We start from the raw sequence: 111,618 nt of genomic DNA, 5'->3' as shown, positions 1-111,618 counted from the left end.
GGCGTGCTCATCAACACGGCCGGGTTCCTCCAGACCAAGTCCGAACAGACCGGTCAGGAGTCCAGCGCACAGGTCTCGAACCGCGTGCAGGTCGTCAGCGCCTTCGGTAACGTCGGTAACGAGAACGTGAAGGACATCAGTCTGACGGTCATGCGTGGCTCCGGGTCCGACGACATCAATCTCTCGGCCGCTACTATCGAATGGATCGGTCCGAACAAGGCCCAGACGCTCGTCTACGGTGACTCCGCGAACGATACGCAGTTCACCGTCAACACTATCAAAGACCCCGACAACTCCAAACCCGTCCTCAACACGCAGGACGACCGTCTCGAAATCAACATGAGTGCGACCGACATCAACGGTGAAGGTCTCGGTGAGGGCGAGGAAGTCAAACTCAAACTCACCACCCAGTACGGCGCAGTGACGCTCTACCGCGCCAACGTCCCGCAGTCGCTCTCTCAGGAGAGCGCTGTCACGGTCTAACGCAGCAGACCTTCCTCTCACGTCTCCTGTCCGCGTTTCATTTTTCGCCGTACGACCGCGACGAGCGACCAACAGTATGTTATAGCCCGATTCCATAGCCGGTCGTATGAACCCTCTCGTCGCCGTTGCTGGCGCACTCGTCGCCGCCACGGCCCTGCCGTACCTCGCGTATCTCGCCCTCTACGCGGTGGTTCGACCGAGCGGTTCGCCCGCCGACAAGCGCGAGGCCGAACCGACGGTCAGCATCGTCCTTCCGACGTACAACGAGTCGGGCATCATCGAGAAGAAACTCGACGACGTAGTGTCGCTGGACTACCCGATGGAGAAGGTGGAGTTGGTCGTCGTGGACTCTAGCGACGACGAGACGCCCGACCGCATCGAGGAGTACTTCGCCGACCGGAGCCATCCCGACCTGAACCTCATCCGCGAACAGGAGCGCCGAGGTCTCGCGCCCGCACTCAACGACGCCTACGCCGCCACCGAAAACGAGATGGTGGTCAAGACCGACTGCGACTCCTACGTCGCCGACGACGCGCTCCGAGAGGCGGCCGCGAATCTCGCCGACCCCGACGTGGCGGCCGTCACGGGCCAGAACGCCGAAGTCCTCGGCGGGAGCGAGGTCGAGGCCGGGTACCGCGGCGTGCAGGCCCACATCCAGACGCTGGAGTCCCACCTCGACTCGACGCTCATCTTTCACGGTCCGTTCTCGGCGTTCGAGAACGACGCCATCGTTCCCATCGACCCCAACTCGCTGGCCGACGACACCGAACTCGCCCTGAAGATTCGCCGCGGCGGAGACCGGGTCCTCTTCGACCCCGCGGTCAGGTACAAGGAGGCCTCCCACTCGGACTTCGGAAAGCGCAGGCTTCAGAAGGACCGCAGAGGGATGGGTCTGATTCGCCTGCTCGCCCAGCACCGCGACGCGCTCGGGAAGTACGGCAACTACGGCAAGGTCGTCCTCCCGTTCAACTGGTGGTTCATGGTCGTCTCCCCGTGGCTGGTGGCGCTGGACGTGCTGGCGGTCACGGCGGCCGGAATCTCGGTCGCGGGGGTCGCCGGACTCGCGGTCCCGGCCGCGCTCGTCGGGTTCGTGTGGCTCGGCCAGAAAGACCTGCTCGGCCCACTCCAGGCCGTCTACGCCGTCTTCGACTCACAGGTGTCGTTATTGCACGCCGCGGTCGAACTGCTCCGCGGGAAGGGCGACGGGACGTGGGAAGTCGACGATGAGTTGCGGGAGGCCTTCGAATGAGTACAGTTAAACCTTCGTCAGGAAAAGGCCGAACCGACAGAACAGCATGAACGACCAGTCTATCGCCATCGCCCACGGAAACTACCTCGAACGCGGCGGTGCCGAAACGCTGTCGGACGAACTCGCCCGCACGTTCGACGCGCCGCTGTACTACGGGTTCGGGAGCGACGAACACGTCTCCGACGACGTGGACGCCCGGAGCCTCTACGAGGACTCCCCGTTCTCGGCGGTCAAGCAGTCGGTGTTTCTTCGGGACCTCTACTACGCGTGGAACGCCCAGCGAATTCCCGAACTGACCGACTACGACGTGGTCGTCCTCTCGAAGAACGAACTGAGTTGGTACGTCCCCGAGGACGAACAGGTCGTCGTCCACTACACTCACAGCACGCCACGGGTTCCCTACGACCTGTTCCAACAACGTGCGAACTCGGTGTTTTCCCGCCTGTACGCGTTCGTCGCGCGGACGATGTTCCTCCCGAACACGAAGTTCCCGGACAAGTTCGTGGCGAACAGCGAACTCGTCGCCCGCCGCCTCCGGCGCTACTGGGGCGTCCCCGACGAGAAGATAGAAGTCGTCTACCCGCCCGTGAACGTAGATCAGTACGAGAGCCGCGAGACGCGGGACTACTACCTGACGTACTCCCGGCTGATTTCCGAGAAGCGCATCGACGCCATCGTCCGGGCCTTCGAGGGACTCGACGCCAAACTGGTCGTCGGCGGGGCCGGCGACGAGCGCGAGAGCCTCGAACGACTCGCGCCCGAGAACGTCGAGTTCGTCGGCTACATGTCCGAAGCGGAGAAGATTCGGCGGCTCGGCGAGGCGAAAGCAGTCGTCTTCAACGCGATGAACGAGGACTTCGGCATCATCCCCATCGAGGCGTTCGCCAGCGGGACGCCCGTCCTCGGCGTGAACGAGGGCTACACCAAGTACCAGATTCTCGACGGCGAGAACGGACTGGTCCACGATCCCGACCCCGCGAGCATCCGCGACTCCATCGAGGCGTTCGAGCGCGAGGGCGTCGAGTGGGGTGCCGACGAGATAGCAACCTTCGCCGAGCGATTCGGCACGGACCGATTCAGAGAGGAGATGCGGGAGGTGGTCGAAAATGCGGTAGAAGCGGCAGAGATCGACCCGCACGCGAAGCAGACAACAGTAGAACAACTATGACGTTCAGTGACTGGCTCCAGGAAAGTAGAGACCGAATCAGACACGACGGCGTAACGAAGGGAGCGTACGCGTCAGCACAAGAGTTCTGGGCGGGTGCGCTCGGCCATTTCGGTCGTCACGTCTGGAATTACGGCGAATCGATTCACGACAAAGACTGGGACGTGTTGCTCGTCCTCGACGCCTGCAGGATAGACCTGCTGGACGATGTGGCCGGGCAGACGGACTACGACGTCCTCGAAGGGTTCGACCCGGAGCGAGACGCCACCAACTCGGTCGCGTCTCGCTCTCCGGAGTGGATAGCGAAGACGTTCGACCCGGAAACGTACGGAGACGAACTCTCGAACACGGCGTACGTTACGGCGAATCCCCACTCGCGGGACGTTCCCGACCCGGACTCGCTGTATCTCTTCGACGAAGTGTGGAAGTACGGCTGGGACACCGACTACGGAGTCGTCCCACCGCGGGCCATGACCGATCGCGCTATCGACGTGTGGCGCGACCACGATCCGGACCGGATGATCGTCCACTACATGCAACCGCACCTGCCGTTCCGGTCGCTGGTGGACGAGTACCCCGAGTGGTTCCGGTTCGAGGTGGGGCTCGACAACCCCGCACCGAGCCAGCACAAGACGCTCTGGCGGCGACTCCGTGACCGCGAAGTGCCTCACGACCTCGTGTGGGAAGCCTACTGCGACAACCTCGAGTGGGTTCTCGACGACGTGGAGTTGCTGTCGGAAAATCTCGAAGCCGACACCGTAGCTATCTCCAGCGACCACGGGAACGCGATGGGCGAGTGGTGGGTGTACGGCCACCAGAGCCCGATTCCGATATCGGCGCTCAAGCGCGTCCCGTGGGTGACGTTCTCCGCGACCGACACCGGGGCGTACGAACCCGAACTCGAAGCCGAGGACGTAGAAGTCAGCGAGGCGGAGTACGAAGACCGACTCAAGAACCTCGGCTACTTATGACGTTCGCCGACTGGCTCGAAGAGACTCGAACGCGGTTCCAGACGATGGGTCTAAAACGAGGGGCCGTCGCCTCCGCGAACGAGTTCTGGGTAGGGATGCTTCGGCGGTTCGGCCGCGACGTCTGGAACTACGGCGAACCCATCTACGAGCGAGACTGGGACGTGTTGCTCGTCCTCGACGCGTGTCGAGTGGACCTGATGCGGGAAGTCGCCGCCGAGGAGAGGGACCGCTTCCCGTTCCTCGACCCCGAGTTCGAGGTGTTCGATTCGGCCGGGTCGATGTCCAAGGAGTGGATGGAGAAGAACTTCGGTGACGAGTACGCCGACGAGAAGGCGAACACGGCGTACGTCTCGGGCAATCCGTTCACCCGCGACCTCGACCCCGACGAGTTCGGACTACTGGACGAGGTGTGGCGCTACGCGTGGGACGACGAGCGCGACCTGATGCCGCCACGGCCGCTGACCGACCGAGCGATTCAGGTCAAACGCGACCGTGACCCGGACCGACTCGTCGTCCACTATCTCCAGCCACACGTCCCGTTCCGGTCGATGCCGGATGCGGGATTCCGGTGGGGCGACCCCGAGGAGAACTTCGGAGTCAAGGACGGCGGAACGGGCGAGGAGCGCGGCCCGTGGCACCGACTCCTCGACGGGAACCTCTCACGCGACGAACTGTGGGAGGGGTACCGGGACAACCTCGAATGGGTCCTCGAAGACGTCGAACTCTTCCTCGACAACGCGGACGCCGACACCGTGGTCATCTCCAGCGACCACGCGAACGCGATGGGCGAGTGGTGGTGTTACGCTCACCCAGACTACGTCCCGATTCCGGCCCTGAAGCGCGTTCCGTGGATCGAGACCAGCGCGACCGATACCGGGTCGTACGAACCCAAACTCGAAGTCGCAGGTTCCAGAGCGGACGACGATAGCATGGACGACGACGAGGTGAACGACCGACTCGAAGCACTCGGATACAAATGAACCGGAGCAACGACGCATGACGTTCGCAGATTGGGTCTCCGAGACGAAGTTCAAACTGTCCGAGTACGGCGTCCGCGACGGCACTCGGTCGGCCGCCTACGACTTCTGGGGCGGGTTCGCCCGGCGGGCCAGTCACGAGTTAGGTCTCGACACAGCGGGTACTCCGATTTACGAGCGCGACTGGGACGTGTTGGTCCTACTCGATACCTGCCGAGTGGACGCGTTAGAAGAGGTCGCGGACGAGTACGACTTCGTTCCGCCAGCGGTGCCGACGTTCACGTCGCTCGGGTCCACTTCGTGGGAGTGGCTTCACGACAACTTCACTCCGGCCTACGCCGACGAGATTTCGCGCACTGCCTACGTCACGGCGAACGCCCACACCAAGCGATTCGGCGACGAGTTCCAAGTCGACGCCGAGGCGTTCGACCTGTTGGACGAGGTGTGGCGCTACGGATGGGACGACGAGTTCGGCGGTATCCCGCCGCGAGGCGTCACCGACCGAGCGATACAGGTCAAACGCGACCGTGACCCCGACCGACTCGTCGTTCACTACATGCAGCCCCACACGCCGTACCGGTCGCTCGAAGAGTCCGCACCCGAGGCGGCCCGACTACTCGCCGCCGACGACAACCGGGCCGTCTGGGACCTGCTACAGTCCGGCGACCTCTCGCGGTCGGCCGCGTGGAGCGCGTATCTGGAGAACCTCCGGTGGGTCCTCGAAGAGGTCGAACTCCTCCTGTCGAATACAGACGCCGACACCCTCGTCGTGTCGAGCGACCACGGCGAGGCGTTCGGCGAGTGGGGACTGTACGGCCACTACCGACACGTTCCCCTCTCGGTTCTCAAGACGGTTCCGTGGGTCGAACTGTCGGCGTCCGACTCGGGTGAGTACGAACCCGAGGTCGAGGCGGAGAACGTGGACGTGACCGACGACGACGTTGAACAGCGCTTAAGCGCACTTGGCTACAAGTGATTTCAATGACTGACACGACACTCTTGGTTACGGTCGACTCGCTCCGGTACGACCACTACCAGTACATGACCGCGACGAGGGAGTTCCTCGGCGAGTCTCATCCGGCGACGTTCGCGACCAACACCGCCACGCCCTCCTGCTTCCAGTCCATCGTCGGCGGCATCTATCCCGGCGAGGTCGGCGTCGACGCCGACTCGAACGTCGCGGTCGCGCTCGACTCCCCGTACAAGTACGGCGTCTCTACCAACCGCTTCCTCTCGAACCGATACGGCTACGACCTCGGATTCGACGAGTTCACGGCACCGGGTCGAGAGGAAAAAGGTCTCAAAGACCGGGTCGCCGAACACATGACTCCCCAAAGTACGCTGTTCGGTATCGCCTCCCGCGTCTGGAACGTGGTGCAAGAGGTCCAACAGCGCGTGTCCACGGTGGACCGAGATTACCGTCCCGCGGCCGACGTAATCGCCGAGTTCCTCGACGCGACCGAGGGCCGCGACGAGTGGTTCGGCTGGCTTCACTTCATGGAGCCACACCACCCGTACAATCCCGACGACGGCCCCGTCTCGCGCGGCGAAGCCCAGCAGATAACCCGTCGAGTCCTGAACGGTCGCGCGAGCGAGCGCGACGCCGGACTCGCCCGCGAACTGTACAAGGGCGAGGTCGAGGAACTCGACGACCGACTCGCGCGCCTCTGGGACGCGATTCCCGACGACACGCGCGTTCTCTTCGTCGCGGACCACGGCGAACTCCTCGGCGAGTACGGCGAGTGGGGCCACCACGCCACCATGTGTCCGGAACTGCTCCGCCTGCCGCTGGCGACCCGAAACATTCCCGTCGAGAGCGACGTTCTCAGCCTCGTGGACGTGCCGACGCTCCTGCTCGGCGAGGAGTACAACCACGGTTCGTTCGAGCGCGAGACGGCCTACGCGGCCTCGAACGGAAGCCACGCCGCGATGAACCGCGACCACGTGGCGACCGACGAGGGCGTGGTGACCCTCGACGGCGACCCAGCCGAGGACGACGACCTGATGGCGGCGAAAGAGGAGTTCGAGAGCAGAGCCGCCAGACCCGTGACGAAAGACGAACTCCCCCACGACGACCTGGAAGCACTTGGCTACCTCTGACCGATGAGCACGGCTGACCTCGACATCGGCAGGGAGGCGCTGATCTCGGTCGCTGCGAAGTTCACGATGTCGGCGTTCGGCTTCGCTGGCGTCATGATTTTCGCGCGAGTGCTTGGGTCCAACGGCGTCGGACGGTACTACACGGCACTCGCCATCGCGCTGATGCTCGTCAGAATCTCGGCGGGCCTCGGTCAGGCAATCAAGAAACGAGTAAGCGAGGTCGACACCGACCCAGCGGAGTATCTCGGTCTCGGACTCGCCGCCCACGTCCTCTACGTCGGGGTCGTCACGGCCGTCTTGGTCGCCCTATCACCCGCCCTGCCGGTCAGGGGCATCACGGCCGACGACGTGCTCGGCATCGTCCTCGTTTTCAGCAGCGTCGGCTCGTTCCAGATTCTGAACCGTTTCTACGCCGGAATCGGCTTCCCCGGCCGGTCGTTCTGGCTGGACACGGTGCGGAGCGTCGTGACCCTCGTGTTCCAGCTCGCGCTCCTTTTCCTCGGAATGGAGGCGTTCGGCATCCTGCTCGGACTGGCGATAGCGAGTTTCGTCACGGCGGGCGTCGTCGCCGTCGTCAGCGGCGTTCGACCCGCGCTCCCCTCGCGGGAGACGTTCGCGTACACCGGGAAGTTCGCTCGGTGGAGCATCCCCACCTCGCTCGTCAACGACCTGTACAAGCGCGCGGACCCGATCATCATCTGGCTGTTCGTCGGCACCGGCGCGGTCGGCCTCTACGAGACAGCGCTCCGATTGGTGCTTCCCGCTTCCCAGTTGACCGCCAGCATCTCCAACCCCCTACAGGTGAAGGTCAGCGGCCGGTCGTCGCTCGGCGAGGACGTGCGCGAGGACGTGGCGAACGCCATGACCTACGCCGGACTGCTCGGCATTCCGATGTTCTTCGGGGCGCTCGCGCTCCCCGACGTGTTGATGCGGACGTTCTTCGGGTCGGGATTCGGGCAGGGCGGCGAGGCGCTCGTCGGCATCGCACTGTTCTACGTGTTCTACATCTACCAGATTCCGCTCGAATCGGCCATCAGCGGGACCGACAGGCCGGAACTGACCTTCCGGGTGAATCTCGCCGGTCTGGCCGTCCACATCCCGCTCGCAATCGTTCTCGCTCGGGAGTACGGACTGCTCGGCGTCATCGGTGCGACGCTGTTCGCCGAAGTCCTGATGTTCGGAGGGTTCCAGTTTCTCTGCCGGAGACTGTTCGGCGGCACGATTTTCCCGGCCCCTATCGCGGCACAGACGGCGAGCGGACTGGCGATGTTCTTCGTCGTCACCGAGGTCAGAGAGATGGTCACGCTCAACTACTGGCTCCCGGTAATCGCGCTCGTGGGCTTCGGCGCAGTCGTCTACTTCGCGGTTCTCGTGGTCGCGAGTTCCCACTTCCGGCTTACGGTAGCCAACGTGTTGGGACCGGTTTACGAGCAGGTTCTCGGGTGGGGCCAGCGCTCGGAAGGCTGACCGCCAACCGACGCTCTTCCCGGAACCGTCCAGACCGCCTAGGCCGTCCGGAGAGCCGTGAGCCCGCTGCTTTCGGACGCTCGGCGTCCATCATCGGAACGCCGACTACGACCGGGGGTAGATGACAAGGCTTATGCGCGTTTTGGCACTTCATCAACTCAATGAGCCAGCAGACTGAGCAGGTCGAGGACTCGACCGATTCGGTCGGTTCAGTCCTCGACTCGTTCGAGGACTGGTATCACGTCCCCGTACTCGCCGCGGCTATGGCGTTCATGCTGTGGGTACGGCTCCAGTCGTACGGAAAGTTCATCAGAAACGGCGAGGTGTTCTTCGCCGGTAACGACGCGTGGTATCACCTCCGGCAAGTACAGTACACGGTGAACAACTGGCCCGCGACGATGCCGTACGACCCGTGGACCTACTTCCCGTTCGGGACCAGCGTCGGTCAGTTCGGGACGCTGTACGACCAACTCGTCGCCACCGTCGCCCTCGTCGTCGGACTGGGCGACCCCTCCAGTACGCTGGTGGCCAAGACTCTTCTGGTCGCTCCGGCAGTCCTCGGCGCGTTGATCGCCATCCCGACCTATCTCGTCGGCAAGCGCCTCGGCGGCCGTCCCGGTGGGCTGTTCGGGGTCGTCGTCCTCGCGCTGTTCCCCGGCACGTTCCTCCGGCGGAGTCTCGTCGGCTTCGCCGACCACAACATCGCCGAGCCGCTCTTCCAGACGTTCGCAGTGCTGGCGATGATGGTCGCGCTGACCGTCGCCGAGCGCGAGAAACCCGTCTACGAACTGCTCGCCGACCGCGACTTCGAGGCGCTTCGCACGCCACTCGTCTACAGCGCGCTCGCCGGAATCGCCACCGCGTTCTACCTCTGGACGTGGCCGCCGGGCGTCCTCCTCGTCGGTATCTTCGGCGTCTTCTTCGGCATCAAACTCACCGCGGATTACGTCCGCGGAGTCAGCCCCGACCACCTCGCGTTCGTCGGCGCGGTCAGCATGACCGTGGCGGGACTGCTCCTGTTGGTCCCGCTGGGCACGCTCGACATGAGTCCGACCCAGTTCTCGCCGCTCCAACCCCTGCTCGCGTTCGCGGTGGCCGGCGGTTGCGTCTTCATGGCGTGGCTCGCCCGAGAGTGGGACGACCGCGACCTCGGGACCGCGCTCTACCCCGCGACGGTCGGCGGCATCATCCTCGCCGTCGTCGGCTTCACCTACGTCGCGCTCCCGTCGCTGTTCAACCTCGTTCGGCGGAACCTCGTCCGATTCGTCGGCTTCAGCGCAGGGGCGCAGACCCGGACCATCGGCGAGGCCCAACCGTTCCTCTCGCGGGCCCAACCCCGGTTCGGCATCGAGTGGTACGACGTCATCCTCCGAGAGTACGGCCTGATGCTGTTCACGGCCGTCGTCGCCGCGGTCTGGATGGTCTGGCGGACCTATCGGACCGACGACCACCGCGCCGAACAACTGCTCGTCCTCGTGTGGGCCGCCTTCATCACGGCGGCGGCGTTCACGCAGGTGCGGTTCAACTACTATCTCGCGGTGCCGGTCGCCGTGCTGAACGCCTACCTCGTCAAGCAGGTCCTCTCGATGGCGAACGTCACCGACCGCGAGTCGCTGACCAACGTCGAGGGGTACCAGGTACTCGCTATCGTGTTCGTGATTCTGCTCGTGGTGCCCGTGCTGGTCGCACCCGCCAGCATCGGGTCGTCGGGCTACCCCTCCATCGACAGGACCCAGACCGCGGCGGCGGCCGGAGAGACCGGCCCGCAGGCCGTGACCAAGTGGGATGGGTCGCTCGACTGGATGGCGAACAACACGCCCGCCGAGGGCGACTACGGAGACGCCAACAACGAGGGTGAACTCGACTACTACGGCACCTACGACCAGAGCAACAACGACTACGACTACCCCGAAGGCGCGTACGGCGTCATGTCGTGGTGGGACTACGGTCACTGGATTACGGTCCAGGGCGAACGCATTCCGAACGCCAACCCGTTCCAGGAGGGTGCTACGACCGCCGCGAACTACCTGCTCGCGCCCAGCGAGCAGCGCGCCAACGACGTCCTCGAAACGCTCGGCAACGACAGCGCCGAGGAGACCCGGTACGTGATGGTCGACTGGAAGATGGCCGAGCCGAGTTCGAAGTTCTCCGCACCGACGGTGTTCAACGACAACGTCTCGTCCGGTGACTTCTACAGTCCGGTCTACCAGCAGGGTCAGAACGGCCCGCGGTTCGCCTTCCGGATGAAGAGCCAGCGCTACTACGACAGTCAGGTCGCGCGACTCTACCTCTACCACGGAAGCCGAGCGGAACCCAGACCCATCGTCGTGGACTGGCGCGCCCAGACCTACCAGACTCCGGACGGCGAGACGGCCTCGTACAAGGTCAGCGAGTCGGGACCGAACGCCACGCTCGTCCGGCGGTTCCAGACGATGCAACAGGCCCGGCAGTTCGTCGCCAACGACACGACCTCTCAAATCGGCGGTATCGGGCCGTTCCCGAGCGAACCGGTTCCGGCGCTCGAACACTACCGCATCGTCGAGCAGAGCCAGTCGTCGGGCGCGAACTCCTCGCAGTACGCCCAGACGCTCCGGAGCGAGATGCGACTCCTCCAGCAGGCGAAGGCGATTCGTAGCCCCAACGAGATGTTCCAGACCCCGCCCTCGTGGGTCAAGACGTTCGAGCGCGTGCCCGGCGCGACGGTGACGGGCACCGGCCCGGCCAACACCACGGTCACGGCGCAGGTCCGGATGTCGCCGAGCGACCAGAGCAGTTCGTTCACCTACCGCCAGCAGGCCCAAACCGGGCCGAACGGCGAGTTCACGATGACCCTGCCGTACTCCACGACCGGCTACGAGAACTGGGGCCCGGAGAACGGTTACACGAACGTCAGCGTGCGCGCGGAGGGTCCGTACCAGTTCTACACGCCGCGGAACTTCGAGGACGGCAACCTGACGTTCCACAACGCCTCCACGGACGTCACCGAGGCGCAGGTCATCGGCGAGAGCGACCAGAACGCGACGGTCGAACTGACCGAGGAGTCGGTCTCGGTCCAGCAGAACCCGTCGGGCAACGAGACGGCGCCCGGTAACGAGACCGCATCCGGTAACGAAACGTCGACCGACAACGAGACGAGCGGTAACGACGAGACGAACACCTCGGCGCTCGCAGGCCAGAGTACCCAATCCGACGCGGACGCGCGCCCGACGCCCGCCGACGCACTCCCCGAGCGCGAGGAGACTGCTCCCGCGCGAGTCGGCCTGGTCGGTGCCTACGCCGGTGCGCTCGTCGTCGCCGGTCGGGAGTAATCGGCAATCGACTGCGGTCCGATTCGTCTCTTTCTACTTCGCCGACGTTCGATTTACCACGGTGGGAGGAGCGCTGTCGCTACTCTCGTGGTGACGGAAACTAGCTGTACTGAGTCGTTCCGACCAGTAGGACGGGGAGACAGTCTCTAAGAGAGTGGGCCGTCACGACCGCCACGGACTCGGCATTCCGGCGTTGCTCCTCTGTATCTGGGCATCGCGCTTATCTAACTATACCCCCTCCACTCTGTATGGCGACGATAGCCGAATTCACCGTCCCAGCGGACGATTTTCCTTTGGGACATATCTTCGAGACGCTGCCGGACGTGACTATCGAGATAGAGCGCGTCGTTCCCACGAACCGCGGCGTTCTGCCGTACTTCTGGGTTCGGAACGTCCCCACCGAACGCGTCCGGGAGACGCTCGAAGCGCAGGGGGCGCTCGAATCGTTCGCTATCGTCGACGAACTCGACTCCCAAGGGTTGGTTCGGGCCGACTGGGACCCAAACGTCGAAGGCGTCTTCACCGGTATCGTCGATGCGGAACTCACGTTGCTCTCGGCCACGGGCACGCAGGAAGAGTGGCGCTTCGAGTTCCGCGCCGAAGACACCGACCAGATCGTCGCGTTCCAGCAGTACTGCACCGATCTCGACATCGACGTCGAACTGGTTCGTCTGTACGACGTCGGCGAGACGGGTTCGACGGGTCAGTACAGCCTCACGCCCGAACAGCGGGAAGCCCTGCTCCTCGCGTACAACAACGGTTACTACGACTTTCCCCGACAGGTCGACCTCGAAACGTTGGCCGAGGAACTCGCCATCGCTCGCCAATCGTTCGCCGACCGACTGCGCCGCGGCCACAGGAACCTGATCGGCGAGACGGTGGCCCGACAGTGACCACTTGCCTGCTCTCTATTCGCGGTGCGTCACACGTTGGCTGCTCATGGTCTTTTAAACAACCTGCATAATCGGTCCGGCTACTCAATCGGGTCACGCCCCTACGGAAGAGTGGGTTCATCTCGAATGACTCGCTTCAACTCGACAGACGTCGCGGAGGCGAAGGGCACCTGTTTCCGAAACGTGGAGACGACGGAATCCGACGGGCGCGACTCGGCCAGCGGCCGGAGTCAGCGAGCGGACGGTGACTCGACGTATCGCGTTCACGACGGTGAATCCGTCACGGAAGCTGTCGTACGTGCGGTCGGGTCCGAGACTCGAACCGACCCGATGGGATTACGACCGCTTCATTCGGTAATCGATACCGAGGCGCTGAACGACCTGTTCCGCTCTCCGAACGGGGGGTTAGCCCGGTCGGACGGCTACGTCGCGTTCGACTACTACGGGCGTCAGGTCCAAGTGCAGGCCGACGGAACCATACAAATCCAGCGTCCGGGGTAACTGATGGAGGCGTATCAACTCGACTGCGATTTCTGCGAGTCGACGGTACGAGCGGCCGCTGTGGATAGGCTCAAAACGCGGGCGAAGACGCACTTAGAGACCAACCACTACGAGGACGTACTGGCGGTCCTCGACGATACCCACGACGAAGTCAGTTGCCACAACGACTGTGGGCACGTCCTGTCGGTCGAGACCGACGGCGAGGCGTCCCTCGACTGTCCGCGGTGCGGTTTCGATAACCTCTCGCCGCTCGTGGGTCAGTACGTCTACTGGCAGATCGAGCGGAAGTAAGCATCCGTTCTCTCGCCCGTGACCGAACTGCGCGTCTCGCACCGAACGAGTCGCTCCTGTCGTTCTTCCGAACAGTCTCTCGCTCTGGAACGCGCGCGGTCGACCCCGAGCGTCGAGTTACTGCTACGACGGAAAAACGGATAGAATGATGTCTAAGAAACATTTCTACATTAGAGGAAATTATATACCATGCTAAAACGACGAGCGAACGTCCCCGTCGTCGTCTCCCGAGAAAGCAAACCGTTTTCCGGTCGGTAGTCGTATCTCTCCCTCAATGCGAGGCTGGCTCTCCGTCTACCTCAAGGGCGTGTCCATGGGTGCCGCCGACGCCGTGCCCGGCGTCTCCGGCGGGACCATCGCGCTGATAACCGGCATCTACGAGCGACTCGTCGGCGCTATCGCCGCCTTCGACCCGCGCGTGCTGGCCGACCTGCCGCGGGCGTACGACCCCGACGCCCGCGAGCGAATCGCGGAGATGCTCCGCGAGATGGACGTCGCGTTCCTGCTCGTCCTCGGCGCGGGAATCATGACGGCCATCGTCGGCGTGACCGGAGCGGTCGCCGGCATCGAGAAGTCGTCGCCGGCGGTCCTGTTCGCGTTCTTCTTCGGTCTCATCGCGGCGTCCGCGGTCGTCCTCTGGGGCGAGGTCCGAGTCGACACCCGCGGCGAGAAGGCGGCCGCACTCGTCGGTCTGGTCGTCGCCTTCCTGCTCGCGGGTGAGTCTGCGTCGGCGGCGGTCCCCCACTCGCCATTCGTGCTGTTCGTGGCCGGTGCGGTGGCCATCTGTGCGATGATTCTGCCCGGCGTCTCGGGGTCGTTCCTGCTAATCCTGTTCGGCCAGTACATCTTCATGTCGAACGCGCTCCACGAGTTCATCGACGAGGCCGTCGGCGTCGTCCGCGGCGGGCCGCTCGAACCCGCGGTCGGTCCCGCCGTGGCGGTCGCGTCGTTCGTCGCGGGCGCGGCGGTCGGCATCCTCACCTTCGCCCGCGTGGTGGAGTGGGCGTTAGCGAACCACCGGCAGGTGACTCTCACGTTCCTCGTCGCGCTGATGGTCGGCGCGCTTCGACTTCCGGTCGCCAGAGTCGTCGGCGCGGACGGCGCGTGGCCGGTCGCGCGCGTGGCTGCGACCCTGCTCGCGGGTCTCGCGGGCGCTGTCGCGGTCCTGCTGGTGGACTACTACACCGACGACCTCGACTACGTCGAGGACGAGCCGACCGCGACGTCCGCGGCGCGAAACGACTGACCGACGCGACCGCTCGTCCGTTCTTCGACCGATTACTCGCCGAACAGCGTCCGCAGAACCTTCGACTCGGCCTTTCGGAGGTGTTCGGACGCGGTACTCGGCGCACAGTCCAGTTTCGCGGCCACGTCCTCGTGGGTCGCGCTCCGCGGCACATCGTAGTAACCTACCGTGACGGCCACCTCGACGGCCTCGCGCTGGCGCTCGGAGAGGAGCGTCTCGTAATCCGCGGACGGCCCGCCGATGCGCTCGATATCTACCTCGATACCGTCGGGGGCCGCGCCGTGAAGGTCCTGTAACGCTTCGGCGGTGCCGACCACCTCGAAGGTCACCCCGCCGTCGTCGGTGTGTTCGAGCGTCGAGGTGACCACGACGCCGCCCTCGTTGTAGGCGTCGAACATCGCCCGCTGGACCGGCGTCGTCTCGGCCCGGACGTGGACGTAGAAGCGACCCTCGGCCACCGGCGTGAGGTCGTACGCTTGCACCTCGGGCGTCTCGACGAGTTCCGCGACGAACGCCTCGCGGTCACCTTCGATGTAGAAGGCGTGAGTCATGCTCTCGCCGGCGTCGTTCCAGTGGACCATCTCTGCGGCGTCCACGTAGTCGCGCTCGGCCATCAACGTGTGGAGCGGATGGACCTCGGCGTCGGGCGCGTAGAACGTCAGTTGGACGCGACGCATGGGCCGATTCGCGGCCGCCGCGCTTATAAACCCACCGTGCAGGTCCGGCAGAATCGCTACCGTCTTCCCGGTCGACCGTTCTCACATGCGAGTATTCATCGCGGGCGCGACCGGCGTCCTCGGTCACCGACTCGTGGCCGAACTCGCCGACCGCGGCCACGAAGTGGTCGGACTCGCGCGAGACGAACCGGGCGACGAACTGGTCCGAGCGCGCGGCGGCGACCCCCGGCGCGGCGACGTGTTGGACCGCGATTCGCTCCGAGAGGCCGCGACCGGAGCCGACGCCGTGGTCCACGCCGCGACCGCCATCCCGACCGACCAGAAACCGGCCCCCGAGGATTGGGAGCGAAACGACCGCGTGCGCCGCGAGGGCGCAGAGAACCTGACCGCCGTCGCGGACGAGGTCGGTGCGGACCGATTCGTCCAGCAGAGCATCGTCTGGGTCGCACGCCGACCCGACGGCTCCCGGTTCGACGAGACCGCCGAACCGAACCCGAACCGGGCCACCCAGTCGGCGCTCGACGCCGAGCGAATCGCCCGGGACGCGGCCGCGGACTCGGGGTTCGAGACGACCGTTCTCCGGTGTGGGTTCTTCTACGCCCACGACTCGGCGCACCTCTGGTCCTTCGGCGAGGAGTTGCTCGCCGGAAACGCGCCGATAATCGGCCGCGGACTACTCGGCAGGAAGGACGCCGAACTGTCGTTCCTGCACGTCGACGACGCCGCGACGGCGTTCGCCGAAGCGACGACCGGGGAGGAAACCGGCCTCTACCACGTCGTGGACGAGGAACCCGTCACGGTCGCCGCCTTCTTCCGGGGTCTGGCCGACCGCCTCGACGCGCCGGACCCCCGGCGCGTCCCGGCGTGGGTGGCGAAGTACCTCGCGGGCGAGGCGACGGTGCGACTCCTGACGAATCCGATGCCGACCACCGCCGAGAAGTTCCGGCGGGACTTCGCCTGGAAGCCGCGGTATCCGACCTATCGGGAGGGACTCGACGCGGTGGTCCGACGGTGGCGCGAGGAGGGGTGGCTCCGAGAGACGGGAGACGGCTACGAGTGGAGCGGGGAGGCGTCGGAGACGACCGCGACGTCGACGCCGGAGGCGTAGATGGCGCGCGAACTGCAGGTCGCGGCGCTCGCGGTCGGTCTCCACCTCGTCGCCAATCTCGCGCACGGCGTTCCGCACCTCGCGGCTCCGGTCCCGCTGGCGACGTGGCAGTGGGCGTTCGTCTTCGCCGTGGTCGTACTCGCACCGCTGGTCGCGTTCGGGTTGCTCTGGCACGGACGACCGAGAGGAGGGGCGTGGCTGATCGCCGTCTCGATGGCGGCGTCGCTGGCGTTCGGCCTCTACTTCCACTTCGGCGTGCCCAACCCCGACCACGTGGACGCGGTTCGCGCGGGACCGTGGCACCGCCCGTTCCGAACGACCGCAACACTGGTCGCGGCCGTCGACGCAGTCGCCGCTCTCGTCGGTCTCTGGTTGGTGTCCGAGGCTCCCGACTCCCCGGTCGGCGTCGGTCGATGACCGAGCGTCTCCCCTACGCCCGACGCTCACCGTCGACGCGGCGGAACGGGAGCGTCGGGAACCGCGGTTCGACGCGACTGGGACGTCGGCCGCTCCCGTCGGTCGAGTCCGTCTGAACTCGTTCGAGGACGCCTCGCTCCGCGAGTTCGTACAGGAAACGTTTGACGGTCGCCGCCGACAGGTCCGAGCGCTCCGCGATGGCGCTGGCCGCCTCGTCGATGGGCGGGGTCGCGTCGAGCGACAGGAGTTCCGAGAGGACCTTCCGCCGGTTCTCCGGCAAGGCGAAGACCCGCCCGACGTGGATGCCGTCGTCCGGCACGTCGTCGATTCCGGCGTCGACGTCGGTCGCGCGGATTCGGTCGGCACCGTCCTCGTCGGCGAGTTCGGCCGCACCGAACGTGGCGGCGAGGGCGTCGTGGGCGTCGCCGCTTGCCCACTCCGCGACGTGCCGGGCCTGTCCGTGTCTGAGGGCGCTGCTCGCCAACGCCCGAGAGGCCCGTTCGGTCAGGATGTCGACGAGCGCGTGCTGTCGGTACTCGGGGACGTGGACCGTCTCCGAGTTCCAGCCGTCGGGAACCGCCCGGCCGACGACCACGAGCGCCACGTCGTCCTCGACCGGAGTCAACCACTCGCGGAGGTCGGCCCCGGAGGGCGAGTTCTCGCCAGCGACGTGGTCGACGGCGACGACGGCCGTCCGGGTCGGCGACGCGAACTGCTCGACGACACGTTCGCGGAGTCGTTCGGTCCCGACCCCGCGCCGGGGGACCGACTCGTCGACGATGGCGTCGAGTAGCGTGTGATGGAACTGGAACTCGCTGGTCGTGCGGTAGGCGTCGACGTGAACGAACTCGATGGTGTCGGTGGCGGTTCCGGCGCGCGTAGTCGTGCCGATTCGCTGGTGGCGTCGGCCGAACTGGTCGTTCAGGTGGGTGAACAGCGCGCTCACGACCGCCGACTTCCCCGCTCCCTTCGGCCCGTAGACTGCGGCGTCCGGCGGGAGTCGCTGGTCGAACACCGGGTCGAGCACGTCGAGGAAGCGTTCGAGGACGGGACCGCGACCGACCGGGTCCGTCAGGTGGACGGCGGGGTTCAGCGGACTCCGGTCCACGATCAGGCCGTCGTCCCGCGTGGTCTGTCGCCGGGCGATTCGGTCTTCGAGGTCCATCGTCGCTCAGTGGCTCCCCTCGTCGACGAGAGCCTCCTCCAGCACTTCGAGCGGGTGGCGAATCTCGTAGCCGGTTCCGTGTTCCATCTGCATCGCGCACGTCGGACACTCGGTCATGCCGGTCTCGGCCTCGGTCTCCTCCATGTGGTCGAACATCTCGGCACCGATCTTCATCGAGGTGTCGTACTTCTCCTCCTTCCAACCGTAGGTGCCCGAGATGCCGGAACACGAGTCGCCCACGTCCTCGGCGTTCGCACCCGAGAGGCCGTCGAGGACTTCGACCGCTTGCCCGGCGAGCCCTTGATTCCGGGCGTGACACGGCGCGTGGTAGGCGAACTCGCCTGCATCGACCTCGGCGTCCTCCAACTCGGCTTCGAGGTCCTCGTGGAGACGCAGGTATTCGAGGGCTTCGTAGGTGTGGGCCGCGACGCTCGCCGTCCCGTCGTAGCTGAACAGTTCGGGGTACTCCTGGCGGAGCGACATCGAACAGGAGGTACAGGAGGCGATGACGTCGTAGCCCTCCTCGATGAGCCCAGAAAAGTTCTCGACGTTGATTCCGGCGGCCCGCTTGGCGTCGTCCAGCATCCCGTTGGCGAACATCGGCGTCCCCGAACACCGCTGCTTGGGGACGACGACCTCGTAGCCGAACGACTCGAACAGTCGAACCATCGCCTTGCCGACCGCCGGGGTGTTGTAGTTCGAGTAACAGCCGTGGAAGTAGGCGACCCGCTTCTCCTCGGAGCGGACCTGCGGGCCGCCTCGCTCGTCCCACCACTCGCGGAACGTCTGCTCGGCGAACTCGGGGAACTCGCGTTCCGAGGTGATTCCCAGCACCTTCTCGTTGAACGCCTGCACGAGCGAGTTGCCCATCACGAAGTTGGTCAGGCGCGGCACTTTGCTCCCTAGCTCGGCCATCGTCCGGTAGTTCGCCAGAATCCGGTTCCGAACGTACTCTCGCGAGAGCTTGTCCATCTGCTTTTCGACGTACTCGCCGCGGGCCGTGTTGTGCATCTGGCTGAGGGGCACGTCGGAGGGACACGACGAGTCACACCGCATGCAGTTCGAACACGACATCACCGAGTCGTCGATGTCGTGGTCGTCCTTGCGCTTGAGTCGCCACTGCTCGGGCCCCTGGAACTTCGGCCCGGGGAAGTCGTCGTCCACCTCCGCGACCGGACAGTTGGTGTCGCAAGTCGAGCACTTGTAACAGTCGTCGCTCCCCGGTCGGAGGTCCATGTCCTCGCTCTCGGGGAACACCTGCACCGGTTCGAACTCGTCGTCGGCGACGGTCTCTTCCTCTCGCACGTCGTTCGCGTCTGTCGGTTGTTCTGCGTCACTCATGCTTACCTCGTCACCTCCAGCGCCGCGCCCCGCCCGGCCGCCCGCCCGGTAGCGAGCGAGACGCCGCTTCCGGACTTCTCCGCGGCGAAGTCGTACCCGCCGAGGACCGCCCCGGCGGCGCGCAGGTTCGAAAACTCCGGTTCGCCCTTCTGGTCGAGCGGTCGGAGGTCGTCGTCGGTCGCCACGCCGAACCGGGCGAACGGGTGGTCGCCGAAAGCGTCGTCGGCGAACCAGTCGTACCGGTCGCTCGAGTGGGGGACGTGGCAGTCGAAAATCGGTTCGGCGACGCCCTCGCGGTCCGAGTCGATGCCCTTGCCCACGAGGCCGCCGGTCGCCAGCACGAACTGGTCGGCGTGGAACGGAATCGACGCGCCGTTGCGCTCGACGCGGACGGCCCCGATTTCCCCGCCGCCCGCCGTGCCGTCGCTCTCGTAGTCCACGACGGGGTTCCCGGTCGTGAAGCGCACGCCCGCCTCCCGGCAGGCCGCCACGAGCGCGCCTTCGAGGCGCATCCCGGGAAGGCTCGGCGGACCCATCGGCACCTCGAACACCGCCGCGCCGAGTTCGGCTTCGAGCGACTCGCGCACTGCCTCGGTGTCGTGTTGGCCGAGAAGCGCGGGGAAGCCCACGCGCTCCTCGCCGCGGAGGTGCGGTTTCACGGCCTCCGCGAGCGCCTCGCGGGCCGGGAGTTCCGTCGCGTAGCCGTCGCCCTGCACCGTGACGCGCTCGTCGGCGTCGAGCGCGTCGGCGAACCGGGTTATCTTCGCGTCCACCCGGAAGTCGCCGGGGAACGAAATCGTCGCGCCGCGCGCGGCGAACGGGACCCCCGCCGATACGAGGTGGTCGGCCGCCAGCGGCGCGTCGAAGTCGGTGACGGTCTCGAACCCCACGAGCAGGGCGTTCCGGTCGTCGCTCGCCAGTCCGGCCGCCGCGGTCGCGGGGTAGCGCGCGGTCGGCTTTATCGACCCGCCGTGAGTCGGCACGAGCGCGTTCCGGTCGGTGTGTCCGCCGCGGTAGCGGTCGCCGACGACCTCGTCAAAGAGACCGAGCGCGTCGCGGACGCCCTCGACGCCGACGGTTCGGTAGGGGTGGGAGTCGGGTAACTCCGGAATGGCCTCGAAGGGGTCGGCGAGCGGGCCGGAGCTTTCGCCGGTCTCGTCCGGCGGGTAGCCCAGCACGTCCACGAGTCCGCTCGCGCTCCGCAGGGTGGAGTCCTTGTGCGAGAGCAGGCGCACGTCCGCGCCCTCCCGGGCAACCGCGAGCGCGGCGGTCATCCCGGCGATACCGCCGCCGACGACCACCACGTCGTCTTCAATCGCCACGCTGTCCTCCGTCGGCGGCGGGATTCGAGACCGGCGACTCGCCCGGGTCGAACGCGCCGAAGTCGAGCGGTTCGGCGTCCTCGCCCTCGGCCGAGTTGCGGCCCCGGGCCGAGGCCGGGTCGCGGTCCCGGTTCATCGTCGTCGCGTGGAGCGCGTAGTTGAGCGCGGCCTGCGAGAGCTGTTCGCCCCAGAGGGCGTGACGCTCGCCCTTCCACCGCTCCTCGAACAGTTCGTCCAGCGCGGCGTAGGCCTGCGGTTCGTCGAACTCGGGGTGGAGTTCGCTCGCCATCCGGTGGCAACAGAACCCGCCCTGGCAGTTGCCCATCGACGCGCGGGTCCGGATTCGGACCGCGTTGAGGTCGGTGCCCGACTGGTCGATGGCGTCCCGAACCTCCGCGCGAGTGACGGCTTCGCAGTCGCAGAGGACGGGGTTCGGCTCGGTCGCCGAGAGCACCTCCTCCGCGCGACTTCCGAGGCGCTGGGAACTGCGGCGCGCGACCGGCGAGCGCAGGCCGAAACGGTCCATTCCGGCGTCGAGCACGGATTCGTCCTCGCTGCCCGGAAGGGGGACCTCCGCAGTGCGGCACGTCGCGCTGACCCCGAGTTGGTCGCAGACGTGGTCGCTTATCTCCTCGGCCATCATCCGGTAGGTGGTGAACTTCCCGCCGACGATGGAGGTGAGTCCGTGGAGGTCGTCGCGTTCCTCGTGGTCGAGCAGGAAGTAGTCGCGGGTGATATCGGTCGGGTCCGAACTCCCGACCTCCGGCGGTTCGTACAGCGGGCGGACGCCCCAGAACGACCGGACCGTCCGGGCCTCTTCGAGGATGGGGACGAGTCGCTTCAGTTCGTCTATCATCAGGTCGACCTCCCACCGTTCCTCGGGGTAGTCCTCGGGGTCGGAGACCTCCTCGTCGGTCGTACCGAGGATGGCCGTCGTCTCGTGGGGTACGACGATGTCGGCGTCGCCCTTCGGTCGACATCGGTTGACGACCGTGTCGACCTGCCGGCAGTTCATCACGACCATCACTCCCTTCGACGGTCGGACCTCGATGTCGACGCCGGCCATCTCGCCGATTTGTCCCGCCCACGCGCCCGTCGCGTTGACGACGTACTCCGCGCGAATCTCCTCGGTCTCGCCGGACCGCCCGTGCGACCGCTTTCCGGGGCCGCTCTCGTGGCGGATTTTCACGCCGGTGACGCGGTCCGAATCGCCCAACAGGTCCACGACCTCGGCGTGAGTCTCGACGCGCGCACCGTGGTTCTCCGCGCTGATGGCGTTGGCGACGCAGAGTCGAAACGGGTCGATAGCGCCGTCGGGGACCCGAATCGTGCGCTTCACGTCCTTCGTGAGGTACGGTTCCACCTCGCGGGCTTGCTCGGCGGTGAGCACCTCGGCGGGAATGTCGCACTCTCGACAGCCTTCCAACTTCTCCTCGAAGTACTCGTCGGGGTCGCCCTCCAACTGGACGAACTGCCCGCCGGTCTCCTCGACGCAGTGGGAGGCGATGTCCCGGAGGACCCGATTCTCCTCGATGCACTCCTTCGCGCTCGCCTGGTCGGAGACGGCGTAACGCCCGCCGCTGTGGAGCAGGCCGTGCATCCGCCCGGTGGTCCCGTGAGTCAGGTTCCCCTTCTCGACGAGAGTGACGTCGACCCCTCGCATCGCCAAATCTCTGGCGATGCCGGTGCCGGTGGAACCCCCTCCGATAACGAGAACGTCCGTGGTAGCGGTCATCCGTTTTCTCAAAAGTAGGACCACCGCTACTTCACTTTACCGCCACTGGTCTTCTTGGAGTAACTACCTTTCTGAGTGGCATACCGGGACTTATTTCCGGCAAAACACCCCATATCGGGGCAGTCTGACGAAAGTTTTATAACGAAAGTCAATATTGTTTACTGGTAGAACGGGACCATGCGTAAAGTACGCAAGGTGTCGTGAACCCGGTAGTGGCGGGCGACAACCACTGGTGACTAACGCATGACCAAGGAAACGTACGTCGGAGCAATAGACCAGGGGACGACTGGGACCCGCTTCATGGTTTTCGACCACGGCGGCCAAGTCGTCGCCAACTCTTACGAAACTCACGAACAGATATACCCGGAACCCGGTTGGGTCGAACACGACCCACTCGAAATCTGGGAGAACACCGAGTCGGTCGTCCGGGCCGCACTCGAAGACGCAGGGCTCTCCGCCGATCAGCTCGCCGCGATCGGCGTGACCAACCAGCGCGAGACGACGCTGCTCTGGGACCGCGACACCGGTAAGCCGGTTCACAACGCCATCGTCTGGCAGGACCGCCGTACGACCGACCGGGTCGAACAACTCGAAGCCGAAGGCAAGGTCGAGGAGATTCGAGCCAAGACGGGCCTCGAAGCCGACGCCTACTTCTCCGCCACCAAGGCCGAGTGGCTCCTCGACAACGCCGACCCCATCAAGACCCAGCGCGCCCGACCTGCCGACCTCGAAGAGCGGGCGGCCGACGGCGAAATCCTCTTCGGGACCATCGACTCCTGGCTCATCTACAACCTCACCGGGAACCACGTCACCGACGTGACCAACGCCTCGCGGACTATGCTGTTCGACATCCACGAGATGGACTGGGACGACGGACTCCTCAGGGAGTTCGACGTACCTGCGGCCTGCCTCCCCGAAGTACGCCCCTCCAGCGACGAGGACTACTACGGGACGACCGACCCCGACGGCTTCCTCGGCGCGGAGGTTCCGGTCGCCGGCGCCCTCGGCGACCAACAGGCCGCGCTCTTCGGCCAGACCTGTTTCGACGCCGGCGACGCGAAGAACACCTACGGCACCGGAAGCTTCTTCCTGATGAACACGGGCAACGAGGCGGTGGACAGCGACCGCGGCCTGCTCACCACGGTCGGGTTCCAGCGGTCGGGCGAACCCGTCCAGTACGCCCTCGAAGGAGCCATCTTCGTCACCGGCGCGGCCATCGAGTGGCTCGAAGACATGACGCTCATCGAGGACGCCGCCGAAACCGAGACCCTCGCGCGAAGCGTCGATTCGACCGACGGCGTCTACGTCGTCCCGGCGTTCACCGGTCTCGGGGCACCCCACTGGGACCAGCGCGCCCGCGGCACCATCGTCGGGATGACTCGCGGCACCCGCCGGGAACACGTCGTTCGCGCCACGCTCGAATCCATCGCCTACCAGACCCGCGACGTGGCCGAAGCGATGGTCGCCGACAGCGGCATCGAGATGAGTCGCCTCAAGGTCGACGGCGGCGCGGTCAAGAACAACTTCCTTTGCCAGTTACAGGCCGACGTCATCGGCACTGAAATCGTCCGCCCGGAGGTCGACGAGACCACCGCGCTCGGGTCGGCGTACGCCGCCGGACTCGCGGTCGGCTACTGGGACGACCCCGACGAACTCCGGAACAACTGGCGGGTCGACCGCGAGTTCGACGTCGAGATGGCCGAAGCGGAGGCCGACGAGATGTACGACCGATGGGCCGACGCGGTCGAACGCTCGCGCGACTGGGCACGCGACGGAGGTAACGAGTAAATGGCTTGGAGCGACCTGTGGGCGCTGGAGATGCTTCTTGCGGCGTTCGCGGGCGGCGCGTTCGGTGCGGCGCTCGGGGCACTCCCGGCGTTCATCTTCACCGGCTTCATGGTCATCGCGGGCGAGGCGGCCAACGTCATCGGGAAGACGGTCGCCGGCGCGTCGGACGCGGGCGCGGCGAACGAACTCGCCGCCGTCGGCATCACCGGTTCCATCGCGTTCGGTCCGGTGTTCTCCCCAGCCATCAGTTTCGCTGGCGGGGCGGCCGCGGCCGCCTACGCCGCGAAGAAGGGATACATGGAGTCGGGATTCGACTACCACAACGCGAAGGACATCGCGTTCGCGCAGGGCACCAAGCCCGACGTACTGGCGGTCGGCGGCGCGTTCGGCGTCGTCGGTTACTGGCTGACGGTCGCCTCGTCGACGGCCGGAATGCCGTACGACCCCATCGCCATGGGAGTCGTTCTCTCGGCTATCGTTCACCGACTCGTCTTCGGCTACGACATCATCGGCGACACCAGTGGCGGCATCCTCAACATGAAACCGTTCGAGGACGGCGACCGCCGCATCATCGGCGAGGCCGCGGCCGCCGACGGCGACGGGAGCGGCGAACCCGCCGCAGACGGTGGAACTGCAGAGGGCCGATTCGTCGTAGAGCCGTGGCTCCCCCACCAGTACAAGTGGGCGAACGTCGCCGTGCTCGGTCTCGTGGTCGGTATCCTCGCGGCGTTCACCGCGTACAAGACCGGAAGTCCCTTCCTCGCATTCGGCATCAGCGCGGCCAGCCTCGTGTTCCTCAACTGCGGCGTCGAGAAGATTCCGGTGACTCACCACATCAGTCTACCGGCAAGCACGGCGGCGCTGGCGCTGGCACCGGCCGGAATGGCCGTCTCGGCGGCCCCGCCGGGAGAGGTCGCGGCCGCGATTCCGCTCCTGCCCGCGCTGGTCGTGGGCGCGGTCTTCGGTCTCGTGTCTGCGCTCGCTGGCGAGGTCGTCCAGCGAATCTTCTACGCGCACGCCGACACGCACTTCGACCCGCCCGCCGCGGCCATCGTCGTCGGCACGTTCCTCATCGCGGTGCTGACCATCGTCGGCGTCTTCCCCCAGAGCGTCTGGGTGCCCACGCTCGGCCTCTGAACCGGCGCTGACCGGCCTCCGAACGACCGCTTTTTGTGGCTGACGCTCCGACTGTGAGCCATGGTTCCGCCGCTCGTCCTCGACATCGACGGCACGATGACCCGCCCCGACGACTCGGTAGACCCGCGATTCTTCGACGTGCTTCCCGACTGGGACGCGCCGGTCGTCGTCGCCACCGGGAAGGCGTTCCCGTATCCGGTCTCGCTCTGTCACTTCATGTACATCGAGCAGAACGTCATCGCCGAGAACGGCGGTATCGTCCTCTCGGGCGAGGAAGTGACCCGGAACGGCGACGGAGAGGCCGCCCGGCGGGTCGCCGAGGAGTACGTCGCGGCGGGCTACGACCTCGGTTGGGGGCCGACCGACCTCACGAACCGGTGGCGAGAGACCGAGGTCGCCGTCGCTCGGGACCAGCCACTCGGCCCGCTGGAAGAACTCGCGGCCGAACACGGACTCGAGGTCGTGGACACCGGTTTCGCCTACCACGTCAAGCCGCCCGGCATCGAGAAGGGCATCGGACTCAAGTCGGTCGCGCCGCTCCTGGACCGCACTCCCGAGGAGTTCGTCGCCATCGGCGACTCGGAGAACGACGTGTCCACGTTCGGGGTCGCCGGGGAGTCCTACGCGGTCGCCAACGCCGACGCGAAGGCCAAGGATGCGGCCGACGTGGTGCTGGACGAATCGTACTCCGAGGCGACGCTCGGAGTGCTGGACGAGTTGCGGCGTCGAGGTTGACCGGTCGGAGTCGGGACTGACCGGTCGCTACGCTCCCCCTCGAAGTCGTCGGAGCGCGCCCCGTGCAACCGCCGCGACGGCGACGAGGAACACGCCGACGACCAGCGTCCACGGTCCCCAGTCGTGGCGCATCAGGCCACCCCACCATCGACTTCCTCGTCGCGCCACTCCGCGAACGATTCCAGCATCTCGCTTTCCTCGAATCGTTCGATGCAGGGAACGTCGTAGGGATGTAGCTCCTCGACCCGCGCTTCGAGGCGGTCGTAGGCTTCCTCGGTGGTCTTCGCCAGCAAGATCACCTCGTCGTCCCGGTGAACCTCGCCGTCCCACCGGTAGACGGACGTGCAGGGGAAGCGGTTGACGCAGGCCGCGAGTCGTTCCTCGACGAGCGTTTCGGCGATTTCCGGTGCTTCTTCCGGCGGTGCGGTGACGTAGGCAGTCGGCATACCCGTAGCTCCGACGGCGGGAATCTTAAGGCTCAGCCGTTTCCGGTTAGTCGGACTGGCGGTTCCGCAGCGCGCGAGCACTGCCCGCACGCCGCCCGCGCCCGGAACCGCGCGAGGCGTCCGGACGGGGTTCGTCCCGTTCTCGGATTTAAACCCTCGCGTCGGGAGGCCACCGTGGCGGAATCCGAACCTCCGCCGAACGGCTCGCCGCCGGAGGACGGAAGAATATTTATAATTGTTAAAGAAATAAAAATATATTCTTGACCCGCATTTTACTGCCTTCTAAGGCTACCACGTACTCCCCGGAAGTCCACCGCGGATTCGGAGACGCGCCGACCGTCGGTGTCGCCGGAGTAGGGTACAGACTGTCCGTCCACCGGCCACGTTCCGCACGATTCGAATCGCAGTCCGAGAGATTCAAGGAGCGTCCGGTACCCATACAGTACCAATGCGGAACGACCAGCTAATAACTGCAAAACAACTCTCCCGAGGGGACATCGAGGACGTCCTCGACCGCGCGGCCGAGTTCGACGCCGACCCGTCCGCGTTCAGGGACCGTCACGCCGACGCGATACTCGGACTCCTCTTTTTCGAGCCGAGTACCCGCACCAAGATGAGCTTCGAAACCGCAATCAAGCGCATCGGCGGCGACACGGTGGACATGGGCACCGTCGAGTCGTCGTCGGTCAAGAAGGGCGAGAGCCTCGCCGACACCGCCCGCGTCATCGAGGGCTACGCCGACGCGCTCGTCCTGCGCCACCCGAGTCAGGGCGCGGCCAAGATGGTCGGCGAGTTCGTAGACGTGCCCCTCCTGAACGCCGGGGACGGCGCGGGCCACCACCCGACTCAGACCCTGCTCGACCTCTACACGATTCGGGAGAACGCCGGACTTGACGACCTCACCATCGGCATCATGGGCGACCTGAAGTACGGCCGGACGGTTCACTCGCTGGCCCACGCGCTGACCAACTTCGACGCCGACCAGCACTTCGTCAGCCCCGAGAGCCTGCAACTCCCCCGGAGCGTGCGCTACGACTTACACGAGTCGGGCGCGATGGTCCGCGAACACACCGAACTGGACGACATTCTCCCCTCGCTCGACGTGCTGTACGTCACTCGCATCCAGCGCGAGCGGTTCCCCGACGAGAACGAGTATCAGGAGATCGCGGGCGAGTACGGTATCGACCTCGAAACGCTCGAACCCGCCAAGGACGACCTGACCGTGATGCATCCCCTGCCGCGCGTGGACGAAATCGCGCCCGAAGTCGACGACACCGACTACGCGACCTACTTCGAGCAGGCCCACAACGGCGTGCCGGTCCGAATGGCGCTGCTCGACCAGATGCTGGAGGACGGCCAATGAGCGACCACCAACTCCGCGTCAGCAAGATTCCCAGAGGAACCGTAATCGACCACATTCGCGCCGGACAGGCGCTGAACGTCCTCGCCATCCTCGGTATCGACGGAACCGCGGGCGAGACGGTCAGCGTCGGGATGAACATCCCGAGCGACCAGATGGGCCGCAAAGACATCGTGAAGGTCGAGGACCGCGAGTTGAGTCAGGACGAGGTGGACGTGCTGTCGCTCATCGCGCCCGAGGCGACCATCAACATCATCCGCGAGTACGAAGTCGCCGAGAAGCAGTACCTCGAACGACCCGAGCGCGTGGTCGGCGTCCTCTCGTGTCCGAACCACAACTGCATCACGAACGCCAACGAACCCGTCGAGACCGAGTTCGACGTGTTGGACGACGGCGTTCGGTGCGAGTACTGCGGCACCATCCTCCGCGAGGACCTCGCGGCCCACATCGCCGTCGAGTAGTGGCCCCGCTCACCGAGCCTCCACTACGCTCCCGATAAGTGACGGCTACTCGGTACGAAACGGTCCGTTACGCTGGAAAACGGTCAGAACAGTCGTTTTCGTTTATCTTACGCGTCGAAGTACGTCCGAGACATGCATTCACGACCACTCTCTGTAGTGACACTCGCGGCGCTGGTCCTGCTGTCCGGGGTCGGTGCGGTCGGTGGCGTCGGCACGGTCGGTGACGCCGGTACGGTCGGTGACGATGCCGGTCCGGATACCGCCGTCGAGCACGCCGACGGGCCGATCGACCGAAGCCAGGACGCCGCGGCCCAGTACAAGGTGTCGCTCAACAACGTGACCATCGAGACGTGGCTTCTCCGCAACGCCACGGTGGTGAACGCGACCATCGACGAGGTCGTGGTCCGCAACGCCACCACGACGAACGGGACCCGGACGAACGTCACCCTGCCGAACGTGACGGTCGGTCGGTTCGACCTCGAACGCGCCCGCCTCCAGAACGTGACTGCCCGGAAACTCGTGATTCGTAACAGGTCGGTCCTCGACGTTCCCGGCGGCGACTTCATCGACCCGAACGTCGAAAACCGGACCATCGAGCGTCAGTGGACCAGGAACCAGACCGTCTCCGGCGTCGCCATCGACCGGATAACCGTCGACGCCGCGATACTCTGTGAGAACGCTACGCTAGGCCAGCGAGCCGCTGGCGACGTCTCGTTCGATCCGACTGCTGGCGAGGACCCACCCGACATCACCGTCGAGAACGGCACCGTCGAGGAGGCACTCGTCATGAGAGGAGAGGCTACGAACTGGTCTGTCGAGTCGGTCCAGCAACCTGACTCGACCAACGCGAGTCTGCCGGAGGGGTGTAACCGCGCGTAGTCGGACGAATCGCCGTCCCGAGAGCGAACCACTTACCCCGTCCGCCCGCCAACGTCGGGTATGTTCGGCGTCGTCACGCGCAACGAGGAGGAACTCGACTGGCCGGAGTTCGACGCGGGATTCTACGAAGTCAAGGACGTGACCGGTCGGTCGGCCGAACCGGTCGCCGAGGGGGTGAACATGGTGTCGTGCTTCGGGGACAACGCCGCGGTCGAAGCCAACCCCGACCTCGCGCCGGTCAGCGACGCGGGCGAACGCGCGACCCGCGAGCGACCCTACTTCGACTGGGCCTACGTCTGTCCGACCCGCGAGGACTACCGCGAGGGGGTCCTCGAAATCGTCTCGGACTGTGCCGAAGTGAACCCCGACGTGCGACTCGACGACGTGGGGTTCCCGCGCGCGGAGTACTGTTACTGCGACCGATGTACGGAGCGGTTCGAGACGAGCGACTTCGAAGACCGCTCGGAGTGGCGTGCCGAAGTCGTCACCGAGTTCGTGGCCGAGGCCGCCGACCGGATTCCCGGCAAGACCTACTTCACGCTCTACCCCGACCCGTATCCGGGCCACCTCTACGAGCGTGCGGGCCTGGACCTGGACGCGCTCTCGGAGTACGTCGACGAGTTCGTCGTCCCGCTCTACGACATGGCCTACACCACGACCTACTGGCTCGAAACCATCGCCAGCGGCTTCGAGGAGTTGCTCGACGTTCCCTTCAGCGTCGAACTCTACGCGGTGGACGTGGACGTAGACAATCTGATTCACGCCGCGGAGGTCGCCGAGGCCTACGCCGAGAACGTACTGTTCGGCTACGACGCCGGCAACGCGCGGGCCGCGCTCCGCCGGATGAAAGCCGAGTCGCGCGACGGCGTCTCCCACGAATAGAACGGCGACTGTCGCGACCGCCGGCGGTGAGAGCGACCGCCACCAGAAACGTTCGACACTACCGCCGACCAGTCACGCCGGCGGGTAGATTTCGACGTCACCGTCGGCGTCGACCACGACTCGGTGGTCGGCCAGCGAAATCTCGATGCGTCCCGAGTTCCGGACGCGCCCGCCGGGCGTCTGGGCGAAGAGGTCGTCCATCGCGTCGGGGTCGAGCGCGCTTCGTAGCGGTTCGAGGTCGAGCGGATCACGCTCGACGACTGCGGCGACTGCGCTCACGACGACCATACTCGCCGGTTGGTCGGTCCGGTCGTACCGGACGCGATAACAGCCCATCGTCTCGTCGCGTTCGAGTTCTACCCCACTCGGAAGTTCTGTCGTGTCGTCCATCATCGTTGATTCTTCTCCACTCCCCGACCGCCGACCGCTCCGTCTGCAGTACCGAATCCTCTACGCAGTAGCGAGGGAAGTCGAACGCCGGGCATAGAACGTAGGGAATGCACGCTATACAGATAAGCGTCGACCCTCGAAATGAATGGTCGGGTCGCTTCGGCGGGGCCGTGGTCACTCCAGCGCGAACTCGCGCCACGCCAGCAGGTCCTCTCGGTCACGGGTGTTCTCCGGAAGGTCGTCGAACCACCCGGCGTCGGTGATCTCGCCGTCCGGGTCGTCGGGCCGCGGCGTCGTCGACTCCTCGGCGCGGGCCTCGAACAGCGGGAGGACGCCCCACGTCGAGTAGTCGTCGCACCGAATCTCAACGCGAACGTTCATCGCCAGTCCGTCGTAGGTCGCTTCGACACCGGCCTCCTCGGAGAGTTCTCGCTCGGCGGCCTCCCGAAACGATTCGCCGGGGTCGGGTTCGCCGCCCGGGACGACCCACATGTCGACGCCCGCGTGCCAGACGAGCAGGAGTTCGCCCGAGGGCCGGTAGACGACCGAGTGTGCGCCGTACGGTGCGCCGAACTCGACGATGCGCTCGGCGAGAGTCCGAAATCGTGGGCGAGAGACCCGCCGGGCGTGACTCCGTTCGAGGAACTCGTCGTGGGTGTCGGTCAGTCGGTGGTGGGTCTGCTCGGCCTGCTGTTCGGCCCGCGTGGCGAGATACCAGAGGTCGTCCACCGCGGTCATCGCGGCGGCGACGTGACGGCGACGGCTTGCGGCCAGCGCGGCGACGGACTGCGGCGTGGAGAGTGCGAAATCATACCACGACGATTGTCCGGCCGACCGAATAAGCCTTCGGTCGGCCGAACGCTCGACCTCGCAACCGACTCGGCCGCGGATTTTGCCAGCAGAGATGTGCGAAAAGGAGTCGCGCTTCGGAAGAGCGAGACGGTCGTTACTCGCTCACGGACCGACTACTCGGTTCGGTCGGCCGTTCCACGTCGTCGGGCGAGAGACCGGTGTCGTCCGCGAAGAACTTTGATACCGCGGGAGAGTCGCCACGACAGGGCGACCATCACGACGCCGATTCCCGCGACCAGCAACCAGAGTAGCTTGAGACTGCCGACGCCGAGGACCGACGAGAGCGCCCACGCGAGGACGCCAGCAGTCGTGAGACCGACGCCGAACGACTTCCGAATCTGGTGTTCGTTTTCGGGCGACCAGTTCGTGGACGCGACGACGTCCTGTCGCTGGAGTCCCGCCGTCGCCCCCGACGACCCGGGGACGTTCAACCCGTATCGGTCGTAGACGTACACGCCGAGGCCGAGACCGACGAACGTCCCCATCCGCCGGGAACCGTGGAGACGAACGGCAGCGGCCCGGCGACGAACAGGCTAGGCGCGAGCGTTTCCGTCAGGAACAGTACGGCACCGATTCCGACCAGAGTGCTTCCATTTTCGTAGATCTAATTATATTTACTCGCGTGTCGTTATGTTGTCTTTCGATGTTTGAAACGTCCGAACTCAGATTCATATTATTCTTATCTAAAATGTAGTCTTTACCGTCACGGTAACGAAAGTCACCCGAACGCTCCTCCGCGTCCGACGTCGAACCGGGTCGTTTTTACCGACCGCGAAGCTATCACGACGCATGAGCTTCGAGAAAGAAGACCGCGTCATTCTCCACGACGAACACAGTGACTACGACGGCGAGGAGGGCGAAGTGACCCAAGTGATGGACACGATGTTCGGTGACAGCACCTACACCGTCAGCTTCGAGGACGGCCAGGAGACCGGCATCCCCGAAGACTCGCTGGAAGCCGTCGAAGACGAAGAGTAAGTCGTCGCTACTCTCGTTGTCCGACGTTAGTGTACTGACTACGAACTGTAGTCGGACGTGTTGCTCCAAACTCGTTAGTAACTACGTCGGGGGAAAGGCGGGGCAGGTAGAGTCGGAACGCGCTCCGAAACCGGTCGCCAGAGCCAGTCGAGATGTCCTGTATCGAACGAAACGCCTTTTTCCGTCCGGGGGTCCTACCACCTCACGATGGCCGAAGTTCCGTTCCACTACATCGACCTGCGGGCGTTCTGCTACGCGACCGAGGACGACAAGCGCGTCGAGCAGGCCCTCCGTACCTACCTCCCCGACGAGTTCGAAATCGAGCGCGCGACCAGCGAGGGCCACCACGGCGACCGCATCCTCGTCCTGTCGGCGCGCGTTGAGAACGCCGACGAGATGCGTCAGGTCCTCTCGAAGGTGGCCGAACTCCCCGATTCAGCCGACCTGCTCGACGAACTCGACCAGCGCGTGGACGAGAACTGCTCGCTGTTCCTCCGCCTCGACAAGCAGGCGGCCTACCGCGGCGAGGCCGAACTCGGCGAGGGCATCACTTTCCGCGCGAAGGTCGAGGCCTACCCCGCGAAGAAGGAGGCCGCCGTCGAGAACGCCCAGGAAGCACTGTCGGCGCTGTAGGTCGACTGCGGTCGCGTCACGCGAGCGTCGTCGATTCGCAGGTCCGCGTCGGTGCCGACGCGTCAAGTCCGAAAAGGAGCGATTACCGAGTTAGTGCGCCGAGAACCCGTCTATCATCTCGTCGCAGTCCGGACAGGTCACTAGCTCTGAACCGGTCGATTTGCCGCCGAGAGGTTCGCCGTTTCGCCGCGTCTGACTCCTCGTTCGCCGATTCAGATCTGAACCGCAGTGTGGACATTCTATCATACGTCTCACCAAAATTCCTGTGTGAGCAGGTACCAATACCCGCACGAGGCTAATATACTTTGTGTCGAAATCGAGGCCCGCTGACGGGTCGCCCCACGGGCGTCGAATCCTCGGTCGTCAGGACCCCGGCAGAATGTCGCCGAGCGCGCCGCCGAGCGCCATCGGCGCGAACGTGACCGCTGTCTGACAGACTGCGAGCCACGGGTCGGTCCACTCGACGCGGCCCCATCCGGTCATCAGGACGACCGCGGTAGCGAACGATATCCCGAGGACGCCCGCGAGTCGGCGGGGAACCAAGCCGAAAAACGGCTGATGAATCTCGACCTGCTGAATCTCCGCCACGTACAGTACGCCGACGACGACCGCGACCGTCCCGACCAGCGTCCCGACGAGCGCGAGCGGGTGAGTAGCGAGGAACGCCCCAACTTCGAGCGTCCCACCCTCGACCAGCATCGGTACGCCGAAGACGATACTCCCGACCGCCGCCTCGGCGGCGTCGTGGCGGTCGAACCCCCGGATGACTCGGCCGAACGCACGCGGGGTCGAGACCCGCCGGGCGACCCGCATCGTCTCGCGCACCTGTTCGCGCTCTTCGGGGTCGTCTACGGTGTCCTCCAGCGTTTCGAGTTCGTCGAGCAGGTCCTCCAACTCGGGGTCCTCCGGGGAGTCGGACGCCGAGGAATCGGCCTTGGAGTTGGCTCTCCGGTCGCTCATGCCTGGCGAATCACGCCCAGTGGTGATAAACGCCGAGGTCCGAGGGGACGGTCTCCGCGCCCGGACCGACCGATCCGAAACCCACGGTACTCGCCAGACACAAACGCCAAGGTCCCGGCGGGTCGTCGTTGGGGTATGCCAGCAGCACTCGTCACCGGGTCCTCCCGGGGTATCGGCCGAGCAATCGCCGAACGGTTCGCACGCGACGGCTACGACGTCGCCATCAACTACGCGTCCAGCGCCCAGAAGGCGCGGTCGGTCGCCGAGTCCATCCAGCGCGAGACCGACAGCGAGGCGGTCGCGGTCCGGGCCGACGTGAGCGACCCCGAGGCCGCCGCCGACCTCGTGGACGCGACGGTCGAGGCCTTCGGCGACCTCTCGCACGTCGTCAACAACGCGGGCATCGACCAACACGTCTACACCGAGGACCTCTCACCGGCGGACTTCGACCGGGTGATGGACACCAACGTCAACGGCGCGTTCAACGTGACCAAGGCCGCCCTGCCGCACCTCCGCGACTCCGAGGACTCCCCGAGCGCGTCGGTGACCAACGTCTCCTCGATTCTGGCCTACACCGGCGCGCCGGTCGAGTGCCACTACGCCGCGTCGAAGGCCGGACTCCTCGGCTTGACCAAGAGCCACGCCGAGGACTTCGCGCCCGACGTTCGGGTCAACGCCATCGCGCCGGGCCACGTCGAGACAGACATGACCGCAGACCGGACCGAAGAAGAGAAGCGCGAGGAGATGGCCGGGATCCCGCTCGAACGATTCGGCCAACCCGAGGACATCGCCGAGGCCGCCGCGTTCCTGCGCGAGGCGGGATTCGTCACCGGCGAGACGCTGAACGTCAACGGCGGCGAACTGATGCGGTAGTCGGGACCCTACAGGTCGAGATACGGTTCGACCCACTCGGGCGTGGTTTCGGCCTCGACGACGTTCTCCTCGGCATCGTACGTCACGAATCCGTACTCCGCCAACTTGGGCAGATGCTCGTGATGTAATCGGATCGCAATTCGGTCCGGGGGCGTCTCGTCGGCCAGTTTCTCCGCGAGTTCCGAGAGCGTAACTCGGCCCTCCTCGGGGTCGAGCGTGCTGAGGAGTCGTCGCCGAATCGGGTCGCTGAGAAGGCCCCATAGCTCCTGTGCGCTAACGGTCGTCTCGTCCCGCGCGTGAGATGCTTTCGGTGGTCCCGTGTCGTCTCGGTTTCCTATCATCGGTGTAACCTCGGTGGCGGTACGCTAAGGGAGAAGATGACCGAGACCTTTTACTGTAATCGACCGGACCCGTTTCGGCGTCGAGACTTCGTTCGGAAACGCGAGTGACGTTTCGAGTCGCGAAACACGTTTCGAATGACGAAACAAAAGTAAAGTTTACGGACGAGGAACAAGTACCGAAACAAATACGTCGCTCGCGTTGAAATGTAAGTAGTTGATACGACTGCGGAACACCGTATGACGAAGGACACCGAGCTACACGACGTGATAAGGACGGTCGTCAAGCGCGCGGCGTTTCTCGACCGGTTGACCGACGGTCCGACGAGCAAGCGCGACTTACGCGACGAGTTGGACCTCTCACGTTCGACGGTGTACAAGGCGGTGCGGGAACTCGAAGCCCACGGACTCGTGGCCGAGACCGACGAGGGGACGCGACTCACGCTCGTCGGACGCCTGCTCGCGGACCGGTACCGGGAGTTCGAGACCCACGTGACCGGAGTCTCCGACAACGAGTCGCTCCTGTCGGTGCTTCCGGACGACGCGCCGGTCACGACCGACCTCGTACTCGGTGCCGAAACCGTCCTCGCGGAGCGACACGCACCCACTCGCCCGGTGGCGCACATCGAGGAACTCGTGCGGAGCGCCGACAGCGTGTTCGGCGTCGTACCGGTCGTCCTCCCTCAGTACGTTGACCTCTTCCACGAGGAACTGGTCTCGGAGGGCCTGACGGCCGACCTCGTGATGGAGGCCCCAGTCGTGGAGTACCTGCGCGAGGAACACGCCGACCGCTTCGAGGAGGCGCTCGCTACCGGACGGCTATCGATTCGGCGAACCGACGAGACCCTGCCGTTCGGACTCATCGCCACGGAGAACGAGGGTCTCGTACTCATCGGCTACGAGGAGGGCGGCGAACTCCGGGGCATCCTTCTCAACGACACGCAGGCCGCGCTCGACTGGGGCGAGCGAGTGTTCCGAAGTTACTGGGACCGGGCCGACGAGTTGGAGTCGGAGTAACTACTTCCCTTCCCACTCCGGTTCCCGGTCCTCGAAGAAGGCGTCGATGCCCTCGTTCTTGTCCTCGGAGGCGAACAGGTGAGCGAACAGTTCCGCCTCGTACTCGATGCCCTGATCTAACTCCATCCGACTCGACGCTTTCACGGCCTTCTTGGCGAACTCCAGCGCGAGGGGGCTCTTCTCGGCCATCGACTCGGCGAGGTCGTAGACGCGCTCCTCGAACGACTCCTCGTCGTGAACCTCGTCCACGAGACCGATTTCGTGGGCCTCCTCGGCGTCCACGAGTTCCCCGGACAGAATCAGCTTCATCGCCTGACCCTCGCCGACGAGTCGCGGGAGGCGCTGCGTCCCCCCGCCGCCGGGCATGATGCCCAGGTTGATTTCGGGCTGGCCCAACTTGGCTCCCTCGCGGGCGACGCGCGTGTCGCAGGCCTGCGCGAGTTCGCACCCGCCACCGAGCGCGTGGCCGTTGATTGCCCCGATGACCGGCTGTTCGAGGTCGTCCACGTACTCGTAGACCCGGGGACGCTTGCTGGCCTCGCGCTGTTCGAGCGGGCCGCGCTCGCGGAGTTCGGTCACGTCCGCGCCCGCGACGAACGCGCCGGACTCGTCGGACCCGGTGAGGACGACCACGCGCACGTCGCTGGCCTCGATGGCGTCCAGCACGTCCTTCAACTCGGCACGGAGTTGGGCGTTCAGCGCGTTGCGGGCGTCGGGCCGCGAGAGCGTGACCGTGGCGACGTTCTCCACCTGCTCGCCGACCGACACCTCGACGGTCTCGCACTCCGCGGCGACTGCTTCGGGACTGCCGACGGGTTCCGCGTCTCCTTCCCCGCTCTCGCCAGTCATTCGTCGTCACCCCAGTCGCCCGAGGTCCCGACGATTTCGCCGTCCTCCCAGACGTAGAACCCCTCGCCGGTCTTCTTGCCGAGCTTTCCGGCCCGGACCTTCCGGCGCAGAATCTGGGGCGGGCGGAACCGCTCGCCCAACTCCTCCCGGAGGTGTTCGAGGATGTCGAGGCGCACGTCCAGTCCCACCACGTCGCCCAACTCGACGGGACCCATCGGGTGGTTGTAGCCCAGTTCCATCGACTGGTCGATGTCTCGGGGGCTGGCGACGCCCTCCTCGACCATCCGCATGGCTTCGACGCCGAGCGCCACGCCGAGGCGCGACGAGGCGAACCCGGCGGTGTCCCGGACCTCGATGGCGGTCTTGCCGACGTCTTCGACGAACTCCGTGGCGAACGCGACGGTCTCGTCGGCGGTCTGCTCGCCCACGACGACCTCGACCAACTGCATGATGTGGACCGGGTTGAAGAAGTGCAGGCCGATACCTCGGCCGGGGTCGTCCAGCGCAGAGACGATTTCGGTCACGGGGAGCGATGAGGTGTTCGAGGCGATGACGGCGTCCGCGGGGGACGACTCCTCCACGTCCTCGAAGGTCTGCTTCTTGAGGTCCACGTCCTCGGGGACGGCTTCGACCACGAGGTCGGCGTCCGAGACGGCCCCCGCGAGGTCGGTCGTGCCCGAGATGCGGTCGAGCGCGGCGGCCTTCTCGTCTTCGGTCACTTTGTCGCGCTCGACGCCGCCTTGGAGGTTCTCCTCGATGGACGCGATACCGTCGTCCACGAGGTCCCGCTCAATGTCCCGAATCGTCACGTCGTGGCCGGCCATCGCCGAGACCTGTGCGATGCCGTGGCCCATCGTTCCCGCTCCGAGTACGGCGACTTGTAGGTCCTTCATGTCGGATGAAACGGCGTTCGGAGCGGGGTTAAGCGTTTATCTCTCGGTCATACGCTACCGCTCGGAGTCGACCTACGTGCCGTACTTCTACCGGCGGTGAAGCATGGCGAGACCGACGGCGAAGGCGATTCCCCGCCAGACCGTCGCGCTGCGTTCGCTCCGCTCGGGGTCGTGTCGAGACGACTCGACGACGTAGTAACTTCCGTCCGACCGAACAACCTGTCCCGCCGCGTCGAGCGGTCGGTCGTGGGTCCGCACGGTGTCACCGTCGATGGTTCTGCGCGCCTCCTGTGACACGTCACTCTCGGCGACCGAGGTGTTCCTGAGGATGGTCTCCGGTGTGACTCGTTCCAGCGAGTAGGTGACTCGCGTCTCGGTCTGGTTCACCACGCGCCGGTAGAACGGTGCGTCCGTCATGTCGTCCTCCACGACGACGTACTCGGTCCCGGTCTCGTATCGATACCCGAACGCGGTCGAGTTGACGGTTATCGGCCCATTCTGGGCGACGTACGCCGCGAGGAGACACCCACGGTCGAGTTCGCCCAGGTCGTAGCAGTCGAGTCGAGCGAGTTCGCCCTGTGCCCGGAGGTACGTCCGAGGCTCGTTTTCGTAGGTGACTTCGGTGGCGGTGTGGACGTGCGTCGACTCGCCCGCGTGGGGGAACAGCCAGAACGGACACGTCAGGAGCGCGAGTGCGACAACGAGTCGCACGGCGGAGGGAAGGCGACTCGCAAGCGAGGACCAATCGCGGGACATACCGGAATCAGTTGCAGGTGGGCGGCAAGTGCTTTTTCAATTCGACGGTCAGGCGAGTGTATAAGACTCCATTACAATCGTTAAACGATTAAAATCCGTTGTTTAAAATATATCCACCTGTCCCTCGGCGAGTGTTCCGAGACGTTCCTGCTCGGCCTCCGCGGGCCCGCGACTCGTCTAATTCGAGATCAGGTCTCGTTCGCAACGCTCACGTCGGCCTGATTTTGAACCCGTACCGCGTGACGCCCTCCTGCGTGTAGATTCGGCGCATCGTCGTCTCCACGGTATCACCAATCGCCACGTCCTCCGGGTCCGCCGCGACGACCTGCGCGGGGACGCTCGCCTCGCCGCCCTCGGGACCCTCCAGCGCGACCACGGCCACGCCGAAATCACCCGACTGGGCCTGCTGTTCGGCGAACTCCGGCGGTGCCCCGCCCTGCGAGATGACCGTCGCGGCCTCGACGCGCCCCTCGCCGGTCAGTTTCACCTCGTCGTAGCTCTCGACCAGCGATTTGCAGGCGTTGCACGCGCCTTCTGGCGGGAAGTTCAGGCCCCCGCAGTCGGGGCATTTCCCGGCCAGCAGGCGGTGACGCTGGTCGAGCGTGCGTTTCCACGAGGGCACGCTGACGTAAGCCCCGCCGCCCTCGGGCGGTCCGGAGGTCAACTCGCCGCGCTTGCGGAGGTACTCGGCGTAGCTGACCTGCTCGCCGTCGTCAAGTGACAGTTCGGCCGCAATCCCGCTATCGCTGTTTCCGACCAGCAGGGCGTCCGCACCCGCGCCGCTTCCGAACGACGCCGCGAGGACGCGCTCCGCGCCCTCCGCCAGGGCTTTTGCAATCCCGAGCGGGACGCTCGCGGCGGCCGTATCGCCCAAATCGTGGACCGTCGCGCCCGCTCGAATCGTCTCGGTATCGACGCCGAGCGTACTCGCCGCCCGGTAGGGGAGTTTGCCGTTCGGGGCCTGCACCGCGGCAGCGTCGATTTCGCCTTCGTCGCCGAGGTCCAACTGTTCGACCGCTCCGGCCAGCGTCTCGGTGAACGCCCTGCGCTCGTAGCCGGTCGCGCCGAGACCTTCGACGGTTTCCGAACCCGCGCGCCGGAATCTGGTTCCGGAGTACTCCTCGGCGTACTCGGCGCACTGGCGGACCGCCGCGCCGTCGCCGTCACCGCCCGACGCCGAGAGGACGAACGCGGCCGCGCCCGCTCCGGCGGCGTGGTCCTCGTCGCTGTCGGGGTCGCCGCGCGGGCAGTCCGAGGCCACGACGAGTCCGACGCCCTCTCCGCCTTCCGATTCCTCGCGCTCCCACGGTCCGGCCGAGAGCGCGGCGTCCAGCGCTCGGGTTCCGGCGCGCGTGCTGCCGGTGAAGACGTGGCGGGTCGCGCCGGACGGGACCGCCAGCATCCCGCCGAGTCGGGCGGTCAGGTCCTCCTCGGCCAGCGGCGGCGTCGTGGAGGCGAACGCGAGAAACGACACCTCCGCGCCCGCGCGGTCGGCCGCGTCGAGCGCCCGCGCGGCGGCCTCGTAAGCCATCGTCAGGGCGTCCTCGTCGGCGTCGGGGACCGCCTTCGAGTTGATTCCTGCAGCGTGGAACTGCCCCCACGCCTGCTGGAATTCCTCCGCGGAAACTCGGAACCGCGGCGCGTAGGCTCCGACCGCCTCGATGTTCGGGTCGGCGTCGGTTGGGGGACGTGTCGCGTCCGTCATTCTGCCACCTCCCGCTCCTTCTCGAAGACGTGAACCACCGCGGCCCCGCCGCTTCCCCCGACGTTGTGAGTCAGGCCGCGGGTCGCGCCCTCGACCTGCCGATTTCCGGCGTCGTCCGAGAGTTGCTCGAACGCCTCCGCGACCTGTCCAGCCCCCGTCGCGCCGATGGGGTGGCCCTTCGACTTCAGGCCACCGGAGGTGTTGACCGGCAGGTCGCCGTCGAGTGCGGTGCGGCCCGACGCCGCGAGGTCGCCGCCCTCACCGGGTTCGCAGAACCCCAGGTCCTCGTAGGCCAGAATCTCGGCGATGGAGAAACAGTCGTGGACCTCCGCGAAGTCGAGGTCATCGGGGGTGATTTCCGCTCGCTGGTAGGCGGTCTCGGCGGCCCGCCGGGAGGCCTCGATGCTGATGTACGAATCGCGCTGGAAGAGACCCACGGCGTCGCTCGCGGCACCGACCCCCGCGACTCGGATGGGGTCGTCGGTGTACTCCGCCACTGCGTCCTCGCTGGCGATGAGGGCACAGGCCGCCCCGTCGGTGGTCGGACAGCAGTGGTAGAGCGTGAGGGGGTCGGCCACGGTTTGAGCGTTCTCGGCGTCTTCGAGCGAACACTCGAAGCCCAACTGGGCGTGGGGGTTCTTCGCGCCGTTCCGGTGGTTCTTGACCGCGACGTGCGAGAGTTGCTCGCTGGTCGTGCCGTACTCGGCCATGTGTGCGTCTGCCATCTGGGCGTAGACGCCGGCGAACGTGGTTCCGGAGAGCCGTTCCCACTCCGTCTCGCCCGAGACGCCGAGCCAGTACTTCGTGGCGTCGCCGGACGTGTCGGTCATGATTTCGACTCCACCCGCCAGCACCACGTCGGCCATCCCGGACCTGACCGCCTGCACCGCCTGCCGGACCGCGTACCCCGACGCGGCGCAGGCGTTCTCGACTCGCGTGGTCGGGATGCCGTGGAGACCGACGTGTTCGGTCGCGGCCGGACCCGAGAGACCCAACTGTCGGCCACCCACGCCGAGGGTGCCGACGACCGCCTCGTCTACGTCGTCGGCGTCGAGTCCGTGGGGGACCGACTCGCGGGCCGCCTCGAACGCAGTGCGGAACAGCGACCGGTAGCTTTCGTCGGGGAACGACCCGAAGTCGGTCTGGGCCGCGCCGACGAGGTAGGCGTCGCGCATGGGTGGACTGTGTGGGTCTCGGAGGAAATAATTGCCGTTGTGGGCCGGTTGCGCCGACCCGGACCGCGGTACGCCGTCGCGGAACCAGAAAAGCCTAACCCGCCGAGACTCCAGTTCGGAACGAAATGGCAGGCGAGGAGTCACTACGCGAACTCGGCGATCGGGCGAGTCGATGGTGGGCCGGTCTCGACCGAGGGTGGCGAGCAGTGGTAGTCGGCCACCTCGTGGTCGCGGCGGCGTGGGTCGCCTTCTGACGATGAACTCGCCTCGAACTCCTCGGTCTCGACCCGGACTGCTCGCCGGTCTCGGGCTCCTCCCCGGTCTCGGACTCCTCGTCGCGCTCGCGCTCGTCGCCCGCGGTGTCGCGGCGGTCGCTCCGATTCCCGCGCTCCTCGCCGCGGTTCTCGTCGGCGTCGTCCTCGCCAACACCGTCGGCGTCCCGACCAGATTCGAACCCGGCGTCGGAACCTACACGCTCTGGTTAGAGGTCGGCATCGTCCTGATGGGCGTTCGCGTCTCGCTCGACGCTCTCCTCGACGCCGGTCCGAGGTTGCTCGTCACGGTCGTCGGCGTCGTCGTCTTCACCCTCGCCGTCGCGGAGTTGCTCGCGCGAGGCTTCCACCTCCAGCGCCGACTCGGGTCGCTGGTCGCGGCGGGCGCGAGCGTCTGCGGCGTCTCGGCGGTCGTCGCAGTCGCGGGAGCCATCCGGGCCGACGAGGACCACGTCGCCTACGCGACCAGCACGATTCTGCTCTTCGACGCCCTGACGCTCTTCACGTACCCCGCGCTCGGCCACGCCCTCGACCTCCCGGACCGCGTGTTCGGCATCTGGGCGGGGCTGACGATGTTCAGCACGGGCCCCGTGACGGCCGCCGGGTTCGCCTACTCGGAGGTCGCCGGACAGTGGGCCACCGTGGCGAAACTGGCCCGGAACGTCCTGCTGGGTGGACTGGTCGTGGTCTACTCGGTTCTGTACGCCGACGCGAGTTCGAGGGCCGGGTCCGAGTCGAGCGCGTCCTTCCTCCGGAGTCTCTGGGATAGCTTCCCGAAGTTCGTCCTCGGCTTCCTCTCGCTGGTCGTCCTCGCCAGCGCGGGCGTGTTCACCGACGCCGAACTCGCTCTCGTCGAACGGACCTACCGCTCGGCGTTCCTCGTGGCGTTCGCGGGACTCGGAACCAGCGTGGCAGTGAGCGACCTGCGTGCCACGGGGATTCGGCCGCTCGCGGTCCTCGCGCTCACGCTCGGTGTCGTGAGCGCGGTTTCTCTGGTGGTCGTTCAGTCCGTCTTCTGAACCATCCGGCGACCGAGCAGGGCTTTCGACGAGATAGAACCGACACGAACGACCAAACAGTTTAGACCCCCTCTTGCGAAATAGTATCTAACATGGGCTACAGCGAGATCGAAACCGCCCCGCGCGAGGAGTTGCGAGACCTGCAAGACGAGCGACTCGCCGAGACGGTCGAGTACGCCTACGAGAACGTGGAGTTCTACCGCGAGGCGCTGGACGACGCTGGCGTCTCGCCGGAGGACGTCGAATCGGTCGAGGACGTCTCGAAACTCCCGTTCACGACCAAGGAGGACTTCCGCGACGAGTACCCAGACGGCCTGTTCGCGGTCGAACACGACGAGGTGCGCCGGATTCACGCCTCGTCGGGCACCACCGGCAAGCCCAAAATCGTGAGCTACACCGACGAGGACCTCGCTACCTGGCGCGAGGTGATGGCCCGGTCGCTGTACGCCGCGGGCGTTCGGCCCGAACAGGTCATCCAGAACGCCTACGGCTACGGTCTCTTTACCGGCGGTCTCGGTTTCCACGACGGCGTGGAGGAGTTAGGGGCCTGCGTCATCCCGACCGGCGGGGGCAACACGTCGCGGCAGTTGGACATGCTCCAGGATTTGGAGAGCGACGTGTTGGCCTGTACGCCCTCCTACTGCCTCTACCTCGCGGAGGCCGCCGAGGAGCGCGGCATCGACCCCCGGGACCTCCCGCTCTCGACGGTCGTCATCGGCGCGGAACCGTTCACCGACCCCATGCGCGACGAAATCGAGGAGGCCCTCGACGTGACCGCAGTGGACGTGTACGGTCTCTCGGAGATAATCGGACCGGGCGTCTCCATCGAGTGCGAGGAGGTCCAGAACGGGCTTCACGTCTGGGAGGACCACTTCTACCCCGAAGTGGTCGACCCCGGAACCGGCGAGGTCCTGCCCGAGGGCGAGGAGGGCGAACTCGTCCTGACCTCGCTCACGAAGGAGGCCCTGCCGGTCCTGCGATACCGCACGGGCGACATGACCTCGCTGACCTACGAGGAGTGCGACTGCGGTCGAACCGTGGTCCGGATGGACAACGTGACCGGCCGGACCGACGACCTCATCATCGTCCGCGGGGTCAACGTCTACCCGAGCCAGATCGAGGAGGTCATGGTGGACATCGAGCACGTCGCGCCGCACTACCGCATCGACCTCTACCGGAAGGGGAACCTCGACACGATGGAACTCACCGTGGAGTACGACGAAGGTTACGAGGGGACTCACGACGAACTGGAGCGCGATATCCGCCGGGAACTCGAAGAGACCCTGGAGGTCAAACCCGACGAAATCGAGGTCGTCGGGCCAGGCGTCGTGGACCGCACCGAGGTCGGGAAGGTCAAGCGCGTGTTCGACCACCGAACAGAGGACGAGTAGTTTCTCGCGCTTTCGTTTCCCCTCTGTGAAACTGTGAGAAGGTCGGCCTGCCATCGCAGGGCGAACTACGGCGGGGCGGCGTCTACGCGACCGAGAAGGTGACGCGGTATCGGACCGTGGAACCGTCGTCGTTCTCCTGGCCACTGGCACCTCGCACGCCGAGCGACCCCTCGACCACGTACTCGCCGGGCGGGAGGTCGGCCGGGACCGCGTAGGTCTCGGCGACCGACTCGCCGGGCGCGACGGTCGAGACGAGCGCGACGTCGTTCACCAACTCGACTCTGCGGTCGTCGGTGCGAACGTGGTCGCTGTCGGCGTAGGCGTCGGTCCAGAGCAGACGGGTCGAAGCGGAAGCGTCGGAGTCGGTCGTCGGGCGACACCGGACGACGCCGAACGGCCGGGGTGCGCCGCTGGACAGTCGGAGTTCAGTCTCGGCGTCGTTGCGGAGCGCGAGGTGGAGTCGCCCGTTCCGGACCTCGGCCGCCACCGAGACCGGAACCGGGTCGCGCTTCTCGACGTAAGTCGTGTAGAAGGTGCCGTCGAGGTAGACGTACTGGTGGGACTGGAGGGTCTCGAGCAGGTCCGCGGGCGCGCGGTCGAACCCGTACGCGCCGCTGGCCCGACCCGCGCGCCCGAGGAGTTCGCGGGTCCGCTCGGAGGCCCCGTCGGCGTTCCAGACCGACCCGCCGACCGCCTCCGAGACCGGGACTTCGGTCGCCGAAATCTCGTACGGTGGGCCGGGGTCCGTGGCCTCCACCGAGAAGGAGACGACCTCGCCCTGGTATCGGACGGCGTCGTAGGTCTCGAAGAACGAGTCGAGCGACGGCCAGACGTAGCTCAACTCGATGCCTTCCCGGCGGGCGATTCGCAGGAGACCGCTGGTGACGTAGCCGTCGTGGGTGACGGCGCGTTCGTACGCGTCGTAGCTGGCGACTTCGCCCGCCACGTCGCTCTGCGGGACGGTTTCGGCGGTGACGCGATAGGTCGGGAAGGTGTTTTCGAGTCGGTAGTACGTCCCGTCGCGCTCCACGAACGGGGTCCCGCTGGCGAACTTGCGGAGCCACTGCGGCGGGTCGCGCGTCTCGTACCTCCCGCCGATGGCGGTGGTGACGACCTCTCGCTCGCGGTCGGTCAGGTCGGAGACGGCAGTGACTCCGCCGTCCGGGTCGTCGCCGAGGTCGTTGAGTCGGACGACGTAATCGAACGTCTCGACGCCCGCGACCGAGAGGGCCGCGTCGTCCGGGGAGTCGTCGGCGACCGCCATCCGAGTCGGGGCGGTGCCCGAGGCGGTCGCGTGGGTCGGTTCCGCGGAGGTGTCGGACGTACCGGCACAGCCAGCAGTCGCGGCTGCCGCGCCGGCCGCGAGGTGGAGGAACGGGCGGCGTTTCATACCGATGGATGACACTCGCGGTTCAAAAATATGCATGAATTGAAGTTGCTAGTCGGTGGGCGACGACGTTCACCAGGGAAGGACGACCCGACGCGCCGGACTCCTCGATAGCGAGGATTCGCTCCGAGGTCGGCGACCGGACAGCAGGGAGGACTCGACGAAGTGCGTGGGGTCGGTCTCGCTCGTGAGCGCGAGACGCAACCGAGACGGAACGCTGGCGATTGCGGTGTTCGCGTGAGTGCCCTGGAAACGACAGGTCAGGGCGACTGCGTTCCGATTCGAGGTTCGTACTGCCGCTCGTCGGTCGAACCCGTGAACCGGTCCACCACCTCGTGGAGGACGACGTACGCGAGCAGGACCGGAAGCACCGGCAGGAGCAAGAGGAGGTAGCTCGCGGCCATCACCTGTCCGACTCGTGCCATGACGAGTTCGGCCTTGGACTTACCGAGTACTGCTCTCCTGTCCATGGTATCACTCGTGTACGTTCGAACCGAGACCCGGAGCAGACAAATAAGTTACTGGTTCGGCTGTGGCGTCTCCGTCGGGAACTGGCGTCACCCGTCGGAACAGAGCGTGACGTTCGAGAACTCGAACCGCACCCCACCCGCGTCGCTCTCGGCCACCGTACACTCCCACTCGTACGTCTCGGCCAGTTCGCGGACGAACGTCAGTCCGACTCCCGTGCCGCCCGACGACTCCGCCGTCGTGTACCCCGCCTCGAACACCGTCTCGCGCTTTTCCGGCGGGATTCCCTCCCCGTCGTCGGCGACGTAGAAGCCGCCGTGAGTCGGGGTCGCTTCCCGACGAGCCTCGTCGTCACTTCGGCCGGCCGAGGTGCCGACGGACTCGTCCGTCGAGTCTCCATCCGCGTCGCTCGCGGAGTCGTTCGGGACGTCGCCGACCGTGATGGTAACGTCTGCACCCCCGTGTTCGACCGCGTTTTCGAGCAGGTTCTCGAAGAGGTGTCGGACGTACGTCTCGTTGGCACGCACCACGCGGTCGGTCGCCACCTCCAACGTCGCGTCGGGCGCTTCAACGTCCTCCCACGCCTCTCTGGCCGTGTCTGCGAGCGGAACGGGGGCCGATTCCCCGACCGCCTCGCGTCCGCGGGCGAGGACCAGCAGTACGTCTATCATCTCCTCGATTCGGTCGAACGCGTCCGTGACGTACTCGACCGCTTCCGGCGCGTCGTCCGCGGGGAGTTGCCGACCGTAGATCTGTCCGATGGTGACGGGGTTCCGGAGTTCGTGGGCCAGCATGCTGGCGAAACTCTCGAGTCGCTCGTTCTGCCGCTCGAGACGACGTTCGCGCTCTTTCCGGTCGGTCACGTCGCGGACGACGCCCACGCGCTCGTCCTCGTCGTCGCCCTGAATGAGTGCAAAGCTCGCTTCGGTCTCTATCGTCTCGCCGTCGGTCGTCTCCATCGTCGCTTCGAGAGTCTTCGACTCGCGGTCCTCGGTGCGGAGGTCGCTGTACAGTTGTTCGGCGGCGTCCATCACTTCCTCGCTGACGAGGAACGAGGAGTCGCGCCCGACGAGTTCGTCGGGTGAGTAACCGAGCATCTCCGCGTAGGTCTCGTTGACGAGCGTGAATCGGTTCTCCTCGTCCTTGACGTAGATGCCGTCGTTGATGGTCTCGACGACGGCCTCGTATCGCGCGAGGTCCCGGTCTCGGTCTCCCCGGTCGACGGCCCACCAGACGCGGACGTCGTCTCCGACCACCTTGGTTTCGACGTCGCCGCGCTCTACGAGTTCGTCGAGTCTGTCGCGGGCCGTCTGGCGGTCAGAGCCGAGTTCCTCGGCAACCTCACTCGCCGTTACGGGTTCGTCCGCCGCTCCTCCGGTTTCGAGAGCAGTGAGCGTTTCGGCGAGCGTAGTTCCAGAAGGAGCCATTGAAAGATTCGTTCGGAACCGGCCCACATAGAATTTCCGTTGGAAGAGCGAAAGTTCCCAGGCCGACCCTCGGCGACGCTCGCTGGATCCGTTTGCGCGGCTACCCTCGCCGGGTCACTTCCCGGGGGTCACCTTTCCGGGGAGTCACTTTCCGGGGAGGTACACCCGGCCGCGGAAGGTGGCGATTTCGTCGCCGCGCTCGTCGGTGACGGTGACGCGGTACGAGGCGGTCCGACCGCGCTGGTGGACGCGCCCGGCCGTCGCGGTCAGCGTCTCGCCGACTTCGACCGCCTCGAAGTACGAGATGTTGGTCTCCATCGCCAGCGCGGTGTCGCCCTCGCTGTTCGACGCGGCCGCGAACGCGGCGTCCGCCAGCGAGTAGATTGCTCCGCCGTGGGGCGTCCCGTGGAAGTTCAGCAGGTCGTCGGTGACCGTCAACTCGGTCGTCGCGGTGGCGGGTCCGAGGTCGGCGAGTTCGACGCCCAGTTTCTCGCAGAACGGGTCGGACGCGATTCGCTCGCGGCGGTCTTCGGGGATTTCTGTCATGACGGCAGTTGGCGCGAAGAATACTTATATTTTGGTTTCAGGTATCAAAATAGTTCTAAGAGCATTGATTTTCTATATCTAGAACGTCGATAGCTGGATTCGTGCCGAGGGGAACTCCGGCCGGGAGCGCGCTGGTGAGGTACTACTGGGCGGTTCCGAGCATTCATCCGGCGCGCGCTGGCGCGTCCTCGTGGTGTGAGGCCGCACCTTTGCGCGCGAGGTCGTCGGAAACGAACGTGACCGACCGCTCGGAAGTCGTTGCGCGCGCAGCGAAGCGAGCAGGACCGTCTTCCGGTGGACGAGTAGCGCAGCGGAGCGAGCAACGCAGGAGGCTGGAGAGGTGTGAGGCTGTCGCGGTGCGGGGCTGTGCGGTGACTCCTTGGAGTCGGGAGTAGCTAGCTCCTTACTCCGTCCAGATGGACGTCTCGATTCCATCGCCTTTTCTCCCATCACCGCAGATACCATAGAATTTTATCGTCACCGAGCGAATCTCGACGTATGCCCTACAGTTACACGCCACACCACTTCGAGGACTTCGAGGAGGGCCAGACCTTCGAGAGCGTCGGCCGGACCGTCACGGAGTACGACTTCGTGATGCACTCGGCGTTCGCGGGCGACTGGACCGAACTCCACACCAACAAGGAGTACGCCGAAGAGGAGTACTTCGGCGAGCGCGTGGCCCACGGGCCGATGACGTTCGTGCTGGCGACGGGGTTCGTCTACCGCACCGGGATTCTGGAGCGGACGGTGCTGGCGTTCCTCGGGATGAACTACATGGACATCCCGAATCCGGTCCACATGGACGACACCATCTCGCTCGACATGGAAGTCGTGGAGACCAAGGACATCTCGAGTCGGGACGACGCCGGGTTGGTCGTCATCGACACCACGATGACGAATCAGGAGGACACCGTCGTCTTCGAGGGCGACATGAAGTTCCTCATCAAGAAGGAAGCGACGGACGAGTAGTCGGACTTCGCGCTGGAGACGAGTGGGAATATTCTTACAAGAGATGTGTCATCATCCGGTTATGAGCCACTCGACCAGACAGTGGGACGGGAGTATCGGCGAGACCGCGCTCGAAGACCGGTCGCTGGTCGCGGTGGGGGCCGCCGCCGCGGCGATGCCGGTCGTCGTCGTGGCGTTCGCGGTCGTCGGCGGACTCACCGGCACCGGACCGAACGAGTTCGACGTGCCGACGGTGTTTCTGGTCTACGGTCTCGCCAACCTCGCTGTCGTCGCCAGCACGTACGCGGTCCTCTCGCCCGCCGAGCGACGGGCGGCGTTTCCGTTCCGACGACCGACGGCGCGAGAACTTCTCGCCGTCGTCGCGGCGTTCGTCGTCGGTCTCGGCGTCTTTCCGGTCACGACCACCGTCACCTCGGCGTTCGGCTACGAGGTCGGCGATTTCTCCTACTCGCTGGCGGACCCCGCGACCCTCGCGATGGTCGTCGTCGGACCGGTCCTGCTGGGTCCGTGGGTCGAGGAGATGCTGTATCGGGGGCTCCTGCTGGGCGGTCTGCTCGCCCGCGGGTGGTCGCCGCTCGCGGCGGCCGCAGGGACGATACTCGTCTTCGGTGCGGTTCACGTCCCCTTCTTCGGCGTGGCGGGCGGGGTCTTCGTCACGGTCTGGAGCGTCCTCCCGACCGCGCTCCGACTCCGGTACGGCGACCTCACCGGTCCGAGTCTGTTGCACGTCGTGAACAACGCCTTCTCGTATCTAATCGTGGTCGCACTCGGACCGTAATTTCGAACCGGCGACGTTTTTTCGGGGGACCTCGAACACCTTCCCATGCCCAAACTCGACGTAGTGGCCGACCACCCCGACGAGAACCCCATCGTCGACACCCACTGCCACCAACCGACCGAGGAGTTCCTCCACGACGCCGGCGGTCTGATGATGGAGGACGCCGCGAACAAGTTCGGCACCTCCATCGAGACCGACACCTACGACTCGCTCATCGAGGAGTACCACGAGGTCGGCATCGGCACGACCGTCCTGCTGGGGTGGGACGCCGAGACCAACACCGGCAACCCGCCCGTCCCCAACGACTACGTGGCGGAGGTCCGCGACGAGTACGACGACTTCTTCGTCGGGTTCGCCAGCGTGGACCCCCTGAAGGACGACTGCGTGCAGGAGGCCGAGCGCGCGGTGAAGGACCTCGACCTCTCGGGGTTCAAGTTCCAGCAGATCGCACAGGGGTTCGACCCGAGCGACCCCGAACACGACGAACTCTGGGCGACCATCGAAGACCTCGGCGTTCCGGTCGTCTTCCACGGCGGCAACTCCACCCTCGGCGCGGGCGCGCCGGGCGGCCGGGGCCTCAAAATCAAGCACGGCAATCCGATGCTGATAGATGACGTGGCGGCCGAGCATCCCGACCTCCAGATTCTCATCGCGCACCCCGCCTTCCCGTGGGAGAAAGAGCAACTCGCCATCTGCCAGCAGAAGGGCAACGTCTACATGGACCTCTCGGGATGGATGCCCCGGTACATCGACGACCAGGTGCTCCACTACGCCAAGAGCCTGCTGAAGGACAAAGTGATGTTCGGCACCGACTACCCGATGATAGAGCCAGCGCCGTGGCTGGACCAGTTCGCGGAACTCGACTTCCCCGAGGAGGTCCAGCGCAAAATTCTGTGGGAGAACGCCGAGGAGCTCCTCGGCCTCTGATTCGGCACGGAGGTGCCGAACCCGGTGGTCGAACCGTTCTCTACTCGCTCTCGTCGGTGACGACGGTCGTCTCGTCGCTTCTCGCGTGGCGAATCTCGACCTCGTGACGGGTGTGTCGCGCGTGGGTCTCGGCCCAGCGTGTCGCGGCGTCGCTGGCGAGTCGCTCGGCCGTCTCCGGGCAGTTTCGACACGCCGCTCGCCAGGTCCGAACGTCGTCCGGGAAGTGGCCGGTGTGGCGCTTGTGGTCGAGTGCGAACTGTTCGATAGCGTGGTTGCCGACGCCCAGTTCGTCGAACTCCTTCGAGAGGTCCCAGTGCTGGTCGCACCGCTGGCAGGTGATAGTCGGTGCGTCGAAGTCGTCGTCGGTCGGGTCGCCGCCGGTCGGGTCCCAATCGTCGTTTGGGTCGGACACGTCGGTCGGTAGTCCGCCCGGCACCTTGAGTGTTCGACCTCCCGCCGCGGTCACTCGAACTCGGGGTCTCGGCCTTCGAGGAACGCAGCGACGCCCTCCTCGTGCTCGGACGTGGCGTAGGCTTGCGACTGGACGACGTTCTCGTAGTCCAGCGCCTCCTGCCAGCCTCTGCCCATGTTCTCGTGGATGGCGCGCTTGGCGAGACCGATGGTCTTCGTCGGGCGCTTCCGGAGCGTGTCGAGCAGGTCATCGACCGCGGCGTCGAGTTCGTCCTCGGGGACGACTTCGTTGACCAGTCCCATCTCGGCGGCCTCGTCGGCCCCGAAGAACTCCCCGGTGAAGGCGAGTCGCTTGGCGGTCCGAAGCCCCACGATGCGGGGCAGGAGGAAGCTACCGCCCGTGTCGGGAATAAGTCCCACGCGAACGAACGCGCAACTGAAGGTCGCGGACTCGGCGGCGTACGCGAAGTCGCTGACCGCAGTGACCGCCAACCCCGCGCCCACGGCGTCGCCGTGGACCTTGGCGACGATAGGGACGTTGGCCGAGAGGGCCTCCTCCACGAGCCGGCCGAAGGTCTCGGTGACGCGCTCGTAGGCCTCGTCGGGCGACTCCTCGCGCTCGGCCATCGACTGAACGTCCCCACCCGCGCTGAAGGCCGGTCCTTCGCCCGTCAAGACGATTGCGTCGTGGTCGTCGGGGTCGGCCTCGGCGAAGGCCTCGGCCAACTCCTCGGCGATTTCGGGCGTGAACGCGTTCATGACCTCGGGGCGGTCGAACGTGACGGTTCGGATACCTTCGTCGTCGGAGATGTCCATGTTCCACCCTCCTGCGCCACCACGATAAGGATACCTCACTCCGACCGAAACTCCGAAGACCTCGCCACCCCTCGTCCGACCGATGAACGTCGAACTCTTCGGTCGAACCGTCGGACTCGACGCCACTTACGTCACGGCCTCGGAGTCCGACCTCCGTGAACAGATCGCCGAGTACGCCGCGGGCCAGCGCCGGACCTTCGACCTCTCGGTCCACCCGCCCGATGGCTTCGCGGGTGACGTGATGGCCGAGATGCAGGCGATTCCGTACGGCGAGACCCGGACCTACGGCGACCTCGCCGAGGCGCTGGACACCGCGGCGGTCGCGGTGGGACAGGCCTGCGGGAAGAACCCGGTTCCGGTGGTCGTGCCCTGCCATCGCGTCGTCGGGACCGACTCGCTGGGCGGTTACTCGGCGGGCGACGGAGTCGCGCTCAAGCGGCGACTGCTCGAACTCGAACGTCGAGAACGGTAGCCCGGCGATTAGTCGGCGACGACTCGCCGGACGTGTCCCGTCACGCCCGACTGGAGTTCGCCTTTCACGCCTTGCGGACTGTCCCCCTCGTCCACGATGGCTCGGATTTCTCCCCGGAGTGGCTCGGATTTCTCCCCGGAGTGGCTCGGCACCTGGAGCGTTTTCGGCGTTCGACCGCTCGATTTCGCCGGTCATGCCCCGCCGTAGTTCCTCTCGTGAAGGACGGCTCTCTGACATACGCCAAACTGGGGGTGATTCGAGCAAGCAGATGACGGCCCCGATTACCGATAATTTCTCGATCTACGGCCATAACTACTAAACGGATACTACCAAATGAGTAAACTGCGGTTGCGTCCGGTTGCGCCGCGACTCTGGTCCACGACCGAGCCGCCCGACACCCGCCTGTCATCCGACACCCGCGTTCCTGCCATCCAACGCGGTTCCGGTGCCATCGAGTTCCTAGCCCCCATTTTCGACACCCTTCGACGGACGTCGTGTCGCCTGCGAGAGGCTAAAAACCATGTGACATATCGGCTACTCGAACTTCTCGAACGGCTGTTCGCAGTCGTTACAGTAGTGCATCGACCGGCAGAGCGACGGTCCCTTCGGATGCTCTCGCTCGGTGTCGGTCGAACCGCAGTAGGGGCACTCGGCCCCGGTGTCGTCGCCCGAAGTCTCGACGCTGGGGTCTGGTCGTCGCATGGTCAGACGCTCAGTCCGAACTCGCTGAGGTCTTCTCTGCCCTGTTCGGTCACCATCTCGATGGACCACTCGGGACTCCAGACGAGTCGCAGGTCCACCGACTCGACGTCCTCGACGCCCGCGACGGCGCGCTTCACTTCGTCGGTCAGCATGTCCCGCGCCGGGCACCCCGAGTAGGTCAGGGTCATCAGTACCTCTGCGTGGACGCCCTCGTCCACACGCTCGGTCAGTTCGACACCGTAGATGAGTCCGAGGTCCACGATGGAGACCGGCATCTCGGGGTCCTCGATGTCGTAGAGGGCGTCCCACACGTCGGCTTCGATGCCCTCCGCGTCCTCGCCGGTCGCGGGCATGTCCTCGACCTCCTCGCCCTCGACGTACTCGGTGTACGCGCAGAGCGCGGGGTCCCCGCAGTCGTCGCCGAGACCGGGGACGCCGCCGGTTCCCGGAATCTCGTCTGGCGACAGCTCCTCGGGGTCTCTCTCCCGGAGGTCCGGAATCTCGGGGTCGTAGGGCAGGTCACTCGACATAGGGGTGACTCACTCCACCTCGTCGGGGTCTTTCATGATGCGAGTCGCCTCGGTGCGGTCGAGTTCGCGGTAGGTCCGGGTGAACTCGTCCCAGAGGTCGTCCCAGTCGTCGGTGTGGGACTCGTCGCGGCCGACGTCGTCGGGGAGGTCGGCGTCCTCGTCGACGTCGAGACCGAGGTCTTCGAGGTACGGAACCACGGTGTCCAGCCACTCCTCTCGCATGTCGGCCAGCGACTCCGTGCGCAGGCCCAGGTCGTCGATTCGCGCCTCGACTTCCTCGTCGGCGGGCGCGAACAGTGTGAGAGCGTAGGGGAACAGTCGGTCGAGCGCGCTTTGGACGCGCTCGCGGCTCTGGTCGTCTTCGGTGAGTCGTTCGATCCAGTTCTCGGCGTGTTCGCGGTGGTAGTCCTCCTCGCCCTGAATCTTGCCGACGCGGTCGCGGATCCGGGCGTACGACGAGTCCACGAGCGCTTCGAGGCGAATCTCCTCGGCCACGTCGTAGAGGTACGACCGCAGGATGGGGTCGGCCCAGTCGCCCTCATCGAAGGGGCGTTCGGTCAGGGTGCTGTGGTGCCACTCGTCGGCGGGTCGCTCCCAGACGAGGTCGGGTTCGTCCGGCCCGAAGTCCTGAAGCAGGTCGTACCAGAGGCGGGCGTGGCCCAGTTCGTCCTGGGCGATGTTGGCCAGCGCGAGGTCGGATTCGAGCGTCGGCGCGCGGACCTGCCACTCGGTGTATCGCTCGGCGAGGACGAACTCGTCGTCGGCGAGTCGAAAGAGTAGGGTCTCTACGGCCTCGCGCTCTTGCTCGGAGAGGTCGTCGGGGCCGGGCAGTTGCTCGGCGGTCGTCATCAGTCGTCACCTCGCTGGCGCTCGGCCTCGGCCTGGACCTGTTCGCTCTCGGACTCGGCGACCTCCTCGGCCGCGGCCTCGAAACTGTACGACTGTGCCCACCGGTAGGACTTGTCGGTCGTGCCGCCGAACTTCGCGTCCTCGGTGTCCACTTCGCCGATTTCCTTCTGGGGGGCGACCCAGAGGCTGTTCGTCGGTTTGCGCCGCCCGTGCTGGATCTCGGCGAACAGCAGCGCCATCTCGCGGTCTGGTGCGTGGACGTTTCCGCAGTGAGTGTGATACTCGCCCGCCTGCTCCTGTCGGAACACTTCCCAAATCATGGTTAGTCGGCCGCCTGCGGGGTCTGCCCCGCGCTTTTAGCTTCCCAGTCGTCCATGCTGTTTCGCACCCACTCGACGGCCTCCTGGGTACGACGCCGCTTGCCGATTTGCTCGTGGCTGCCCGGCGAGTCGTTCTTGGCGATGGTGAAGAACTCGTCCCAGTCGAGGTCGTCTTCCACGACTTCGTAGGTGCCGTCACTGTTCTCCCGGATGCGGGGTTCGTCGGGAATCTCCAGCCCGTACTTCTTCGCTTTCGGGACGTAGGCGTTGAGGAAGGCGTTCCGGAGTTCGTCGTTGGTCATCGTCTTCAGTCCCACGTCGGCCGAGAAGTCGTGGTGGGTGGACTTGTCGTTGGTCGGGCCGAAGAACTGGATGATGCGGGGCCACCACTCCTCGAAGGCCTCTTGGGTCAGCTCCTGTTCCTTCTTCGAACCGGTCATGAGTTCGTATAGGATGGCCTCGCCGTGCTTGACGTGGAAGCCCTCCTCGAAGCACACCTTGTCCATCGCGTGGGCGTAGGGTTCCCAACTCGACTGCTTGAGGGTGGCCTGTCGGCGCATCGCCGCCCCGTCCACGAAGAACGCGATCATGGGCGTCTCGACCCACGACTCCATCGGGTAGTGGAAGCAGTTGAGGAACTTGCCCTCGCCGTTCGCCAGTTCGTCGAGCATCTCGTCGCGGGTCTTGATGCCGAGCGACTCGGCCGCCCGGTAGAGCAACTGGCCGTGGCCGATTTCGTCCTGCACCTTCGCCGAGAACGCCAGCTTTCGGTCGAGGCTGGGGGCCTCGCGGATGAAGGGTCGTTCGAGGTACGCCCCCATTATCTCGCTGTTCGCGTGGAACTGAATCATCCGAGTCGCCGCCTTCCGGTACTTCTCCGGAAGGTCGTCTTTCGGACTGAACTCACGCGGTCCGGCGCGCTGTTTTACCTGTTCGATGTCCATATACTGGTAACTAGTCGCCGACCACTAAACCGATTAACCCGTCCATGAGCGGGGTTTAAATACTGCGCCCGGCGAGTTTCCAGCATGAACGACGGGCCGAAATCCGCCAACCGACGCTCGGCCGACTATCCAGCGCGCGCAGAACTGCGCGCGCTGGATATTCCGCGTCAGCGACCGCGAGCGCGCGGAGGCTCTCACGGCTTCCACCCAAAAGCCGACTCGAAAGGGAGAACCGATCCATGATAGACGAGTGCCTCGTAGTCGAGTTCAGCGTCACGGGCGACGACTGCCCGCTCGCGGACGCCTCCCGCGCAACGGGAACCACCATCGACTCCCGGCCGCCGCAACTCCGCCACGACGACTACGCACTCCTTCGATTCTCGACGGACGACGGGGCCGACGACCTCGCCGCTGTCCTCGACGCCGACGACCGGATTCGCTACCTCCACGCCTCTCGGACCGACAGCAAGACCAACTTCCGATGCCTCTCGAAGCACCCCTGCGCCGTCCACGAGCTGACCGACGCGGGATTCATGGCCGAGACCCTCCAGTACCGAGAGGGAACCGAACGCTACACCGGCGCGGTCGTGGGTCACGACGTGCTTCAGGGCGTCCTCGCCGCGGCCGCCGAGACGGTCGGAGTATCGCTGGAGCGCGTCTTCCCCCTCGGCGAGGAAGACGACGAGGCGGTCGCCCAGCGGTGGGACGTGACGCCCGCCCAAGAGGTCGCGCTCCGGACTGCGCTGGAAATGGGCTACTTCGAGGTACCCCGCCGGACCACCGCCGAGGAGGTGGCCGACGAACTCGGAATCAGCAAGTCGGCGTTCCTGGAGCGCCTGCACCGCGGGCAGGCGACCCTGTTCGCGCAGGTGTTCGCGTGAACTGCTGGCCGGGAGCGACCGAGACCGACGGCGGCCGCGCCGAACCGCATCGAATTTGTAAGTTAGCAGAAAATTACGAACGATGGCCGACCCCGAGATCGCGCAGACGCTGACGCACATCCATCGCACGCTCGAACTCGTCGCCTTTCTGCTGGGCGTCCTCGTCGCACAAAACGGCGGAAGTCTCGGCATCGTCATCGGCGGCGGTGCGGCGCTGCTGTTGACGTTGAACGCGTTCCGGCGCGGGACCGTGGCGAACAGAAACCGTGCTTGAAGAATTGTATATCTATGCTTGAGAACTGGGATGAATGTGGAAAGAAATGAAGAGCTATCTGAACGCGCGTCGGAACTATCCGGTCTTGTACACACCGCGCGCGTCGGCGACCTGCGCGTCGTCGTCCACGGCGTAGACTTCCACGTCCACCACGCCCACGTCGCTTCCACAGCGCACCACGTCGGCCTCTGCCCGCAGGTCGCCGGTCCCGGCTTCGAGGTAGTCGATGCGCATGTCGATGGTCGGGACCGGCTGGTCCACCAGCGAGACCAGCGCCGCGCCGCCCACGGTGTCCGCGAGCGTGAACGTGACGCCGCCGTGAGCCATCATGTGGTCGGCGTTCCACGACAGTTCCTCGCGCATCTCCAGTCGGCCTTCGGCGTGGCCGTCCTCGACTTCGGTCACTTCGACCCCGAGCAGGTCGGCGAACGGCATCTCCTCGAAGAAGCTCTCTACGTCCATACGGGCGATTTGTGGCGGGGAACGGCTTAAGGATACTTCTTCCGCGACCCCTTTCAGTCCACTCAGACGACGGTAGTTGGTCGGCCTGCTGTGCAGGTGATTCGCCAACCGACCGCGACCCGAGTAACGTAGGTTTAAACGCGAAGGCGCGCAACCCTCGGGCATGACCGACGACGGAACCCACACCGACGCCGAGCGCGCCGGGTGGTTCGAGGGCGTCGCTCCCGACGACGTCGAGGCGGGCGCGGCCGCCATTCGGGACGGACGGGCCGACGCGCCCGACGACTGGCCCGGGCGAGCGGTCGAAGCGGGGTTCGCCGACGACGAGAACGACTACTACGCGAGACTCCACGACGCGGCCGTGCGGGCGGCCCGCGAGGGCGCGGCCGAGCGCGAGCGCGCCGACGACCAGCAACTCGTCCACGCGGTCCGAGCGATGGACGACGCCGCGGCCGAGGCCAACGAACTCGCCGAGCGCGTCGCCGAGTGGGCCGGAAGCCGGTATCCCGACGCGGGAACCGGAGTAGAGTACGCCCGCGAATTGGCGGACCGAGACCCGGAGTCGCCCGTGGACGAGCGACTGATTTCGCTGGCGCGCCGGTCCGCCGACCTCGCCGACGAGAGCGACGCGCTCCGGGCGTTTCTCGAACGCGAGACGCCCGAAGTCGCGCCGAATCTCTCAGCGCTGGCCGGGCCGGTTCTCGCGGCGCGCCTCGTCTCGCTCGCCGGAGGTCTCGAACCGCTCGCCAAGAAGCCCTCCGGGACCGTACAGGTCCTCGGCGCGGAGGACTCGCTGTTCGCCCACCTCAGGGGCCACGCTCCCTCGCCCAAGCACGGCGTCATCTTCACTCACGAGTACGTCCGCGGCACCCGGCCCGAGAAGCGCGGGTCGGCCGCCCGGACGCTCGCCGGGAAGTTGGCCATCGCCGCGCGCGTCGATTACTACTCCGGGGAGCGCAAGCAGGAGTTGGACGAGGAGTTGGAGCGCCGGATGGACCAGATTCGGGGACGGGACGATGCTGGAGACGAGCAGGCGGGAGGTGAAGCGTGACCGACCTCCCCGAGGGCGTCGAACGACGCACCTTCGACGGCCAGCGCCGACTGGCGACCCGCGGCGAACCGGTCTACGGCGAACCCACCGACGAGGGGTGGCGACTCTGGGACGCCGGGCGGTCGAAACTCGCCGCGATGGTCGAGTCCGGACTGGACGTGGGTCTCGACGGCGGCGAGACCGTCCTCTACCTCGGCGCGGCCAGCGGCACGACCGCCAGCCACGTCGCCGACTTCGTCGGGCCGACCTACGCCGTCGAGTTCGCACCCCGGCCCGTCCGGGACCTCGTGGGAGTCGCCGAGGGCCGCCGGAACCTCGTTCCCCTGCTGAAAGACGCCCGCAAGCCCGCGTCCTACGCCCACGTCGTGGAGGCCGACGTGGACGCCATCGTGCAGGACGTGGCCACCCGTGGTCAGGCACGCGTGGCGGTCGAGAACCGCCGATTCCTCCGAGACGACGGCCGCCTGCTCGCGGCCATCAAGGCCCGGAGCGAGGACGTGACCCGCGACCCCGAGGACGTGTTCGAGGACGCCCTCGACGACCTCCGAGAGAGCTACGAGGTGCTGGCGACCGAGCGCCTCGAACCGTACCACGACGACCACCTCGGCGTGGTCGCTCGGCCGAAGTGAGGTGAGGCCCCGGCGCGAATCCTCTCGCGCGGTTCTGCCGTCTTCGGAACTATTTATACGTCGGATTGCGAAATTCCGGGAAATGGACTCGGGTTCGGCTGAGAGTTTCGCGGAGATGGGCACGCTGGGCATCGAGGAGGAGTTCTTCGTGGTCGATAGCCGGGGGGTTCCGACCGCGGGAACCGACGAACTCGTCTACGATACCGAACCGCCCGAGATACTCGACGGGCGACTCGACCACGAACTGTTCAAGTGCGTCATCGAGACTCAGACGCCGAAGATCGAGCGCCTCGCGGACGCCCGCGAGAACCTGCTGGCGGTCCGAAACGCGCTGGTCGAACACGCCGAGGCCGGCGGCTTTCGAATCGCGGCGGCGGGCCTGCACCCGGCCGCACTCTGGCGCGAACTCGAACACGCCGAGAAGCCCCGGTATCGGAACCAGTTGAATCGAATCCAGTATCCGCAGCACCGAAACACCACCACAGGACTCCACGTCCACGTCGGCGTGGACGACGCCGACAAGGCGGTCTGGGTCGCCAACGAGATTCGGTGGTACCTCCCCGTGATGCTCGCGCTGTCGGCCAACTCGCCGTACTGGAACGGCTTCGACACCGGTCTCCACTCGGCGCGGGCAAAGATATTCGAGGCGCTTCCGAACACCGGGATGCCGACCTGCTTCGACTCCTACGACGACTTCGCCGCGTTCGAGGAGACGATGTTGCGGAGCGACTCCATCGCCGACCGCGGCGAACTCTGGTACGACGTGCGACCGCACACCGGTCTCGGCACTGTCGAAGTCCGGACGCCCGACGGACAGGCCGACCCCGAGCGCGTGATGGCGTTCGTGGAGTACACTCACGCGCTCGTCGAAGACCTCGCGGCGAGATACGAGGACGGCGAGTCGGGCTATCGTCATCGCCGGGAACTCTTGGACGAGAACAAGTGGCGGGCGATGCGGTACGGCCACGACGCCGCCTTCGTCCGGCGGGACCGCGAGGGAGAAATCGGACTCGGCGATGTCGTAGACCGGGAGTGCGACCGACTGGGCGTCTCGGGTATCCGGGACATCTACGACGGCGAAAGTGGGGCGACCCGCCAGCGCCGGATTCGGGACGAGGAGGGCGTCGAAGCCCTCTACGAGTCGCTGGTTCTGCGCGAGCAGTAGGCGTTCGAGTCCGAGCACCGGAGCGTCACTACCCGTAGGCAAGGTTTTTACTCGCTCACGGCTTTTGTCCTCGTAGAGAGGACATGTCCGGGGAAAACACAGACGAGAACGACGACGTGGACGTCGAAGACGACACCGTCGAGGAGACGGAGATAGAGGACGTGGACGACGACGTGACGGTCGAGGAGGAACTCGAAGTCGACGAGGAGGGCGACCTCACCGAAGAGGTGAACGTGGAGGTGGCGGGCGAAGAGCAGGTGTCGGTCGAACAGGACGTGCCGGTCGAGACCGACCAGGACCGCATCTCGAAGGGCCGTGAGCGCCTCGAAGAGGAGGCCGACCGGGCCGTCGACCAGTTCGACCAGGGCATCGTGGACCTGCTCTCGTGGGTCCTCGACACCGAGACGCGGGCGCGAATCTACGTCTATCTCCGCCAACAGCCCTACAGCACCAGCGAGGAGATCGCGGAAGGGACCGGTCTCTACCCCTCGACGGTCCGGGAGTCGCTCGCGGAACTCCACGAAGAAGAGAAGGTCGAGCGCCGCAAGCGCGAGAGCGAGGGCGCTGGCAACAACCCATACGAGTACACCGCCATCGCTCCGAGCGACCTCGTGGGTGGCATCGTCGGCCAGATTCAGGACGAACTCAACACGGTGTTCAACCTGGACGACCACCTCGAACCCGAGGACCGGTCGGAGACGGGCGAGACCAGCGAACCGGTCAGCATCCGCGTCGAGGATGAAGAAGACGGGTCCGGAAGCGACGACGAGTCCGGACTCGGCGACGCGTCCGGAAGCGACGACGAGACGTAAAATTCGAGTCGCCGGGCGCTATTCCGAAGGCACTAAGCCGCGGGGTACCCTTCGCGGGGGTATGAGGGTTGCCCTGGGCGGGACCTTCGACCCGGTCCACGACGGCCACCGCGCGCTGTTCGAGCGCGCCTTCGAACTCGGCGACGTGACGGTCGGTCTGACCAGCGACGAACTCGCGCCGAAGACGCGCCACGAGGACCGGTACGTCCGCCCGTTCGACGAGCGCAAGGCCGACTTGGAGGCCGTGCTGTCGGAGTTCGCCGACGAGTACGACCGCGAGTTCGAGGTCCGAGAGTTGACCGAACCGACCGGTATCGCCACCGAACCGCAGTTCGACGCCCTGGTCGTCTCCCCGGAGACCACCGACGGTGCCGAGCGCATCAACGAGATTCGAGGCGAACGCGGCCACGACCCCCTCGACGTGGAAGTCGTCCCTCACATCCACGCCGAGGACGGCGACATCATCTCCAGCACGCGCATCGTCAAGGGCGAAATCGACGAGCACGGCAATCTGACTCCCGAGCGCGAGGGCCGGGACGCCGAGCGCTGATACGTTCTCGATTGCTGGTTTTCACGGGCGTTAGCGACGGTTTTCCTCGGTGGACGCTCGGCCGCCGAACCGCCGGGATGCGCTCGGTGATGCTTTCCACGAGCGTGCGCTCGACTGACTCGTGACTATCGATTCGTCGTTCTATCCGACCCTCAGTAGCGGTAGAACGTAGGGACGACTCCGAAAACGCTCTAGCGCTACCACGACGGCGGTTGTAGACCAGCCTCTTCCAGGAGTTCCTTCCAGCGTTGCTGAATCGTCAGTCGCGCGACCCCCGCGGCGTCGGCCACCTCGCTCTGCGAGCGCTGGTCGCCCTCGATGAGCGACCCGGCGTAGAGACTGGCCGCGACGACGGCCTGCCGGGAGTCGGCGTCTCGTTCGCTCGGCGCGTCCCACTCCGAGACGGTCGAGAGGAAGAGGTCGGTCGCCCGCGAACGCGCGGCGGTGTCGAGGTCCAGTCGGTCCGCGGCCTGTTGGATTTCGGCGAGCCATCGCTCGTTTTGGACGTGGTCGCGTGCCCGATACACGGCGATAGCTTGCGACCGGATTCACATAAGCGTCTCGGGGCGGTTGCGGAACGATACGTCGGGATTTTTGGGGATAGGTTAGAAGATCTCCGCCGCTACGACGTACCGTTTTGCCGAGAAACACCTCCGAGGGGACCGGAAGACGGTGTAGAAAGTCCGCGCGCGCTCGCCGACGGAAGACGGTCCTGCTCGCTGGACTGTCTCCGAAAATATCCGATTTCCGGCATTTCGTTCGCTGCGCTCACGAGACGACCACGGGCCGCAGGCCCGCGACCGGGCGGCTCCTTTATCTCACCCACGATGGGATGGTTGAACAAGCGTTCCGGTAGTTTGGTCAGCCTGCCATTGCGTATTTGAAACGGATACGTGCTACTTAGAGAAACGAAGATATGTGTTAGAGGATTGTATTGGGGGTTCCGAACTGTATCTCCGTAGCATCGAGCGCACTCGGTGCGCACCCGTCGCGGTCCTCCCGAAGAACGACAGTTTCTTGTCGCCCTCGCCGGAACTGGAGAGTGCGCGCGGGTTGCCAAGCCAGGCCAACGGCGTAGCGCTTAGGACGCTATCCCGTAGGGGTCCGCCGGTTCGAATCCGGTCCCGCGCACTGAGCATCGTACAGCAGTCTTCCAATTTTCATCTCGGCAGGACATCGATGACAATGGACCTGCCAATCACGCTCTCACGCTGTCCCGTTTCCATCAAGATCAAATTGGAGCCATCACGGGGCATCCCAGTCGTACCGAAAACGCACGAGGGCGAACTGACTGATAAGCAAATCGTCGACTACAAAGAGCAACGCACACAATTCCTATCATGGTTGCTAAAGGAAGGGAAGGCACCCGAGAAGGCCGAGGGGTACTCACCCTACACGGTGTCGAATACGGCGTATCGGACCGCGCAGTTCGACCGGTGGATGTGGGACCAGAAAAATAGATATCACTATCCCCCGGAATCCGACGACGCCGCGGCCTACATGGACTGGCTCGCCGTCGCCGATAAGACACAGACGGATAAAGGGAAGAAACAGGAGGCTCTCAAGCGCTGCTCGAAGTGGCTTCATCACGAACACGGTCGTGACGAATGGAACTTCGAGTATTCGTTCGATGGCTCAGGTGGGAACCATCAACCGCAAGATTTCTTGACGCGAGAGGAGCGTCGGGTGATTCGGCAAGTGGCGCTAAACGAAGGGAGCCTACCCGCCTATAGTACGCTTACTGCCGAAGAACGGAGCGGCTGGAAACATTACGTCGCGAACGTCCTCGGCAAGGACTACACGGACGTCACCGAAGAAGATTGGGATGAAGTGAACGGTTGGGAGATTACATCGCTCGTCTGGACAAGCCTTGATGTCGGGTTCCGGCCTGCCGAAGTCGGAAACGCGACTACCGAGTGGGTCGACGCGACAAATGGCGTGCTCCGCATCCCTAAAGCTGAGTCATCGAAGAACGAGGGCAACTGGACGGTAAGCGTAACCGACAGAACGGCGACGGCACTCTCGCGATGGCTAGAGGAACGAGAACTATACGACCGATACGAGGAGACGGACACTCTTTGGCTCACAAGCCACGGGAATCCTTGGGGCTCGAAGAGTCTCCGACGGCTCCTTCACCGACTCTGTGACTATGCCGGTATCGAGACGGCGAATCGGAAGATGTCGTGGTATACAATACGACACTCCGTCGGGACCTACATGACGAAAGAGCGGGACCTCGCGGCGGCGAAAGCGCAGTTGCGCCATAAGAACCCAGTAACTACCATGAAGTACGACCAAGTGCCGGTCGAAGATCGGCGTGACGCACTCGACCGGATGGGCTAAGTCAGACTGTGGCGGGTAGGCCCGACGCTAACACCATAAACTACTCCAGGTCGATTTCTTCGAGAGATTCCGTATAGATATCATCGATTTTCGAGACTAACTCTTCGTTGTCTACGACGTGGTCTACAAACGCGTCTCTGAGCGCCGCGATATACGCTTCAAAGTATGACTCGTGATTTTTCACATCGATATCGTATGTTACTTCGAGTAGATTCGATTTATTCCCGGTGATTTCGCCGGGTTGTGGCGTATAATCGGCTATCTTCTCCTTCCGGTCGTAAAACATCTGCTCGAACGAACTCTTGAACTCCTCGGGGCTCGGGGGAGTCATGCGGAAGAAGATCTTCAACTCGTGGTCCCGGACGGCATTTTCGCGATGTTTCTCTAACCGATGAAGAAATCCGATTCGTACGTCAGGCCGATTTCGATTATAGATGTTCTCTCGGGTATCCGCCCGCTTCCACCATCCGTCTCTAAAAATCCACGCCCAATCGGAGGTTGCCTGCTTGAATATCCACCGTTCAGATGATTCACCATTTCGATTGAATTTGAACGTAACGTACTCATCCGGGACCGGAGAACTCGATTCGACCTCACCAGTATCGAGCGCATTTGCTAATCGTGTTCCCCACTCCTGCTCGAACTCGGTCCAGCCTTCGACGAAGGCGTCTTCTACCTCCTGAATTTCGTCGTAGTGACGCACGTACAACTCCATCTTTTCTTGCTGATTCTCTTGATAATCCGTCATGGTTAGCTCATTCCGTATTGTATCGATGAACGCGTTAAGTTGAGCCGTCGTTCGAGACGGATACTCTCCGTAGCTCTCCGCGAGAAACGCCTGTAGCTCCGACGCAATCCACTCCCACGACACGTGCACGAACTCGCATGCATTCGGAGAGGATGCGTCTGCCGGTGCGAGGTAGACGTAGTGGTGTCCCTCGATTACCGATTTGTCGAGATTGATGCCATCAAATGCTTCGACCTCCACGTATCGCTTGGTCTGGTCGGTACCTTCCGACGAATCGACCTTCAACTCAAAGCAGAGAAACCAGTCCTTATCCGACCAAATAACGATATCCGGCCGCCCTTGATCGGTGACGACTTCCTGTTCTACCTGGACATCGTCAAGGTCAAAGCGGGAAAACGAAAACTCGAAATCGTCTCGGGCAGATAGTGCCCGGAGGAGATGTTCGAGCGCCTCATCGTTTAGCCCGTGCGCTTCGTCAGGTGTTAGAAAATGGAGTAAAAACTGTTGCCAATCAGTTTCCCGGCGACTCCGGCCTAAAATCTGAAGTGTGGTAGGCGGTGGCTCGTCCGCTTCCGGAAGCGTATCGAGACGTTGAGTAAGTTCATTCAAATCGTGCTCAATACTCTCGGAGGTCACATCTCGTATTCCCTCCATTAGAATATCAAACTACCGCCAAACAAGCTTCTGATTTTTCGCTCTTAACTTCCATCTCTAACGGTAACATGCTAACGTCGCTCTATCGTTTGAATTCCGGAGCGACCGATGGAGGGGGTCGAACGAAGGTCCGAGAAACCGTTTGCACGGCTTACAGCCGTTTCTCGCCGAGTTCTAGCGACGGAAGGGAAGGGAGGGAATAGGTTACCGAGAGCGATATCACAGCGGTCTCATCGTCGTGAATCTATCTTAGACTCCGGAGAAAGCGGTTTACTCCGTCCGGCCTTGTCTCTGATAGAGAAAGCTCAACCACTTCCTTAGCTTCTCCTCTGTAGGCAGATCAGCGACGGCGTCAGTAGTCGATGTCGCTAACTTCTCAAGCGTCCGGTAGACGGCATCTCCTCGTAGCGTACGCTCGTAGATGTGCTTCCAGTCACCTATCTCTTCGAGAAGGCCGTGGTCGTTCGCTATACGGCGGCTTGCCGCCCACCGCCACGAATTCTGCTTATACTCTTTGTTTTTCGGGATTTTACGTTGCGGATGGTCGCCTACCCACATGAAAATCTCCCGAAGCTGTGGCTCTTGAAGGAGTATGACTAACGCTTCACGGCGGGCAACGAGCTCCTCGATATCGTTCTTCTCCGTCGAGTTCTCGATATTCTCGGCTCTAGCGAAGAGTAGGCGGCTCTCTGGCTGATTGCCGAAGTCGAGGTCCTCCCAAAGCGGGTAGAGATGGTCTTCTAAAATCTCGTCTTCACGTTCGACGAAATCCGTTTCCGCGTGCGTTAGCCAGTCATCGAGCACGTTTCGTAGCTTTCGAATTTCGGCTTCGTTCGCAGGGAGAACGATATCCTCCCAATGGTATCGGCCGCCTTCGTCGGCCATCCGGTCGCGCCAGAATCGCTCGGTGAGTTCTAGGTCGGACCGGAATTCCGCAAGCCGATTTCCGAGGACGGCTGCTGTGGCCGACTCGTTCTTTAGTTGTGATTTAACTCGTCGGTCGTTGCTTTCTCCCCTGATATATTCCCGCTCATTATTCCAGAGGAAATCTGCTCTTTGTTCTCCCATATAAACCCCTACTTCCTCATTTGTCCCGTTGTAGCGAGTCACTCTTATAAGTAACGACTATGTTCGTGTAGCACGTCTACTACGATAGGCCCGGAACGACGAAAAACGAATGACGGGCCGAGGAACAAGAAATGATGAAAGTAACGGTACCACTTCAGCGCGAAGGGCGTGTAGCGATTCCACACCCCGTACGGACCGAATTAGAAATCGAACACGGCGATTTAGTCGAACTCGAAATTCAGGCAGTTACCGGAGAACACGATATCGATGAGTGAAGAACGCAATTATCAGATTCATCCAGAGTTGGTGCTCACCGTCCGAAAAGGTGAGGAAGAAAAATTCTCATTCTTGCTCATGAAAGGTGGTATTCCAATCTCCTCTGTATGGAACATTCCCGAAGATGATCTAGAGAATAACACGGTGCGGTCAGTGATAGCCGCTGAAATGGCGGATACAGCTGCGGGTCATGTTGACTATGAAGAAAGAGAGCTACATGAACAGTTGGGTGATTCATTGGGCGATGCTGTTATGGACTTCTTCCCTAATTCAGAGTCCGTGGACCGAGAACTAGATTACACCCTCCTCGATTTGCTCGCTGATACACAATGTATCTCTGTATCTCTCGAAGATAAGGGCGAAATATGGTTTGTCGAAATGAATCCACCTGAGGAATCACCGATAGAGGAATCAAAAATCTTCAAGATGTCGGCGCAAAACTCTACATCAGAGGAAAAGCATCGTGCCTTCGAATCTTGCTATCAAAAACTTTTCCAGAAAGATGTCAATCTCGACACGGTGCAGTGGAAGATACTAGTGTCATACTGGATGGATGGAGCGGATGACGCTCTCCGCAATGGAAAGGGTCACGCAAAGCCCTCGATAAAGGGTTTCGTCACGGGGTGAATCCGAAGACACCGTAGGAATTACCTCCATCACTGGTTCACACTTTGCATCCGAAAACCAGTGATGTGAGGGGAGATTACGAAGCCTCGTCTCGGCTCTATGGCCCGACACGAGTACTAGTGTCGAGGTAGGCTCCCCGGCACATAAGTATTTTGTCAGACGGTCATGCGCAGCCGTGGCTCCGGGTCTTCTCCAATCCAAATTCCACCTACAAAGGAAGGATACTCATCATCATCATGACCGAAGGACTACTCGACACGACGGTATCGAATCGCCCAAACAGTATCCACGTGACAACGGCGGTAAGTCAGTACAATGGCCGGCTTCCCATCATTAACAGACTCGGTGGTGGTCCGGCATGAGTCAGACCAAGTCCGCGACGAATTTCGCACTTTCTGACGAGGAGCTCCTTCGACGGACAAGACGGCGTTCTGCTACATTCGAGAAACTTTTGGACGGGAAGACCGCTGAATTTGAATCGCCGAAGGACGCACTCTACGCTGGGAGCGTCCTCCTAGCATGGGAACAACGCGGCTACCGAGATAGGGAGCAGATAGTCCGGATAGTCGGCCGCCTACCCCTCGACACCGATGTCGTCGCCGTAGAACTCGACAGTATCGTCGGACGAGCGATTAACACGGTCGAAGCGGTCTATGACCGAGAACCTACCTCGGAACTTGACCGTCTCATTCAGGAACTTAGCGCGCTCTCACTGGATGAGCAGCGGCGCATCCTCCAGAAGCGTGGCTACACCTGGCCGAGGACCGACGATGTCCATCAACGACTTCGGAATGCCGTGTTCGGGTCGATGGAACAGGGAGAGTGTGCTGTCCTCGTCGCCCCGACCGCTGCGGGAAAGACAGCGATTGCGGTCACAACGCGGTGGCTCGAACACCAGTCAATAACTGGCGGTGAACCCGTTATCCTACTCGTCGAAACCAAAACGGCACGCGAAGAAGCAAAACAACGAGCGGAAAATGCCGGACTGAATGTCGCCATCCTTGAGAGCTACACGGTGTGTCCGGTCGCAAACGGTGACTACGACGATGAGATTTGGATTGAAGATATTCCCGCGAGTCAGTGGTTCGAAGACGAAATCAGTACGCGTGGTATCCGGGCCGGGGAAGCGCACGAGCGAGCTGAATGGCTCTACGATGGTGAATTACCGTGCTGCGCGGGCGAGATTACATGTGAACTCTCGGAGCAGTGGACGCATATCCCCCGCCACGACAATTACGATGCACCGGTCCACGATCTCATCATAGCCACCGATGCGTTCGCGCACGTTCCGAGCATTCGCGAGAACACGAATATTATCCACGACGAACAGCCGACGTATACCATCGACTTCGATACGAATCCGTATCTACATCAGCAGCGGATTCAAGAGATGGTGGGGTCGTTCCTTACCGAAGTCGACGCTCCAGTAACACAATGGGAGTCGTTCGTTCACTACGCTAGAGAGGGTACAGCCGACGAGCGTGCCGCAATCACGTCTGCGATTCGAACGACTCCCTCGGACGACTGGTATCATTACGGAGAGGGTGCGCATCGGCTCGCGCCGAGACTCACGCGTGTTCTCTGGCAAGCATTCGGTAATTCCGCCGGACCGCATGGTCGTTCCACTGCAACCATCGAATACGAGCCCGTACGATTTGACGGCACGGACGATGACCCGGCCGGCATTAACCGCCTCTCGGTCGTCGTCGATGATCAAAATACGGTCCGGACGATTCGACAGGTGCCCGATTTCTCCATCTGTCGAAGCGTCGTCGGACTCGACGCATGGCCCTGCTACCCCCTATGGGAACGGAATATCCGTCCTGGTATTCGTCTTAACCGTGTCTTAGACGCCGAAGAGCGACAACTATGGCGACTCTTCGAGCGAGGACTTGCAGTCGTGAGGGTAGGCGAGGCGACACGACCGATGACAACCGGCGAGAATTTTCGTGTGCAACACGCGCGGATTATCATCGAAACCCTCTCTCATCGGTTTCCCGACCGCTTTTCGACCATCGGAACACCGAGTAGTATTGAGGGTCGCATCGAGACCATCATGACGGAGGTCGGTATCGACGACCCCGAGACGATGCACCACGGCGAGCAGAAGAGTAATAACACCTTCAAGGACGAGCTTGTCGGACTGCTCTACGGGTGTATCGACCCCGGCGACGGTCCGATACTCGACCTCCTCGCCGAATGCGGATACTCCGCACGGCCGAAGTACCGTGGGCATGATATCCCATGCGATAAGTGCGGGACGACCGGTGGAAACGGATGTAACCGCTGTCGTTGCGAGCAATGTAGCGGTAATGGGTGTTCCGCCTGCCACGAGATCGGTCGGCAACGGGCGTTTGGTCGTGGTTTCGTCGGTCCGGATGCAGACAAGGCAACCACGTTCCTCGAAAGCGTTCGTGAGTGTAATAACGCGCAGATGGTCGGCCGATGGGGACGGGAGCCGGACGAGAATGCTGCTGTATACGCCTGTACGACTGCACTTCCCGATGAACTCGTGGACTTCGAGGTTCCCGGCGTCGTCTGGACGTACGGGGAGAAACAACAGGCCATCATCGAGGAACTACTCGAACGCGAACGAGCCACCATCCGGGAGATACAGGAGGCAATCGAGGCCGCCGACACCGACATGACTGTCTCTCGCGAACATGTCTGGAAGACTCTCAAGAAACAAGTCAGCCACGGAAACGCCGTGAAACATGACGGTGAAGGGGCCTATAACGCGGATATCTACGAGTGGACGGGTCCCGAGTTCGTGAGTCGGAACGGTATCGCCGACCTCGGTGATGAATTCTGTTAACTCCCACGTATAGAGTCCTAGTACGTGCGAGTTAACGAAAACGGAGTTTCGCTATTGAGACGGGGTAGGCGCGGCATCGTCTCCCCGACCGTTTCTCACTATGTCATTCTATTCCGAAACGAGATCGGTGTCGACTCATCAAAATCGTCTCCTGCTCTCCTTATTCGGTCACGGCGGGTCTCACCTCCGCGCCTACCCGACTCGTCGAGCGATGCCGATAGTCGACTCGACGACTGAATCGCCTGCTAATATGATCGCTTGAGGATGATGTCGCCGTCGCCATTCCGAACGAGAATCGTATCCCCGTTATTATCCCAGATGGCGGCATCCGAGCCCCAGTAGAGTTCCGAATCGGTGTTCGTGCCGCTCCCGGTGTAGAGTGTAACCGTCTCTCCCGGAGCGAGCTCGAAACCAGTCGGGAAGCGATAGGTATGGTCCGCGGCATCGCTTAGACGCCAGTCCGAAAGGTCGAGCGTCGATTCACCGGTATTCTTGAACACGAGATACTCGTCGTTTTCATTCTCGTGGTCGTTCCCGGTCGCATCTGCATGAATCTGCATTACGGCGAACTGCTGCGAATCGCCACCATCCGTCGTGGTCGTCGTAGTCGCCGTCTGTTCAATTCCCCAGAGGCCGACAGTCTCAGATTGTGCCTGCGATTCCGCACGTTCGAATGCCTCGCGCTTGCTAAACTCACTCTCGTAAAGTCGGGCATACCCCTGATCGATAAGTTGCCGATTAAAGAGCTCTCCATCGTCGTGGTAGACGTAGACGAGAAGTCGATCGTAGCTCCCCCGTCGGTCCGCCGTCGAATCGACTTGCACTCGGATCTCTTCGTCAAGCAGTGTCATCCGCGCGAACTCACTCGCCTTATGGCCCCAATCTCGAAGATGGTCGCGTCCGTCTTCCGTCTCCGGAATTCCCTCGAACTCGGCGGGGTCGGTCTCGACATGGACTTCCGGCGTATCGACACCGAGAAGCCGGACATTCTCGACCCGCCCATCGGGGAATTCGACTTTAAGTGTATCGCCATCCACAACTTCAAGAACCGAGACGGTCCACTCTGACTGTGACGATTGGTCGGGGGTAGTTGTCGTAGTAGTCGGCGTTGGCGTCTCTGTCGGTGTCGTAATTCGAGTGGTCGATTCTGTCGTCGGTGTCGATTCGGTGGTCGTGGTCGGTGTCGATGTCGTAAATCGCTCAAGGGCATACTCGTGCGTGGAGTAGTCCCCTCGCGCTACATCGCCGGCCTTACTCCATTTGCCGTCCGGTGCCCAGTCGATACGCGCCGATGCCTGCTGAAGACCGACGGCGGCATTTTCGTTCCAGAAGAAGATGGAGACGGCGCTAAGTTTCGTCTCCGCCGCCTTCGATGCGACGACATCCCGACTTATCCGGCGAAGTTCGGTATCCGAGAGCCGTGCGACCGACTGTTCCGTCTTAACATTTACTTCGAGACGCACGACACCGAGATAACTGAGATTCTCCGTACTCTCGATCTCGTAGTTTGGGGTAGAGGCCGGTGTCTGAATTTGCGCTGTCGTCGTCTGTGTTTGCGTCTCCGTCGGAGTCGTCGGGGATGGTGTGGTAGGCGGTGTGGTCGTCGGAGTAGTCGTTTGTACGGCCTCGTACTGCATCGACCCGGACCACGAGGCGATTTCATCGTCGAAAATCACGTCGCGGTCCATGAGTCGGACAGTTACCTCATGAGTTCCGGACTCGAATTGATCGAGGTCGTGTTTCGATAGCCGATACTCGAATTTCCCATCTCGTCTTGCGTCTACGTCGTCCGTTTCGAGCACCGTCTCGCCGCCTACCTCGATGACAAAGTATGGCTCGCCGAAATCTTCATTGCCGGAATCGGCACTCTTGAGCCTCGTATTTGCACGAATCGTGATGTCGAATGTAGAGGCATCGTCATCGGATGCCGGCTGAATCGTCGCTGCTAATTCTTCTGGTGCCCGTGTCGTCGGCGATGATGTTGCTATCGTCGGTCCCGATTCCGTCGTCGAAGTTGTAGTCGGCTTCGGTGTATCTTCCGTGGCGGTAGCTACAGTCGTACTTGTTGTTGGAGTCGATGCAGCAAGAACTGCCGTAGAGGTTCCGTTTGCCGAATTCGATGAGGGTGTTGCATCGTTGCCACCAGTCGACTCGGGAAGTAGCGCGACACCTCCGACGCCGAGTACCGTTGAGGTAACCATGAGATAGACGAATGACGCCATGACGACTCGCCACCATCGTCCGGTTCGAAATCCGGGAAGATTGTTGAGATGCCTCGTGAGAAAATCCCGACTGCCACGAACATTGAGTCCAGCAAGAATCGGGAATATGAAGGCCCCGAAAAATAGGACCACTCCTAAGAAAAGGAGGATATCACCGAGGATAGTCGTCGGCGTCGTCATTTCTTTTCCCTACCATTTTCTGTCATTTAGTAATGGACCGGCTGCGTTAGCTACCCGTTCCTCAGAACTATCGTAGGGGCTCTTTATCGCGCTCATTATGTCCAGTTTTTAATCTTTTATAGCACGATATTGTACGGTTTGCTATGGGGGAACGGGAAACTGACATCGTTCAAAATGCACACCGGGGAGAGGGTCCCTGCGAAGACTGTCGTGCTCACGAGAACTCCCGGGGGACATTCGTGAATCCCGGCCTGTCGAACCCGGAGGGGGAACTGCTCTTCGTCACTGAGGAACCTCGCCATCCGGTTGAGTGGAATCAGCACAACGACTGGGCGGAGTACAATGCCGAATGGCTACCCCGATTCAAGGCCGCACAGGGCGGGCAGTTTATCGAGAAGTTGCTCGAATCGGTGGAGCTCACTCTCGACGATGTCTGGATAACGGACTCCATCAAGTGTCCGACGCAAGAGGATACCAGTCGGGGGATTCCGGCGACCGACACGAAGGACTGTTTCGCCCATTGCCGCGCCTACCTCGATGCAGAGATCAACGCGAGGAACCCATCTGGAATCGTCACGCTCGGACGACAGGCGACGAGACGGACACTACGAGTCCTCGGGATACCCCGGTCACGGGCCGCCTCTGTTCGCGTCTCACGGGAGTATGGGATATGCGAGTACGATACCCCCTCTCCCGTAGTTATTTCGCTTCACTGGGCGCAGCGGACGATTACGGAAGACGAGTGGGTGCCGGTCGTGCAGGAGGCTATCGCGAACGTCCTTACAGAGAATCACTCATCAGGGTCGATAGTAGGCGACCGGAGTTGAAGCCCGTCTCGACCATATTCGGATGCTTATCCGTATCTTCTATCGATTCAACCTACCTTAGCATTCGTTTTCGACGGAGAGCATTTGCATGACGGAAATTAACTGCTATATGCTATCGTATGTCAATATAGGGCGTGGAAAGCTGGTATACGTGCTAGCATCGGCTGGATGAGTTCCGAATCCACGCCCTCTTGCTCTGCCCTACACTATTCTGTAACGACTGAGACTCTCGTGCTACCGGGATGAGGCAATCTAAGAATCTGTCGTGGTGACGAAGCACGTTCGATAGAACGGCTCGACCAGCAATCAATGAGCGTCGAGGGAGAGCAGGAGACTTGATTGTGCTCGCGCGATTTTCAGTGATATAGGACCGCAATCCCACAGGGTGTATCACTAATTCGTTTCAACCCCATTCCTCGGTGAAAGTGCTAACTTGTTTAGGGACAACCTATGCGAACTCCACCTCTCTGTAGTGTCAGCGCATGTTCTCAATTTTCATCACCGGGGGCTCTCTGCTCTTCTACCCCCTAATAAAGTATATACGTTCATGCAAGGTGATGCGACAGAATAATGGCTAATACAAAAATGAAAGCACCGAAGCGGTAAGGCTAAAGACCTCTCTAAATATCACATCTGCTTCCTTGTCGATGAACCCGCGCATGGCACCGACTTCGACTCATATTCTACATCGTCACCAAAGCGGTATTCGATGAGGTCGACAAGCTCGTCGTCCAATGTGACCGTGATGCGGAGCATCGCTGCACCGGGATGCGGCTCGCTGGTTTAAGTATGCATTCCTGCCACGGAGGTGAATCGGCGGTGCACCCTGGATAAGTGCCGGTGATGCACCGGTACACCACGCCGGTGTTGAAGACTTCTAGAAAAATCGTAGTAACTCTTTAGAAGGGGCCGACTCATAGACCTATACGCGGTTGCACCGGGCGACCGTACGACAGGTACTCCCATATCTGTCTCTTTCATCCTGAAATGCATTAACGCCCTACAGCGATAGGAGATCCGGGTAGCCCTATGGCTCGGAGGCGGCTGCCAACGTCGGCCGGTGTGGCGGTGCCTCTTCCTCAAGAAGCTGGCGTTCATCCATATCAAGTTGATAGAGGTCGTTGACGGCCTGGTTCAGTTTCTCGTACCGAGCCATAATCGCATCCTCTTGGACTGGGTCGAGGTCTTGAATTGCCTCCGTCAGTTTCTCGATGCGCTGGATCAGCTCTTCATCGTCTTCCGGCGGTGCCGGGAGCCTACTGAAGTAGATCGGGGTGAAATGCATCGTCCGAATCGCTCGGTTGTGGATCATGGTATATGCATACCAGGAGAAGAGACTCGAATTGAGTAAGCCACAGAGGTATTCACACGAATGCTCCTCTGAGGTGGCAAAGATAGCTGTATCTGCGATGTACGCACCTTCGTAATCGACAGCCGCCTGTAGCACGATGCGCGGGACAGGCGTTGTGACGTGAGCTAAGATGTCCTGCCAGACAACCTTCTTTTGTTCATGGTCGTCCGGTTTGACGTCGTTCCGTTCCAATATGCTTTCATCAAACCGGCTTTCATGCACAAACCGGAACTGGCTGATGTCATCGCCACGATATGCGTGGAGTCCGTCGCCGTCTTCAGTGACATAGTCCTTGAAGTAGTCGATGCCTTTGGTCGCGTCCGCATAGTCAATTTCCCCGAAGCTGGGATACTCTTGCAGGGTTTTGATCAGCGATTCGTTGTCCTCATCCACCCACATATAGAAGCACTCCCGGCTCAACGAACTCTGTTGGTACGCCTTCTCGAAGAAACCGTCTTCTTCTCGCCGTCCGACGGTGACCGGGTCGGTTGCCTTACCGTGCATTAGGGTCAGGATGATCTGCTCCGCATCAACACCCTCGAACGCTTTCCCGACGTCGATCAGGTATTCCAGATCCGTATCCAAAAGATGCTCCCGCGCCGACATCCACCGATGGGCGTACGTAAGGGACTTTGGGACGACGAACGCGATCTTCCCGTGTTCACGCACCAGTTCTTCGGACCGTGTCTCGAACACGACTGACGAGTGATTCGTATCCGGATAATCCGCTAATTCTGCTTCGGCATCGGAGAGATCGATGCCGTACGGTGGATTACTGACGACGACGTCAAACCCACCTTGTTCGTCGAACACTTCGTAGAACTCAAGCGGCCAATGCAGATAGTCTTGCCCAGCAAGATCCGTCTCTGTAAGATAGCGTTCGACCTCCATGTCGTCAATGCGGTCTTCGCCAATGTTATCGATGATTCGTTGGACACGGGACTCCGGGGTTCGCAGGAGATACTTGTGAGACAGCGACATGGACACGTAGCCACCGGTTCCGTTGTTGATTCGCATCCCTTTCTCATCCCGGAATTTCTCGTCCAAGTGGTCCTTTTCGTCGTCGGCAAGCGGTTCTGTAAACCGGAGCGTCACTTTATGGATGCTCTCCGGTTCTAGGTCCGGTTGGCCAATCTCGTCCACATCGTAATCGAACGCGATGTCGGCATCCTTGAAGTCCTGGAGTAGTTTATTGTTGAGACGGCTGTTGTACTCCTCGTCCTTCTCCGCGATCTCCCCCTCAAGCCGCTGGGCGTCCATGCCGTAGACCTGCTTGTACTCGTCAACCTTGTCCTGCCGTTCCTCAATCAAGTTTTCAATCGAATCTGTAGCGTAGTCACCGAGGTGGTGGCTTTCGACACCATCATCGCGCAACCGGTTCGTATCCGTATAGCCGATAAGCGAATTACCTTGCCGGATATTGAACGCGACGTTGGGCAAAGCCAATTCGGACTGATCCAAGTCGTCGATCTCCTCGGTCGTTAGCTCGGAGATGATGGAGAGCCAGAGCCGGAGCTTGGTGATCTCCACGCCCGGACCGACAATGTCGACCCCATATAAATTCTCCAATACCGTTTGTTTCTTCAGCTCGTAGAGGTGCTTGGACTCAGAATGCACCGCGTACAGCGCCTGCCGAATCTCAACAATTTCACCGAGGACGGAGGTGAGGAAGTGCCCGCTACCGCACGCCGGGTCAACGACCCGGAACTCGTCGACTTCCTCCAAGGCGGTGTCGATGAGGTCGTTGCTGCCTTCTAGTGCGTCGATGAGGTCGTAGATTCCGTCGTAGTTGTCGAACTCGGCTTCTGGCCAGCCACGTTCCTTCTGGATAGCCTCCTTAAACCGCTCGAAGAGAACGGATTGGACCGTCTTGTCTGCACAGAACCGGGTGATGTCATCCGGCGTGTAGTAGGCGCCGAGCTCTTTCTGAGCGCCTTCCTCGCCAGCAAGGTAGTTGATCGTCTTCTCGAACACCGTGCCGAGGATGCTGGGGTCGAGGTCGTCCGGGTTCCCGGCCGCAGAGAACGTGTAATTCTCCAAGAACTCGATGATGGAGAGCAACACCGAATCGCGGACATCGTACTCACGTTCATGGTCGAGGTTGGTGCGGAACAGACCACCGTTCAGGTACGGCACGTCGTACAGGTCGTCGTCCTGGGCGTGGTCCGGCCGGTGCTCCGGCTTCTGGTTGAACACGTCGTAGATGAGCGGTTTGATGAATGTCTGGTAGAAGCTCTGCGGGTGGCCGCCGGTCTCGTGGCGTTCCTTGAGTTTCGACAAGAGTTCCTCATCGACGACCCCGGAGTCCTCAAGGAACTTGATGAAGATCAACCGGTTCATCAGGGACACGGAGAAGAGGCGGCGTTGTTCATCCCGGTCCTCTTCGGGAATCACGGATGGTGCGACTACACCGTTTCCAACGAGGCACCGCTCTGTGTCCCGGCCATCCGTGTCTTCGTCAAGGATACCGAACACGCGTTCAATATACGCCTCGTAGAAGTCGTCGCTGATTTCGCTTTGTTTCCGGCGGATGACCGTGTTCGCCTCGCCTGCGATAGAGAGGAAGTTCTGGAACTGGAACACCCGGATGAAGTCCGCCAAGGCCTGTCTGACGGCGTCGTCCACCCATTCAGTAAGACTGGTGCCACGACCGGTGACGTTCTCGAAGGCGGCGATGAAGGCTGGCTGAAGGTCGACGTACGGTTCGGTGAGCTGGTCGTAGCTGTACGAGTCCCGGTCGTACTTGATCAGTGCCCAGCGCATCCCGTCGGTGGCGATACCGAAATCGGCCTCGAACTTCCGTTGTCCGAGCCAGTCCTTGATCTGGCCGATGCCGTGTCGGTTCTGGTCCAGTTTCTTGTTCAACGGCTCGGCCTCGATCAAAAGCCGTTTCGACTCAATATCATCGTACTCACGGAGCGAAACCCCGAAGTCTGCCTTGTTACCGTACTCGTCGGAAAGATCGCCGGGTTCGGGTGCACGATACGGGTAATCCAAGGCCCCGAAAAGCGTATCGATGATGTCATCTACAGTCAAGTTCTCTGGGTCGCTCTTCTCGATGGAATGTTTTTCTTCGAGAACTTTGCCTCCAGGATGGCTGTGCAGGAGTGCTTGGAGGAGGTCATCATCACCGATGTGATTCCGGAGGTCACGGACGATATCCTCGATGGTTGTAGCTAGGTCATCGATGGCATCGTCTGGAACCTGGGTGTCGAACTCTTCGGTAACGAACTCGGTCGCGACCGAGTGCAATGGATTCTCGGACGGGTCAAAACTTGAACTCATGTGTGGGGAGGGAACCGGTCGAAGAACCGGAATATCAGCTTATCGGCTATGTCATCCTACCCGCACTATATAAATTCAACTATCCTAGCTAGGACCTAGTTCTATAGAGAATTAGTCCTCAAAAGTTGAAGTGAGATCTTGAAAATACTGACACGGCAAGTAGGTGTTAAGACAATTCACTACTCATATAGAAAGGCCGAACGAACTGACTTTCGCGATGTACGGTCTCAGTTCCGGAAGAAGAGATACCACCAAATCGCCTGCCGCCATGAAAGGAGATATCCAGAAGAAAAGCGGAATTAAATGGCATAACTATTCAGCGGGGGTTAAACCGTCTTCTAACATATAGCGGAAGATTTCCAACGTTTTCTCACCGTCGTCGGTCAGCCAGACCTGTTCCCCTTGGCCTGCCCACTGGACGCGGATGCAGGAGATGCCATCCTAGAATAACCCCGACCCGCGGTAACCGGTTACTCTTGAGCGATTCCTGATTGGGAATTCAGTGGACGAATCCATACTCTCATTTTCTATGTTCTAAAGCAGTCGAAGAGCTGAACGGACAGGCTTATGTGATGTGGCTATCACGTTGGCGACAAGAGATGCCATCACACAGCCTGACACCGTACAAAGTGGTGCTCCGGGAGAAAGGGGAGCCTGACAACCACTGGAATCTCAAGAACCTGACCGCGCACGACCGTCAACTACCACACGAGGACTTCATCGACACCGTCACTGCCCTCTGCGAACACTACGCCGCCAATCCCGCCGCCGACGACGATTTAGAGAAGACGTTCCACATCGACGAGTACAGCGTTGAGAACCACCTGGTCGAAGGTATCATCCGGACCGGCGACCACGGGTACAGCTCTACCCTCCGCGACATCGAAACCAACGAAACCCGGAAGAAGAAGGTCACCGAGGCCGAAGAGCTCCCGTTCTACTTCGCCCTGGCCATCCCGCGCACCCACCGCGGCGAACTGTACGAAAACGGCAAGGAAGCCATCCTCGTCGTCCAACGCATCAACCGCCGCGGCGTCAAAACCACGCTCCTGAAACAACTCCGTGAGATGGTGACCGGCGACACCGACGACACCCTGCTCGAGGTCAATCCGATCTACACGCAGGACGTCCTCGACAAACTCATTGAATCGAACCGCGTGCTCAAGGCCGAGTTCAAACTCCGGGAGTCAAACACCACCGACGACGAGCAACGTTACCGATTGCTGGAAGGCGTCGACCAGGAGGATACCCGGTCGAAGTCCGTAGTCTGGGAGGCTGGCCGCGGCGGCACCCTCGCCGGATTTAGGGAGAAGGCGCGCGAACTGCAGGGCACAGACGGGACGTTTGCCGAACTGGTCAACGATGACGTCAGCGACCTGAAGGTCCAGGTCGAGAAGGAGACCGGCGGGATGGAAACGTTCTCCTTGCTGGAGGATAACCTCCGGATGACGAAACGCATTGAGCGCGACGACCTCCGCCTGTACGAGGGCCTGCCGACGACCCAGTCAATTGCCCGGCACGCCCGCGCCTACATCAACCAGGTGCTCGACTCGGACATAGTGGAACCGATTGATACACGGACTCAGCTGCCCAACGTCCGGATGGACCGGCAGACCACGGTCCAGTCTTAGTAGTACGGCTGTAACCCGTATTCAGACCCATGCTCTTCCGAAACCTCACCCAGATCGTCGCTGATAATTACACCGCATTAGCCGGGGAATCATCGTGGCCCGGTCGCATCGCCTGGGGGTACGTCGCCACCGTCTTCCTCGCGTTTCCCACCGTCGCCGGAATCGCGTTGAGTTTCGTGACCCCCATCTGGTCAGGGCTACTCGGTACGCTCGCCCCGGTATTCGGTGTCTTGACCGGGTTCTCGATTAACGCCATCATGCTGTTGACCCGGCACTCGGAAGAGGACAGTTACGATCTAGAAACGCACATCGTACAGGAGACCCGAAAGTTCACTTTGTACTCCATCCTCGTCGGGTTGACACTGATCGGTCTACTCGTCGGCGTGCTCATCGCGAGCAAGAGCACGATCAGCATTCAGTACGACTTCACCCGTATCGTCTCAGCCGGCGTCTACACGGTGATGATTCATTACTTCCTGACGTTGCTGGTCATCACGCATCGGCTGCATTCACTCATTGAGGGCGGCGCCATCAACAACGCCTACTGGAATTTGTTTTCTTAATTCGCCGGTTCAATGACGCTTGTAATTGCACGGAGCTCGATAGGTCGTACTGTCCGCGCAGGAATTTCTCGGGAGATGTGAATCAGCCCGTCGAGACGAGATAGCGAGCGAAGGCGATGCCGACTAAGAGGGTCATTGCCTACATGATGAACGCACCCCGCAGTCCGCTCGGAGACGTAAGTCCGACGAGAAACGCGAGGAGTGGTGCGAACACAAGTTCTACGGTTAGTTGCTCGCTTCGACTGTGTCGAAAGATGATCTCCGATAGGGAGTCTTCGGTAGGAGAATTGCTCATAAGTAGCGGTTCAGACGTTCATCGATGAGTTTGACCGCACTTGCTCCCACTCCTCCGTGGTTCCCGGAAGTGGTTCGCCCATGTAGTCGAGAAGTTCCTTCGCCTGCTCGACCGGGAAGACGAGCGTCGGATTTTCTCGCCAGGGGTTAAATCCAACTTCACGGAAGAGCTCACGGTGCCAGCCGAGATTCCGCACCGCATAGCTCGCTCGAAGATGAATCGCACCGTTCTTCGCATGTCCGTTAACCGCAAACCACACCTTTGCAACTAATGGCGTTAATTCCGAGGTATTCGGTGGCCGTGGTTCCTCCTGCTTCGAATACCAGTTCTGAAAGTACGGTTTGAGGGCTGGATTCGATGGTGTCGAAATGTAGTAGGTCTCGCCGTCTACTCGAACATTCACTTTGAGCGAATCGAGTTCGGTTTCAAGCCACTCTGCGAGTCGCTCATTTTTTACGGTGGCTTGAACCGACGGTGTGCTTAGTGGCCCGGTGTAGGCACCGCCCCCGAAAAGGAGTCCGGTAAGAATCTCTCGCTGTCGTCGCGTCGGCTCCGGTGCATGCCGTGGATTATGCTGCCAGTGGGCGCCAAGCGCTTTGAACACCTCCCGACACCAGGGACACATGCTATACCCTGCCAACAACCATCACCATTCTCCTATTGCTATATGCTCACAACAAAAACATTTCTATGAAGAAGATGGAATCGACTTCCTTACGTAGGTTAAAGTAGTGGGACTTGCGAGTCCCGGCACGATGACGGATTGGCGGACATGGCGAGCGAAGAATCACGATATTCAGGTTATCGACCGTATCGGCCCGAAGCAATACCGGGTCAACGGTCATCGGGGGCGGGACTACGAAGTTGACCTCGGCGACTACTCCTGTTCCTGCCCGGATTGGAAAAAACGCGAACCGAACGGGGGCTGTAAACATATTCGCGCCGTCTATTTCGCGGTCGATACGGGCGAACAGTCACCGCCTCGTGGCAATGTCCATCAACAAGCGCGTTCAAGTTCACCGGACGCCTCTGCCTACCCGGACGACTGGGATACACGCCGTCGGAAGGTGTATCGCCGTGACGAGTGGACCTGCCAGAACTGTGGGAAGAAGGGTGGGCCGAAGGGAGAGACGCAACTCGAGGCGCATCACATCGTGCCCGTCGGAGTAGGCGGGAATCATTCCTTAAGTAATCTCGTAACACTCTGCCATGCATGTCATACGATGGTGCATGGCCAGCCCAATACGAACCCGGGACCATCAATCGCGAAGCAGGAGTCGGTCACCTCAACTACGTCAAGCAACACGTCGGATGCATCTCCGTCGACGACTACACTCGAACAAGAGGAAAGCGATGACACAGATATCCCAGAGCCGATAGGAGACGAGCTCCTTGCACGTGACCCGACGAATGCGTTACCGGCGTGGAGTCAAAGCCGTCCAGAGTATGCCCCCGAGCAAGCACCGGGAGCAATCGGGAGTAGGGTTGGCTATGACGACCCTGGCGAGAGTGACTCTTTAGAACGAACGTCGGATGCAGATTATTTCGACTCTCCCACTTCTCCGGTCGAGGACGAGACATCCCGCGAGTCTACCTCATCGGAGTGTTCCACGACTCCGACAACCGACTCCGCTAGTGTGACTTCCGAACCATCGAATGATTCCTCTTCAAAGAATTCGTCACAACGGAGCCAATCTGAGGAACCGGAAGTAAGTAGCGCAACGACGACGGACGAGTCCGAAGAGAATTCTCTGGGAGTCGTGCTTAGTGCTAGATTTCTAGTAGTCTTCCTCCTTTGGATTCTTATAGAGGGGTTACTTCTTGCCCTGACTTGGTCTCCACTGAACTTCGGACTCCGACTTATCTTCATTTGTTTAATATTCCAGTGGTCTTCCTCGACGATCCGAGTACCGAATTAGAATCGGATGATAGCTGAATTCCGTGTCGCTCGTTAACTCGCACGTATAGAGTTCTAGTACGTCGGAGTTAACACGATTTACACTCCGGACGATAGCCTCCCTTTGAGAACATATCCTCTCCCACTATTCGAAGCAGCCATCACTAAATTAGTAATAGAATCAGAGTAGTCCCAAAGTTACATCTATGCGGATGGCGGACGATTGCTATCCTATCCCCGAGCGATACGAATGGACGCCGACGAGAAATTCAGGGTCGACGTCGAATATCGAATCGACCGGCATGTTCGTCGCCTCGGTCTTCCGACGGACCATGCCGAGCTCGCGAAAGCATTCTATCGGTCGTATCATTCGTCTGCGACCGCCTATACACGTCCAGACGATATCTTCGCACTCGGCGCACTCTACCTCGTACAGAAGGTTCGAAATAAACCCACAACCGTTACGGACCTCGTTGAAGACACCGACATCGCGGAAACCCCGGTGTATCGCGTCGGAAAGGAGATGCAACGGGTCGTCGCCGACGAGTATGGCGTCGAATTACAGCGCATCGATCCGACGGCATTCATCGAGCGTTATGCCGCCGCGCTCGATGTTTCTTCGGAGACGACGGAGAAGGCGAATGCGATTCTCGAACGAACGGAATCGACAATCCAGAACTGTGCGAGTCGAACGAAAGCGGCGGCATCACTTTATCTCGCCGAGCAGTACACCGAGACGAACGTACAGCTCACGGAGGTCGCGGCCGAAGCGGATGTGTCTGGGCAGACGATTAGTCGGCGAGCACGAGAGCAGAAGGCCGTCCTCTCCGACGACTTCCTCTGGGGTCGGGACGAAGGAGACGACTCGCCGGAATAACGTCTGTCGATTTCTCTTCTTGGACTCTACTCGAAGAACACGTTTGTCTATACAGTGGGAAGTTTGATGGGTAAGGAAGTTCAAATAAACCATGTTATGGCTTCTAGCACCGAAACGGACCTCACAGCGCTGACTACGAATCAAAAGGTGATACTAAAGGTGCTAGTTGATGCCGACGGTGAGGCTCTCCGCGGCATGGAAGTGCGCCGGCAGGCGCGAGAGAATTATGGTGTCGAAATGTCTCGGAGCGCAATGAACGGTGCGAGAAGGGAGGGCACGGCGTATCCCAAACACATGGTAGATGAGACGTTCTACGATACGAATGAGGGAGACGTCGATTACAGGCATGCGACACATCGGCTCAAGCCCGAATATATCGACACGGTCCGCGAGCAACTACAGTAATCCGCCGCCCACGACGACAACGAGGAATTCGTCGAAGAACCGACGACAGTAAGCTCCGTCTCGAAATGCATCCCGAGTAGTGAGACAGCTTCGATGACTCGCACGGCCTCTCGGAGCCTACCTCCATTCAATCATCTGGAAGTGCATCGCTTGTTAACTCGGACGTATAGAATCCTAGTACGTGGTAGTTAACGAGATTCGGATTACCCCGATTCGAGAACTCGACGGGCACGTAAGAGATGCGCGAACCCATCCCCGAAGAGCCGATTCGGTGCCTTCGTCGTTTCCGTCTCTGCGTTACATGAGCGCTTCAGTAGTGGGATGCCTTCGTGGTAGGCTCGGAGCATCCGGTGATATCCGTCTAGCGATAGCGCAGTCGCACTTAGCGAGTATCCGCGTAAGTTCTCCGGGACATTCGATTCCATTACCGAAAGCGCCTCCGCGAAGGTGTCCATTGCCTTCTCTCGTTCTCGATTCTCTCGGTGTATCGTGGCCTCGTCGACTAACCGACTCGCTCGAATATAACCGTTCTGCACCGCACTATACGTTGCATAGACATCCCGCAATTGAGTCGCATCCCGACGAACGTTCTCTCGATTCGGGAGCAACTGAGAGCGATGCATCGCGCTCGTATCGGAACCTCGCTCGGTTTCGTTCTGTAGTGTCTCAAGAGCGGAATCTACTTCTGAGAATTTACTCTCATGATTCCTCGACGCCGGGAGGCCGTTTCTCTCCTCCCGAACCTCGAAGTCGATAGCCATCAATTCCTCGCGGAGATCGCTACTTGTTCGAAGGTAGGCGAGGAGTGTCTCGTAATATGTGTGCGCGGCTCGAATTTCCCGAATCTCATTCTCGATAGGTGGCTTCGCTGGTGGGGACACACCGGGGAGGACACTCAGGAGGTTAGCGATTGAATGCTTGATATCTGCAATTTTCCGTGCTCGGTCGGTCGCATCACTATTGAGTCCCGTCTTACTCTTCGCGAGAGCGTTCTCGATATCGTGTATCAGTCGTGGTGTCTGATGAGGGTCCGCGATGTCCGCATCGTCTACCCTCGTGGCGAGGTTACGAAGCGCGGTCCCGGAGTCGGTGTAATCGGTCGAATCGCCGAGTAAGGAAAGGGAGAGTAACCCGCCGCCGAGAAGAGCGAGGAAGTTCCGCCGTTCCATACTTTTTCTGGCTTGAGAAAATATTTAAATGTGTTGTCTGAAAATTATGATAGAGTGAACGAACCGAGTAGTGAGCGCGTCGGACTCGCCATCGCCCGACTCCAAAACGGACTCCGACCCGCCGATGGTCGCGGGTCACAGACGAGAGCTATCCAACTCGCCGATAGAATAGCGGAAACAGAACTCGACCCGAGCCTACTCGCACAGTATGATTCGGCGTCGGAGTTCAAAGCAGAACAGGTGGAGCCCACGGTCGATACCGTCCGACGGCTCCGGAAGCTCACGGAACTCGTCGAAGACGATTTCGGCGTGGATGTCGGTCACTCTAGATTTACGAAGGTCGCGACCGGGCTCGCAAAGCTCTCCTCGCTCGGGTCGGTCGTCATCTCAGGTCATAATCTCGTCCTCGCCGCGGGCGATTTGCGTCAGCGCTATCGTGTCGTCGGCACTCCCGAGAAGATCAAGGAACAACAGTATACGACGTTCTATGAGGCCCTCGGAATTTTCGTTATCGACTGCATGCTCTTCACGACGCCGCTTAATTATCGGACGGCATGGCTCGGGACGCGATTCATCAATAATCGGTTTCTCTATCGGCTCCGCGGTGTATCAAAACCACTTCATCGCTACGCCATGAGTGAATTCCACTACGTGATTCGTGATATCCTCCCGAGGCTCCTGCATGGTGCCGTCCACTACTCCGACTACCTCCTGTCTGTGACCGTCGGGACGTTCGAGCAACTCTGGGAATTCGGAAGTGACGATATTCCTATTACCAAGATTCCCTCGACTGTCGAGAGATTAGTCGACGAGTTCCATCAATTCGCGACCACAAACTACGCGATTGAGCCGCCGGACCTCGACTGGAACACACTCTATGCCGACATTCTTTCGGAAGTGAAGGATATTACCGATGTATCGCTTTGGTCCGTCGACGAGATGATAGCGGACATCGAGGCGGTCTAACGCATCTCCGCGCCTACCCTATTCACTTAGAGATGGTCGAGTTGCTGAATCCGCGTTCCGAAGGTGTCGTGGAACTTTTCCCCATTCTCGATAAACCAGTCGAGGTACGAATCCCACGCGTCCCGATTTTCGAGATTGCCGTCGGTGCGGAGCTCGATTCGACTTCGCATCTTCCCGCTCCGAGTCTCCTCGGGCTCGACCCACACGAGTGAGTCGCCGATATCGGCTTCGATTTCGTCTCTCTCCGCTTCTAACTCGTGGTAGGCCTCGACGTCGTCCTCGATAATAAGCGTCACAGACAGCTCGTGCTCGTCCGCATAGACCGCGAACGACATATGGAATCCGGCTTTTCCGATGGGATTACTGTAGTAGTGGTGTGGTCGTGGCTTCCGTGCGCTAAGGGGTGTCGGTCGGGAATCAATTCGGTCTCGGAATTCCGTCCAGAACTCCTCGCGGCGCTTATCCCTGTCGGAGAGCTCCGTGCTCGTGCGTTTCGCCTTCTCCTTCCACTCGCTCGGTTCCTCGACAGGATTGAATCGGACAGCGGGCTCGGAGTCGCCGATACGCCAGACTTCGAGCCGTATCGCGAAGAGATCGATTCCCTCGCGACTATTACTGTTGAGCCACTGGAACGCGTCTTTGTGTTCGTCGTTAAACCGGGGCGCTATCCAGACGATAATGTCGGCGTCTACTCCGGCGGCATAGGCCATGGCCTTTCCGAGATGGTCGTGGTCGGATGCCGACAGTTGATTCTCGATAACGACGGTCCGGCTATCGTCGACGACTCGGCCGTAAATATCGACATTGTATTTGCCGACGCTCTTCTCGCGTTCGAGGACTTCGAGGTCGAGACCGAGTGTGTTTTCGAGATGCGAGGGATCTTCGCCTTCGATTTCGGTCGCGAGCCACGGAGTGAACTCCCGCTCTTCGTGTTGCCAGTAGTCTCGAACGTCTTGCGACTCTAAGGGAGCGAAGTCGGGCATTACTCCATACATCATCATTCAGCAAGATAAAGAGCCGTGATAATGGAGGTCCCTACCGGAATGGCAATTACCGTTATTCACTGACGAACAAACATACCGGCCGTAAACCCGGCATGGTCAACTGAGATTTCGTGCTCGTCGATTTGCGCTACGAGAGTATCGTGAATCTGCCTTTGATATCGAAAATAACATCTTACTCAGACATGCCGGACTTATCTTTGCATGCCCCTTTTTGATAGCCTAGATGCGAACTCCACATCCTAAACAATATTCAAGGCTAAGATAGGAATTTATATTTAGAAGGAGTTGATTCTTTGCCGCAATGCCCGTTTTACACGACTACAAATCGCAGTCGGGGGTCTACATTCGCACAAGTGTTGACGGTTCGTATGTTACGTTCCAGGTCCATGCGAGTGCAGAGCAATTTTTTCGCGATCTTGGATACTCTAATGGAGAGACCGTAAAGTGGCAGCTTTTGCAACCACTCTATGAACGCGGACTCATTTATACAGGAGGGCAAGGAACAACAGAACAGGTGGAGACGAAGTTCGAATCTTCCGACATAAAACACCTCTCTCGTAAGGAACAAAATGCCCTCAATTCATTCTTGAAACAGCGACAACAGAAATCGTTCACTATTCCAAAGCGCATAGTAGCCATGCTTCAGGAATGGCATGGAGAGTCACTTACACGGAAGCATGCAAAGACGACCCTTCTCGAAGCAGATACACCCGAACATTATATTCGGTCAATAGATCGAATGGCAAAATATCCTCTTACTATTGACCGAACGGATACGAACCGAGGGAGCCCTCGGTTCTATATATCTCATCGGGGACGAGATCTCCGGTGTACAGATATCCGGGAAACTGATGAAGAAGAATCGGATTTCATCATTACTTTTATGGGTGAATCGGAATCGCCTCAGGCCATCGCACTCAAGGAAGGGAATCTCGATTTTTGGCGAGTATACGGGGTTTCAAGCGAAGGAAAGATGACTCCGGGCTCGGACTTCGTGGAGCATCTTTCTCCACTTATTGACCTTCTAACGTGCCTTACGGATTATGATCTAGCTTTAGACCGTTGGGATTTTGAGAATGCTAGCGAACGCGAACTTCCGACAGCACTTCTCCGGGTTCTTGATGTGGAGAAGGAACACGCAATACAGTCCGTAGGACGTTCTGGCGCAACAAGTAACCGATTATCAGGGGTGGTAGAGACACTCTCGAATATCGGATATGGAATATTGACGCATGACCGAGTCGCTGACGGTGTCGTGTTCTCCGATGCAGAGTTATCGTTTACTCCAGAAGTTGGAGACGAAGTAACGTTCATTCTTCGACGGGAAAACGGACGGCTTCGGGCGACCGATATCCGACAATCGAAGGGCTCCGGGAGAGATGTACACAAATTCGATAGTTCCGTCTTCCCGAGTGACGTTGAGAGTACAATTAGCAATTGGTCGCAAACCCCCGAGTCAGTTCTTAATCGACTCACTCGAATCGCTTCAAAGGCGACGAAACAAGTAGTTATTCAATCAATCCGGCTATTTTCCGAGTTCGAGGATGAAATTCGGAAATTCACTGCAACATCAGACGGGACCCTCTGCTATACAATCGGCCTTCCAGAAAAACGAGGATACTGGGTCTGTGAACATCATATCCTTGGCGCATCGTCTGACTTTACTGTTACAATCCACCCACGTGACATACCCGATCAAATTGTGCGAATTAACGAAGGACGGATAGAAAATTGGACCATCTCATCGGATATAACGGAACTTGATAGTCACGACGTCCATACATATATTTTATCTCGTCCGGACTTCGTCAAATCCATCGTTGAGTTCTTCGCATCGATTGGATGGTATGAGTTTGAAGAGAACCCAAATCGAGACATACGGTGGACACAAAGTACGTAATAGTAACGTATGGTATTCTATAACTAAGTGGATAGGAGGTGTGGGGGAGATATGGCGACGAATACGGATGGCGAAAGGCAAGTGGCTATGAAACGATTTTGGTTCTGTACGTACCAGACCGATGTGAAGTTTCACACGAGCATGAATTGTCCCGGGTTAAATCGACTTCCCGAGGAACGTAATCGGGAAGATTTGGCGGTTGCCCATATTCCGGTGGACTCCGACGACGTCGGAAACAAGTCGAAGCTTGACTTCTGTGGAATGTGTGGGACGAAGAATCCGTACGAATAAAGTGGACGACCGACAAGGGCCGAACACAACTCGTCTTCCAAAAGATATCGAATAGCGATGGGGACTGTCCCGGAGATAAGGTTAAGTGGCTTGCTGTTGCTTTGTGTGATGTCGAGGTGGAAATTGGGGGTAGAGGCCGTCAAGCGCGCCGGAGGCGCGGTTGACCTTAGGACGCTATCCCGTAGGGGTCCGCCGGTTCGAATCCGGTCCCGCGCATTTTTCGAGCGGATATCGGAAAACCGGTCGCTGTGGCGTCGATTACCCCGTCTTCACCTCCCTCGTCACCCGAATCACCTCCGACGTGTACGGATAGCTGTAGCCGTCACCCACGTCGGTAACCGGTCGCACCGGCGCGTCCTCGTCCATCCCGGCCCCGGCCTCGGACTGGCGCGGGGCCTGATTCTCGCCGACGCCGGGTTCCTCGTTGCACTCCGTCCCGGCGTCCCAGAGGCCGACCGCGTCGGTCACGTCGCCCGAGAGCGGTTCCTCACCGTCGAAGAGGGCGATGCCGCGCTCCTCCGGCGCGTAGAACAGGTCGTTCGACTGGACGAACATCGTGGCGAGCGAGAAGCGTTCGCCCGGCGACGCCGTCACCGAGAACTCGTAGGCCCCCTTCGGACCGATCGGGGCCGGGTCGTCCGCGCCGACCGGCGTGGCGAACGCGCCGCCGTCGGACACGTCCGTCCGGTCGTCCAGCGACTCCGCGAGGGCCGTCGGCATCCCGTCTTCGGCGAGGGCTTCGAGGCCGTTGGTCCGTGCTCGCTCCCCGGCGGTGAAGAACGGTCCCGGCTCCGAGTGGACCGCGTACGCGCCCGGCGACAGCGGAGCCGGTTGTTTCGTCGCGCCGCCCTTCGCCGACGTCTCCAGCGTCGAGGGCGTCGAGACGTTCTCGACGCGGACCGCGAAAGTCGTCCCGCCTCCTCCCGAGTCGGCGTTCGCAGTCCCGACCAGAGCCGTGTTACTCAGACCGACGACTGCGGCCGCACCGGCCGAGTGGGCCAGAAACGCCCGTCGCGTCGCGGTCGAATCCGTTCGCTCGCTCGTCTTCCCGGTCTCGTCTTCTGTGGGTCGGTCGGTTTCGGACATGGTATCGTGCGCTTCGGCGCACAGTCGTCGGAACGCTCACTGGCAAAAAGTAGATTTTTCGAGGTCTCTTCCCCGTATTCTCGGGTTCGTTCCGACTCCGTTCCAATTCGACCCGGCTCTACGGGGTCGGTGTTCTATCCGACCGACTCTGCCCGACTCCGCCCGGGCCGACTCCGCCGGAATCGTCCGACGGAAGTGTTGGTTAGCACCACTCTGCACGTAAACTGGTAATCGTTTCACACCGACGAAAACCAGAGTATCAGTCTCGATACCGTCCGATACACTTTTCAGTTCTACATACATATAAGACGTAATATGTCCGATTCCGAGGGAATTTTCACCGGGGGCGGTGGCTGGCGAACCGCAGTACGGGCCGTACTCCTGCTCGGTGGCAGTCTGGTAGCCGTGGTCGGGGTCGTCGCCTCGACCGCGAGTCTGGTGGCCGGATTAGGCTTCGGAAAGGCCGGTTCGCTCAAAGCCGCGGTCCTGTTCGGTGGTGTCCTGTTGCTGGCGGCGTTTCTGACGCTGTTCGCGCGGACGGCCACGGCGAACCGGTCCCGGGGCCTCGCGTGCGTCGGCACTGCCGTCGCGGCCGTCGGTCTCGCGCTGTTCTGGACGAGCCTCCCCGGAGGATGGACCGGCCACCTCGCCGACTTGCCCCCGATCGCCGTCGGTGCGTACGCGACCGGACTGCTCGCCGTGTTCGGCGCGGGGTTCACTGCCGACCCGGCCGACGACTCGGAGGCGGGGTCCGAGCGCGGCCGACGAGGAACCGACACGTTCGGGAGCGTCGAATCGGTGGTCGTCTCGCGCGAAGACCGGGACGACGCTGCTCGGTCGTCGATCGTCGGCGACGGTGGCGAAACCGAGAACGACCTCACGTTTTTCGACGACGAGTCGTAAGTAGTCTGGACGTTGGCATCAGTCGGCGTCTCGCTAGAACGGCTCCGGGCGGTCAGGTGGAATCGTTTCGTCGCCACCTACTCTCCACTCGACATATACACCCACAAACCTTTTCTCCGGTCGCTGAGTCGTTTCGGGTAATGGCTGACGTGGACGAACTCTTGGAAGACATCACCGAGGACGCCGACGCCGTCTTTCTGTTCTCGCCCAGCGGTTCTTACTACGACCGACACGTGGACCTCGACGCCGACGTGGACCTGGTGGTGGTCGGGCCGGAGAACTCCGTGGGGGCCGACGAGTTCGTGGAACTACCGCTGGAGTTCGAGAGCGTCCGTGAACGAATCCGGTTCGGTATCGAAGGCGCGATGAGTCAAGGACTCGTCGAAGACGGCGACGTCGTGGTCTGTGCGGTCAGCATGTTCGACGGAAGCACCGACACCGTGACGCGAGCGCGGGCCAGCGACTCGATGCACTCGGGCGTCTACGACCTGTTCGCCAACTCGCGGGCCGACCCCGGCGTCATCCGAGACGTGTTCGAGGTCGCCATCGAACTCGGCAAGAAGGGCCAGAAGGGCAAGCCAGTCGGCGCGCTGTTCGTCGTCGGCGACGCGGGCAAAGTGATGAACAAGTCCCGGCCCCTCAGTTACAACCCGTTCGAGAAGTCCCACGTCCACGTCGGCGACCCCATCGTGAACGTGATGCTCAAGGAGTTCTCGCGTCTCGACGGCGCGTTCGTCATCAGCGACGCGGGCAAAATAGTCTCGGCGTACCGCTATCTCGAACCCTCCGCCGAGGGCGTAGACATCCCCAAGGGTCTCGGCGCGCGACACATGGCCGCGGGTGCCGTCACGCGCGAGACGAACGCCACGGCAATCGTTCTCTCGGAGAGCGACGGACTCGTCCGGGCGTTCAAGGGCGGTGAACTGGTTCTCGAACTCGACCCGGAGGAGTACTGATGCAGGTGGAGTTCGACGTACTCCTCCGCGACCAGTTTCAGTTCATCCTCGCCCTGCTCATCCTCGCCGCCGGCGTGACCGCTGGCTACGTCATCGGCCGACTCAACCGACGCCTCCTGCAGGCTGCGGGCGTCCCCGAAGCGGTCGAGCGCACTCCCTTCGAGCGCACGGCCCAGAGCCTCGGCACCGACACCGTCTCGCTGGTCTCCCGGTTGAGTTCGTGGTTCATCTACGGCGTGGTCGTCCTCATCGCGCTGAACGTGGCCGAACTCCTGAACGCCCGCCTGTTCTGGAACGGGGTGCTGACCTTCATCCCCGACCTGTTCATCGCTATTCTCGTCTTCATCGTCGGATTCGTCGTGGCCGACAAGGCCGAACTCGTGGTCAGCGAGCGCCTCCGGTCGGTCAAACTCCCGGAGGTCGGCGTCATCCCACGCCTCGTCAAGTACACCATCGTCTACCTCGCGGTGCTGGTCGCCTTGGGGCAGGTCAACGTCGCCATCGAGGCGCTTCTCATCCTGTTGTCGGCCTACGTACTCGCCATCATTCTCTTCGGCGCAGTGGCGCTGTGGGACCTCCTGCGGTCGTCTGCGGCGGGCGTCTACCTCCTGTTGAACCAGCCATACGGCATCGGTGACGAGGTTCGAGTCGGCGAGGACAGGGGCATCGTCCAAGAGGTGGACGTGTTCGTCACCCGCATCGAGAACGACGGCGAAGAGTACATCATCCCCAACAGCCGGGTGTTCGAGCAGGGCGTCGTCCGGATTCGGGATTAGTCGGACGACTCCTCGCTCCCCATCGGTTCGGCGGGAACCCCGGCGACCGTCTCGCCGGGCGGCACGTCTTCCGTCACGAGCGAGTTGGCGGCTACGCTCGCACCCTCGCCGATTTCGACCCCCGGGAGGATAATCGCTCCCGCACCTATCATCGCGCGCTCGCCGACCACCACCTCGCCGGTCCGGTACTCGTCCTGCAGGAACTCGTGACAGAGAATCGTCGCGTCGTAGCCGACGATGGCGTGGTCCTCGACCGTGACGAGTTCGGGCCAGAACACGTCGGGGGTCGATTCGAGTCCCCACGAGACGCCCTCGCCGACCGTCACACCGATGGAGCGCAGCAGGAGATTCTTGAGTCTGAGACTCGGCGAGATGCGAGCGAGGACGATGACGACGTAGTTCAGCGCGACTCGGAGCGGACTCTTGGCCCGGGTCCACGACTGGAGGGAGTTGCCCGGTCCCGGCGTGGCGTGGCGCGCGATTCGGTCGTGGCGTAGCGTGCTGGCGGAGTCTCGCTCGTCCGTCTCGTCGGTGTCGTCGGGCACGGGCGGAGTTTGGTGGGGTTCGGCCTTGAAAGTAGCTAGTCGAGACGAATCGACCTACTCGTACTGGCGCTCGATGACCTCGAAGTACGGTTCCAGGTCCACCGCGACCCCTGTCAGTTCGACTTCCCCGGTCGCGGGGTCGTACTCCACGACTGCGGCGTCTTCGAGTCGCGGCAGGTGGCTGTGATGGAGCATCGTCGCGGTTCGCTCCCGCTGGTCGGCCGTCACCTCCGACGGGTCCACGTCCTCGACGCGGGCCACGGTCTCGGCGGCGAGGTCGGTGAGCGACATCGCGCCGTCGGACTCTCGGAGGGCCGCCAACGCTCGCCGACGCTGGCCGTCGCCGAGCAGGTCGAAAGCTTGGTCGGTCGTCAGCGACTCGGCTACGTTTTCGGACTTGAACATGTACGCGGAAACGACCAGAACGCGGTTTGTTATGGGTCGCTTGGGAGGACACAGGCCGCAGTTGGGGAGAAACAGGTCGTGGCTGAACCGCGGTCAGGTGCCGATTACTCACCGCGAAGCGCTGCTACGTGGTCGATGCGCCGCTGCACGAGGTCGGGTTTGCCGATGTCGTGGCGCACGTCGAGACCCTCCTCGCCGGCGACCGCGAGGGCGTCCTCGGCGATTTCTTCGGCTTGGGTGATGGTGTCGGCGACCCCGACCACGGCGAACGAGCGGGAGGTGGTGGTGTAGATACCGTCGTCGCGCTCGTCCACGCTGGCGTAGAAGAGGAGCGCGTCTCCGGCGCTGTCTCGCGTCTCCGCGTTCGACGATTCCGTAACGCTTCGCGCCACGCTCTCCTCGTCTATCTCGACCTTCGCGCCGGCCTCCGGGTCGGTCGGGTAGCCCTCGGGGACGGCGTACTTGCAGACCGTGGCTTTCGGGGCGAAGGACAGTTCCGGCAGGTCCTCGCCCTCGCGGGCCGCGGTGAGCACGTCGAGGAAGTCGGTGTTGAGGACGGGCAGGGTGTTCATCGCCTCGGGGTCGCCGAAACGGGCGTTGAACTCCACGACCTTCACGCCGTCTGCGGTGAGCATGAACTGGCCGTAGAGGACGCCCTTGTAGCCCGAGAGGGCATCGACCGTGGACTGGAGGACTTCCACGGCCTCGTGGTAGTCGGCCTCCGTCATGAAGGGGAGTTCGAGTCCCGAATCGCTGTAGCTTCCCATCCCGCCGGTGTTCGGTCCTTCGTCGCCCTCGTAGGCCCGTTTGTGGTCCTGCACTGCGGGAGTGACGCGCAGGTCGCCGTTCGCCACGAACGCCTGCACGGTGAACTCCTCGCCGACGAGGCGCTCTTCGAGGACCACGCGGTCGTAGCCCGACTCGCGGAGGTACTCCTTGGCCTCCTCCTCGGTCACCTGGTCGCCGACGACTCGGACGCCCTTGCCACCGGTCAGCCCCGCCGGTTTCACGGCGAGGTCGCCGTCGTAGTCGTCGATGTACTCGCAGGCCGCCTCCACGTCGTCGAACGTCTCGAAGTCGGGACACCCAGGAACGTCGTGTTCGCGCATGAACCGGCGCTGGTAGGCCTTGTCGGTCTCGATGCGGGCCTCGGCTTCGTTCGGACCGAAGGCGTAAACTCCGGCGTCGTCGAGCGCGTCGGCGACACCGGCCGCGAGCGGACCTTCCGGTCCGACGACCGCGAGGGTCGCGCCAACGTCCTCGGCGTAGGAGACGACCGCCTTCGGATTCGTCGTCTCCAGCGTCTCGAATTCCTCGGCGAGCGCCGCGATGCCGGGATTGCGGTTGCCTGCGCAGGCGTAGAGGTCTGCGTCGCTCTCGTCCAGCGCACGGGCGATAGCGTGTTCGCGGCCGCCGCCGCCGACCAGCAGGACTGTTTCGCTCATGACCGGAACGTGTAGGCAAGGGAGTGTAAAGGTTGCTCTTGTCGGCGATAAAAGTATGCAAGAACGTGATGCGTTCGGTAGTTTCCGCTCCGCCGGGCAACGACCTCGGGGTGCCAAATTCCACTGGCCGATTCCGATTCGGTCGACTCCGATTTGGCCGACGACCGACCGTGGAGTTATCTACGGTTGCGTGGTACCTACCGTATGCCGAAGTTCAGGGGTACGTGGTCGCAAGCGGAGGTCGAATCCTACCTCGACGAGGCGGCAGTGCCCGTCCGAATCGCGTGTCACCGGCCGGACGAGTCGCTCTGGATGGTCGCGCTCTGGTATCGCTACCGCGACGGCACTTTCGAATGTTCGACGTGGGCGCGGGCCGACGTGGTGACGTATCTCCGCAACGACTCCGAGGTCGCCTTCGAGGTGTCGTCCAACCACCCGCCGTACCGCGGCGTCCGGGGAAACGGTAGTGCCAGCCTTTCGCGCGACGAGGGAAAGTCGGTCCTGCGGGACCTGCTGGAACGATATCTCGGTGGCACCGACTCCGAGCTGGCGACGTGGCTCCTCTCGGAGGACCGCGACGAGGTCCGGATTCGAATTCGTCCTCGGCGGGTGTATAGCTGGGACTACACCGACCGGATGGAGGAAGCGGTTTCGGATTGAGCAAGCCCACGCGGTCGCGCCAGCGCGCGCCGGGTGGAACGTCGAACGCGGAACGAGACGGAGGACTGTCGAACAACCGACGCCCGCGAAGCCCGGACTTTACGTCGCTCAAGCCCTTCGTCGTACTCGTGAGCGAACCCGACGCCGACCCCACCGAACGAAACCGCTTGGACGAGGAGGAGAGCCCGTACCTCCGCCAGCACGCCGACAACCCGGTCAACTGGCAGCCGTGGGACCAGCAGGCGCTCGACGCCGCCGCCGAGCGCGAGGTGCCTATCTTTCTGTCGGTCGGCTACTCGGCCTGTCACTGGTGTCACGTCATGGAAGACGAGAGCTTCGAGGACGAGGGCATCGCCGAGATTCTGAACGAGAACTTCGTCCCCATCAAGGTGGACCGCGAGGAGCGTCCGGACCTCGACAGCATCTATCAGACCATCGCTCAGGCCGTCACGGGCCGCGGCGGGTGGCCCCTCTCGGTCTGGCTCACGCCCGACGGCCGACCCTTCTACGTCGGCACCTACTTCCCGAAGGAGGGGAAACGCGGCCAACCCGGATTCCGGAACCTGCTCGCGAGCATCGCCGACTCGTGGGCCGACGACGAGGACCGCCGGGAGATGGACCGCCGAGCCGACCAGTGGACCGACGCCATCGAGGGCGAACTCGAGTCCGTCCCCGACCCCGGCGAGGCCCCCGGCGAGGATATCCTCGTTTCGGCCGCGGACGCCGCAGTCCGGAGCGCAGACCGCGAACACGGCGGGTTCGGCACCGGTCAGAAGTTCCCCCAGGCCGGGCGGGTCCACCTCCTCCTGCGAGCAGCCGAGGGAGCGAGCGACGACGAGACCGCAGACGAGTACCGCGAAGTCGCCGCCGAGGCGCTCTCGGCGATGGCCGAGGGCGGCATCTTCGACCACGTCGGCGGCGGGTTCCACCGCTACACCGTGGACCGCGAGTGGGTCGTCCCCCACTTCGAGAAGATGCTGTACGACAACGCCGAAATCCCGCGAGCCATGCTGGCGGGCTATCAGGTCACGGGCGACGACCGGTACGCCGAGGCCGCCCGCCGGACCTTCGAGTTCGTAGAGCGCGAGATGACCCACTCGGAAGGAGAGGGAGAGGCGGGAAGAGGTGGATTCTACAGCACGCTCGACGCCCAGAGCGAGGGGCAGGAGGGCAAGTTCTACGTCTGGACGCCCGACGAAATCCGCGAGGCAGTGAGCGACGACACCGCCGCGGACCTCTTCTGCGACCGATTCGGCGTCACCGAGTCGGGCAACTTCGAGGGGAAGACGGTCCTCACGATCAACGAGTCCATTCCGGACCTCGCCGACGAGTACGACGTGAGCGAGCAGGAGGTCGAGGAGACCGTCGAAGACGCCCGCGAGCAGGTCTTCGAGGCGCGCGCCGAGCGCGTCCGACCCCGGCGCGACGAGAAGGTGCTGGCGGGGTGGAACGGCCTGATGATTTCGGCTCTCGCGGAGGGCGCGCTCGTGCTGGACGACGGCGAGCGGTGGGCCGACCTCGCCGCGGACGCGCTCGAATTCGTCCGTGAGACCCTCTGGGACGAGACTGAAGAGAAGTTGTCCCGCCGGTTCAAGGACGGGGACGTAGCTATCGAGGGCTACCTCGAAGACTACGCCTTCCTCGCTCGCGGGGCACTGAACCTGTACGAGGTCACTGGCGACCCCGACCACCTCGGCTTCGCGCTCGACCTCGCCGACGCCATTCAGGCCGAGTTCTGGGACGCCGACGACGGGACCATCTACTTCACGCCCGAAAGCGGCGAGGAACTGGTCGCCCGCCCGCAGGAACCCCACGACCAATCGACGCCCTCCAGTCTCGGCGTCGCGGCCGACACCCTGCTCGCGCTCTCTCAGTTCCGCACCGACGACGACTTCGCGGACGTCGCCGAGCGCGTCCTCGAAACCCGAGGCCAGCAGATTCGGTCGAACCCCCTCCAGCACGCCTCGCTCGCGCTCGCGGCCGACCGGTACGCCCGCGGGTCGCTGGAGGTGACGGTTGTCGCCGACGACCTGCCCGACTCGTGGCGCGACGAACTCGCCGCGCGCTACCTGCCGACTCGTCTGCTGTCGCGCCGCCCGCAGACCGACGACGAAGTAGCGACGTGGCTCGACCGACTCGGTCTCGGCGAAGCGCCGCCGATTTGGGCTGAACGCGACCAACGGGACGACGACCCCACTGTCTACGTCTGCCGCAACTTCACCTGTTCGCCGCCGAACACCGACCTCGCCGAGGCGCTCGACTGGGCCGAAGACGGCGAGTAGTCACTCGGGGGGTAACCGCGACGTTTCGCACGTCGCCGCCGCACTCCAGACGCTCGTCCCGGAAGGTAGCGGTTCGGTGTCGGTCGAGACGGTTCCCTCCACTCGTAGGTCGGTCGACGTCTGCTCCGGAGACCGTATTCGGCCCGGGCGCGACCTCCTCGCCCGTCGCCAGATTTCCGCCCGCGGGTACGAAAGTTTATTATACGTACATCTTCAAACACTTGGCGAATGAGTGCAGGGAGTTCCGGCCACTGGGGTGACGGCTCCGGGAGCGATGCCACCGAGTCAGACGCCGCGACGCGTTTTCTCGACGTGCTTCGGGAACTGAAAGCCGACGGCTGTAACCTGCTGGTCGTCGGCGACGCACCGCGCCGCCTGTTCACGGAGACGAGCGGGAGTCTGCTCGGCGGAACCGAGGAGCGCCGATACCGCCTGCTCGCGGTCACCGACGCGAGTCCCCAGAGCGTAGTCGAGCGCCTACCCGACCCCGAAGAGATGGCCGGAACGTTCACCGAGACGACCGAGATAATCAACCACGCCTCGCCGCCGCGGTCGGTCGTGGACGCTGGCGACCGGCCCGAAGTGCCGACGCTCGACGACATCTCCGAACGGCGGGTCGTGGACCCCCAACTCGCGGGCTTGCAGGCGGAAATCGCCGAGTCGATGGCGGCGTTCAACCGCCACGCCGGGAGTCTCGGTCCCACCCAGTTGCGAGTCGGGGTGGACTCGCTCGGAGCCCTGTTCGAACACTACGACGACGACGTAGTTAGTCGCTGTCTACAGGTCATCACCGGTTACGTCAGCGATTACGACGCGATGGGCCACTACGTTCTGACCGAACCGTACGGGAGCGAACGCGTCGAGCGACTCGTGGGCGAGTTCGACGCCGTCGTGGAGGTACGGGCCGTGGACTCCGTGAAACACGACCACCACGCCGAGGAGCGCTGGCACGTTCCGAGCCACGACCTGACGACCAACTGGCTCCCCCTCTGAGACGCCGCGTCCGACGCTCTCCAACGATTCTACCCGGCAGGACGGAACCCTCTACCTCGCGGCCGACGAGTAGACCGAGGCGGACCAGTAGCGAATGCGGACGAATAGCATACTCGCCGGCGTCCGCTACTCGGATACGACGCGCCTCAGACCATCACGTCGCTATCCAGCAGTCGGTCGGCGACGTACTGGGCGGCGGGTCGGTCTTCGCTCTCCTCGAAGCGCGCGATCTCCTCGTCGCCGCGTTCGACCACGATGGTCGGGATGAGCGACACGTCGTACTCCTCGACCTTCTCGCCGTCCTTGTTCTCGTCTACCTCGTAGACCTCCACCTCGTCGCTCGGGACGCCAGCGGCCTCCAGCGCCGCGAAGAAGTCCGGAAGCACGGCGCGACAGTCGCCACACCAGTCGGCGCTCCACACTCGGACGTCGATTTCGGCGACCGCGGATTCGAGTACGTCTACGGTCTCGCTGTGCGCGTCGGCGTCCCACGTCGGATTCGGTTCGGTCGTCTCCATGTCCGGTGGTTGTCGCTCGATTGATTTAGTCACACGGGTCGCGGCGGAGACTGCGACGAGACCGGGACAGCACTATTTTGTTGTGTTTAAAATGGTTGTGTATTTATTAGAAGTGCTTTTCGTTATCCGAAACGCCGTAGCGCGTATCAGAACCGCACGGCCCCGCACCGCGACCGCGGACCACACCCTCCCCAACCGACTCCCTGCTCGCTTCGCTCGGTCGGTCGTCCCTCGCGCGCATGGGCGCGACCTCGAACAGCGAGGTCGCGCCAGCGCGCGCCGGGGTCGAAACCCCCATTTTGCGAACCGTCGGGCGGACGAGGACGTGAGAGAGTCGCCGCCGACGCTCCGCGAAAACCGGTGCGGTCTGAAACTCCCGGCACGTACTGCCACCAGTCGCCATTCGTTTATACCGCGCGTTCCTATCTGGAGGCAATGAAGGAGTCAATCCTCGACGCAGTGGGGTCACCGCTCGTCAGTGTCTCTTCCCCCGAGGGAGCGACGATAGCGGCCAAAGTCGAGGCGTTCAACCCCGGCGGGTCGGCGAAGGACCGGCCCGCGCGCGAGATGATAGCGGCCGCCGAGCGCGCGGGCGAGATATCGCCCGGCGACCACCTCGTCGAACCCACGAGTGGTAACACCGGCATCGGTCTCGCGGTGGCGGCCGCCGCCCGCGGCTACGACCTCACCATCGTCATGCCTGCATCGAAGTCGCCCGAGCGCCGGAAACTGCTGACAGCGTACGGCGCGAACCTCGAACTGGTCGAGGGCGAGATGGACGCGGCCCGCGAGCGCGCCGACCGTCTCGCCGACGAGGAGGGCGTCGTCCAGATGGGCCAGTTCGAGAACCCGGCGAACGCCGAAGCCCACTACCGGACAACCGCCGAGGAGATACTCGAACAGGTCGAGGGCCGCGAAATCGACGCCTTCGTCGCGGGCGTGGGCACCGGCGGCACCATCACCGGCACCGCCTCGCGCCTGCGCGAGGAGTTCCCCGAGATGGACGTCGTCGCGGTCGAACCCGAGCGCAACGCGGTCCTCTCGACTGGTGAATCTGGCGACGACGACTATCAGGGGATGGGACCGGGGTTCGTCAGCGACCTGCTGGACCGCGACCTCATCGACTCGGTAGAGACCGTGGCGCTGGAGGACGCCGAACGCGAGGCCCGCCGACTCGCCCGCGAGGAGGGCATTCTGGTCGGCCAGTCGTCGGGCGCGGCGTCGGTCGCGGCCTCCCGAGTCGCCGAGCGCATCGCCCGACCAGAACTCGACTGCCCGGAGACTCCCGACGAAATCGAAGACCTACTTTCCTCGGACGGCGGCGGCGAAGCGAGTTCCGCCACCGGAACCGCCACCGAAGTCCAGTCCGACGGCGGCGCACCCGACGGCTACGACGACTGCCCGCTCGTGGTGACGGTGTTACCCGACAGCGGGGAGCGATACCTCTCGACCGGAATGTTCGACCGATAGAGAGCGACTCCGGAACGACGTTCAGTCCCCGAACTCCGACTCTGCGACCCGGACGACCACGGTGTCCTCGACCTCCCGGAGGTCGTAGCCGGGTATCTCGCCGTCGTCGCGCCGTGCCACGAACATCGGTTCGACCAGTTCGCTCTCGGCGGTCAGGCCGTAGACCTTGAGATACCGGTCGGTCGTCTCGGGGTCTACCGCGCCGTCGCGGACCGCCTCCGCGAGATTCCGAGAGAGCCACTCGGTCTCGCTCACGCTCGGTTCGAGGACGAGGGCGTCGTCGGCGAACCGAACGAGATACCAGTTCAGGTCGTTCAGAAGCGCCACTGCGGAGCCGAGGCTGATGGTCTCGAGGGTCAGCGAGTTCTCGTACTCCTCTCGGAGGTCGTAGGTCGCGAGTGCGTCGCGGGCGGTCTCCCGCGAGACCAGTTCGGTGCGGAGGTCCACGCCCTCGGAACCGACGAGACAGACCTGAGTCACACCCTGTGGATGGAACCTGCGCCGTAAAGCGATTTCGTTCCGCACCGAGGTCTCAGCCACCGAGTAGGCGGATCTGTCCTCGAATTTCGCCCGACGGATGCTCGGTGGTGTGGACGTTGACGTAGACGTTCTCCTCGCGCATCTGCTCGATCATCTCGGCCGCGTCGGTCAGCGGCCAAATCACGTCCTCGTCGGTCAGTCGTCCACAAGCGAGCAGACCGGTCGTCGTCACGGGGTCCCGCGCTGGGCCGAACAGGTACGCGACGACGTTACCGTTCAAGTCCGGCGGTCCCTTGTGGACGTGGGACTCCTCTACGTTCTCGACGTCGGCCACGACCAGCCAGTAATCGATGGCGCGTTCGTCGGGGGCGACTCGGAAGAGAGCGACCCCGAAGGCGTCGGTTTCGACCGTCGGGAGTTCGTTCGCGCCCACGAGCCACGCGCCGAAGGTGTCCGTTTCCGCGTCCCGTTTCCACCGGAGCGCCGACCCGCCAAGCACGCTTCCGAGAGCGGCGATGACGCGTCGTCTCGTTCGGTTCTCCATTCCCCTTCCCCGCCGGAGGCGCGACGGGCGGAGTCAAAACGGTTTCGCCGATTCGAAGGCGAGGACGAGACGTACGTGGTTGGTGTCGAACGGAAGGCACTTACCGGTCGTCTGTCGAAACACGTTCGATGTTCCCGTTATCGCGTCGCACGCTCCTTCGTGGTGGGACGCCTCTCCTCGGCGCGAGTCTCGCCGGGTGTCTCGCGTCGAACCCCTTCGGGTGCGACAGCATGGATTCGGCGGTCGTCAGAACGAAGCGAGTCACGCTCTCGGCGAGGGAGCGCGAGGCCATCGACCCAATCGTGTTCGACGAACTGCCCGATTCCGAACGGGAGATAGCCCGTGCTGCCGTAGAAGACGGCGAGTATCGCAAGTGTCCCGCTGCCGATCCCTACGTTCCCGACCCGCTGACTTCCTTCGCCGAACGCGCAGCAGCACACGAGGGGGAGAACGGCCACGGTCCGGCGTATCTGAAGTACGACGACGCGTACTACGCGGTCGGCGTCAGTATCGAAGACCAGTCGTACGCCGCGTTCCCGAACTAGCTACTCGGACGAGAGAAACCGCCAACGCGTTTTCGGCTCAGAGTTCGACCAGCGTCGCGTTCCGGGCGGCTTCCTCGGCGCGCTCGTAGAGGCCGTCGGGTTGGGCGTTCGTCACGATTTCCGGCGTGGCGTTCGTCTCGGGGTAGTCGGGCGCGATGCGGTTGCATCCCGCCGGAATCGTGGAGTCGCGGAACGTTCCGATGTCGCGGGCGCGCTCGGTGATGTCGCTCTTGTCCATCGTGAGCAGCGGTCGGTGAATCGGCATCTCGGTGGCCCGACTCGTCGCGCCCAGGTTCCGGGCGGTCTGGGAGGACTTCTGGCCGATGGCCTCGCCGGTCACGATGCCCGTCGCGTCCACCTCGCGGGCGACGTGTTCGGCCACGCGGTACATGAATCGGCGATAGACCAGCATTCGGGCCGGGCCGACCTCCTCGGCGAGCAGATCCATCACGTCGCCCGCTGGCACTTTCCAGACGTCTATCTCGAAGTTCGGCGCGTAGTCGGCGAGTCGCCGGACCGTCTCCATCGCCCGGGCCTCGTGGTCGGGCCCGCCGTAGTCGCCGAGTTCGAGGTAGACCGGGACGATGGGTGCCCCGCGCTTCATGACCTCCCACGCCGCGACGGGCGAGTCGATGCCGCCGCTGACCAGCGCGACGACCTTCGACTGACTCCCGAGCGGGAGACCGCCGGGGCCCGGCCGCTTCTCGGTGAAGACGAACGCCTCGTCCTCGCGGCACTCCACGGAGAAAGTGGTGTCGGGGTCGCTCAGGTCGACTTCGGGGTCGGGCAGTTGCTCGAAGACTGCCGCGCCGCCCTCGCGCTCCAGGTCCTCGCTGGTGAACGGATGGGCGTCGGCGTTGCCCGCACGCCGGGCGCGCACGGCGAAGGTGTCGCCGAGAGCGTCGGCGTCTTCGCCAGCGGCGTCGGCGTACTCGCGGGCGGTCCGAGCCAGCGCGTCCACGATGGGGCCCTTCTCCGGCGGGACGACTACTGCGGGACTTGCCGACCGGACGCCGAAGGTGTCGACCGCGGCGTCGGTCGCGGCGTCGACGCTCCCGTCGTCGGCGTGGAGCAGGATGCGCGACCAGCGACGTTCGATTTCGGCGTCGATTCCGCGGTCGCGGACGATGGCTTCGATGTTGTCCCGGAGCCGTCGCTCCATCTCGGACTGGACCTTCCCGCTCTTGACGCCCACGTCGGCGTGACGCACGAGGACGGTATCGGCTCCCGGTGGTCGCATGGTCGGGGGTAGACGCGAGGGAGATAAACGGCCTTCGATTGCTGGACGGCGGTGAGTCGATGCAGTCGGCGACTCAGAACGTCGAGAGTTCGCCGTCGATGACGCGCTGGGTGATAGAGGTCACGTCGGCGAGTTCGCGGTCCACGATGTCCACCACGTCGCTCTCGATGTCCGAGAGGTCCACGCCGCCCTCGGTGACGATTTCGGCGTCGGCGACGTGGGGTTGGTCGATCGGTCGGCCGATTTGGCTGAGCAGGCGAATCCGGAGGTCCCGGATTCCGTCGACTTCGGCGACGACCGACTCGGCGATTTCGGTGCCGAGCAGGTTGTAAATCTTCCCGATGTGGTTGACGGGGTTCTTGCCCGACGTCGCCTCCATCGACATCGAGCGGTTGGGCGTGATGAGACCGTTCGAGCGGTTGCCTCGGCCGACCGACCCGTCATCGCCCATCTCGGCGCTGGTGCCGGTGGTCGTCAGATAGATGCTCTGCTCGACGGCACCGTCGCCGTCGGCGGTGTTGACGTAGACGTTCACGTCGCGGTCGGTGTACTCGTGGGCCACGTCGCGGACGAACTCGCGGACGGCCTCTACCTTGTCGTCGTAGTCGGCGCGGTCCTCGACGTATCGGTCTATCATCGCGGCTGCGACCGTGATGTCAATCTGGTCGCCCTCGCGCTTGCCCATGATTTTCACGTCCTGTCCGAGCGAGGGGTGGTCGTCGGCGAACTCGCCGTTGAGGCGGCGTTCGGCGTTCAGCACGATCTTTTCGGTCTCGGTCAGCGGCGCGTGTCCGACGCCGAAACTCGTGTCGTTGGCCATCGGGACGGTCACGCCGTCCTCGCCGAAGACCTCCTTGAGGTCACCGCTCCCTTCGCCCAACTTCACGTCCACGACGATGTCGGTGCCGAACTCCAGTTCGGGGAAGTTCTCGCCGAGGTAGTCGCGGGCCGCCTCCAGCGCGATGGTCTCGGTCGGGATGGTCTCGCCCTCGTACTCCTTGGTCGCGCGGCCGACGATGAGCAGGTAGATGGGTTCGAGCATCTCGCCGCCGCCGAACTCCGGGTCCGAGCGTCCGGCGACGAGTTGGGTCTCGTCGGTGTTGTAGTGGAGGACTTTGCCGACCCGGTCGAGATACGCGTTCGCCAGTGCCTTCGAGACGCTCTCGGCGATGCCGTCGCAGATAGAGTCGGGGTGGCCGAGTCCCTTTCGTTCGACGATTTCTATCTCCTGGTCCTCTACCGCGGGGCGGTCGATGGGTTCGACCTGAATGTTCCGGTCGGTCATTACTCCCACCTATCGGGTCACGGATTCTATAACTTGCGGAAAGAAAATGGCTAACGGCGATTACTTCCGGTTATCACGCTGCGTGGCAACAATTGCCGAAAGACGGATTCGTCACCGGTCTGGGCGCTTCCACGGGAGTTCTCGGTCCCCCAACGACTGCGCCCACTTTCGGCATCTTCCGGGCATCTGCTTCGGCGAAATTCGGAAACGGAACGACGGACCGAGCGAACTACCGGGACGCGCTCGGCCGACCAACCGCCAGCGAACGCCCGGCCGACCAACCAACGAGGTGGGACTGAAAGGGGCCGCGAGCGCGCGCGGGCTTTCTAACCCACCACTGCTTCTACGGCTTTTGCGGTGTATAGCGACGGGGAGGGGCTTTCTACACCGAAATAACCCTCATCCTATCGCTCCTACGACTCCTCGTTTTCGAGCAGGAGACCGAGGTAGGAGGTCCGAATCTGGTCGTCGGGGTCGAGGCCGAGGTCGCGCAGAATCTCGAAGGCGGCGTCGCGGGCCGACTCGACGGTCTCGGCTCCTTCGACTTGGGTCTCGACCTCTACGAACTCGCCCAGTCCCTCCACCGCGTCGAGCGTGACGGTGTAGCCGTCGAGCGCGAACCGCTCCCGGTCCTTCCGAACCGTCGCAGCAGGGTCGAATCCGACCGACGCGAGGATGTCGTCGGCGGCCTCGCCGTCCTCGACTACGGTCTCGACCTCCCGGCGAGTCTTCGACTCGGCTTCCACGAGCGGCCCCTTGTAGGTGAGTTCCGCGAACGCCTCGCCGTCGGTCCCCTCGTCGCTGACGCTCCGAGGAGTCTCACGCCGGACGCGCAGGGCCTCGTCGGTCTCGGCGAACTCGCGGTGCGGCGCGTCGTAGTAGGTATCGACCTGTTCGACCTCGTTCACCGATTCGGCGTCGAGTTCGGCGAGGCGTTCGCGGACGGTGTCGTGGTCGGCCGGGACCTTCACTTCGACCTCGTACATTCGTACGTCGTGGTTCGGTCGGCCGGGGTTTCGGGGTTGCGCTTTCGGTGTTGCGCCGTCTTCGCCGCCGAGACCGGGGCGGTGGGCTGTAGCGGCGGACGGCTTAGGGAAGTACACTTATTCCCCTAAGAAACGTATTTGTGGTCGAAAGACAAGAAAATACACCTCTCAGAATTGTAGAGGATGCTGAAACCCCGTGCGCGGTAGTCGCCCGCTCACGCGCCGGACGCCGCGCTCACTCCAACTGAATCGCGCGCTGTTGCTCGTGCGAGCGGTAGACCGCGTCGATGACGCGCTGGACTTCCAGCGCCTGGTCGACCGTGTTCCGGGTCGGGGCTACGCCGTCGCGGACCGCCTCGAAGAAGATGCGCTGTTCGGCCTTGTGAGGGTCCTCGTGGCGGGTCTGAATCTCGGAGTCCGAGAAGTGGTCGGTGCCCTGGCGACCCGACTCGTAGATGGTCAGCGAGTCGTCGGCCTTGTCGAAGTTCGCGCCCGCTTCCGTCCCTCGGACGACGAACTCCTCGTTCGGCGAGCGGTTCGCGGCCCACGCCACTTCGAGGGCGAAGGTCTTGCCGCCCTCGCATCGGACGAACGCGCTCACCGAGTCGTCCACCGAGAACTCGCCCGACTTGGCGTCCTCGCCCCACATTTCGAGGTAGGCGTAGTCGTCGCGCGACCCGAACTGCGACCTGATAGTGCCCGAAACCTCCTGGACCTTCGGGAAGTCGTGGAAGTGGAGCGCGAGGTCTATCGCGTGGACGCCGATGTCGATGAGCGCGCCGCCGCCCGCGATGTCGCGGTTGGTGAACCACGACCCGCGGCCGGGAATCCCGCGCCGTCGGATGAAGTTGGCCTCGACGTGGCGGGTCCGCCCGAACCGGCCCTCCTCCTGATACGACTTCACGACCTTGACAGGGTTTCGGAAGCGGTTGTGGAACCCGACCATGCAGAAAGCGTCGGCGTTGCGGGCGGCCTCCGCGATGCGCTCTGCGCTTTCGAGCGAGTGGGCGAGCGGTTTTTCGAGGAGCACGTCCAACCCGTTCCGGAGCGCGGCCACCGCGTACTCCTCGTGGAACTTGTTGGGCGTCGTGACGATGACGGCGTCTACCTCCGCGCTGTAGAGGTCCTCGTAGCTCTCGAACGACTCGACTCCGTACTTCTCGGCGAACCGGGCGCGAGCGTCCGGGTTGATGTCCACTCCGCCCACGGTTTCCACCTGTTCGAGGTCGACGAGGCGGTCGGCGTGATAGTGTCCGATGTTCCCCAGACCGACGAAGCCTACTCGAACCGGCTCGTTCGTTCTAGACATAGTTACTAGTGGTAGCCAACCGTGAATCGTTGTTAGGTTTTTCTGTTCGGCCGTCTATCAGCGTGTGGGAATCTAAACCCGGTTGACGCGAACGCCATCGACAGGTCGATTCCGTCGTGTTCGTCTTCACCCGACCATCGCCTCCCGTCAGTACAACTGTTGCTCCGTCTCTTCCCGTTCGCTCTCGCGTTCGGCCTCTCGCTTTCGACTGCGACGGGCCGCCAGCCACGCGCGAATCGCGGGAAGGAACTTGTTCTTGCAGTCGAGGACGAACGAGACGATGCCGTAGGCCCAGAAGAAAAACAGCACCGTCACGGCGATAACGTAGAACCACCCGAGCGGCGTGACCATCAGTCGTCGCCCTCCGCTTCGGTCTCGGTCGCGCCCGGTTCGACCGTTGCGAACTCGAGGGTGTGGCTGATGGCGTCGCCGGTCTGGGTGTCAAAGAGGTGGACTCGTTCGCGGTCGAGGACGACCTCCACGTCCTGGTCGGCTTCGATTTCCGAGGAGGGGTCGACGCTCATCAGGAGTTGGTTCTGTGGCATCTCGGCGGTCTCGGCGTCGACGTCCATCTGCGGGTCCTCCGCCTCGCCGGTGAGCAAGTAGACGAATATCTCGTCGCCCATCGGTTCCAACACGTCGGTCCGTGCGTCGATGGGTTGGGTCGGGTTGGTGACGCCCTCGCTCATTCCGCGGAGGTAGACGTCCTCCGGTCGGACTCCGAGCGTCAGGTGGTCTCCCTCCGCGACGCCCGAGAGTTGGCCGGGGTCGAACTCCACGTCGAAGTCCGGCGTCGTGAGGCCGTTGGCGGTGACTTCGCCCTCCACGAAGTTCATGCTCGGCGACCCGATGAACCCCGCGACGAACAGGTTGGAGGGTTCGTTGTAGCAGACTAACGGCGGCGCGATCTGCTGGAGTTCCCCGCCGTCGATGATGGCGATTCGGTCGGACATGGTCATCGCCTCGGCCTGGTCGTGGGTCACGTAGATGATGGTCGTGTCCAGTTCCTTGTGGAGGCGCTGGAGTTCCGTCCGCATGTGAACCCGGAGCTTCGCGTCGAGGTTCGCCAGCGGTTCGTCCATCAGGAACACCTCGGGTTCCCGGACGATGGCTCTGGCAATCGCGACGCGCTGGCGCTGGCCGCCGGACATCTCGTCTGGCATTCGCTCCAACATCCCCTCTAATTGGACGATGTCCGACGCGCGCTCGACCCGTCGGTCTATCTCCTCTTTCGGGTAGTCCCGAAGACGCAGGCCGAAGCTGATGTTGTCGTAGACGTCCATGTGCGGGAACAGCGCGATGTTCTGGAACACCATCGCTATCCCCCGGTCCTTCGGCGGCAGGTTCGTCACGTCCCTCTCGGCGATGCTGATGGTTCCCTCCGTGGGGAGGGTCAGTCCAGCGATGGTCTCCAGCGTCGTGGACTTGCCACACCCCGAGGGGCCGACGAGCGTGACGAACTCGCCGTCCTCGATTTCGAGATTCATGTTGTCTACTGCCGTTACGTCTGCGTAGCGTTTGGTGACGCCGTCCAAGATGACTTTACCCATTGTGAATCACTCCTTGAGCGCTCCTGCAGTGAGTCCGCTGACGATCTTCTCCTGTGCGACGACCACGAGGATGGCGACGGGCAGGACTCCGACGATGCTCGCGGCGGCCATGAGGTTGTACAACTCGGTGTACTGACCCTGATAACTCAGGATGCCCCACACTATCGGTGCCCAGTTCTGCGCCTCGCCCGAGGTCATCAGGAACGAGAAGAAGAACTCGTTGTACACCGAGATGAACGTCAGCACGCCCGCGGTCGCTACGCCGGGTGCCGACAGGGGCATGATGACCCGGAACAGCGCGCCGAGCCTCGTCGTCCCTTCGATTCGTGCGGCATCCTCTAGTCCGTCCGGAATCTGGCCGTAGAACGTCGAGAGGATGAATATCGACAGCGGCATGAACAGCGCGCTGAACGGGAGTATCATGGCGAACGGCGTGTTGAACAGGTTCGGACTCGACACGCCCAACAGCGAGACGTTCCCGGTGAACAGCCGGAACAGCGGGATGATGAACGCCGCCGGCGGGAAGTACGACACCGCGAGGATGAGGAGCATCAGCGGTCCCTTCCCCGGGAAGTCGAGGCGTCCGAACACGTACCCCGCGAGACTCGCCAGTACCAACACGACGGCAGTCGTGGCGATGCCGAGGACGAAACTGTTGAACATGTAGATGTGGAACGGTACCGTGGTGAACACCTCCACGAACGCCCCGGGATTGAACCCGTTGGGGAGCGGCGGGAAGCCGAAGCTCGTGATGGCCTCGTTCGGCGTCAGCGCCAGCACGACCAGCCAGTAGAACGGGAACAGCGTCGTGAACAGGAAGAATATCATGGCGACGTAGAACATCGACCGATACACCTTCTCGGGGTTCTGTATCGCCGAACTGACCCACCGTGAGAACGCACCTTGACTGGAATCTGTTTCCGTAGCCATCGTTATCCCCCTGTCTCCGTATCCGCGTACTTGACGATGTACACCGAGACCACGAGTCCGATGAGACCCGCCGTGATGAACGCGACGGCCGCGGACGTACCGTACATCCGCGACCCGCGGAACGTCGTCACCACGAGACACGACAGTGACGGCACGGTGTTACAGCCGACGACCGTCTCGATGAGACCGTAGATTCGCATCGCGCCGATGGTCCGGAACAGCATCGCCACCAGCACCGACGGCAGGACCAGCGGCAGGGTTATCATCTTGAACTGCTGGTACTTCGTCGCGCCCGCGACCCGACCCACGTCGTAGAGGCTCCGGTCTACGCTCTGGAGTCCCGCGAGGATGATGAGCGCCATGAACGCCGAGGTCTTCCACACGTCCGCGACGATGAGGATGATGAGGGAGTCGACCGAGTTCGACAGCGGCGTCTGGGTGAAGATTCCCCACTGCTGGAGCGGGTCCACGAGGAACCCGATGTTGGGCTGGAACAGCAGGAAGAAGATCATCCCCTGAATCACGATGGGGACCGCCCACGGGATGATGATGGCGACCCGGACCCATCGCCGACCGCGGAAGTCCTGGTCCAACACCAGCGCCTGCGCGAAGCCGACCACCGTCTCGAAGAAGACGCTGACCAACGTGAATATCAACGTGACGGTGAGCGCGCTCTGGAACGGCGCGGACGGATTGAAGAATGGCCTGACCAACAGCGCGTCGCGTTCGCCGGTCAGCAGCGCGACGTAGTTCTCCAGTCCGACGAACTCGCCGAGTGCGGCACTCCCTACCAGATTGTCGGCGAACAGCGACATCCGGAACGTACTCAGTAGCGGCCAGAACGCGATGAGGCCGAGCAACAACAGCACTGGCGTCAACAACAGGTACGCGAACTGGGTGTCACTCAAGTTCTCCATCCACCGAACCGCCGCGACGTACGGGCCCGAGCGGTCGGAGTCCCGAATCCCATCTTCGGTTGTTGCCATAGAGTTGATTCCTGAAGTTGATTACGCGCTGCTTTCGATGGCTTCGAGCTGTTCCTTGAGCTGGGTCATCGCCTGACTGGGGTTGCCGCCTTTGCTGAACGCGCCGTTGACCTGCTGGGCGATCTTCGACGATTGGGAAGGCCAAACCGCCGTAACCGGCCGCGGGATGGCGTTCTCGCCGGCGATCCGAAGTTGGTCGACGTACCGACCCATGATGGGCACCTCCTTCGCACGGTCGGAGTCAAGCAGTTTCGGTTCAGGCGGGAGGAACCCGAGTACCTCGAACAGCTTGTACTTGAACTCGTCGCTCATCATCGCTTTGAGCACTTCGACTGCCGCCTCCTGGTTGTTGGAGTTGGGGTTGATGGCGTTGTGCCATCCGCCCAGCGCGGCGACGGGGCCGCCGGTCATCGGGTACTGCGCTTGCTCGGCGGTCTTGGCGTACGGAATCGGCATCACGCCGAGGTCCTGCCCGAGATTGTCCTCGGAGCCGGAGATGTTGATGGCGTAGGGCCAGTTGCGGTGCATCACGGCGTTCTTGTTGGTGAAGGGCTTGCGCGAGGGCTCTTCGGTCCACTGCATCACTGCCGCCGGCGCGATATTGCCCTGATAGTTGTCCAGCGTGTTGTTGGCGTTCGAGCCGTGGATGAACGTTCGGATCATCTTGATGGAGTCGACGACCTGCTGTTCGTCCACGGTGATGGGTCGGTCGCCCACCGGCCCGAAGAGGTACTTCTCGGGATTCCCGAAGTAGG

General features: G+C 62.9%; 114 protein-coding genes and 1 tRNA gene (1 of these 115 only partly in view). 61 read left to right on the top strand and 54 right to left on the bottom strand.

The window, feature by feature from the left end:
• From E2484_RS22885 to E2484_RS22825, 13 genes are all read left to right on the top strand, one after another.
• Positions 1-483: the 3' portion of an archaellin/type IV pilin N-terminal domain-containing protein gene (locus E2484_RS22885; protein WP_137287516.1), read on the top strand. The gene continues 126 nt to the left of window position 1, outside the view; 483 of the gene's 609 nt are visible here — the last part of the coding sequence; the start codon falls outside the window, past its left edge; the stop codon is at positions 481-483.
• A gap of 106 nt (positions 484-589) precedes the next feature.
• Positions 590-1,732, top strand: coding sequence for a glycosyltransferase (locus E2484_RS22880; protein WP_137287515.1), 1,143 nt, complete (start codon positions 590-592; stop codon positions 1,730-1,732).
• 46 nt (positions 1,733-1,778) lie between these two features.
• Positions 1,779-2,900, top strand: coding sequence for a glycosyltransferase (locus E2484_RS22875; protein WP_137287514.1), 1,122 nt, complete (start codon positions 1,779-1,781; stop codon positions 2,898-2,900).
• A complete protein-coding gene (locus E2484_RS22870) occupies positions 2,897-3,868 on the top strand; it encodes an LTA synthase family protein (protein ID WP_137287513.1) in 972 nt (323 codons plus the stop codon). The genes E2484_RS22875 and E2484_RS22870 overlap by 4 nt, the downstream gene beginning before the upstream one ends.
• On the top strand, positions 3,865-4,848 hold the full coding sequence (locus E2484_RS22865) for an alkaline phosphatase family protein (protein ID WP_137287512.1): 984 nt from the start codon (positions 3,865-3,867) through the stop codon (positions 4,846-4,848). The genes E2484_RS22870 and E2484_RS22865 overlap by 4 nt, the downstream gene beginning before the upstream one ends.
• 16 nt (positions 4,849-4,864) lie before the next feature.
• A complete protein-coding gene (locus E2484_RS22860) occupies positions 4,865-5,821 on the top strand; it encodes an alkaline phosphatase family protein (protein WP_137287511.1) in 957 nt (318 codons plus the stop codon).
• A gap of 5 nt (positions 5,822-5,826) precedes the next feature.
• Positions 5,827-6,945, top strand: a complete 1,119-nt coding sequence (locus tag E2484_RS22855) for a sulfatase-like hydrolase/transferase (RefSeq protein ID WP_137287510.1) — start codon at positions 5,827-5,829, stop codon at positions 6,943-6,945.
• Positions 6,946-6,948: 3 nt separating this feature from the next.
• Entirely contained in the window at positions 6,949-8,412 is a 1,464-nt protein-coding gene (locus E2484_RS22850; protein ID WP_137287509.1) for a lipopolysaccharide biosynthesis protein, read from the top strand.
• Positions 8,413-8,573: 161 nt separating this feature from the next.
• Complete coding sequence (locus E2484_RS22845) at positions 8,574-11,720, top strand: oligosaccharyl transferase, archaeosortase A system-associated (protein WP_137287508.1); 3,147 nt, start codon at positions 8,574-8,576, stop codon at positions 11,718-11,720.
• A gap of 248 nt (positions 11,721-11,968) precedes the next feature.
• Positions 11,969-12,613, top strand: coding sequence for a helix-turn-helix domain-containing protein (locus E2484_RS22840; RefSeq protein ID WP_137287507.1), 645 nt, complete (start codon positions 11,969-11,971; stop codon positions 12,611-12,613).
• A 126-nt stretch (positions 12,614-12,739) separates the two neighbouring features.
• A complete protein-coding gene (locus E2484_RS22835; protein ID WP_137287506.1) occupies positions 12,740-13,114 on the top strand; it encodes a HalOD1 output domain-containing protein in 375 nt (124 codons plus the stop codon).
• Between the two features lie 3 nt (positions 13,115-13,117).
• On the top strand, positions 13,118-13,405 hold the full coding sequence (locus tag E2484_RS22830; protein WP_137287505.1) for a hypothetical protein: 288 nt from the start codon (positions 13,118-13,120) through the stop codon (positions 13,403-13,405).
• Between the two features lie 274 nt (positions 13,406-13,679).
• Entirely contained in the window at positions 13,680-14,651 is a 972-nt protein-coding gene (locus E2484_RS22825) for a DUF368 domain-containing protein (protein WP_137287504.1), read from the top strand.
• A 32-nt stretch (positions 14,652-14,683) separates the two neighbouring features.
• Here the strand turns inward: E2484_RS22825 and E2484_RS22820 are convergent, their stop codons facing one another.
• Positions 14,684-15,328, bottom strand: a complete 645-nt coding sequence (locus E2484_RS22820) for a helix-turn-helix domain-containing protein (RefSeq protein WP_137287503.1) — start codon at positions 15,326-15,328, stop codon at positions 14,684-14,686.
• Between the two features lie 85 nt (positions 15,329-15,413).
• On the opposite strand from E2484_RS22820, the gene E2484_RS22815 reads away from it, so the two are divergent.
• Complete coding sequence (locus E2484_RS22815) at positions 15,414-16,436, top strand: NAD-dependent epimerase/dehydratase family protein (RefSeq protein ID WP_137287502.1); 1,023 nt, start codon at positions 15,414-15,416, stop codon at positions 16,434-16,436.
• A complete protein-coding gene (locus E2484_RS22810; protein ID WP_137287501.1) occupies positions 16,437-16,853 on the top strand; it encodes a hypothetical protein in 417 nt (138 codons plus the stop codon).
• Positions 16,854-16,866: 13 nt separating this feature from the next.
• On the opposite strand, the gene E2484_RS22805 is transcribed toward E2484_RS22810, so the two are convergent.
• Genes E2484_RS22805 through glpA form a run of 4 tightly spaced genes read right to left on the bottom strand, consistent with a single transcriptional unit; the run spans position 16,867 to position 22,416 of the window.
• Entirely contained in the window at positions 16,867-18,018 is a 1,152-nt protein-coding gene (locus tag E2484_RS22805) for a Cdc6/Cdc18 family protein (protein WP_137287500.1), read from the bottom strand.
• Between the two features lie 6 nt (positions 18,019-18,024).
• A complete protein-coding gene (locus E2484_RS22800; protein ID WP_137287499.1) occupies positions 18,025-19,359 on the bottom strand; it encodes an anaerobic glycerol-3-phosphate dehydrogenase subunit C in 1,335 nt (444 codons plus the stop codon).
• Positions 19,360-19,361: 2 nt separating this feature from the next.
• Positions 19,362-20,681 carry a glycerol-3-phosphate dehydrogenase subunit GlpB gene (gene glpB, locus E2484_RS22795; protein ID WP_137287498.1) on the bottom strand — a complete coding sequence of 440 codons (1,320 nt, stop codon included), beginning with the start codon at positions 20,679-20,681 and terminating at the stop codon, positions 19,362-19,364.
• Positions 20,671-22,416: an anaerobic glycerol-3-phosphate dehydrogenase subunit GlpA gene (glpA, locus tag E2484_RS22790; protein ID WP_137287497.1), complete on the bottom strand. Its 1,746-nt coding sequence runs from the start codon at positions 22,414-22,416 to the stop codon at positions 20,671-20,673. Before glpA ends, glpB begins: the two co-directional genes overlap by 11 nt.
• A gap of 243 nt (positions 22,417-22,659) precedes the next feature.
• On the opposite strand from glpA, the gene glpK reads away from it, so the two are divergent.
• From glpK to E2484_RS22775, 3 genes are read left to right on the top strand one after another with little or no spacing between them, the layout of a single operon-like run.
• Entirely contained in the window at positions 22,660-24,204 is a 1,545-nt protein-coding gene (gene glpK, locus E2484_RS22785; RefSeq protein WP_137287496.1) for a glycerol kinase GlpK, read from the top strand.
• Positions 24,205-25,341: a hypothetical protein gene (locus tag E2484_RS22780; RefSeq protein WP_137287495.1), complete on the top strand. Its 1,137-nt coding sequence runs from the start codon at positions 24,205-24,207 to the stop codon at positions 25,339-25,341.
• A 60-nt stretch (positions 25,342-25,401) separates the two neighbouring features.
• Positions 25,402-26,076, top strand: coding sequence for an HAD-IIB family hydrolase (locus E2484_RS22775; RefSeq protein ID WP_137287494.1), 675 nt, complete (start codon positions 25,402-25,404; stop codon positions 26,074-26,076).
• Between the two features lie 131 nt (positions 26,077-26,207).
• Here E2484_RS22775 and cutA read toward each other — a convergent pair whose 3' ends face one another.
• Positions 26,208-26,522 carry a divalent-cation tolerance protein CutA gene (gene cutA, locus E2484_RS22770; protein WP_137287493.1) on the bottom strand — a complete coding sequence of 105 codons (315 nt, stop codon included), beginning with the start codon at positions 26,520-26,522 and terminating at the stop codon, positions 26,208-26,210.
• Positions 26,523-26,970: 448 nt separating this feature from the next.
• On the opposite strand from cutA, the gene pyrB reads away from it, so the two are divergent.
• The 4 genes from pyrB to E2484_RS22750 all read left to right on the top strand — a co-directional run bounded on the left by pyrB (position 26,971) and on the right by E2484_RS22750 (position 30,104).
• Complete coding sequence (pyrB, locus tag E2484_RS22765) at positions 26,971-27,885, top strand: aspartate carbamoyltransferase (RefSeq protein ID WP_137287492.1); 915 nt, start codon at positions 26,971-26,973, stop codon at positions 27,883-27,885.
• Positions 27,882-28,343, top strand: coding sequence for an aspartate carbamoyltransferase regulatory subunit (gene pyrI / locus E2484_RS22760; RefSeq protein WP_137287491.1), 462 nt, complete (start codon positions 27,882-27,884; stop codon positions 28,341-28,343). The genes pyrB and pyrI overlap by 4 nt, the downstream gene beginning before the upstream one ends.
• 132 nt (positions 28,344-28,475) lie before the next feature.
• The gene (locus E2484_RS22755; RefSeq protein ID WP_137287490.1) at positions 28,476-29,222 is read left to right on the top strand and encodes a hypothetical protein; all 747 of its coding nucleotides are present in this window, start codon (positions 28,476-28,478) and stop codon (positions 29,220-29,222) included.
• Between the two features lie 60 nt (positions 29,223-29,282).
• Positions 29,283-30,104, top strand: a complete 822-nt coding sequence (locus E2484_RS22750; RefSeq protein ID WP_137287489.1) for a hypothetical protein — start codon at positions 29,283-29,285, stop codon at positions 30,102-30,104.
• 72 nt (positions 30,105-30,176) lie between these two features.
• Here E2484_RS22750 and E2484_RS22745 read toward each other — a convergent pair whose 3' ends face one another.
• The 3 genes from E2484_RS22745 to E2484_RS22735 form a co-directional block, all read right to left on the bottom strand.
• Positions 30,177-30,497 (bottom strand): HalOD1 output domain-containing protein, encoded by a 321-nt coding sequence (locus tag E2484_RS22745; RefSeq protein WP_137287488.1) that lies wholly within the window; start codon positions 30,495-30,497, stop codon positions 30,177-30,179.
• Positions 30,498-30,668: 171 nt separating this feature from the next.
• Positions 30,669-31,232 (bottom strand): NUDIX hydrolase, encoded by a 564-nt coding sequence (locus E2484_RS22740; protein ID WP_137287487.1) that lies wholly within the window; start codon positions 31,230-31,232, stop codon positions 30,669-30,671.
• Positions 31,233-31,459: 227 nt separating this feature from the next.
• Positions 31,460-31,831 carry a hypothetical protein gene (locus tag E2484_RS22735; protein ID WP_137287486.1) on the bottom strand — a complete coding sequence of 124 codons (372 nt, stop codon included), beginning with the start codon at positions 31,829-31,831 and terminating at the stop codon, positions 31,460-31,462.
• Positions 31,832-32,135: 304 nt separating this feature from the next.
• Here E2484_RS22735 and E2484_RS22730 point away from each other — a divergent pair, with 304 nt between their 5' ends.
• Together E2484_RS22730 and E2484_RS22725 are read left to right on the top strand one after the other, a co-directional pair.
• Entirely contained in the window at positions 32,136-32,324 is a 189-nt protein-coding gene (locus E2484_RS22730; protein ID WP_137287485.1) for a DUF1918 domain-containing protein, read from the top strand.
• Between the two features lie 207 nt (positions 32,325-32,531).
• Positions 32,532-32,957, top strand: a complete 426-nt coding sequence (locus E2484_RS22725; protein ID WP_137287484.1) for an RNA-binding protein — start codon at positions 32,532-32,534, stop codon at positions 32,955-32,957.
• A gap of 363 nt (positions 32,958-33,320) precedes the next feature.
• Here E2484_RS22725 and E2484_RS22720 read toward each other — a convergent pair whose 3' ends face one another.
• Positions 33,321-33,917, bottom strand: coding sequence for a DUF2391 domain-containing protein (locus tag E2484_RS22720; RefSeq protein ID WP_137287483.1), 597 nt, complete (start codon positions 33,915-33,917; stop codon positions 33,321-33,323).
• A gap of 135 nt (positions 33,918-34,052) precedes the next feature.
• On the opposite strand from E2484_RS22720, the gene E2484_RS22715 reads away from it, so the two are divergent.
• On the top strand, positions 34,053-34,790 hold the full coding sequence (locus E2484_RS22715) for a 3-oxoacyl-ACP reductase family protein (RefSeq protein WP_137287482.1): 738 nt from the start codon (positions 34,053-34,055) through the stop codon (positions 34,788-34,790).
• Between the two features lie 8 nt (positions 34,791-34,798).
• Here the strand turns inward: E2484_RS22715 and E2484_RS22710 are convergent, their stop codons facing one another.
• Entirely contained in the window at positions 34,799-35,131 is a 333-nt protein-coding gene (locus E2484_RS22710) for a DUF7344 domain-containing protein (protein ID WP_137287481.1), read from the bottom strand.
• Positions 35,132-35,368: 237 nt separating this feature from the next.
• Between E2484_RS22710 and E2484_RS22705 the strand changes: the two genes are divergently transcribed.
• The gene (locus E2484_RS22705) at positions 35,369-36,145 is read left to right on the top strand and encodes a helix-turn-helix transcriptional regulator (protein WP_137287480.1); all 777 of its coding nucleotides are present in this window, start codon (positions 35,369-35,371) and stop codon (positions 36,143-36,145) included.
• Here E2484_RS22705 and E2484_RS22700 read toward each other — a convergent pair whose 3' ends face one another.
• From E2484_RS22700 to E2484_RS22680, 5 genes are all read right to left on the bottom strand, one after another.
• Positions 36,146-36,994, bottom strand: coding sequence for an enoyl-CoA hydratase/isomerase family protein (locus tag E2484_RS22700; protein WP_137287479.1), 849 nt, complete (start codon positions 36,992-36,994; stop codon positions 36,146-36,148).
• Positions 36,991-37,887, bottom strand: a complete 897-nt coding sequence (locus E2484_RS22695) for a 3-hydroxyacyl-CoA dehydrogenase family protein (protein ID WP_137287478.1) — start codon at positions 37,885-37,887, stop codon at positions 36,991-36,993. Before E2484_RS22695 ends, E2484_RS22700 begins: the two co-directional genes overlap by 4 nt.
• Positions 37,888-37,974: 87 nt before the next feature.
• Entirely contained in the window at positions 37,975-38,643 is a 669-nt protein-coding gene (locus E2484_RS22690; RefSeq protein WP_137287477.1) for a hypothetical protein, read from the bottom strand.
• 208 nt (positions 38,644-38,851) lie between these two features.
• Positions 38,852-40,348, bottom strand: coding sequence for a zinc ribbon domain-containing protein (locus E2484_RS22685; RefSeq protein ID WP_137287476.1), 1,497 nt, complete (start codon positions 40,346-40,348; stop codon positions 38,852-38,854).
• Positions 40,345-41,523, bottom strand: coding sequence for a thiolase domain-containing protein (locus E2484_RS22680; RefSeq protein ID WP_137287475.1), 1,179 nt, complete (start codon positions 41,521-41,523; stop codon positions 40,345-40,347). The genes E2484_RS22685 and E2484_RS22680 overlap by 4 nt, the downstream gene beginning before the upstream one ends.
• 125 nt (positions 41,524-41,648) lie before the next feature.
• Here E2484_RS22680 and E2484_RS25865 point away from each other — a divergent pair, with 125 nt between their 5' ends.
• The 3 genes from E2484_RS25865 (at position 41,649) to paaK (ending at position 44,205) form a co-directional block, all read left to right on the top strand.
• Entirely contained in the window at positions 41,649-41,777 is a 129-nt protein-coding gene (locus E2484_RS25865) for a hypothetical protein (RefSeq protein ID WP_321112991.1), read from the top strand.
• Positions 41,778-41,779: 2 nt separating this feature from the next.
• Positions 41,780-42,814, top strand: a complete 1,035-nt coding sequence (locus tag E2484_RS22675) for a YeiH family protein (protein ID WP_137287474.1) — start codon at positions 41,780-41,782, stop codon at positions 42,812-42,814.
• A gap of 92 nt (positions 42,815-42,906) precedes the next feature.
• Positions 42,907-44,205: a phenylacetate--CoA ligase PaaK gene (paaK, locus tag E2484_RS22670; protein WP_137287473.1), complete on the top strand. Its 1,299-nt coding sequence runs from the start codon at positions 42,907-42,909 to the stop codon at positions 44,203-44,205.
• Positions 44,206-44,287: 82 nt separating this feature from the next.
• On the opposite strand, the gene E2484_RS22665 is transcribed toward paaK, so the two are convergent.
• Positions 44,288-45,595, bottom strand: a complete 1,308-nt coding sequence (locus E2484_RS22665) for a hypothetical protein (RefSeq protein WP_137287472.1) — start codon at positions 45,593-45,595, stop codon at positions 44,288-44,290.
• A gap of 55 nt (positions 45,596-45,650) precedes the next feature.
• Here E2484_RS22665 and E2484_RS22660 point away from each other — a divergent pair, with 55 nt between their 5' ends.
• Positions 45,651-45,833: a hypothetical protein gene (locus E2484_RS22660; RefSeq protein WP_137287471.1), complete on the top strand. Its 183-nt coding sequence runs from the start codon at positions 45,651-45,653 to the stop codon at positions 45,831-45,833.
• Positions 45,834-45,852: 19 nt separating this feature from the next.
• Here the strand turns inward: E2484_RS22660 and E2484_RS22655 are convergent, their stop codons facing one another.
• From E2484_RS22655 to paaI, 3 genes are all read right to left on the bottom strand, one after another.
• Complete coding sequence (locus E2484_RS22655; protein WP_137287470.1) at positions 45,853-46,062, bottom strand: hypothetical protein; 210 nt, start codon at positions 46,060-46,062, stop codon at positions 45,853-45,855.
• A gap of 87 nt (positions 46,063-46,149) precedes the next feature.
• Entirely contained in the window at positions 46,150-47,487 is a 1,338-nt protein-coding gene (locus E2484_RS22650) for a PAS domain S-box protein (RefSeq protein WP_137287469.1), read from the bottom strand.
• Between the two features lie 144 nt (positions 47,488-47,631).
• Complete coding sequence (gene paaI / locus E2484_RS22645) at positions 47,632-48,033, bottom strand: hydroxyphenylacetyl-CoA thioesterase PaaI (RefSeq protein ID WP_137287468.1); 402 nt, start codon at positions 48,031-48,033, stop codon at positions 47,632-47,634.
• A 498-nt stretch (positions 48,034-48,531) separates the two neighbouring features.
• On the opposite strand from paaI, the gene E2484_RS22640 reads away from it, so the two are divergent.
• The 3 genes from E2484_RS22640 (at position 48,532) to E2484_RS22630 (ending at position 50,707) form a co-directional block, all read left to right on the top strand.
• Positions 48,532-49,002 (top strand): MaoC/PaaZ C-terminal domain-containing protein, encoded by a 471-nt coding sequence (locus E2484_RS22640; protein WP_137287467.1) that lies wholly within the window; start codon positions 48,532-48,534, stop codon positions 49,000-49,002.
• Positions 49,003-49,063: 61 nt separating this feature from the next.
• A complete protein-coding gene (locus E2484_RS22635; protein WP_170977466.1) occupies positions 49,064-49,780 on the top strand; it encodes a CPBP family intramembrane glutamic endopeptidase in 717 nt (238 codons plus the stop codon).
• Positions 49,781-49,825: 45 nt separating this feature from the next.
• Positions 49,826-50,707 (top strand): amidohydrolase family protein, encoded by an 882-nt coding sequence (locus tag E2484_RS22630; RefSeq protein ID WP_137287465.1) that lies wholly within the window; start codon positions 49,826-49,828, stop codon positions 50,705-50,707.
• A gap of 40 nt (positions 50,708-50,747) precedes the next feature.
• On the opposite strand, the gene E2484_RS22625 is transcribed toward E2484_RS22630, so the two are convergent.
• The gene (locus E2484_RS22625) at positions 50,748-51,119 is read right to left on the bottom strand and encodes a hypothetical protein (protein WP_137287464.1); all 372 of its coding nucleotides are present in this window, start codon (positions 51,117-51,119) and stop codon (positions 50,748-50,750) included.
• A gap of 50 nt (positions 51,120-51,169) precedes the next feature.
• A complete protein-coding gene (locus E2484_RS22620; protein WP_137287463.1) occupies positions 51,170-51,934 on the bottom strand; it encodes an enoyl-CoA hydratase/isomerase family protein in 765 nt (254 codons plus the stop codon).
• An 82-nt stretch (positions 51,935-52,016) separates the two neighbouring features.
• Between E2484_RS22620 and E2484_RS22615 the strand changes: the two genes are divergently transcribed.
• Positions 52,017-52,406 (top strand): methylated-DNA--[protein]-cysteine S-methyltransferase, encoded by a 390-nt coding sequence (locus E2484_RS22615; RefSeq protein WP_137287462.1) that lies wholly within the window; start codon positions 52,017-52,019, stop codon positions 52,404-52,406.
• A gap of 8 nt (positions 52,407-52,414) precedes the next feature.
• Here the strand turns inward: E2484_RS22615 and E2484_RS25860 are convergent, their stop codons facing one another.
• The 6 genes from E2484_RS25860 to paaA form a co-directional block, all read right to left on the bottom strand.
• Positions 52,415-52,558 carry a hypothetical protein gene (locus tag E2484_RS25860; protein WP_321112984.1) on the bottom strand — a complete coding sequence of 48 codons (144 nt, stop codon included), beginning with the start codon at positions 52,556-52,558 and terminating at the stop codon, positions 52,415-52,417.
• 382 nt (positions 52,559-52,940) lie between these two features.
• Positions 52,941-53,108: a 1,2-phenylacetyl-CoA epoxidase subunit PaaE gene (paaE, locus tag E2484_RS25295; RefSeq protein WP_170977465.1), complete on the bottom strand. Its 168-nt coding sequence runs from the start codon at positions 53,106-53,108 to the stop codon at positions 52,941-52,943.
• 2 nt (positions 53,109-53,110) lie between these two features.
• Complete coding sequence (gene paaD, locus E2484_RS22605; RefSeq protein ID WP_137287461.1) at positions 53,111-53,638, bottom strand: 1,2-phenylacetyl-CoA epoxidase subunit PaaD; 528 nt, start codon at positions 53,636-53,638, stop codon at positions 53,111-53,113.
• A 9-nt stretch (positions 53,639-53,647) separates the two neighbouring features.
• On the bottom strand, positions 53,648-54,487 hold the full coding sequence (gene paaC, locus E2484_RS22600) for a 1,2-phenylacetyl-CoA epoxidase subunit PaaC (RefSeq protein ID WP_137287460.1): 840 nt from the start codon (positions 54,485-54,487) through the stop codon (positions 53,648-53,650).
• Positions 54,487-54,807, bottom strand: coding sequence for a 1,2-phenylacetyl-CoA epoxidase subunit PaaB (gene paaB / locus E2484_RS22595; protein WP_137287459.1), 321 nt, complete (start codon positions 54,805-54,807; stop codon positions 54,487-54,489). The genes paaC and paaB overlap by 1 nt, the downstream gene beginning before the upstream one ends.
• Positions 54,808-54,809: 2 nt before the next feature.
• Positions 54,810-55,751, bottom strand: coding sequence for a 1,2-phenylacetyl-CoA epoxidase subunit PaaA (gene paaA, locus E2484_RS22590; protein ID WP_137287458.1), 942 nt, complete (start codon positions 55,749-55,751; stop codon positions 54,810-54,812).
• Positions 55,752-55,990: 239 nt separating this feature from the next.
• On the opposite strand from paaA, the gene E2484_RS22585 reads away from it, so the two are divergent.
• Positions 55,991-56,632, top strand: a complete 642-nt coding sequence (locus tag E2484_RS22585; RefSeq protein WP_137287457.1) for a helix-turn-helix domain-containing protein — start codon at positions 55,991-55,993, stop codon at positions 56,630-56,632.
• Positions 56,633-56,714: 82 nt separating this feature from the next.
• Positions 56,715-56,906: a hypothetical protein gene (locus tag E2484_RS22580; RefSeq protein WP_137287456.1), complete on the top strand. Its 192-nt coding sequence runs from the start codon at positions 56,715-56,717 to the stop codon at positions 56,904-56,906.
• Positions 56,907-56,981: 75 nt separating this feature from the next.
• Here the strand turns inward: E2484_RS22580 and E2484_RS22575 are convergent, their stop codons facing one another.
• Positions 56,982-57,368 (bottom strand): PaaI family thioesterase, encoded by a 387-nt coding sequence (locus tag E2484_RS22575; RefSeq protein WP_137287455.1) that lies wholly within the window; start codon positions 57,366-57,368, stop codon positions 56,982-56,984.
• Between the two features lie 163 nt (positions 57,369-57,531).
• On the opposite strand from E2484_RS22575, the gene E2484_RS22570 reads away from it, so the two are divergent.
• From E2484_RS22570 to E2484_RS22550, 5 genes are all read left to right on the top strand, one after another.
• Positions 57,532-58,419 (top strand): NOP5/NOP56 family protein, encoded by an 888-nt coding sequence (locus E2484_RS22570; RefSeq protein WP_137287454.1) that lies wholly within the window; start codon positions 57,532-57,534, stop codon positions 58,417-58,419.
• Positions 58,416-59,048, top strand: a complete 633-nt coding sequence (locus tag E2484_RS22565; protein ID WP_137287453.1) for a fibrillarin-like rRNA/tRNA 2'-O-methyltransferase — start codon at positions 58,416-58,418, stop codon at positions 59,046-59,048. The genes E2484_RS22570 and E2484_RS22565 overlap by 4 nt, the downstream gene beginning before the upstream one ends.
• 82 nt (positions 59,049-59,130) lie before the next feature.
• Positions 59,131-60,213, top strand: a complete 1,083-nt coding sequence (locus E2484_RS22560) for a glutamate--cysteine ligase (RefSeq protein ID WP_137287452.1) — start codon at positions 59,131-59,133, stop codon at positions 60,211-60,213.
• A gap of 257 nt (positions 60,214-60,470) precedes the next feature.
• Positions 60,471-61,025, top strand: a complete 555-nt coding sequence (locus E2484_RS22555) for a helix-turn-helix domain-containing protein (protein ID WP_394347942.1) — start codon at positions 60,471-60,473, stop codon at positions 61,023-61,025.
• A 61-nt stretch (positions 61,026-61,086) separates the two neighbouring features.
• Positions 61,087-61,575, top strand: a complete 489-nt coding sequence (locus E2484_RS22550; RefSeq protein ID WP_137287451.1) for a phosphopantetheine adenylyltransferase — start codon at positions 61,087-61,089, stop codon at positions 61,573-61,575.
• A gap of 197 nt (positions 61,576-61,772) precedes the next feature.
• Here the strand turns inward: E2484_RS22550 and E2484_RS22545 are convergent, their stop codons facing one another.
• A complete protein-coding gene (locus tag E2484_RS22545) occupies positions 61,773-62,102 on the bottom strand; it encodes a transcription initiation factor IIB family protein (protein WP_137287450.1) in 330 nt (109 codons plus the stop codon).
• A 519-nt stretch (positions 62,103-62,621) separates the two neighbouring features.
• Here E2484_RS22545 and E2484_RS22540 point away from each other — a divergent pair.
• Positions 62,622-62,706: transfer RNA gene (locus E2484_RS22540), tRNA-Leu, on the top strand.
• 54 nt (positions 62,707-62,760) lie between these two features.
• Positions 62,761-63,918 (top strand): tyrosine-type recombinase/integrase, encoded by a 1,158-nt coding sequence (locus tag E2484_RS22535; protein WP_321112978.1) that lies wholly within the window; start codon positions 62,761-62,763, stop codon positions 63,916-63,918.
• A gap of 40 nt (positions 63,919-63,958) precedes the next feature.
• Here the strand turns inward: E2484_RS22535 and E2484_RS22530 are convergent, their stop codons facing one another.
• Together E2484_RS22530 and E2484_RS22525 are read right to left on the bottom strand one after the other, a co-directional pair.
• On the bottom strand, positions 63,959-65,302 hold the full coding sequence (locus tag E2484_RS22530; RefSeq protein WP_170977464.1) for a PD-(D/E)XK nuclease family protein: 1,344 nt from the start codon (positions 65,300-65,302) through the stop codon (positions 63,959-63,961).
• Positions 65,303-65,590: 288 nt separating this feature from the next.
• Positions 65,591-66,388 (bottom strand): hypothetical protein, encoded by a 798-nt coding sequence (locus E2484_RS22525; protein WP_137287447.1) that lies wholly within the window; start codon positions 66,386-66,388, stop codon positions 65,591-65,593.
• A 267-nt stretch (positions 66,389-66,655) separates the two neighbouring features.
• On the opposite strand from E2484_RS22525, the gene E2484_RS22520 reads away from it, so the two are divergent.
• Together E2484_RS22520 and E2484_RS22515 are read left to right on the top strand one after the other, a co-directional pair.
• Positions 66,656-67,291, top strand: a complete 636-nt coding sequence (locus E2484_RS22520) for a hypothetical protein (RefSeq protein ID WP_137287446.1) — start codon at positions 66,656-66,658, stop codon at positions 67,289-67,291.
• 358 nt (positions 67,292-67,649) lie between these two features.
• Complete coding sequence (locus E2484_RS22515) at positions 67,650-70,106, top strand: hypothetical protein (protein WP_137287445.1); 2,457 nt, start codon at positions 67,650-67,652, stop codon at positions 70,104-70,106.
• A gap of 245 nt (positions 70,107-70,351) precedes the next feature.
• Here E2484_RS22515 and E2484_RS25855 read toward each other — a convergent pair whose 3' ends face one another.
• Positions 70,352-72,508 (bottom strand): lamin tail domain-containing protein, encoded by a 2,157-nt coding sequence (locus E2484_RS25855; RefSeq protein WP_321112977.1) that lies wholly within the window; start codon positions 72,506-72,508, stop codon positions 70,352-70,354.
• A gap of 143 nt (positions 72,509-72,651) precedes the next feature.
• On the opposite strand from E2484_RS25855, the gene E2484_RS22500 reads away from it, so the two are divergent.
• The gene (locus E2484_RS22500) at positions 72,652-73,335 is read left to right on the top strand and encodes a uracil-DNA glycosylase family protein (protein ID WP_137287444.1); all 684 of its coding nucleotides are present in this window, start codon (positions 72,652-72,654) and stop codon (positions 73,333-73,335) included.
• Between the two features lie 1,027 nt (positions 73,336-74,362).
• Here the strand turns inward: E2484_RS22500 and E2484_RS22495 are convergent.
• On the bottom strand, positions 74,363-77,971 hold the full coding sequence (locus E2484_RS22495; protein WP_137287443.1) for an Eco57I restriction-modification methylase domain-containing protein: 3,609 nt from the start codon (positions 77,969-77,971) through the stop codon (positions 74,363-74,365).
• A gap of 599 nt (positions 77,972-78,570) precedes the next feature.
• Between E2484_RS22495 and E2484_RS22490 the strand changes: the two genes are divergently transcribed.
• The gene (locus tag E2484_RS22490) at positions 78,571-79,602 is read left to right on the top strand and encodes a hypothetical protein (RefSeq protein WP_137287442.1); all 1,032 of its coding nucleotides are present in this window, start codon (positions 78,571-78,573) and stop codon (positions 79,600-79,602) included.
• Positions 79,603-79,631: 29 nt separating this feature from the next.
• Positions 79,632-80,165, top strand: a complete 534-nt coding sequence (locus tag E2484_RS22485; RefSeq protein ID WP_137287441.1) for a hypothetical protein — start codon at positions 79,632-79,634, stop codon at positions 80,163-80,165.
• 305 nt (positions 80,166-80,470) lie between these two features.
• Here E2484_RS22485 and E2484_RS22480 read toward each other — a convergent pair whose 3' ends face one another.
• A complete protein-coding gene (locus tag E2484_RS22480) occupies positions 80,471-81,064 on the bottom strand; it encodes a hypothetical protein (protein ID WP_137287440.1) in 594 nt (197 codons plus the stop codon).
• Between the two features lie 151 nt (positions 81,065-81,215).
• Here E2484_RS22480 and E2484_RS22475 point away from each other — a divergent pair, with 151 nt between their 5' ends.
• From E2484_RS22475 to E2484_RS22465, 3 genes are all read left to right on the top strand, one after another.
• Positions 81,216-82,379 carry an HNH endonuclease gene (locus E2484_RS22475; protein WP_321112976.1) on the top strand — a complete coding sequence of 388 codons (1,164 nt, stop codon included), beginning with the start codon at positions 81,216-81,218 and terminating at the stop codon, positions 82,377-82,379.
• A gap of 501 nt (positions 82,380-82,880) precedes the next feature.
• Positions 82,881-83,234: a transcription initiation factor IIB family protein gene (locus E2484_RS25290; protein WP_170977463.1), complete on the top strand. Its 354-nt coding sequence runs from the start codon at positions 82,881-82,883 to the stop codon at positions 83,232-83,234.
• Positions 83,235-83,330: 96 nt separating this feature from the next.
• Positions 83,331-83,639 carry a hypothetical protein gene (locus E2484_RS22465; protein ID WP_137287438.1) on the top strand — a complete coding sequence of 103 codons (309 nt, stop codon included), beginning with the start codon at positions 83,331-83,333 and terminating at the stop codon, positions 83,637-83,639.
• Between the two features lie 203 nt (positions 83,640-83,842).
• On the opposite strand, the gene E2484_RS22460 is transcribed toward E2484_RS22465, so the two are convergent.
• Complete coding sequence (locus E2484_RS22460; protein WP_137287437.1) at positions 83,843-84,808, bottom strand: hypothetical protein; 966 nt, start codon at positions 84,806-84,808, stop codon at positions 83,843-83,845.
• 54 nt (positions 84,809-84,862) lie between these two features.
• On the opposite strand from E2484_RS22460, the gene E2484_RS22455 reads away from it, so the two are divergent.
• Positions 84,863-85,774, top strand: a complete 912-nt coding sequence (locus E2484_RS22455) for a hypothetical protein (protein ID WP_137287436.1) — start codon at positions 84,863-84,865, stop codon at positions 85,772-85,774.
• A 26-nt stretch (positions 85,775-85,800) separates the two neighbouring features.
• On the opposite strand, the gene E2484_RS22450 is transcribed toward E2484_RS22455, so the two are convergent.
• Entirely contained in the window at positions 85,801-86,484 is a 684-nt protein-coding gene (locus E2484_RS22450; RefSeq protein WP_321112975.1) for a DUF4268 domain-containing protein, read from the bottom strand.
• A gap of 808 nt (positions 86,485-87,292) precedes the next feature.
• On the opposite strand from E2484_RS22450, the gene E2484_RS22445 reads away from it, so the two are divergent.
• Positions 87,293-88,678, top strand: a complete 1,386-nt coding sequence (locus tag E2484_RS22445) for a hypothetical protein (RefSeq protein ID WP_137287434.1) — start codon at positions 87,293-87,295, stop codon at positions 88,676-88,678.
• Between the two features lie 549 nt (positions 88,679-89,227).
• Here E2484_RS22445 and E2484_RS22440 read toward each other — a convergent pair.
• Positions 89,228-90,055, bottom strand: coding sequence for a spondin domain-containing protein (locus tag E2484_RS22440; protein ID WP_137287433.1), 828 nt, complete (start codon positions 90,053-90,055; stop codon positions 89,228-89,230).
• Positions 90,056-90,370: 315 nt separating this feature from the next.
• On the opposite strand from E2484_RS22440, the gene E2484_RS22435 reads away from it, so the two are divergent.
• The 3 genes from E2484_RS22435 (at position 90,371) to E2484_RS22425 (ending at position 92,690) form a co-directional block, all read left to right on the top strand.
• Entirely contained in the window at positions 90,371-90,958 is a 588-nt protein-coding gene (locus E2484_RS22435; RefSeq protein ID WP_137287432.1) for a cell division protein CdpA domain-containing protein, read from the top strand.
• 140 nt (positions 90,959-91,098) lie between these two features.
• Entirely contained in the window at positions 91,099-91,914 is an 816-nt protein-coding gene (gene dacZ / locus E2484_RS22430; RefSeq protein WP_137287431.1) for a diadenylate cyclase DacZ, read from the top strand.
• Positions 91,914-92,690, top strand: coding sequence for a mechanosensitive ion channel domain-containing protein (locus tag E2484_RS22425; RefSeq protein WP_137287430.1), 777 nt, complete (start codon positions 91,914-91,916; stop codon positions 92,688-92,690). The genes dacZ and E2484_RS22425 overlap by 1 nt, the downstream gene beginning before the upstream one ends.
• Here E2484_RS22425 and E2484_RS22420 read toward each other — a convergent pair.
• The 3 genes from E2484_RS22420 to purD form a co-directional block, all read right to left on the bottom strand.
• Entirely contained in the window at positions 92,687-93,235 is a 549-nt protein-coding gene (locus tag E2484_RS22420) for an acyltransferase (protein WP_137287429.1), read from the bottom strand. The two genes, E2484_RS22425 and E2484_RS22420, sit on opposite strands and share 4 nt — an antisense overlap.
• Positions 93,236-93,289: 54 nt before the next feature.
• Positions 93,290-93,640, bottom strand: a complete 351-nt coding sequence (locus E2484_RS22415) for a DUF7344 domain-containing protein (RefSeq protein ID WP_137287428.1) — start codon at positions 93,638-93,640, stop codon at positions 93,290-93,292.
• 104 nt (positions 93,641-93,744) lie between these two features.
• Positions 93,745-95,085, bottom strand: coding sequence for a phosphoribosylamine--glycine ligase (gene purD / locus E2484_RS22410; RefSeq protein WP_137287427.1), 1,341 nt, complete (start codon positions 95,083-95,085; stop codon positions 93,745-93,747).
• Between the two features lie 204 nt (positions 95,086-95,289).
• Between purD and E2484_RS22405 the strand changes: the two genes are divergently transcribed.
• The 3 genes from E2484_RS22405 to E2484_RS22395 all read left to right on the top strand — a co-directional run bounded on the left by E2484_RS22405 (position 95,290) and on the right by E2484_RS22395 (position 99,020).
• Positions 95,290-95,745 (top strand): pyridoxamine 5'-phosphate oxidase family protein, encoded by a 456-nt coding sequence (locus E2484_RS22405; protein WP_137287426.1) that lies wholly within the window; start codon positions 95,290-95,292, stop codon positions 95,743-95,745.
• Positions 95,746-95,873: 128 nt separating this feature from the next.
• A complete protein-coding gene (locus tag E2484_RS22400) occupies positions 95,874-98,027 on the top strand; it encodes a thioredoxin domain-containing protein (RefSeq protein ID WP_137287612.1) in 2,154 nt (717 codons plus the stop codon).
• 228 nt (positions 98,028-98,255) lie between these two features.
• Positions 98,256-99,020, top strand: coding sequence for a DUF7504 family protein (locus tag E2484_RS22395; protein ID WP_137287425.1), 765 nt, complete (start codon positions 98,256-98,258; stop codon positions 99,018-99,020).
• Between the two features lie 146 nt (positions 99,021-99,166).
• On the opposite strand, the gene E2484_RS22390 is transcribed toward E2484_RS22395, so the two are convergent.
• On the bottom strand, positions 99,167-99,538 hold the full coding sequence (locus tag E2484_RS22390) for a thioredoxin family protein (RefSeq protein ID WP_137287424.1): 372 nt from the start codon (positions 99,536-99,538) through the stop codon (positions 99,167-99,169).
• Between the two features lie 106 nt (positions 99,539-99,644).
• Positions 99,645-99,941 carry a hypothetical protein gene (locus E2484_RS22385; protein ID WP_137287423.1) on the bottom strand — a complete coding sequence of 99 codons (297 nt, stop codon included), beginning with the start codon at positions 99,939-99,941 and terminating at the stop codon, positions 99,645-99,647.
• 32 nt (positions 99,942-99,973) lie between these two features.
• On the opposite strand from E2484_RS22385, the gene E2484_RS22380 reads away from it, so the two are divergent.
• On the top strand, positions 99,974-101,008 hold the full coding sequence (locus E2484_RS22380; protein WP_137287422.1) for a PLP-dependent cysteine synthase family protein: 1,035 nt from the start codon (positions 99,974-99,976) through the stop codon (positions 101,006-101,008).
• A gap of 21 nt (positions 101,009-101,029) precedes the next feature.
• Here the strand turns inward: E2484_RS22380 and E2484_RS22375 are convergent, their stop codons facing one another.
• Both E2484_RS22375 and E2484_RS22370 read right to left on the bottom strand, forming a co-directional pair.
• Positions 101,030-101,488: a DUF5804 family protein gene (locus E2484_RS22375; protein WP_137287421.1), complete on the bottom strand. Its 459-nt coding sequence runs from the start codon at positions 101,486-101,488 to the stop codon at positions 101,030-101,032.
• 52 nt (positions 101,489-101,540) lie between these two features.
• Positions 101,541-102,032 (bottom strand): CHRD domain-containing protein, encoded by a 492-nt coding sequence (locus E2484_RS22370; RefSeq protein ID WP_137287420.1) that lies wholly within the window; start codon positions 102,030-102,032, stop codon positions 101,541-101,543.
• Positions 102,033-102,160: 128 nt separating this feature from the next.
• Here E2484_RS22370 and E2484_RS22365 point away from each other — a divergent pair, with 128 nt between their 5' ends.
• Positions 102,161-102,577, top strand: coding sequence for a hypothetical protein (locus tag E2484_RS22365; protein ID WP_137287419.1), 417 nt, complete (start codon positions 102,161-102,163; stop codon positions 102,575-102,577).
• A 37-nt stretch (positions 102,578-102,614) separates the two neighbouring features.
• Here the strand turns inward: E2484_RS22365 and E2484_RS22360 are convergent, their stop codons facing one another.
• From E2484_RS22360 to E2484_RS22320, 9 genes are all read right to left on the bottom strand, one after another.
• The gene (locus E2484_RS22360; protein ID WP_137287418.1) at positions 102,615-103,817 is read right to left on the bottom strand and encodes a tRNA sulfurtransferase; all 1,203 of its coding nucleotides are present in this window, start codon (positions 103,815-103,817) and stop codon (positions 102,615-102,617) included.
• Between the two features lie 73 nt (positions 103,818-103,890).
• Positions 103,891-105,102: a methionine adenosyltransferase gene (locus tag E2484_RS22355; RefSeq protein WP_137287417.1), complete on the bottom strand. Its 1,212-nt coding sequence runs from the start codon at positions 105,100-105,102 to the stop codon at positions 103,891-103,893.
• 413 nt (positions 105,103-105,515) lie between these two features.
• Positions 105,516-106,088 (bottom strand): class IV adenylate cyclase, encoded by a 573-nt coding sequence (gene cyaB, locus E2484_RS22350; protein ID WP_137287416.1) that lies wholly within the window; start codon positions 106,086-106,088, stop codon positions 105,516-105,518.
• 235 nt (positions 106,089-106,323) lie between these two features.
• Positions 106,324-107,397, bottom strand: a complete 1,074-nt coding sequence (locus E2484_RS22345) for a Gfo/Idh/MocA family protein (protein WP_137287415.1) — start codon at positions 107,395-107,397, stop codon at positions 106,324-106,326.
• Positions 107,398-107,544: 147 nt separating this feature from the next.
• Positions 107,545-107,748, bottom strand: a complete 204-nt coding sequence (locus tag E2484_RS22340) for a hypothetical protein (protein ID WP_137287414.1) — start codon at positions 107,746-107,748, stop codon at positions 107,545-107,547.
• Entirely contained in the window at positions 107,748-108,947 is a 1,200-nt protein-coding gene (locus tag E2484_RS22335; protein ID WP_137287413.1) for an ABC transporter ATP-binding protein, read from the bottom strand. Before E2484_RS22335 ends, E2484_RS22340 begins: the two co-directional genes overlap by 1 nt.
• Before the next feature lie 6 nt (positions 108,948-108,953).
• Complete coding sequence (locus E2484_RS22330; RefSeq protein ID WP_137287412.1) at positions 108,954-109,877, bottom strand: carbohydrate ABC transporter permease; 924 nt, start codon at positions 109,875-109,877, stop codon at positions 108,954-108,956.
• 2 nt (positions 109,878-109,879) lie between these two features.
• On the bottom strand, positions 109,880-110,863 hold the full coding sequence (locus E2484_RS22325; protein ID WP_137287411.1) for a carbohydrate ABC transporter permease: 984 nt from the start codon (positions 110,861-110,863) through the stop codon (positions 109,880-109,882).
• A gap of 21 nt (positions 110,864-110,884) precedes the next feature.
• Positions 110,885-111,618, bottom strand: a 734-nt coding sequence (locus tag E2484_RS22320; protein WP_137287410.1) for an extracellular solute-binding protein, incomplete at its 5' end; no start/stop codon positions are given.

The organism is Halorussus salinisoli (genome assembly GCA_005239435.1).
Taxonomy (GTDB): Archaea; Halobacteriota; Halobacteria; order Halobacteriales; family Haladaptataceae; genus Halorussus; species Halorussus salinisoli.
This window is presented reverse-complemented; position numbering and strand designations above follow the sequence as displayed.

What these genes read in the sequence shown, in the direction of transcription:
- E2484_RS22840 (WP_137287507.1), top strand. Translation starts at nt 11,969, where the DNA reads ATGGCGACGATAGCCGAATTCACCGTCCCAGCGGACGATTTTCCTTTG.
- E2484_RS22335 (WP_137287413.1), bottom strand. Translation starts at nt 108,947, where the DNA reads ATGGGTAAAGTCATCTTGGACGGCGTCACCAAACGCTACGCAGACGTA.
- E2484_RS22820 (WP_137287503.1), bottom strand. Translation starts at nt 15,328, where the DNA reads ATGCGTCGCGTCCAACTGACGTTCTACGCGCCCGACGCCGAGGTCCAT.
- E2484_RS22755 (WP_137287490.1), top strand. Translation starts at nt 28,476, where the DNA reads ATGCATTCACGACCACTCTCTGTAGTGACACTCGCGGCGCTGGTCCTG.
- E2484_RS22460 (WP_137287437.1), bottom strand. Translation starts at nt 84,808, where the DNA reads ATGGAACGGCGGAACTTCCTCGCTCTTCTCGGCGGCGGGTTACTCTCC.
- E2484_RS22575 (WP_137287455.1), bottom strand. Translation starts at nt 57,368, where the DNA reads ATGGACGTAGAGAGCTTCTTCGAGGAGATGCCGTTCGCCGACCTGCTC.
- E2484_RS22515 (WP_137287445.1), top strand. Translation starts at nt 67,650, where the DNA reads ATGAGTCAGACCAAGTCCGCGACGAATTTCGCACTTTCTGACGAGGAG.
- E2484_RS22435 (WP_137287432.1), top strand. Translation starts at nt 90,371, where the DNA reads ATGTCCGATTCCGAGGGAATTTTCACCGGGGGCGGTGGCTGGCGAACC.
- E2484_RS22630 (WP_137287465.1), top strand. Translation starts at nt 49,826, where the DNA reads ATGCCCAAACTCGACGTAGTGGCCGACCACCCCGACGAGAACCCCATC.
- E2484_RS22805 (WP_137287500.1), bottom strand. Translation starts at nt 18,018, where the DNA reads ATGGACCTCGAAGACCGAATCGCCCGGCGACAGACCACGCGGGACGAC.
- E2484_RS22735 (WP_137287486.1), bottom strand. Translation starts at nt 31,831, where the DNA reads ATGGGGACGTTCGTCGGTCTCGGCCTCGGCGTGTACGTCTACGACCGA.
- E2484_RS22490 (WP_137287442.1), top strand. Translation starts at nt 78,571, where the DNA reads ATGCCATCACACAGCCTGACACCGTACAAAGTGGTGCTCCGGGAGAAA.
- E2484_RS22370 (WP_137287420.1), bottom strand. Translation starts at nt 102,032, where the DNA reads ATGGAGAACCGAACGAGACGACGCGTCATCGCCGCTCTCGGAAGCGTG.
- E2484_RS22465 (WP_137287438.1), top strand. Translation starts at nt 83,331, where the DNA reads ATGGCTTCTAGCACCGAAACGGACCTCACAGCGCTGACTACGAATCAA.
- E2484_RS22520 (WP_137287446.1), top strand. Translation starts at nt 66,656, where the DNA reads ATGAGTGAAGAACGCAATTATCAGATTCATCCAGAGTTGGTGCTCACC.
- paaI (WP_137287468.1), bottom strand. Translation starts at nt 48,033, where the DNA reads ATGACAGAAATCCCCGAAGACCGCCGCGAGCGAATCGCGTCCGACCCG.
- paaC (WP_137287460.1), bottom strand. Translation starts at nt 54,487, where the DNA reads ATGACGACCGCCGAGCAACTGCCCGGCCCCGACGACCTCTCCGAGCAA.
- E2484_RS22860 (WP_137287511.1), top strand. Translation starts at nt 4,865, where the DNA reads ATGACGTTCGCAGATTGGGTCTCCGAGACGAAGTTCAAACTGTCCGAG.
- E2484_RS22705 (WP_137287480.1), top strand. Translation starts at nt 35,369, where the DNA reads ATGACGAAGGACACCGAGCTACACGACGTGATAAGGACGGTCGTCAAG.
- paaA (WP_137287458.1), bottom strand. Translation starts at nt 55,751, where the DNA reads ATGGACATCGAACAGGTAAAACAGCGCGCCGGACCGCGTGAGTTCAGT.
- E2484_RS22640 (WP_137287467.1), top strand. Translation starts at nt 48,532, where the DNA reads ATGCCCTACAGTTACACGCCACACCACTTCGAGGACTTCGAGGAGGGC.
- E2484_RS22880 (WP_137287515.1), top strand. Translation starts at nt 590, where the DNA reads ATGAACCCTCTCGTCGCCGTTGCTGGCGCACTCGTCGCCGCCACGGCC.
- E2484_RS22615 (WP_137287462.1), top strand. Translation starts at nt 52,017, where the DNA reads ATGAACGTCGAACTCTTCGGTCGAACCGTCGGACTCGACGCCACTTAC.
- E2484_RS22710 (WP_137287481.1), bottom strand. Translation starts at nt 35,131, where the DNA reads ATGATAGGAAACCGAGACGACACGGGACCACCGAAAGCATCTCACGCG.
- E2484_RS22585 (WP_137287457.1), top strand. Translation starts at nt 55,991, where the DNA reads ATGATAGACGAGTGCCTCGTAGTCGAGTTCAGCGTCACGGGCGACGAC.
- paaB (WP_137287459.1), bottom strand. Translation starts at nt 54,807, where the DNA reads ATGATTTGGGAAGTGTTCCGACAGGAGCAGGCGGGCGAGTATCACACT.
- E2484_RS22415 (WP_137287428.1), bottom strand. Translation starts at nt 93,640, where the DNA reads ATGTTCAAGTCCGAAAACGTAGCCGAGTCGCTGACGACCGACCAAGCT.
- E2484_RS22845 (WP_137287508.1), top strand. Translation starts at nt 8,574, where the DNA reads ATGAGCCAGCAGACTGAGCAGGTCGAGGACTCGACCGATTCGGTCGGT.
- paaK (WP_137287473.1), top strand. Translation starts at nt 42,907, where the DNA reads ATGGGCTACAGCGAGATCGAAACCGCCCCGCGCGAGGAGTTGCGAGAC.
- E2484_RS22695 (WP_137287478.1), bottom strand. Translation starts at nt 37,887, where the DNA reads ATGAAGGACCTACAAGTCGCCGTACTCGGAGCGGGAACGATGGGCCAC.
- E2484_RS22560 (WP_137287452.1), top strand. Translation starts at nt 59,131, where the DNA reads ATGGACTCGGGTTCGGCTGAGAGTTTCGCGGAGATGGGCACGCTGGGC.
- E2484_RS25855 (WP_321112977.1), bottom strand. Translation starts at nt 72,508, where the DNA reads ATGACGACGCCGACGACTATCCTCGGTGATATCCTCCTTTTCTTAGGA.
- E2484_RS22360 (WP_137287418.1), bottom strand. Translation starts at nt 103,817, where the DNA reads ATGCGACCACCGGGAGCCGATACCGTCCTCGTGCGTCACGCCGACGTG.
- E2484_RS22870 (WP_137287513.1), top strand. Translation starts at nt 2,897, where the DNA reads ATGACGTTCAGTGACTGGCTCCAGGAAAGTAGAGACCGAATCAGACAC.
- E2484_RS22345 (WP_137287415.1), bottom strand. Translation starts at nt 107,397, where the DNA reads ATGTCTAGAACGAACGAGCCGGTTCGAGTAGGCTTCGTCGGTCTGGGG.
- E2484_RS22570 (WP_137287454.1), top strand. Translation starts at nt 57,532, where the DNA reads ATGACCGACGACGGAACCCACACCGACGCCGAGCGCGCCGGGTGGTTC.
- E2484_RS22675 (WP_137287474.1), top strand. Translation starts at nt 41,780, where the DNA reads ATGAACTCGCCTCGAACTCCTCGGTCTCGACCCGGACTGCTCGCCGGT.
- E2484_RS22700 (WP_137287479.1), bottom strand. Translation starts at nt 36,994, where the DNA reads ATGACTGGCGAGAGCGGGGAAGGAGACGCGGAACCCGTCGGCAGTCCC.
- E2484_RS22690 (WP_137287477.1), bottom strand. Translation starts at nt 38,643, where the DNA reads ATGTCCCGCGATTGGTCCTCGCTTGCGAGTCGCCTTCCCTCCGCCGTG.
- E2484_RS22580 (WP_137287456.1), top strand. Translation starts at nt 56,715, where the DNA reads ATGGCCGACCCCGAGATCGCGCAGACGCTGACGCACATCCATCGCACG.
- E2484_RS22485 (WP_137287441.1), top strand. Translation starts at nt 79,632, where the DNA reads ATGCTCTTCCGAAACCTCACCCAGATCGTCGCTGATAATTACACCGCA.
- E2484_RS22665 (WP_137287472.1), bottom strand. Translation starts at nt 45,595, where the DNA reads ATGAAACGCCGCCCGTTCCTCCACCTCGCGGCCGGCGCGGCAGCCGCG.
- E2484_RS22850 (WP_137287509.1), top strand. Translation starts at nt 6,949, where the DNA reads ATGAGCACGGCTGACCTCGACATCGGCAGGGAGGCGCTGATCTCGGTC.
- E2484_RS22750 (WP_137287489.1), top strand. Translation starts at nt 29,283, where the DNA reads ATGTTCGGCGTCGTCACGCGCAACGAGGAGGAACTCGACTGGCCGGAG.
- dacZ (WP_137287431.1), top strand. Translation starts at nt 91,099, where the DNA reads ATGGCTGACGTGGACGAACTCTTGGAAGACATCACCGAGGACGCCGAC.
- pyrB (WP_137287492.1), top strand. Translation starts at nt 26,971, where the DNA reads ATGCGGAACGACCAGCTAATAACTGCAAAACAACTCTCCCGAGGGGAC.
- cutA (WP_137287493.1), bottom strand. Translation starts at nt 26,522, where the DNA reads ATGCCGACTGCCTACGTCACCGCACCGCCGGAAGAAGCACCGGAAATC.
- E2484_RS22865 (WP_137287512.1), top strand. Translation starts at nt 3,865, where the DNA reads ATGACGTTCGCCGACTGGCTCGAAGAGACTCGAACGCGGTTCCAGACG.
- E2484_RS22825 (WP_137287504.1), top strand. Translation starts at nt 13,680, where the DNA reads ATGCGAGGCTGGCTCTCCGTCTACCTCAAGGGCGTGTCCATGGGTGCC.
- E2484_RS22425 (WP_137287430.1), top strand. Translation starts at nt 91,914, where the DNA reads ATGCAGGTGGAGTTCGACGTACTCCTCCGCGACCAGTTTCAGTTCATC.
- E2484_RS22495 (WP_137287443.1), bottom strand. Translation starts at nt 77,971, where the DNA reads ATGAGTTCAAGTTTTGACCCGTCCGAGAATCCATTGCACTCGGTCGCG.
- E2484_RS22395 (WP_137287425.1), top strand. Translation starts at nt 98,256, where the DNA reads ATGAGTGCAGGGAGTTCCGGCCACTGGGGTGACGGCTCCGGGAGCGAT.
- E2484_RS22740 (WP_137287487.1), bottom strand. Translation starts at nt 31,232, where the DNA reads ATGACCGCGGTGGACGACCTCTGGTATCTCGCCACGCGGGCCGAACAG.
- paaE (WP_170977465.1), bottom strand. Translation starts at nt 53,108, where the DNA reads ATGCGACGACCAGACCCCAGCGTCGAGACTTCGGGCGACGACACCGGG.
- E2484_RS22685 (WP_137287476.1), bottom strand. Translation starts at nt 40,348, where the DNA reads ATGACGGACGCGACACGTCCCCCAACCGACGCCGACCCGAACATCGAG.
- E2484_RS22725 (WP_137287484.1), top strand. Translation starts at nt 32,532, where the DNA reads ATGGCCGAAGTTCCGTTCCACTACATCGACCTGCGGGCGTTCTGCTAC.
- E2484_RS22550 (WP_137287451.1), top strand. Translation starts at nt 61,087, where the DNA reads ATGAGGGTTGCCCTGGGCGGGACCTTCGACCCGGTCCACGACGGCCAC.
- E2484_RS25290 (WP_170977463.1), top strand. Translation starts at nt 82,881, where the DNA reads ATGCAACGGGTCGTCGCCGACGAGTATGGCGTCGAATTACAGCGCATC.
- glpK (WP_137287496.1), top strand. Translation starts at nt 22,660, where the DNA reads ATGACCAAGGAAACGTACGTCGGAGCAATAGACCAGGGGACGACTGGG.
- E2484_RS22830 (WP_137287505.1), top strand. Translation starts at nt 13,118, where the DNA reads ATGGAGGCGTATCAACTCGACTGCGATTTCTGCGAGTCGACGGTACGA.
- E2484_RS22815 (WP_137287502.1), top strand. Translation starts at nt 15,414, where the DNA reads ATGCGAGTATTCATCGCGGGCGCGACCGGCGTCCTCGGTCACCGACTC.
- E2484_RS22855 (WP_137287510.1), top strand. Translation starts at nt 5,827, where the DNA reads ATGACTGACACGACACTCTTGGTTACGGTCGACTCGCTCCGGTACGAC.
- paaD (WP_137287461.1), bottom strand. Translation starts at nt 53,638, where the DNA reads ATGTCGAGTGACCTGCCCTACGACCCCGAGATTCCGGACCTCCGGGAG.
- E2484_RS22365 (WP_137287419.1), top strand. Translation starts at nt 102,161, where the DNA reads ATGTTCCCGTTATCGCGTCGCACGCTCCTTCGTGGTGGGACGCCTCTC.
- E2484_RS22680 (WP_137287475.1), bottom strand. Translation starts at nt 41,523, where the DNA reads ATGCGCGACGCCTACCTCGTCGGCGCGGCCCAGACCGACTTCGGGTCG.
- E2484_RS22810 (WP_137287501.1), top strand. Translation starts at nt 16,437, where the DNA reads ATGGCGCGCGAACTGCAGGTCGCGGCGCTCGCGGTCGGTCTCCACCTC.
- E2484_RS22745 (WP_137287488.1), bottom strand. Translation starts at nt 30,497, where the DNA reads ATGATGGACGACACGACAGAACTTCCGAGTGGGGTAGAACTCGAACGC.
- E2484_RS22780 (WP_137287495.1), top strand. Translation starts at nt 24,205, where the DNA reads ATGGCTTGGAGCGACCTGTGGGCGCTGGAGATGCTTCTTGCGGCGTTC.
- E2484_RS22655 (WP_137287470.1), bottom strand. Translation starts at nt 46,062, where the DNA reads ATGGACAGGAGAGCAGTACTCGGTAAGTCCAAGGCCGAACTCGTCATG.
- E2484_RS22875 (WP_137287514.1), top strand. Translation starts at nt 1,779, where the DNA reads ATGAACGACCAGTCTATCGCCATCGCCCACGGAAACTACCTCGAACGC.
- E2484_RS22385 (WP_137287423.1), bottom strand. Translation starts at nt 99,941, where the DNA reads ATGGCGACTGGTGGCAGTACGTGCCGGGAGTTTCAGACCGCACCGGTT.
- E2484_RS22715 (WP_137287482.1), top strand. Translation starts at nt 34,053, where the DNA reads ATGCCAGCAGCACTCGTCACCGGGTCCTCCCGGGGTATCGGCCGAGCA.
- E2484_RS22835 (WP_137287506.1), top strand. Translation starts at nt 12,740, where the DNA reads ATGACTCGCTTCAACTCGACAGACGTCGCGGAGGCGAAGGGCACCTGT.
- E2484_RS22330 (WP_137287412.1), bottom strand. Translation starts at nt 109,877, where the DNA reads ATGGCTACGGAAACAGATTCCAGTCAAGGTGCGTTCTCACGGTGGGTC.
- E2484_RS22525 (WP_137287447.1), bottom strand. Translation starts at nt 66,388, where the DNA reads ATGGGAGAACAAAGAGCAGATTTCCTCTGGAATAATGAGCGGGAATAT.
- E2484_RS22390 (WP_137287424.1), bottom strand. Translation starts at nt 99,538, where the DNA reads ATGGAGACGACCGAACCGAATCCGACGTGGGACGCCGACGCGCACAGC.
- E2484_RS22405 (WP_137287426.1), top strand. Translation starts at nt 95,290, where the DNA reads ATGCCGAAGTTCAGGGGTACGTGGTCGCAAGCGGAGGTCGAATCCTAC.
- E2484_RS22635 (WP_170977466.1), top strand. Translation starts at nt 49,064, where the DNA reads ATGAGCCACTCGACCAGACAGTGGGACGGGAGTATCGGCGAGACCGCG.
- E2484_RS22620 (WP_137287463.1), bottom strand. Translation starts at nt 51,934, where the DNA reads ATGGACATCTCCGACGACGAAGGTATCCGAACCGTCACGTTCGACCGC.
- E2484_RS22340 (WP_137287414.1), bottom strand. Translation starts at nt 107,748, where the DNA reads ATGGTCACGCCGCTCGGGTGGTTCTACGTTATCGCCGTGACGGTGCTG.
- glpA (WP_137287497.1), bottom strand. Translation starts at nt 22,416, where the DNA reads ATGACCGCTACCACGGACGTTCTCGTTATCGGAGGGGGTTCCACCGGC.
- E2484_RS22450 (WP_321112975.1), bottom strand. Translation starts at nt 86,484, where the DNA reads ATGGCCTATGCCGCCGGAGTAGACGCCGACATTATCGTCTGGATAGCG.
- E2484_RS22720 (WP_137287483.1), bottom strand. Translation starts at nt 33,917, where the DNA reads ATGAGCGACCGGAGAGCCAACTCCAAGGCCGATTCCTCGGCGTCCGAC.
- E2484_RS22325 (WP_137287411.1), bottom strand. Translation starts at nt 110,863, where the DNA reads ATGGCAACAACCGAAGATGGGATTCGGGACTCCGACCGCTCGGGCCCG.
- E2484_RS22535 (WP_321112978.1), top strand. Translation starts at nt 62,761, where the DNA reads ATGGACCTGCCAATCACGCTCTCACGCTGTCCCGTTTCCATCAAGATC.
- E2484_RS25865 (WP_321112991.1), top strand. Translation starts at nt 41,649, where the DNA reads ATGGCAGGCGAGGAGTCACTACGCGAACTCGGCGATCGGGCGAGTCGA.
- E2484_RS22475 (WP_321112976.1), top strand. Translation starts at nt 81,216, where the DNA reads ATGACGGATTGGCGGACATGGCGAGCGAAGAATCACGATATTCAGGTT.
- cyaB (WP_137287416.1), bottom strand. Translation starts at nt 106,088, where the DNA reads ATGTACGAGGTCGAAGTGAAGGTCCCGGCCGACCACGACACCGTCCGC.
- E2484_RS22730 (WP_137287485.1), top strand. Translation starts at nt 32,136, where the DNA reads ATGAGCTTCGAGAAAGAAGACCGCGTCATTCTCCACGACGAACACAGT.
- E2484_RS22355 (WP_137287417.1), bottom strand. Translation starts at nt 105,102, where the DNA reads ATGACCGACCGGAACATTCAGGTCGAACCCATCGACCGCCCCGCGGTA.
- E2484_RS22800 (WP_137287499.1), bottom strand. Translation starts at nt 19,359, where the DNA reads ATGAGTGACGCAGAACAACCGACAGACGCGAACGACGTGCGAGAGGAA.
- purD (WP_137287427.1), bottom strand. Translation starts at nt 95,085, where the DNA reads ATGAGCGAAACAGTCCTGCTGGTCGGCGGCGGCGGCCGCGAACACGCT.
- E2484_RS22500 (WP_137287444.1), top strand. Translation starts at nt 72,652, where the DNA reads ATGGGGGAACGGGAAACTGACATCGTTCAAAATGCACACCGGGGAGAG.
- pyrI (WP_137287491.1), top strand. Translation starts at nt 27,882, where the DNA reads ATGAGCGACCACCAACTCCGCGTCAGCAAGATTCCCAGAGGAACCGTA.
- E2484_RS22775 (WP_137287494.1), top strand. Translation starts at nt 25,402, where the DNA reads ATGGTTCCGCCGCTCGTCCTCGACATCGACGGCACGATGACCCGCCCC.
- E2484_RS22440 (WP_137287433.1), bottom strand. Translation starts at nt 90,055, where the DNA reads ATGTCCGAAACCGACCGACCCACAGAAGACGAGACCGGGAAGACGAGC.
- E2484_RS22380 (WP_137287422.1), top strand. Translation starts at nt 99,974, where the DNA reads ATGAAGGAGTCAATCCTCGACGCAGTGGGGTCACCGCTCGTCAGTGTC.
- E2484_RS22650 (WP_137287469.1), bottom strand. Translation starts at nt 47,487, where the DNA reads ATGGCTCCTTCTGGAACTACGCTCGCCGAAACGCTCACTGCTCTCGAA.